Origin of the sequence: Sulfurospirillum sp. MES (assembly GCF_000789415.1) — a bacterium.
Taxonomy (GTDB): domain Bacteria; phylum Campylobacterota; class Campylobacteria; order Campylobacterales; family Sulfurospirillaceae; genus Sulfurospirillum; species Sulfurospirillum cavolei.
Map to the genome: position 1 here is coordinate 1 of NZ_JSEC01000005.1, position 114,461 is coordinate 114,461.

Below are 114,461 nucleotides of genomic sequence, written 5' to 3' on the forward strand. Positions count from 1 at the left end.
AACACGGAAGAGGCTTTGCGGTGGTTGCCGATGAAGTACGTAAACTTGCCGAACGTACCCAATCGTCTCTAACCGAGATTAACGCAACGATTAACGTCATCGTTCAATCCATCGTTAACTCTTCGGATAAGATGAGTAAAAATGCTCAAAACATTCGTCATCTAGCTTCGGTTTCAACCAATGTCGAAAATACCATTATCTCTACGACCTCGGTTATGAACGAAAGCGTAGCATCGGTAAGCGTGAGTGCCGATAATTCTCATAAGATTGCTAAAGATACCGATAAGATCGTTGATCTTGTCACCAATATCAACGCGATTACGAGTGAAAACGCCAGAAGCGTCGAAGAGATCGCCTCTGCGGCGGATCATCTCTCTAAGTTAGCGGAAAATCTCAATTCTAAGTTAGGGCAGTTTCGATAATTCTTCGAGCTTCATACGCAAAGTATGAAGCTCGCATCCTCTTTTTCGTGTATAATTTCACATCTTTTTTAAAGGGAATGCGTGAAATTTGAATTTCTAGGAACTTCGGACACGGGCGGTATTCCGCTTCATCAATGTACATGTAAGGTTTGTCAAGAGGCGCGGGAAAAAGGAATCAGCAATCGTTCCACGTCGGCTTATCTCACCTTAGACGACGGAAGCGTGATTTTATTTGACGCCGGATACGATGCACTCATGGATCGATTCAATACCGTTACGATTCGTGCCGTCTTTTTAACGCACTTTCATGCCGATCATTGTTTGGGGCTGATGCGTCTTCGTAAATCCGTTACGACCATTCCGTGCTATATACCCGACGATGCCGACGGTTTCGGGGATTTATTGGTGCGCAAAGATTCTTTGGAGTACCGTGTGTTAAACCCTTTACAAAGCGTTGAAATTCAAGGTATCACGATGACGGCGGTTGCGCTTGTACACTCGAAGCCGACTTTGGGATATGTGATTCGTACCGCAACGAAAACGGCGGCGTATTTGACCGATTGCGGCGACATCGAAGAAACGATGCTTGCGTTTTTACACGCTCAAAAGATCGACCATCTTTTTATCGATGCGTGCTATAGTGACGGGATGTTGTCTAAAAAACATTGTACGCCTCAAACCGCCGCGGCATTGATCCGCCGAATCGAGCCGCAAAAGGGCTATTTTATTCATGCAAGTTGTCATACATTATTGCCGATACGTGAGAAAAAAATCAAAGTAGAGTATCCTTACATCGAGCAAGGATTTCATATCGAGGTGTGAAAAAGAGGATTATTCCTCTTCTTCGTCGTCTTCAAAGGCCTCTTCGCCGTCTTCGTCTTCAAAATAGATATCGTCTTCGTTGCCCTCGTAATTGTACTCGCTTTGATAAATAGGGTCGTCTTCCTCTTCATCAAAATCGTCCTCATCGTCTAGGGCTTCTTCATCGTAATCTTCTTCGTTCATCAAAATATCTTCGACGGTATCGAGAAAGGCGTCGACGTCTCCTTTAAAAAGATGCTCATAGCGCATAGCATCAATGATAAACTCCGGCGAGCAACCGTTTTCCAAAAGGAGTTCTTTTAAATTTTGCATCGTGTGTACCTTTGCTTTTTTGGCAATTTTACACTAATTTTCAATGTTTTTCAATTGAATTTCATAGGCTTCAAAGAGCGAATCGTGACGTACATGTAACGATTCAAACGTTTCGAAAAGTTTTTCAAGCTCTTCTTCGTCGATTTTAATCATTTTGCTAAGACGTTGCAATTCCGACAAATCGTTAGTGCTTGACGAACAGACGACAAGGGCTTCGTTAGTGTTTTTGATGCGCTCCTCAAGCGCGATAATTCTATGTTCCAAACGCTCGATCTCTTTTTTCAGAGGCGATAGGGCGTTACTTCGCTCTTGAATCAGCTTGGTGCGTCGTTTTTTGATCTCGTTATAATCACTCGATACGGCTTTTTTAGGCGTGTCGTCAAGCTCTTCTTCCCATCCGATTTTTTCTAAAAACGTATCGTAGTTTCCGTCAAAAAACTCCGCTTTATCGTGATGAAAAATAATCAAGGTATCGGCTAATGCTCGAAGCATCGCCTCGGAGTGCGTGACCAAAACAGTTGATCCTTCAAAGCTTTTAATCGCTTCACAAAGAGCATCGATGGAGTACATGTCAAGATGGTTCGTGGGTTCGTCCAAGAAAAGAAGGTTGGCGGGCGTTGCGATAATTTTACCGAGCATAACGCGGCTTCGTTCGCCTCCGGAGAGAATCGCTATCTCTTTTTCGGCAAGTTTACCGCTAAACATCATCGCTCCGCAAATCGAACGTACGCGCGTAATTCCAAGAAGCGGGTCTGTTTCGTAGATTTCGTCGATGATCGTATTTTTAAGATTAAGCCTTTGGATATTGGTTTGCCCGAAATGCGCATGCGTCGTTTCCGGATGAAAATACAGCGAGCCTTCTTGAGGGTTTAATTCCCCCGCTAAAAGGTTGAGGAGCGTGGATTTTCCCTTGCCGTTTTTACCGATAATCGCTAAGCATTTTCCTTTTTCGAGTTTAAACGAAAGGTTGTTGAAAAGCGGTTTTGCAGCATCGTATCCGAACGTAAGATTGTGCGCTTCCAACATAATTTTCGCCGGCGTTTTTTTGTAATTAAACGTAAAAGCAAGGCTGCTCTCCGCTTCCAAATCTTCCATTTCGCCCATTTTATCGAGTTGTTTTGCTTTGCTTTGCGCCATGACGGCTTTAGAAGCTTTGGCTTTTTGCCGCGTAATAAAATCTTCCAATTCGGCACGTTTTTTGTCTAAATTGGCTTTGGTTTTGAGGTAATATTCATCGTCTTCTTCCAGTTTGGCGTAGTATTTGTGCGTATTGCCTTCGATCACTTTGAGCGATCGACGCCTGAGTCCCATCGTATGCGTACAAACCGCGTCCATGAAATCGCGATCGTGGGTAATAAGTATCAGCTCGCCTTTAAACTCTTTGAGAAAATTTTTAAGCCAACGCATCGAGACGATGTCAAGGTAGTTGGTCGGCTCGTCCAACAATAACATGTTAGGATCGGCGGCAAGAAGTTTGACAAGGTTAAGGCGAATTTGATAACCGCCGGAAAAGCTCATCGGGTCTTTGTCCAAATCGTCTTGCGCAAAGCCTAATCCGAAAAGCAGCTTTTCGATTTTATACACGTCAAAGGCTTCCTCGTGCTTGAGTGCGGAAGCACACTCTTCGCGAACGCTATGATGCGTAAAGAGGATATGTTGGCGAAGCGTTCCAACAGTATAGTTTTTCGGAATCAAAATATCGCCGGCGTCGGCTTCTTCTTCGTCCAAAAGTATTTTAAAAAGCGTGGATTTTCCTGAACCGTTTCGCCCGACGAAGCCGACTTTATAGCCGCTTCCTAAACTAAAATTAATATCTTCAAAAAGGCTTTGTTCGCCGAAATGTTTATACAAATGACTGACTTGAATCATAAAAGCTCGTTCGTGTTAGAGATGAAGCAAAATAGTCGAAACTATTCTGCTTTTTTATTGATGGTATTGAGCGTATCGAGGATAGACTCTTTTTTGGCGGAATTATCGGGACCTGAGATGCGCATCGTAAACTCGACGCGACCGTTCTTTTCTCGACCTTCTTGCGTATCGTTGCTCGCAACAGGTTTGGTATCGCCGTATCCGGCGGAGCTCAGGCGATCGCGAGCAATACCGTTTTTAATTAAAACGCGAATGACGGCATTGGCGCGCGCGCTTGAGAGCTCTAAATTGTCTTGAAACTTACTGCCGCTCGGTACGGGCGTATTGTCGGTGTAGCCCTTCACGACGACGTCGACGTTTTTAGGTAACATCGAGATAATATCCGAAACGCGTTTTAAGAAGAGCATCGAATCACTGTTGGTAATGTCGGCGGAGCCCGGAGCAAATAACATCTTTGTGGGTAATTTGAGCATTGCGCCGTCGATTTTTTGTTCCAAAGAGCCTTCGCCGATATTCATTTTTTCAATCATTTCGGCCAATTTGGCAATTTCATCCAGTTGCGTCGATACGCCCCCTGCGTTGCCTTTGTCTTTATCTTTTGCCGCATCGCCGGCTTTGGCGTTTAAGCGAATAACGGGATTGGCTTCTTCGGGTTTGGCACTATAATCGTAAATTTTAACAAACTCTTCTTTGAGGGCTTTCATCTTTTCGCTGTTGACGGAAGCAAGCGCGTAAAGTGCGATAAAAAGTGCTAAGAGAAGGCTAAGAAAGTCGGCATAAGGAACGGCCCATTTTTCACCGGCGGGGCATTCTAACTTTTTACATTTTTTACCCACGAAGTTTCCTTATTTATCGAATTGACTTTTCTTCTCTTCAAGCGGAGAGAGGTAATTGAGAAGTTTCATCTCTAAAGTTCTCGGATTGTCGCCGTGCGAAATGCCTAAAATACCGGCTAAAATGACATGTTTTTCTTTGATAAAATCGTGTGATTTTCCTTTGAGCTTATTTCCCCAAGGGCCTAAGAACATGTAAGCACCCGCAATACCCGTAACCGTTGCGGTAAACGCGCCCGCGATACCTGCCGCCATTTCGGCGGGGTTATCGAGTTTTTGAAGCGCAAGGATCAAACCCAAAACGGCACCGACGAGTCCCATAACGGGGCAGGTCTCACCGGCAAGAAGCCAGTAGTGCGCCGCACCGTGGTAATACTCTTCGGTTTGTTCGATCATAATTTCCAGCGTCTCTTCGATTTCGTGCGCTTCCGTACCGTCAACCGCCATGCTTAAGCCTTTTTTGAAAAACTCGTCTTCCATTTGGTTGGCATGCGATTCTAACGCCAAAATACCGTCGCGTCTGGCGATAATGGCAAAATCGACGATTTGCTTGATGCGTGCGTGAAGATCGATAGGGGATTTCTTAAAAACGAGTTTAAATTCTTTAAAAGCGGCTTTAACGTTTTCTTGGGTCGTACCCGTCATTGCCGATGCCATAGCGGTTGGAACCACGATCAAAAAGGAGGTAAAATGTAAAACGTGAACGGGATTGCCGCCCTCTAAAAGATCGCCTACGGAGATCGACGTAACGGCAAGCAACATGCCTAAGATGACGGTTAAATCCATACCTTTTGCTCCAAACTGATTCAATATTAATTGCTAAAAAATACTATCGGTAAAAATGCAAAAAAATTTACATAATTTCGTGAATAATATAACAATATTCCTTAGTTCATACGCTAAGTTTTTGTTTCAAGCCAATAAAACTGTATAATTTTGAAAAACCGTGCAAGGAGGTGCAAAGGAATGAATAAAGAAGGATGTTGCTTTTTTAACTCTTTTTTTAAACAATTAAGCACGAAAGCCGAATCACGCTGTACGAAAATCGTTGATGTTGCGTATCGTTTGTTTCTTGAAAAAGGGTATAAAAACGTAAGTATGTGCGATATCGTTAAAGTCGCCGGCGGTTCTTTGGCGACGCTTTATAAGCATTTCGGCAATAAAGAGCAATTGTTCATTGCGGCTCTTGAGGCAAAATCACAAGAGTTATTCGGCGAATGGTCCAAAATGAGCCAAGGCTACGAGGGGCGTTTGGAAGCGTTTTTAACGATGATCGGTTATGAATTTTTACGCGTAGTGATTGAAAACGATGCCGTTTTATTTCATCGTCTGATCGTTTCGGTCGGTTATTTGGACGATCTTCCTTTCAGCGAGCAAGTCATGCAAAAAGTTATGATGCGCCCTAAAACAGTGATTAGCGACTATCTTGACCGCGAGAAGAAAGAAGGAAGGATCGACGTTGAGGATACGCTTTTATGTGCGGAACAATTTTTACATGCATTGAAAGACCCTTTTATATTCGAAAGACTCGTCGGTGCGAAAATCGACATTTCACCCGAAAAACAAGAAAGAGCGTTGCGTCAAGTCGTGAGCATTTTTGTCAAAGGATTGCAACGATCCTAAGCTTGACTTGTTAACATTTTGGGGATATAATTCGCCACAAAATGTAATGTAATATACATTACACTAAACAACGGAGTAAAACATATGAGAAACACAAAGATGTCTTTACAGTATGCAACGTATGCCTTAATCGCAACATTGGGAACTTTTTGGATGAGCGGATGCAGCGGTTCGGAACAAAAAACCGCAGTCGCACAAGCGATGCCGCCTTTATCCGTCGCAACGTATAAAGTTGTCGCAAGCGACGTTCCGGTCTCGCTAGAGTATCCCGCTAAGATTAAGAGTATTCAACAAATTAATGTCGTTGCCAGGGTAAGCGGTATTTTGGAGAAAAAGTATTTTACGGAAGGAAATTTCGTGAAAGCCGGCGAAATGCTTTATCAAATCGATTTTGAGCGTTACGAAGCGTTGATGCAAGAAGCGGCAGCGGACGTGGGCGTCAAAGAAGCCACGTTAAAACAAGCGACGCGCGATTGGGAACGTATTAAAACTTTATTTGCGCAAGACGCCGTTTCTCAAAAAGAACGCGACAGTGCTTTATCGGCATACGAATCAGCCATCGCTTCACTCAAAGCATCGCAAGCGGCACTTAAAAAAGCGACCATCGATTTTAATTACACGAAAGTCAAAGCACCGATTTCGGGCATGACAAGTCTGAATACTCAAGATATCGGAAGTTACGTCGGGTCTAACAGCGATACGATGACCCTGACGACGATCACGCAGATTGATCCTATTTATGTCGAGTTTTCGCTTCCCGATATTGAATTGCTCAAAAAACGATACGTAATGGGAACGGGAAATTGGAACAGCATTGCACAAGCAAAACTTCCCGTGCATCTTTTGACGCCGGACGGATCGGCGTATGCGAAAGAGGGAACGCTTGATTTTCTCGATAATTCGGTAGATGCCGAAACCTCTACGATTAAAGCCAGAGCGACGTTTTCCAATCCAAATCATATTTTGATTCCGGGACTATTCGTGCGCGTTAACGTGGGAGGGTTGGTTTATAAAGATGCGATCAGTATTCCTCAAAAAGCACTTTTACAAGATGCAACGGGTTCTTACGTCTATATCGTAAAAGAGGGCAAAGCGCATAAGCTTCCCGTTAAAGCCGGAACGGTGCATAACGATACGTATATTATCGAAAGCGGGTTAACTGTAGGCGACACGGTCATTACGAATAATTTGACCAAATTGCGTCCCGGTGCTCCTATTAACGTTGCCCAAACAAAGGAATAAGGTATGTTTTCCAAATTTTTTATCAACAGACCTATTTTCGCAACCGTTCTTTCGATTGTTGTGATTATTGCGGGTTTGATGGGTATTAAAGGTCTGCCGATCGAAGAGTACCCTGAAGTGACGCCGCCGCAAGTGAGCGTCAGTGCAACCTATGTCGGAGCGAGTGCCGAAACGATTGCGAAGACGGTTGCCGCTCCGATCGAACAACAAATCAACGGTGTCGAAGATATGATTTACATGTCCTCAACCGCTTCGTCCAACGGATCGCTGACGATCAATGTCTATTTTAAAATCGGAACCGATCCGGATATGGCGACGATTAACGTCAATAACCGTGTTCAAGCAGCGTTGAGCAGTCTTCCGAGCGAAGTGCAGGCTCAAGGCGTTACGGTACGTAAAAAGTCTTCGACGATTTTGAAAGTTATCTCGATTATTTCGCCGAATAATAGCTATGATCGTATTTACATGGCCAATTACGCGCTGGTGAACGTCATTGACGAATTGAAGAGGATCCCCGGCGTGGGTGATGCTTCATTGTTCGGAAATCAAGACTATTCGATGCGCATTTGGATGCAGCCGGATCAATTGGCCAAGTACAATTTAACGCCTACGGAAGTTATCAACGCAATTTCCGAGCAAAATTCACAATTTGCAAGCGGAAAGTTTAACCAGTCCCCGTCTCAGACCTCTCAAGCGTATACCTATACGGTTACGACGCAAGGGCGTTTTGACAAGGTTGAAGAGTTTGAAAATATTATTTTAAAATCCAATAAAGACGGATCAAGCCTTCGCTTAAAAGACGTTGCGCGTATCGAACTCGGTGCCGAGTCGTACGACGTTACCGCGATGTTAAACGGTCAAACGATGGTTCCTATCGGTATTTATTTGCAATCGGGTGCAAATGCGTTAGCGACGTCTCAAAAAGTCGATGCCGCAATGGAAAAGATTTCTAAAGCGTTTCCCGAAAACATCGAGTATCGTATTCCTTACGATACGACGACGTTTATCCAAGTTTCCGTCAAAGAGGTCATTAAAACGCTGATCGAAGCTCTTTTATTGGTCGTCGTGATTGTGTATCTTTTCTTGCAAAATATGCGTGCGACGATTATTCCGGTGTTGGCGATTCCCGTTTCCATCATCGGTTCGTTTGCCGGTATGTATGCGCTTGGTTTTTCGATCAATCTTTTGACGCTTTTTGGCTTGGTTCTTGCGATCGGTATCGTCGTTGACGACGCGATCATCGTCATTGAAAACGTTGAAAGAATTTTGCATTCGCGAAAAGACATTAGCGTTAAAGACGCAACGATTGAAGCGATGCAAGAAGTCACGGGTCCGGTTATCGCGATTGTTTTGGTTCTGTGCGCCGTATTTATTCCCGTATCGTTTATGGGCGGTTTTACCGGAGCGATGTATCAACAATTTGCGATTACAATCGTTATTTCCGTCATCATTTCCGGGATGGTTGCCTTAACGCTTACCCCTGCTTTATGTGCGATTTTTCTTAAGAAAAAAGAGCCGCAGCCTTTTTGGTTCGTTAAAAAATTTAATCAATTTTTTGACCTTTCGACCGATTGGTTTACCAAAGGCGTGGGCTTAGTCGTTAAGCACGGTTTTATCAGCATAATGTTGTTTTTTGGACTCATGGGTCTCACCTACGGGCTTTTTCAAAAAGTACCTTCTAGTCTCGTTCCCTTGGAAGATAAAGGCTTTTTGATCGCTTCGGCGTCCTTACCTCCCGCATCGTCGCTTCCTCGTACGCAAGAAGTCGGTGCTAATATGAGCAAGATCATGAATTCCGTGAACGACATTCGTTATAGTATCGTAATCTCCGGTTTTGATATTATCAGCGGTGCGGTTAAAACCAATGCGTTGACCTCTTTTATCGACTTGAAGGACTGGAGTGAACGTAAAAGTCCAAACCAAAACTCTCAAGCATTGAGCGGCTCGTTAACCGGAGCATTTTTTCAAATTCCCGAAGCGACGATCTTTGCCTTGAATCCTCCGCCGATTATGGGACTTAGTATCTCGGGCGGCTTTGAGATGTATTTACAAGATCGTACCGGCGGTTCATTGGATTCGCTAGGGGAGATTGTCAACCAAATCGTCGCAAAAGCGCGTCAAAGACCGGAATTGACAATGGTGCGTAGTACGTTTGATACGACGGTACCTCAGTATAAAATTACGCTTGATCGCGAAAAAGCCAAGGCACTAGGCGTTTCGATTAAAGATGTTTTTAAAACACTTCAATCGACATTCGGCTCGTACTATGTTAACGACTTTAACTTGTTCGGTCGTACGTATCAGGTCAACGTTCAATCGGAAGTCAATTACCGAGAAAAACCGGAAGATTTAAAATACGTTTTTGTGAAATCCAGTTCGGGAAAATTAATCCCTATTAGTGCGTTGGTGAGTTTTGATCGTATTGTCGGTCCGGACGTCGTGGACCGTTTCAATATCTTTGCCGCGGCGAAAATCGTCGGCGAGCCCAAACCGGGATACACTTCCGGCGATGCGATTAAAGCGATCGAAGAAGTCGTAAATGAAGTTGCTCCTCAAGGTTACGCAACCGCATGGGCGGGAACGTCGTATCAGGAAAAAGAGATGGAAGGAAGCGGTTCGCAAGCCTTTTTATTCGGTATCGTCTTTATCTTCTTGATTTTGGCGGCGCAGTACGAGCGATGGTTGATGCCTCTAGCCGTTGTTACCGCCGTTCCGTTTGCGGTATTCGGTGCGATTGCGGCGGTTTATTTGCGAGGGCTCAGTAACGACATCTATTTCCAAATCGGCTTATTGGTACTGATCGGACTTTCGGCAAAAAATGCGATCTTGATCGTTGAGTTTGCGATGCAAGCACAAGAAAAAGGCAAATCGATCTTAGATGCGACGCTTGAGGCGGCACGTCTTCGTTTCCGTCCGATCGTCATGACGTCTTTAGCCTTTACGATCGGTGTTTTACCGCTTGCTATTAGCTCAGGTGCAGGTGCGGGAAGTCGTCACGCAATCGGTACGGGCGTTATCGGCGGTATGATTGCGGCAACGACGATTGCGATTTTCTTTGTACCGCTTTTTTACAATTGGTTGGCAAAATTGAACGAAAAATTTATGAAAAAAGGAGAGAGCCATGACGCGTAATACCTATATCGCCGCACTGGCGGTCATTATGATGAGCGGATGTTCGCTTTCTCCCGACTTGAAAGTCCCCGAACAAGCTATGCCCGATGCTTACCGCAAAGATAGCGTGCAAGCGGTATCCTCCTTTGACGCGTCATGGTGGAACAACTACCGTGACGAGAAGCTTTCTGCGTTAATCGAGGAGGCATTGAAAAACAATTACGACTTGCAAAGCGCAATGGCAAATATCTCTTTGGCGCGCGCTTCGTTGTCGCTTAGCACGTCCGATCGTTATCCAAGCGTCGATATCGAGGGTTCGGGTAAGCGTACTCGAACGAGTTCCGAGACGTTTAGTTCCAAAGCGCATAATACTTACAACGATTTTTCGTTGAGTGCCGTACTCAGTTACGAAGTGGATCTTTGGGGTAAATACAAAGAAGCCGAAGCTTCCGCACGAGCAACTTTATTAGCGACATATGCGGCAAAAGAGACGGTTAAAATCGCATTGGCGGCTAGCGTTGCCGATAGCTATTTTACGCTTTTAAGTTTATACGAGCAGTACGATATCGTCAAAGAGACGATTCAAACCAGAGAAGAGAGTCTCAAACGTTACCAAGCGCAATACGTTGCGGGTGCGATTACCAAGGCAACGCTTTTACAAGAACAAGCTTCGCTTGATAGCGCGCGCATTAACCAAGACGCCCTAGCGCAATCGATTGCGTTACAACAAAGTGCTTTGGCCGTATTGGTCGGGAAATCGCCTCGTGCCATTGCCGAGTTCGCACACGAAACGTTGAATCGTAAATTGCCGAACGATATCGTCGTCCCCGCCGATTTACCTTCATCGCTTTTGCAAAAGCGTCCCGATATTCTTCAAGCCGAAGAGCAACTCAAAGCCGCCAATGCCAACATCGGCGTAGCTAGAGCAGCGTATTTTCCGAGCATTAGCCTCTCCGGTGCGCTTGGCTTTGAAAGCACGCAGCTTTCCAACCTTTTCCAATCGCAATCGGCGATGCACAGTTTCGGCGGCAGTTTAGCGACACCGCTTTTTAACATGGGGAAAACTTCCGCCAATGTGGAAAGTGCTAAAGCAAACAAAGAGCTAGCCGAGATCAATTATGCTAAAACGGTGCAACAAGCGTTTCAAGATACGTATGACGCATTAAATTCACGCCACACGTTGACGCAACAGTTAGAGCATCAAAAGGCGTATTTGGACAGCGTTTCGCAAGTGTACGTTCTTACGAAGCGACAATACGAGCAAGGATACAGCGACTATTTGAGTTTGCTGGATGCTAAACGAAACTATCTTGCGGCTCAATTAAGTTTGGTGCAAACCAAACAATCGTTGATTAGTTCCGGCATTTCGCTCTATAAAGCCTTAGGCGGCGGCTTCGATAAGCAAGCCTTTGAAAAAGAGACTTCGGAGTTATAAACAAGATGCGTAAACGTTTGGTTTACTGCCAAGCGTTTACGCGTCAAATTCGTACATGTAAGTACGATATAAAAGCGGAACCCAGCTTTTCTGAAGCTTGGGATTGAACCGCTCTTGCACTGCCGCGGCTTTAAAAAAGCTCTTCCATAACGCTTTAAAATGTTCCTCTTCGCTTGAAAAGGTTGGGGCATCAAAAGTGGCAATAGAACGTATTTCTCGTATTTCGTCATTTTTCACAAAAGCGAGGGAGCGTTTAACGTCGTGAATGATAAAAGGGATGTTTCCCAAACGTTTGCAAAAGTGATCGCCTAAAAAGGGCACTATGTTGAACTTTGTCTCTATCTTGGCATAGAGCGTACCATCTTCTAATTCCTCAAAGCGGGTAAAGCCGTACATCTTATGCACCAAACTCAACAACTCTTTTTCAAGCGTTTGGATGTAAAAAAGGTTGGGGTTGTTGATGTTTTGTAGCTCTTTTTGGTTTTTAAACCCGATGCGAATGTACTCTAAAAGCGCCATTTCATGCTCCCTCGTGTCGCATAAAAAAATATTGAAAATGGTGCGTTGGTGCTCTTTAGTGAAGTGCTTGATGATCGCCTCTAAGACTTTGCGCGCTTTGGCTTCATCGCTAAAGACTTCATGAAAGCGCTCAAACAGAAGTGTTTCAGGGAGTTTTTTGACAATGGCGTTTACATGTAACTTCTCATAATAGACCTCATACACCAAAGACAAAAAACCCTCAAAAGTGCCATCGTACAACAAGATCATCACAGCTCTCCTGTATAAATAGACGCATCAAAAAGGCTCGGTTGGATGATGTTCTCTCCTTGATGAATAAGCGCAAGCTTGATCTTCTCCTCGTAAAGACTGGTACTTCGGTAAAAATCCTTACCCGCAACGATGAAATAGCGCGCCTTTTTGAGCGAAATTTTAAGCTGTGTTAAGTCCTCAAAACTGAGCTGTTTAAAGCGCCTTGCTTGCAAAATTTTCAAAGTCCCTCTGATGCCAATGCCTGGAATGCGAACCAAAACTTCTTTGGGCGCACGGTTGACGTCGATGGGGAAAAGGTGCAAATTGGAGAGTGCCCAAAAGGTTTTCGGGTCAAACTGAATGTCAAGGTTTTGGTTTTCACTCAAAATCTCATCGTAGCTAAACCCGTAAAAACGCAACAACCAATCCGCCTGATACAGTCTGTGCTCACGAAGTAACGGCGGCTTGGAAAGCTCTGGAACGGGGAGATATTTATGGGTGTTCACCGCAATATACGCGGAGTAGTAGACCCGTTTCAACAATGCTTTTTGGTACAGCGATGAGGAGAGTTTGAGTATCTCAAAATCACTCTCGCTTGTCGCGCCGATAATCATCTGGGTGCTCATGGAGATAGGCTTACTGCTTCGCTCTAAAGTGATGTTTCGCGCATGTTTGAGCGGGGAAAGAAGTGTCTCTTTGGTTTTATCGGGTGCTAAAAGAGCAAGGCTTTTGGAGCTTGGAAGCTCGATGTTGGAGCTCACACGATGCGCCAAAAGGGTCGCTTCTTCGATAAGCTCTTTGGACGACCCAGGAATGAGCTTAACATGAATGTAGCCGTTAAAGCGGTACTCGTGGCGCAAAATACGCAAGGTTTGAAGCAGTAAGCTCATCGTATGGTCTTCGTTTTTAATGATGCCTGAGCTTAGAAAAAGTCCTTCAATGTAGTTTCGTTTGTAAAAATTGATGGTCAGGTCTGCCAGTTCTCGAGGTGTAAATGCGGTTCTTGGAGTGTCATTGCTTACACGGTTGATGCAGTAGGCACAGTCGTAAATGCAGACATTGGTAAGCAGGACTTTCAAAAGCGAAACACACCTGCCATCGCTGGTAAAACTGTGGCAAATGCCGCTGGTGTGCGCACAACCGAGCTCGCCTGTTTTGTAGTTGTTCTCACTGCCGCTGGAAGAGCATGAGACATCGTACTTGGCACTGCCTGCTAAGAGGGAGAGTTTATCTTCGGTGGTTAGTTTCATGCGAGCATGGTACGATTTTTTTACATGTAAAGGCTGAAATATTTCAAAATGAAATGAAAAAGAGAGAAGAAGAGGGCGTCTCTTGGGCGTAATCGCAAGAGACGCGTTGATGATGTTATTCGATGATCTCGACTATTTCATCGTAAGGAACGCGAAGGTGTGCGGGTTGCGGGTTGATGCGATACCCCAAAGGTAAGACGATGGCGACTTGGTATTTGCTCGTATCAAGCTCTAATGCTTTTTCAAGGTTCTCTTTTTCAAATCCCTCGATCGGGCACGAATCGATACCGAGATACGCCGCCGCGGTCATCATGTTTCCTAGCGCAATGTAGCATTGACGTGCCGTCCATGCGTAGACCTTGGTATCAGAGCTTAGCGTCTCTTTGAGGTGGTTGGCATAAAGATTGATGTAAAAGTCTTTTTTTTCTTGCGGCATATCGCGTCGTGCGAAACGTTTCATCGGAATACCGCTTTCTACTTTGACGGCGTCAATGGCGGCTAGAATGACGACCAAATGCGAACATGTCGTAATTTGCGGCTGATCCCAGCAAAACGGGCGAAGTTTGGCTTTAAGCGACTCGTTTTTGATGACGAGAAATTTCCAAGGCTCCATTCCGAAAGAAGAGGGCGAATTGTGTGCGGCTTCCATGATAAAGCGCAGATTTTCATCAGATATTTTTTTGTTTTCGTCAAAAAGTTTGCATGCATGACGAAAGTCCATAGCTTTTGAAAACTCGTTTTGTAGCATAATGTCTCCTTATAGTGTGGCGTAAAAATTATAGTCATTCAAAACTTTCATTACCCTTACGATACTTTTGGTATGTAATTAGTTTAGTCGAAGGATGCTAAAAAACGTTTTCGAGCACTTTCGTGCGCAATGATGGGCTTAGGATAGCCTGAAATAGCTTGATGCAGCAGATACGCTTCGTTGTGCAAAGAAGCAGAAGATACGTTACGCAAAAGCGGAAGATAACGTTTGATGTAGCGGGCTTCTTTATCAAATTTCAACGATTGGGCGTAGGGGTTGAAGATGCGAAAATAGGGTTGTGGATCGATCCCCGTTCCCGCACACCACTGCCACGAAAGCACATTCGCACTCGCGTCGTAATCCAAAAGATGCTTGGCGAAAAATGCTTCGCCCTTTTGCCACGGCAACATCAAATGTTTGGTAAAAAACGAGCCGACGATCATACGTGCGCGGTTGTGCATCAAGCCCGTTTTTAGAAGCTCCGTGATTGCCGCATCAACAAGCGGATAGCCCGTTTGAGCTAAGATAAATCGCTCATACGCCTCTTCGTCATTGGAAACGGGCGGGGAATATTTGTAATTTTCCCATGCCAGTTTGGGAAAATGGTAAAGCAAGTAAGCGTAAAATTCGCGAAAGATTAACTGCCTGAAAAATGGTTCCGTTTGATGCCCCTCTTTTTTCAACGCAACCAAATAACGCACGACTTCGCGAATCGAGATCGTGCCGAAACGTAGATGTACGCTTAGGTGCGATGTGGCGTCCTCATCCAAAAAGTCACGTTTCTCTTCGTACGCATCGATCTTACATGTAAAGATTTCGAGTGCTTTTTGAGGCTCTAAAATGTTGACATGTAAAGACGCAAATCCAAGACTTTCAAGCTTGACATGTAAAGGTTTTTGAATGCCGTTTTGAATGCTCCAAAGCACGTCGTAGTCGTAGTTTGCAAGGCTTTGATCGGCTTTTACGTATTTTAATGCGTGAAATTGTGTGTAAAGCTGCTTGCAAGCCTTATAATAAGGGGTAAAAACAAGGTAAGGCGAGCCGTCTTTTTTGAGCACTTCGTTGGGTTCAAACAAGTAGCAGTCGTTGAGTGCGTGAAAGTGAAGAATCGAGGAGATAGCGTGATCGCGCTCTTTGGCGTACGCATCGTAATCGACGGCGGCGTAAACTTCTTCAAATCCGAGCGTTTTAAGGTAGGTAAACACCTCCAAAGGCGTGCCGTAAAAAAGGGCTAAATCGAGTCCGATCGCTTTAAGGTCGGCTTTGAGTTTTAGCACCCGTTCAAAAATAAACGAAACCCTACGGTCGTTTGCTTCCAGTATGTTTAAAAGGTTCGTATCGAAAATAAACAGCGGTAAAACTTCGCCTTTTGTCGTCAAAAGCATCGAGTCCTCAATGCGCAAATCGCGTCTAAACCAGAGTAATTTTTTCATGATTATTTTCCCTCTTGAATCACGGAGCGGAGCGCTAAGTCTTTAGGGTAGGGGTTTAAAAACTTCTGCCCTAGAAGGTAGGTCGTGTTGTACTTCTTCGCCAAAAATTCGACGGTATTCATCACGGCAATAAGTGGAACGATCTCATCGCGAAACTCTTCGATTTGTAGATGAAGCTCCTGCTTTTCGGCACTCGTTAACTCTTTTTTGAAAAAGCCGACCATGTGTTGAAGTACATTCACCGTTTTGCCAATCGAGCCTTTGTGTGCTATCGTCTTTTTAAATAGCGCAAGGTAGTCATGCGTCACGTCATGCAGGCTTTTTTTCGCATGGTTGGCGACGATCTTACCCAAAAGGCGGTAGTTTGCTTCGTGCTTGCTTTGCAGTAGAAACTTATATGCGGTGTGAAAACTCACAAGCTCTTGCATGGTTTGGATGTTCTTTTGAAGTTTCATCGCATCTTCATACGCAAAGAGTTGCATCACAAAGTTTTCCCGAAGCCAAGGGTCGATCAAACGCGCCTCTTCTTCGATGGGAAAATCCACAAAATGCTCTTTACATGTAAACGCAAAAAGCCCATCTTTTTTCCCTTCGCTCATCGCACCACTATAATACTTGGTACTCCCAAGCCCACAACTGGGCGATTTTGACTTAAGAATAATACCGCAAATCGGCTCACTTTGAATCTTTCGTAGTTCATGCTCCACCGCCTCATTCATTGCCTCTGTGACATCGTTTTTGGAAAAAACGGTGATGACCTTTTTATGCTCATTGTCAAGCACAATACGTATGGTTTCACGCGGCGTTCCAAACGCTAAATGCTCAGGGCAAAACGGAATAAATGAAGCGTATTTTCCAAGCTTGTCGGTAATGAAACGATCTCTTTGACCCGTTTTATCGTAACGAATAGGCTCACCCAGTAAACAGGCGGAAACGGCTATTTTGAGCATGGTAGTCCTTTTGAAAAAGCTATGAGTATTATAGCTAGGAGTTTTGATAAAAGGCTTAGTGGGGATGTGGTAGACTATGAGATTAAAATTTTTACTAACAAAAATATCTCAATAGAACATAGGAGAAGAAATGAAAATTGTTAAAGTCAAATTAGAAAATTTTAGAAGCTATAAAGATGAAATAGTCATTGATTTTTCAGACTTAACTGTGTTCGTTGGTAAAAATGATATTGGTAAATCAACGATATTAGAAGCCTTAGATATTTTTTTCAATGATGGAAAAGGTGCAGTTAAAATTGATAAAGAAGATATCAATAAGCAAGCTAAAGAAGAAGAAAATACAGAAATAAAAATTACTGTAGTATTTGAGAATTTACCAGCTTCTTTAACTATTGATACTACAAATCCTACTACATTGCAAGATGAATATCTCTTAAATAGTTCTCATCAACTTGAAGTTATAAAAAAATATTCTAATGCTGGAAAAGAAAAAGTTTTCATTAAAGCTCATCATCCAACAAATACAAATTGTAGTGATTTGCTTTTGAAAAAAATCAAAGATTTACAAAAAATTATAGAAGACAATGCTATAACATGTGAACATAAAAATAAAAGTGCTGTAGCAAGAAAATCAATTTGGAATTATTATATAGATGATTTACAATTAGAAGAAATAGAGATTGATGTAACCAAAGAAGATGCAAAAAATATTTGGGAACAGTTGAAAAACTATTTGCCACTGTATTCATTATTTCAATCAGATAGAAAAAATAGTGATGGCGATGATGAAGTTCAAAACCCAATGAAATTAGCAGTTCAAGAAATTTTAAAAGATGAGACTTTGAAAAATAGTTTAGAGCAAGTTGCAATCGAAGTTGAAAGAAAATTAAGAGAAGTAGCAACAAAAACTCTTGAAAAATTAAAAGAAATGAATCCTGAAATTGCAAATAGCTTAAATCCAGTTATTCCTACTTCGGAAAGTTTAAAATGGGCTGATGTATTTAAAAGTGTGTCAATTACTGGAGATGAGGATATTCCAATAAATAAGCGTGGAAGTGGTGTTAAAAGGCTAGTTTTGTTAAATTTTTTTAGAGCAGAAGCTGAGAGAAGGCAAAGAGAACTACATGTCCCAAGTATTATTTACGCTATTGAAGAACCAGAAACCTCACAACATCCTAGCCATCAAAGAAAATTGATTGACGCCTTTATTGATTTATCGCGTACAGACAATACACAAATAATTTTAACAACACATAGTCCAGCTATTGTTAAAATGCTAGATTTTGAACATTTAAAACTTATTATTAATGGTTCAAGCAAGGAAATTATAAATATTGAAAGAGCGAATCTACCGTATCCTTCGTTAAATGAAGTAAACTTTTTAGCCTTTGGTGAATCAAATGATGAATACCATAATGAACTATATAGTTATATTGAGAGTGAAGGAGAGTTAGCTAACTATAATCTTAGTCAAACACTTGTTAATTACAATAAAATAAAAAGAGATGGTGCTATTTGTCCTCAACAAATAAGTATAAGTGAATATATTAGACATCAAATACATCATCCTGAAAATACTAATAATCCAAGATTTACGAACGAACAACTACAGCAATCAATAAAAGAAATGCGGAATTTTATAAATGGTATGAGGTAATTTTAAAATGATCAAAGATACACCAACATCAAATATCCTTATTTACCAAAGCGAAGATGGCAACACTAAAATAGAAACAAGACTTGAAAATGAGACGGTTTGGCTTACGATTGAGCAAATGGCGGAGCTTTTTCAAAAAAGCCGTTCTACTATCAATGAACATATTTTAAATATTTACGAAGAGGGTGAGCTAGACAAAGATGTCAGTATGAGAAAAATCGGAAATTCCGATTTTTCTACCAAACCGACCCATTTTTACAACCTTGACGTCATCATCTCCGTAGGCTATCGTGTGAAGTCGTTACAGGGTACGAAGTTTCGCCAGTGGGCAACGGAGAGGCTTAAAGAGTACATCGTCAAAGGTTTTACGATGAACGATGAGTTACTCAAACGTGCAGGTGGGGGTAACTACTTTGAAGAGCTTTTAGCACGTATCCGCGATATACGAAGCAGTGAGAAGATTTTTTGGCGCAAGGTGCTTGACATCTACGCTACCAGTATAGACTATGACCCAAAAGCGGAGCAAAGCATCCTCTTTTTTCAAACGGTACAAAACAAAATGCACTGGGCAGTTCACGGGAACACGGCGGCGGAACTTGTCTATGAAAGGGTTGATAGCACAAAGCCGCATATGGGGCTTACGCATTTCAAAGGCACACACCCGACGAGGCAAGACATCAGTGTCGCCAAAAATTATCTTAATGAAGATGAACTCAATCTTTTGAACCGAATGGTAACGGCTTACATAGAAGTGGCAGAAATCCAAGCGATGAGTCAAACGCCTATGTATATGAGTGATTGGATAAAAAGGCTTGATGAATTTTTGAAAATGACGGGCAAAGATATACTCGAACATGCAGGAAAAATCAGCCATGATAAAGCTACTCAAAAAGCGCACGATGAGTATGAAAAATACAAAGAGAAAACTAAAAATGAACTCTCTCGTGTCGAGCAAGATTTTATAGCCTATATTGATACAACGGCGAAGATGCTTAAAAAATCCAAGTCATAATGTTACATGTAAGGCTTTGACACCTTACATGTAAACAATTATTTCGCTCGTTTATCCACCACGCGTGTGGCTTTTCCTTCACTTCGTTGCAAGGATTTTGGTGCGACGAGTTTGACTTCGACGTTGATGTAGAGATTGTTTAAAAGGGCGTGTTGAAGCTCTTTTTTGAGGTTTCCGAGGTAGCTGACATCATCGCTGATGAGATGCTCGTCGAGTTCCACATCGATCTCGAGTTTATCGAGGTAGCCTTTTTTATCGGCGATGATTTGGTAGTTGAGCGTGATGCCCTCTTGTTTGGAAAGTACGTGTTCGATTTGCGATGGGAAGACGTTGACACCGTTGATGAGGAGCATATCGTCACTGCGTCCGACGATGCTCTCGATGCGTCCGATGGTTCTGCCACAACGACATGGAATGCGCGTGAGAGAGGTGATGTCGCCCGTTCGGTAACGAATGATCGGCAATCCTTGTTTGGTCAGTGTCGTGATGACAAGCTCACCACGTGTGCCCTCTGGTAAAACTTCTCCCGTTTTAGGGTCGATGATCTCGGGGTAGAAATGGTCTTCGTGAATGTGAAGTAAGTTTGAGTGCTTGCAGTTACACGCCACGCCCGGTCCGATGATCTCGGAGAGTCCGTAAATCTCGTGGTAATCAATGCCCCAAATGTGCGCGATCTCATTTTTAAGCCCCTCGCTCGTTGGCTCTGCTCCGAAAAATCCCACACGTAGTTTAAAGTCTTTTGCGATGTCATAGCCCTCAGCCTTTGCGACTTCTGCCATATGAAGCGCGAAAGAGGGCGTGGCGGTGAGTACGGTTGCTCCGAAATCTTTGAGGAGCAAAAGTTGGCGAGAGGTAAAACCTGTAGAGCTAGGAATGACGGCGATCTTCATGCGCTCAGCCGCGTTGTGAAAGCCAAGCCCGCCCGTGAAAAGCCCGTACCCATGCGAGTTTTGCATGATGTCTTGACACGTCACGCCACCCATTGTAAACGCTCTACCCATCACTTCTGCCCAGATGTCCATGTCGTGCTCGGTGTAGCCCACGACGGTCGGTTTTCCCGTCGTTCCGCTGGAGCTGTGAATGCGCACTATCTGATCCATATCGACCGAGAACATGCCAAAAGGGTAGTTGTCTCTAAGGTCATGTTTTTTGGTGAAAGGTAGCTTGGCGATGTCCTCAAGAGTTTTAATGTCTTGCGGCAAAACACCGTGTTCATCAAACTTTTTTTTGTAAAACGGCACCAAATGGTAGACGCGAAGCAGGGTCTCTTTGAGGTGTTTGAGTTGCCACGCTTGAAGCTCGTCTTTGCACAAACTTTCGTTTTTACTAAAGGTCATAATGCGTTCCTTGATTTTTTACATGTAAGGTTTTACATGTAAAAGTGTTTGGCTTGAACAATCTCAATATTTTGAGCTTGAAGTGCAACAATCGCGTCGTCAAATCGGTCTTTATCGACACTGAAAATGAAAATGCCCGTATAGGCTTCGTAAAAGCTGTATGTGTAGAGAATGTTGATGCCCGCCCGTGAAAGCGCGCCCACAGCTTGGTCGAAGCTTCCCACAACGTCTTCGATCTTCACGCCAAACACATCGGTGAAACGCACGCTAAAGCCCTCATCTTCAAGGACGGTTTTAGCTTTTTCAGGATTGTCGACGATGGTGCGCACCAAACCAAAATCGGTTGAATCCGCGAGCAAAATCGACTTGATCGAGATGCCATTTTTGGAAAGCACGTTGGTCAGCACCGAGAGCTCACCCGCCTTGTTTTCTAAAAAAATCGTTAATTGTTTAATGTTACATTTCATTACAGACTCCTTTTGTCGATGACGCGGACGGCTTTGCCGACACTGCGCTCTATGGTCCTGGGCTCTACGAGTTTGATCTCGGCGTTGATGTAGAGGTTATTGAGCAGTTCGTGCTGGATCTTCTTTTTCAAGCTTTCCAGTTGGCCGATGCTATCCAGTGGCATATTTTCAGTCACTTCCACCATGATCTCTAGTTTATCAAGGTAGCCTTTTTTATCGGCGATGATTTGATAATTGAGCGTGATGCCCTCGATGTTGGAAAGCACGTGCTCGACTTGCGATGGGAAGACGTTGACACCGTTGACGATGAGCATGTCATCCACGCGACCCATGACACTTTTCATGCGTACATGCGTTCTGCCACACTTGCATGGGGTTCTATCCAACGAGGTGATGTCGCCCGTTCGGTAGCGAATGATCGGGAAGGCTTGTTTGGTAAGGCTTGTGATGACCAGTTCGCCTTTTTCGCCATACGGCAAGACTTCCAATGTTTTAGGGTCGATAATTTCGGGGTAAAAATGGTCTTCAAAGACGTGCAAATCTTTGCTCTCAAAACAGTTTGACGACACACCTGGTCCAATGATCTCGGAGAGTCCGTAAATCTCACAGTAGTGGATGCCCCAAACCTTTGCGACTTCTTCTTTAAGCCCAAGGCTTGTAGGTTCAGCTCCAAAGATGCCGCATTTGAGTTTGAAATCTTTTTTTATGTCGTAGCCCTCTGCGACCGCCGCTTCTGCCATGTGAAGCGCAAAGGAGGGCGTAGAGGTCAAAACGGTTGCTTCAAAGTCTTTCATCAGCATCAGTTGGCGTGAGGTAAAACCGCCACTGCTTGGCACAACAGTAGCACCAACGGTTTCAGCGCCGTAGTGAAGTCCTAGACCGCCTGTGAAAAGACCGTAGCCGTACGCATTGTGAGAGGTGTCTTCGCTTGTGACGCCCGCCATCGTAAAGACGCGCGCCATCACTTCGTTCCATGTATCAAGATCAGCCTTGGTGTATCCAACAACGGTGGGTTTTCCCGTCGTTCCGCTACTGCTGTGCACGCGCACGACCGCATCTTTTTTGACCGCAAAAAGCCCAAAAGGATAGTTGTCGCGCAAATCTTGCTTTTTCGTAAACGGCAATTTTGCGATGTCGTCGATGGAGGTAATATCTTCAGGCGTGATGCCCAGTTCTGCAAATTTTCTCTGATAAAACGGTACATTGGCGTAAACACGCGCGACGGTCTCTTTGAGGCGTTCGGTTTGAAGCTCGCTTAGTTTATGACGTGGGAATGTCTCTTCTTTTGACCAGATCATCTCTTTGCCTTTGCATCGTTGATGCCAAGGTGTAGCACAGCGATATTTTTCTCCGCAACTTTCGCATTCATCGCGGTTATAGCTTCTTCGATCTCTTTACATGTAAACGGAAAGCGTGAATCTAAAGCGAGGGTGACACCGAGCATGTAGACATTGAGCGCATCGATGGGAAATGCTTTCGCTTTGGCTTTTTTAAACGCGTCGATGCTGTGGGTTTCAAAGTCGACTGTGGGAAAACTTTTGGGCGCATTCACAACGATGACACCTTTGTCTTTGCTTAGGTATTGGATATTGCGAAGCGCTTCATTACCCTCAAGCGCGATCAAAAGGTCGGCTTGTCCTTCATCAATCGCGGGGGCGTAAAAGTCGCCGATTTTGACGTAGCAGGAAACGGAGCCTCCTCGTTGGCTCATGCCGTGGTTTTCCGTACCTAAACATTTTTGACCTGCAAGGGCTGAGGCGATGCTAAGCACTTTGACCAAAAAGACCGCACCTTGTCCGCCGATACCTGCGATAACGATTTGATATTTCATGATTACTTCTCCTCTTTTTTCACAAACGCATCGGTAGGGCAGACCACATCAAGGCATGAACCACATCCTGCACATAAAAATGGATCAATTTCCATTTTACCGGCATCGTTATAGTGCATTGGTGGGCATTTGTAGTTGGTAATACACGAATCACAGGCGACACATTTGTTCTCATCAACTTCAACCATGACATTACCAAGGCGCCCGATGGCATTGTCTTTATCAAGGACACAAAATTCACGTACGACGGCAACGACGGGTGAAGTAGCTGTTTTGTAGGCTTCTTGGAGTGATTTCATAAAGCCAACGGTTTTATTCAGGTCTTGCTCATAAACGTATTCGTGACATGCAATACCACACCCTTCAATGATGCGTTTGATGTCGATTTGGTTAGGATTGGTGCGTTCAGGTGTGGTTTGACGACCCGTCATCGCAGTGGTAGAGTTGTCCAAAATAACCAGAATAAATTTATGATTTTGGTAAGCGGCATTAATGAGTGGTGCAACACCTGAGTGCATAAATGTACTATCGCCGATGGTTGCAACAACGGTTTTATCAGGGTCTGAAATGCTAAAACCACTCGCCATCGAGATGCTTGCTCCCATACATAAAATGGTATCAATTGCCGCTTGATTAAGCCCTAGTGTGTAACAGCCGATGTCAGAAGTATAGATCGATTTTTTCTTTTTAAAGACTTTGGTAATGGCGTAGTGTACATCACGGTGTGGACAGCCTGGACACATATTCGGTGGTCGCTTAGGAAGCTCTTTATCGTACTTTTCACTTTGATATGCATGACTTGGTGCTATGATGTCTGCTTTTGCAAAGGCAGCAAGGACTTTATCTTTGGAAAATTCATCAATTTGGTGCACATGTTTTGTCAATTTTCCGTACAATTTTGGAGAGCTCAACTGCTCTTCAATACAGGGAAAACTCTCTTCAAAAACAATGATTTTATCGTAATCGACAAAGAGTGCTTCGAGCTTTTCTTTGGGAAGCGGGTAGGGCATATCGAGTTTTAAAATATCTGCTTTGATCTCTAATTCACCCATGGCTTCTCTCACATAACCATCTCCCGTTCCACTGGTAAGGCAGAGAACACTTTCCCCTTTGAGTGCATGGGTTTTAGGTTTAATCAAATGATCCCAGTTCCACATTTTAATTGCTTCTAAACGATCAATTTGCTCGAGACCTTGTCTAAATCTTCCAGCAGGAGGAACAGCACCCCAGCGTGGAATGTTGCGCTCAAAATTGCCTTGATTTGCCTTTACATGTAAAGTATCATCCACATCGCAAATCTCTCTGGCGTGGCTCACGCGCATCACAGGGCGAAGCATCACCACGGATTCAAAGTGGTGCGATAGCTCAGAGCCAAGTTTGACCATATCGTACGCTTCTTGCGGTGTGGCAGGATCAAGCACGGGGATTTTTGCAAACTTGGCAAAACTTCGACTGTCTTGCTCGGTTTGAGAAGAGTAAAAGCCAGGGTCATCACAGGAGACCAAGAGCATCGCACCTTTGAGCCCGATGTAGGAAGCGCTCATCAGCGCGTCACTCGCGACATTGAGTCCGACTTGTTTCATCGTCGCACAGGTGCGTTTGCCCGAAATGGCGCCTGCGTAGGCGACTTCAAAGCCCACTTTTTCGTTGGTCGCCCATTGTGCGTAGGCATTCAGTTTGTTTTTGTCGCGAAACTTTTGAAAGTTTCCCAAAATCTCGCTTGAGGGTGTTCCAGGATACCCTGAAATCATATCGACACCCGCATGAATGAGCCCTAAGGCAATCGCTTCATTTCCCATCAAAATCTGTTTCATCGTCGCGGCGCTCCAGTACGAATTGTGTAGTGTCTTACAGGGTATTGAAACTAAGATTATAAGTTACTTATCTAAGGAATTTTCTCTAAATCCTTACATGTAAAGTGGGCAAATTTGAAACCTCACTCTTTTTTTGAATCTATTAATACTACGACTAAAGTTTCATTAAAGTATTTTATATTACTTTAAGGAACATTAAAAGGAGAGACGGGCATGAATACATTTGATCTAGGGATTGGAGCGGCATTTTGGCTGATGAATGCGAGCGCACTTTTGTGCGTGATTTACGGTGTCATCAACTGGAATAAAGACAAAGAAGAGAAGGTGCTAAACACCAAGTCTTGGGAAAAAGACGAAGCGAAAATGACGAAGGATTTGGGATGAATCTGATCGAAAATATCGTCATTATCGTCTATCTCGCGGTACTGGCATACTTAGGCTATGTGGGCTACAAACAGACCAAAAGTTCGGCGGATTATCTCATCGCTGGAGGAGATACGCACCCGTTTGTCATGGCACTGAGTTACGGAGCAACCTTTATCTCCACCGCGGCGATCGTGGGATTTGGCGGCGTGGCGGCGTGGCTGGGTAATTCGCTGTTGTGGTTAACCTTTTGTAACATCTTCATCGGCGTCTTTATCGCGTTTGTTTTTCTGGGCAATCCAACGCGAAAAATGGGCATTCGTCTTAATGCACACACTTTTCCTGAACTCTTAGGACGACGTTTTAATTCTAAGTTTATTCAGGTATTTGGCGGTATTTTAATCACGGTTTTTATGCCGTTGTACACTTCAGCGGTGCTCATCGGCGGGACGGAATTTTTAGTGGCGTATTTTCATGTTGATTACCATATCGCACTTTTAGTCATGTCGGTGATTGTAACGGGCTATGTATTAGCAGGCGGATTAAAAGGGGTTATGTTAACCGATGCGCTTCAAGGGGTCATTATGTTCGTGGCGATGATCATCTTGATGGTGATGGTCTTTGATGCCGTTGGTGGTATGGACGCGGGTCTTTCAAAACTCGATATGGTGTGGGATAAAACCGTCGCACCGCTTTTACATGTAAATATCAAAGAGCTCGCCGCGGGAAGTCCTGATTTTTTGATGAAACTCTCGATGAACTGGGGATTTCAAGGCTGGAATAAGATGCCCGTTTTTCTCTCCGAGGGATGGCTTTTTATCATCACGACCATTGCGATGGGCGTGGGTGTAGGTGTTTTGGCGCAACCGCAGTTGGTAGTGCGTTTTATGACCGTAAAAAGCAAAAATGAGTTGAACCGCGCTGTTTTGATCGGTGGCGTTTTTATCATCGCGATGACGGGTATTATCTATCTGGTGGGTTCGGTTACGAACGTGTGGTATTATGAGTTTAACGAGGGCAAAAACGCACTTCAAAGCACGGGTGGTATCGGAAAGGTGATTCCTCATTTTATCAACGCCGCGATGCCTAAATGGTTTGCGTTTATCTTTTTATTTGCCCTAATTTCAGCGGCGATGAGTACGCTTTCAAGTCAATTTCATGCGATGGGAACGGCGATTGGCCGTGATGTTTTTGAACAGCTTGCGGGCAAGAACAATCCCAATTCTCTGCTCATTACGCGCGTAGGTATCATCGTCATGATCGTGATCTCGGTCTCTTTAGCCTATGTGTTTGACAAACAACCTGCCATCATCGCACGCAGTACGGCGATTTTCTTTGCGTTGTGTGCGAGCATCTTTTTACCGACCTATTTTGGTGGGCTTTTTTGGAAACGCATGACCAAAAAAGGAGCCATCGCTTCGATGATTGTAGGAACGGTGGTAACGACGTTTTGGTTGTTGTTTGTGCACTTTCAAGAAGCCAAACAGCTAGGTGTTGCAAAAATGCTTTTTGGGGTGGATTCGCTCTTAAGCGGCAAAATCATCTTTGTCGATGCGATGATGATCGCTCTGCCACTTTCGGCACTGACCGCGGTGGTTGTCTCTTTGATGACAAAGCCTGAGAGTGCTACGTTGATTAAAAAGTGTTTTGAAGACTAAAAAGAAGGAGGGTAGTTTTACCCTCTGTACTCTTTTTCGTAGGATGATAATATTTCTGAAGAAGCGATGAAATCGCGTGTTTTTTTAAGTTTTTGCATCGCCTCTTGTATGCCACGACGTTCATCTTGCATATACGTTAAGGCTTCTTGAATCAACGCTTGTGCACACTGCATCTCTTCACGAGTAGTAAATTGCGGCATTCGCGCGAGCAATCGTTCTATCTCATGATCGTTTTTTGAAACCAAGGCTACCGTAAAATCGTTATTCCATGACATTTTCAGTTTCGTCTTTCCACGCATCTAAAAGGCCGCGTGCTACATTCATGACTTGATCTAATTTTTCGGTATCGTTATTTAAATTGGCTTCCGAAAGCAATTTTAACTGATACGTATAAAGACCTTGTAGATAGTACGCAACTCGACCGTTATCGTAATTAAGTGAATGAATTAACTCTGCGAAGATAGCGGAAGTACGGTTAATCCAATAGGTTCGTTTCTCGATATTTCCGTCTTCTATGGCTCTTTTTGCTTGAGAAGCAAAGCGTAAAATACCTTCGTATAGCATTTTTATCAACTTTTCAGGTGATTCTATCGAGACGTTATTTTGTGAGTAAGTTGAGTATGCTAGATTGGAGTACATTCTATTTTCCTTAAATAAATTAATTTTGTGACGTGTAAGATTGTTTGATCATTAGCGATAAAGAGTCAAAACTTGTTTGAAGTTGATTGATAATCCTATCGTACTCGACAAAACGTTTTGCCATCAAGTCGTATTTCTTATCCAAATTCGTGACGGTTTTTTCACGTTCGGTAGTCAGCGATTTTTTCTCCGTCGTTAAACTTGTTTTATAAAGCGACAAAATACCGTCTTTACTATTGGTATAAGAGTTTAAGAGCGTATTAAACGAGGTAAAAACACCTTCCTTGGTTTCGCTTTGCGCATAAGCCGTCGTCGGTTGTAATCCTAAAGATGCCAGCTTAGTTTTATCGCCCGTAATTTCGATGTCCAAACCTTGAATCGTGCTTTTGAGGTAGATATTATTATTGCTACCCAATGTCGCTTCGATTCCCGAAATGCCTGCTTTATTAATCGCCGTTTGTAAGGCCGTAAGATTTTCGGCCGCCGTGGCACCTGCGGATGTGGAAAACGTGACGGAAGTTCCGTTGATTTTAAATTCGTCCGTAGCGATATTCAGAGCATCGGAAGCAACGGGAGTTCCGATGTATTGCGTCGTTTTGTACGTGGTTGAACCTCTAAAATACTCTTGAAGTTCGGCAGGGTCTTCTTTCAATTTTTTATCAAATACCGATGAGTCAAATTCAAGCTGTCCGTCGGTATTTAATTCGAGTCCGTAGTCTGCCAAGCTTCTACCTTCAGAATCGACGCTTAAAACTTGTTTGCGTACTTCTCGGCTTAATGCCGTAATTTGGCTAACACCTTGGAATGTTCCGGCGGTTTTCGTATCGATATCGTATTTTGTCAGTTCCGTGAGTTGCGACATTAAACTATTATACGAAGAGACGAGGGATTCAACGGTTTTTTTCAGTTCGCTGGAATCTTGCGTAATCGATACGGTTGTATTTTTGCCCGTTTCTTGCGTCTCGTTTAGCGTAACGCTAACGCCTTTAATCAGATCGTCAAACGTGTTGGTCGCGCGTGAAATTGCCACTCCGTTATACGTGAAAGAAGCATCCGTTGCTTCTTGCAAATGGTTGGCTGCCGTGCTAAAGCCTAAATCCGCACTGGTCGTACCCGTTGAGGAAAGTGTTATGGCATTATCTTTTCCCGTCGTATCCGATTTGATAACCAAACGATACGGTTCGGTGCCTCCGACATTCAAAATAGAAGCCGTTACCTTGTCTCCCGCTTTATCGTTAATCATATCTTTAAGTTCAGATAATGTTGTCGTCGCGGTTACGTTGAAATCGTAACTTTTACCGTTAATTTCGAGCGTTAACGTATCGTCGGCCGAAGCAAACGTAGCGGTTTGAGACGTGTATGTCTTGGACTGATAAACGTCTTGTTTCGCTAGAGTTGTGACATGCAACGAAAAATCTTGAACGTCTGTACCCGATTGCGCCGTAATTGAAACGGCACTGTTAGAAACGGTGGTACTTCTTTTCAAATACGTCATTTCACTTGCAAGCGAGTTTGTCGATGTTTCTAACGTCGTTACCAACGAAGTTAATGAAGTTAAATCGGTTTGTTTAGTCGTATTGGTCGTTATTTTTTTATCAATAGGATCCAATTGCGCTTTTTCATCAACGGTACGTAATTGATCAATCGTATCGTAACTGAGAGCACCGTCGCTTCCGAGCCCGAGTGAGCTTAAGCTTGAAGTTGCCATCTACTATCCTTTTTTATCAAAAATCATTCCTACGATTTCTTTCATTTTTGCCGACAAGTTCATCGCTTCTTCCGTCGGAAACTTGCGAATCAGTTTTCCGGTGCTTTTTTCCATGACGTTGACATACATAATATCGATTTTATCGTTAAAACCGAATTTGAGATTGGTGTCAAGCATATCCATTTGCTCGTTCAATTCTTTAACCGTTTTTTCAAGGGAGGCTTTGACGTCTTTCGTTTGATCTTTTTGATTGTCTGGATTGGCGTCGGTTGTTTCACTGTAGTGTTCTACTTGCTTGGTCGGCATAACATTTGCCGATTTGGGCGTAGTAGTAGCTTCAACATGTTTGCTGGTCGCGCTAAAAATATCCATGATAGCTTTCCTTACTCCGTAAGTTGTTTATTTCCTATTGACCTAAATCGGCACATCTTTTTTTTTGTTTAACTCTTTAAGAGATTGTGTGTTATATTTCGCGATATTGTATCTTAAAGGGAGCCGATGAAGATTGCCGTCGTATGTCAGTCGCTTTTACTCAGCCGTGCGCTTAAGTCGTTTTTGGGCGATGCTATTGTTGCGTATAAACAATGTGATTTCGTCATTAGCGACAAAAAAATCGAACTTGATAAACCGGTTTTTTATATTGCCCCCTCCGATGGAAATTTAAATATACCGTTTTCAAAATCGACGCTTTTGTTAGAGCTTGATAAATTTTTCCAACATCTTTTAATGGTGCAAAACAGTATGGACGGTCTGATAAGCGACTTACCTAAAAGCACCTATGCCCTTGAAGAAAAGATTACGGCATTGACCGATCAATTTAGAGCAGATTTGATTCAAACGATTCGGAGTTATTATGGTAACTAAACCTTTATATACGACGATTAGCACGGGAAAATATAAAGGAAAAAAGCTTGAATTGCCCTCTTTAGAGAGCACTCGTAGTACCAAAGCGATTTTAAAAGGCTCGTTGTTCGATACGCTACAATACGAAGTCATGGATACGACGTTTGTCGAAGTTTTCGGAGGAAGCGGTTCTATCGGGCTTGAAGCACTCAGCCGAGGTGCCGATCATGCTTACTTTATCGAAAAAGAGCACGATGCCGCCCGCATTTTAAAGCGTAATTGTAAAGCGATCGACGAGACGCATACGACAGTTCTGTGCGGAGATAGTTTTACGCTCTTACCCACACTCTTTTCTACGTTACGTACGCCGACCTATTTTTATTTCGATCCTCCGTTTTCAATTCGTGAAGGGATGGAAGAGGTGTATCAAAATACGCTTCGCTTAATCGCTTCGTTACCGCAAGACAAAACGATAGCCGCGATCGTAGAACATATGAGTGCGGAAGTCTTACCTGAAACGATCGGCTCATATACCCTGCAAAAAACAAAAAAATTCGGAAAAAGTTCCCTCTCGTATTACCGATAAATCTTTGGAACGCGAATTGCTTTACACTTAGCAAGAATGCTACATGTAAAGGGAATAAATGAAAATTATCAACATCTCATTGGTAATTGTTTCCATCGTATCGTCGCTTTTCGCTGAAAGGCTCGGAGATGTCGCCAACGTCATCGGCGTGCGCGAAAACCAACTGATCGGTTACGGTTTGGTCGTGGGATTAAACGGAACGGGGGACGGTTCTTCTTCGGAATTTACGCTTCGCTCTTTGTCGAATCTTTTACAGACCGTGAACGTTAAAATCGATCCGGCGGATATTAAATCTAAAAACATCGCCGCCGTTGTGGTTACCGCAAAATTGCCCGCTTTTGCGCGTCAAGGCGATAAAATCGATGTCTCGGTCTCGTCTATCGGCGATGCCAAATCTTTGCAAGGCGGCAATCTCTTGCTAACGCCTCTTAAAGGCGTCGACGGTAAAATCTACTCTCTTGCGCAAGGTTCGCTTACGATCGGCGGTATGAACGGCAAAGAAAAAGGACAGGTCAATCATCCGGCATCGGCAAATATTTTCGGCGGAGCTCTCGTGGAGCGCGAAATCGAATTTGACTTACACGAACAAGAATTTATCAACCTTTCGTTAAAAGAAGCAAATTTTAATACGGCGGTATCCGTTCAAAACGAACTCAATCGTGCCTTCGGTAAAAAAATAGCCGTAGCAACCGATTCTCGAACGATTCGTTTGATGAAGCCCGCGAATTATACGTCTGTCGAGTTTTTGGCCAAAACGCTGGATACGCAAGTTAAATACGAACGCGAAGATAAAATTATTATCGACGAGCGTACGGGTACAATCGTTTCGGGCGTTAATATTAAAGTCGATCCCGTCGTCATTACCCACGGCGATATTACGATCAAAATCGAAGCAAACGATAACGTACCAAGCGATAAAAACGTTGATATCGGCGGTAATGTTCAAATAGCCGCAAGCGAAAACCGCATTAAAATGCAAGAAGAGAGCATGACCGTTGCCAACGTGGCGCGAGCACTCAATAAATTGGGTGCGAAACCCAAAGATATTATCTCGATTTTTGAAAATATCAAACGCTCCGGTGCCATTACGGCACAACTGGTGGTCATATGATGAGCAGCAACGATACTTCGCTTGCATTGATGAATGCAAATTACGCATCTTTACCGACGACGAATATTAAAACGGATTCGGCGACAAGCCATACGTCTCAAAGCGATGCTTTGCTGAAAGAACAAACCGATAAATTTGAAGCTTTTTTCCTTAAGCAAATTTTAGACATCGCTACGGACACGGAGGAACAAGATCCGCTTTTCCCCAAAGATGCCGGAGATAAAATTTATCGATCGATGTATAACGATACGATGAGTTCGGCACTCAGCGGCGGACTCGGAATTAGTCAGATGCTTTTTAATTATTTGAAAGAAGGGCGTTAAAGTTTTATTGTTTTAGACGATATAGGGTTAACACAAACGTTAAACTATAAAGGGTCTCAAATGATTTCAACCGTTCAAGCGTCCAATGCGGCGTATGTACAAGGCAGTGCATTCAAAGACGACACCGTAAAGAGTGCCGAAAAAACCGAAAAAAGCGAAGGCATAGACAAACTTTCTACGCTTAAAGCCGAGATCGAAGATGGAACGTATAAGGTCGATCTGAAAAAAACGGCAAAAGCGATTACGGAAGAGTTGTTCTAAGTCCTTTCTATATCAAAGGATAAAAAATGTTAACTCACTATCTACAAAATGCGATCAAAGATATTGAAAACCTGATAGAACAAACGGAAAAGGACATTGCCGATATCAAGGTTGCCAAACATATGAATGTTTTTGAACGTGCTAAAATTAAAGAAGATTTACTTCACTCTTTTGAACATAAAAAATCACTGTTAGATAATGAGTTAATGAAAATGCTGAAAGAAAGCGGACAAAAATCGCTTGAAGAGCTTCTAAACGCCGAGCAAAAACAACTTTTAGCGTATATGAAAACCAAATTGTCCGAGCTTAAAACATGCAATAAGCAGTATGCGCGTTACGTTGTGACCGTTAGCCAGTTTTACAATGTTCTGCTGGACAGTATTTTCCCGCGAGAAATGGACGGTTATACCGCTTCGAATCATAAGCCGGCTTCTTTACTCAAAGTAAGGGCTTAAAGATGAGCCTATTTAGCACGCTCAATACCGGCAAAACGGCATTAAACGCTTCGCAAATCGCTATTGCGACGACCAGCCAAAATATTTCCAATGCCGACAATGATTCGTATACGCGTCAACGTGTTTCGTTTGCGGCAAGTACGCCTCTTTATACGCAAGGCGTTAGCATAGGTAGCGGTGTTTCCGTTACTTCGATCGTACGTATTCATGATGAGTTTGTCTACTCTAAACTTCGCGATTCTTCCTCGAGTCTCTCTTACGATACGTTTGCGACTAAAACTTTGCAAGAAACGGCAAAATATTTCCCTGATTTAAGCGATTCGGGATTGGCGCAAGATTTAACGAACTATTTTACGGAATGGAGTAATTTAGCTTCTAATACGACGGAAGGTTCACAAAAAATCGCATTGATCCAAAAAAGCGTTACATTGACGACCAATATCCAATCGACGAGGGATTCGTTAAGAAATTTGCAAGACTCCATGAATACGCAATTAAAAACGGCCGTCGACGAATTGAATAGCCTTGGAAGTCAAATTGCCGATTTGAATAAACAAATCGGTATCGTCGAAGCAACCAAGGGAACATATGCCAATGATTTACGAGATCAACGCGATAAATTGGAATTGACGCTCTCTAAGTTGGTCAATATATCCGTTTTTAAAGGCAATATTACGAGTGATACGACCGTAGATGCCAATATGACCGATACGGGAAAGGAATATTATCTCAATATATCGGGTGCCTCGTTTGTAGACGGACCTACGTTTCATCCGATCGTTATCGATAACTCTTCCAACGAAAGCAGTTATTACTCCATCTCTTCGCAAATGCAAGACGGTAGTCTTTACGACTTGACGACACAGTTATCCGGAGGTAAAATCGGTGCTATTTTGGATTTAAGAGGGCGTGTAATCGATAAAAGCATCAACGGCGGATACCCGCAAGACGGTATTTTACAAGGCTATATAGATGATTTAGATAGTTTTGCTCAGACTTTTATTACGGAAACCAACAATATTTATGCTCAAAGTGCCCAAAAACGTATGGATAGTCCATCTTTATCGCTGAAAGGCAATGAGTCGCTGAAAAACGTTTACAATAATATGAACGACGGGTCGATGGACGTCATCGTTTACGATACCAACGGAAAAGAAGTGGCACGTAAAACACTCACGATTAACGGTATGACGACGATGAACGACGATACGTTTTCACAAAGTATCTTAACGCAATTTAACAGTGATACGGACGACAATCAAGACAACAACGCGCTTAATGACGTCAGCGACTATTTTAAAGCAGAGTTTATGGACAACGGCTCTTTTTCTATTAGTCCCACTTCTTTGAATAACGGTTATACGGTTGCCGTTAAAGACAACGGTAGTAATTTTCCGGGTATTATCGGAGTGAGCCAGTTTTTAACGGGTAGCGACGCTTCGAATATTAACGTCAAAACGGAATATAAAGAAAACCCTTCCGCGGTTCAAGGATACGGAGCTCCCGTTTACGGAAATCATAGTGTTGCGAACAGTATGCTTCAGCTTCAATATACGTCGTTAAATTTTTACCATAAAGACGGCTCGATCTCTCAGGGTACGATACAAGGGCAATACAGCGCGTTTACGGCGAAGATTGCTACGGATGCTTCCGCGGCAAAAAGTCAATATGACACCAATGAAGCTTTAAATGCAACGATTACTTCCGAATTTCAATCGATTAGCGGTGTTAACACGGAAGAAGAGCTGATCGATTTGATGCAATACCAAAAATCGTTCGCAGCGGCGGCTAAAATTATTACGACAATCGATCAAATGTTAGACACGCTCTTAGGAATTAAATCCTAGTGAAACGCTTTCCTTACGCGAGCACCTGTTTATTGGTGCTCATTTTCTTTTTATGCTTCGGTGCGCCTTTTTTCTATCATGTTTCGCCTTACGATCTCCATCCCGACGCCATTTTGCTAGCACCCGATTGTGAGCATCTTTTGGGAACCGATCGCTTAGGGCGCGATCTTTTAGCCCGTTTAATGCTCGGCGGTCAAATTTCGCTTTTAATCGGACTCGGTAGTGCTTTTATTGCAAGTGTCATCGGCTTGATGATCGGCATTAGTGCGGGGTTTTTTCAAAAAGGCGTCGATCGTTTGGTTATTATCGTGATCGATCTTTTTTTAACGTTTCCGACTTTTTTCTTACTCTTGGCGTTGATTAGTTATATGAACGCGTCGGTGTGGATACTTGTTGTGATTATCTCGGTGACGGGATGGATGGGAATGGCGCGTATGATTCGAAGCGAGAGCTTTGCGATTTCCAATGCGCCGTTTATCAAAATTTTACAACTCTCACATGTAGGAACGTTTAAAATTATTTTTAAATATTTCGCTCCTTTACTTGCACCTATCTTTTTCATCAGTTTTACTTTCGGCGTTAGCGGCGCGATACTTTCCGAAAGCGGATTGAGTTTCTTGGGAATCGGCATTATGCCGCCTCAAATCAGTTGGGGCGTTATTTTAAGCGAAGGGCGCGACGTTATCGACATTGCGTGGTGGTTGAGCTTTTTTCCCGGTCTTTTGATCTTTTTAGTGACGTTTTCTTTGCTTCAACTTTCCGACTACCTTCAAGAAAAAAGTAACGAAAAAGAGGCTTTACGCGATGCATAAAAGCATTGCTGATCGTTTACGCGAAGAAGCTTTTAAACGCAATTGCACTTTAGAATTATCCGCTTCCAAACCCGATCCTTTAATGGTCGCTTCGCGGTATAAAGACGAATACGTCGCTTTGGTTTGTGCGCTTTTTGCTTACGGAAATGCCCAAGCAATCGTTCGTTTTTTAGAGTGTTTGGACTTTAGCCTTTTGGAAAAAAGTGAATCGCATATTGTCGAGGCTTTGCAATCTTCGTATTACCGTTTTCAAAACAGTCTTGATATTCAAGCGTTTTTTATAACGCTCAAACGCCTCAAAGAGACGCACGGAAGTTTGGAAAAACTTTTTTTATGCGGATATCATAAAAAGCAAAATGTTATGGACGGAATTGCCGTACTGATCGACATGTTATACGCTTCTAATCCGTATCGTTCAAAAGGGTATCAGTTTCTCTTAGGTACAATTCCTTCATCTAACCCGACTTCCGCTTACAAACGTTGGCATATGTATTTACGTTGGATGGTTCGCTGCGACGCATTGGATTTGGGCTTGTGGAACGAGGTTCGTCCTCAAGACCTTTTGATGCCCTTAGATACGCATACGTTTCGCGTCGGTCGAAAATTAGGGTTGATTACGCGTAAAACATACGATTTTAAAGCGGTTCTCGAGCTGACCGATGCCTTAAAAACACTTGATCCTAGCGATCCCGTCAAATTCGATTTTGCCCTGTATCGCTTAGGTCAGGAGAAACAAATACTCTAGAGAAAGGCGGTTTTGATGAATGTAAAAAATTGGCTTCCTAGAAGCTATACGCTTTTAAAGGAAGGGTACACTTTCGCACACTTTTCTTCGGACGTGCTTGCGGGAGCGACGGTGGCGATTATTGCCTTACCTTTGGCGATGGCGTTTGCGATTGCCAGCGGCGTAAGTCCCGAACGCGGTCTTTTTACAGCGATCGTTGCGGGGTTTATTATCTCCTTACTCGGAGGAAGCAGGTATCAGATTGGAGGTCCTACGGGGGCTTTTGTTGTGGTACTTTATGCGGTGATTCTAAAACACGGCTACGACGGTTTGGTAATTGCGACGTTTTTAGCCGGTGGAATGCTTGTTTTAATGGGTGTTTTTAAACTCGGCAATATCATTAAGTTTATTCCTTATCCCGTAACGGTGGGATTTACAAGCGGTATCGCTTTGATTATTTTTTCATCGCAAATCAAAGATTTTTTAGGCTTGCCGATTGCAAAAATGCCGGCGGAATTTACCGATCAATGGGTTTTGTATTCGCACGAAGCGTTACATGTGAATTATTACGCACTGGCTATAGGACTGATCAGCATTGCGATGTTAATTAAACTTCGCCACCGTTTTCCGCGCGTTCCCGCTCCGATGCTAGTCATTGTTTTTGCTTCGTTTGCGGTTTGGTGGTTTAATATACCGGTTGAAACGATAGGATCGAAATTCGGATCGTTACCTTCGACGCTTCCGTCACCTTCGATTCCCGCTTTTTCGCTGGAAAAAATTCGCGCCGTTTTCCCCGATGCTATTACGATAGCGATTTTAGGGGCAATCGAGTCTTTACTTTCGTGTGTCGTTGCAGACGGTATGACGGGCGATCATCACCATTCCAACAAGGAGCTGATCGCTCAAGGCATCGCTAACATCGGGTCGGTGCTATTCGGCGGTATTGCAGCGACGGGTGCGATTGCTCGAACGGCAACCAATATTAAATCGGGCGCATACGGTCCAGTTTCGGGTATGTTACACGCGTTGATGTTATTGATCTTTATGTTTTTGTTTTCAAAATTGATTTTATTAATTCCCTTGGCGGCGTTGGCGGCAATTTTAGTGGTCGTTGCATGGAATATGAGCGAATTCCACCATTTTAAAGCGATTGCACTCAAGTCGGAACGAAATGACGTCGTCGTACTTTTAATGACTTTCTTTTTGACCGTTTTTATCGATTTGAACACCGGCGTACAAACGGGCATTATGTTGGCGGGTCTTTTATTTATCAAGCGTATGATTGACGTGACGGGGATTATCGACACGAAAGAGAGTGTGGTTATGCCTTTTGACGAAACCGACGAGCCGATTGACGAAACCGACATTCATGCGATCAGTAATAAAATCGTCCCGCAAGGCGTCGAAGTGTATGAAATTAACGGTCCTTTCTTCTTTGGCGTCGCCGATCGTTTGAAAAATATTTTGGGCGAATTGGAAGATGCCCCAAAAGTGTTTATTTTGCGAATGCGTCATGTTCCTATGATCGATGCGACGGGATTACATGCTTTGGAAGAATTTTTAGAGCTGTGTCAAAGCAACGGAACGGTTCTTGTACTCTCCGGCGTCAACGAGCGTATTAAACATAAAATGGAACGCCTCGGTTTTGATAAAAACGTCGGACAAGAAAACATTACCGATCATATCGATACGGCACTCCTTCGTGCCGATCGACTACTCAATCAGGAGATGCCATGCCCTACGTCAATATCAAAATAACCAAAGAAGGTGCCAGCAAAGAGCAAAAAGAAAAACTCATTGCGGGCGTGACCGATTTATTGGTTGACGTGTTAGGTAAAAATCGTTCGACGACCGTCGTCGTTATCGATGAAGTCGATACCGACAATTGGGGTATCGGCGGTGAACAAGTCACAAAGCTTCGCCAAAAAGCGAAGTCTTAATGAATGATTAAATGATTTATCGATACAATCACGCAAATAATAATTAAAGGAACGGTGTAATGGGTGAAATTTTTACCTTTGTAGGCTTAATCAGTCACGACCATAACTTTCTTTTCGTATCCCACATTCTTTTGGTAGCATTGATCGTCTTGGGACTCGCCAAAATGGCAACGTCTAAGATGCAATTGGTCCCAAGCGGCGTACAAAACGTTATGGAAGCATATCTTGTAGGCGTTATCTCTATGGGTAGAGACGTCATCGGAGAAGAGTTATCTCGCAAATATTTACCGCTTGTAGCAACCATCGGTTTGGTCGTTTTTGTTGCCAATATGATCGGTATCGTTCCCGGTTTTGAAGCACCTTCAAGCAGTCTAAACATGACATTGGCATTGGCGTTAATGGTTTTTGTTTATTATAATTTTGAAGGTATCCGCGTCAACGGCGTCGTTCACTATTTCGCACATTTTATGGGACCGGTCAAACTTTTGGCTCCGTTAATGTTTCCTATCGAAATCGTTTCGCATTTTTCGCGTATTATTTCCCTTTCCTTCCGACTTTTCGGTAACATCAAAGGCGAAGATATTTTTTTGGCGGTAGTTTTAATGCTTGCCCCTTGGGTTGCTCCGCTTCCCGCATATGCGCTTTTAACGTTTTCCGCACTTTTGCAAACGTTTATTTTTATGATCTTAACGTACGTTTATCTTGCAGGTGCGGTCTTGATCAGTGAAGAACACTAAAGATTTCTCGCGTTTTGAAAAACTGCTGAGCTTTTTGCAAGGTGCCTCTTGGGCTCTTGCAATTGCCGGCGGGACTTACTTCTTTTTACTCTTCTTACCTTTCGGATGGATCGTCGCTTGCGTGATCGGGCTTTTTTGTTTTCTCTTCGGAGCACTTTTTGTGGTTGTTTTTGAAGTGGCGTCTTTACAGATTGCAAAATTTTCGGAAGCGCAAAAGCAAACGGCTTTATTGCAACGCTGGATCGACACAAACGATGCTCAAACGCTATCTGATCACTGATCCACTTTATTACACTTCCGATGCGCAAATCTGTGCGCAAAAACTTCGTGACATTACGCAAAAACACCGTGTCGATTATATCTGTTTACGCGATAAACATGTTGTCGATTATGCAGTGTTTGCTACGGAGGTTCTTGCCTTTCTTCCGCAAAATTTACATAAAAACGTCCTTCTTCACGGCGATTATCGCTTAGCTCATCGTTTAGGCGTTTTAGGCGTACATTTGCCCTCAAATGCGTTACATGTCGTTGAAGAGGCTAAAGCTTTAGGACTTTTTGTCGTGGTCAGTACGCATACCTTACGCGAAGCGGAAGAGGCACAAAAAAACGGTGCCGATGCGTTGACGTTTAGTCCCATCTTCGAATCCCCCGGCAAAGGAAAGCCCGTAGGTTTAGAGAAGTTAAAAGAAATAAATGATAAAATCTCTCTCAAATGTTTCGCGCTTGGAGGTATCGTCAAACCTGCGCATGTCAAGGCGTGTGAAGCACTTGGGGTGTACGGAATTGCTTCTATCCGCTTGTTTTTAGATTAATCCGCAAAGGCTTATTAATGGAATTTGAAGTTGTTATAGGACTTGAGGTTCATGCTCAGTTAAATACGAAAACCAAAATTTTTTGCAGTTGTCCGACCAGTTTCGGCGATGAACCCAATACTAACGTGTGCGAGGTCTGCTTAGGCCTTCCGGGAGCTTTGCCCGTTTTAAATAAAGAGGCGGTGAAAAAAGCCATTGCGCTTGGAACGGCCATCAACGCAACGATCAATCGAAAATCTATTTTTAACCGTAAAAACTATTTTTATCCCGATTTACCCAAAGGGTATCAAATCAGCCAGTTTGAAATACCTATCGTCGAAGCAGGCGAGATTTATATCGATTTTGAAGACGGAACGAAAAAACGCATCGGAGTTACGCGCGCGCATCTCGAAGAAGACGCGGGAAAAAATATTCACCACGGCAACGTCTCACATGTCGATCTTAACCGTGCCGGAACACCGCTGTTAGAGATCGTCAGCGAACCGGATATGCGCAGTAGCGAAGAGGCGGTTTTATACCTTAAAAAGCTTCATGCTATTTTGCGTTACCTCGACATTAGCGACGCGAACATGCAAGAGGGAAGTTTTCGTTGCGACGCAAACGTTTCGATTCGCCCGAAAGGCGATACGAAGCTTTATACGAGGGCGGAGATTAAGAACCTAAACTCGTTTAAATTCATCCAAAAAGCCATCGATTACGAAGTAGAGCGTCAAAGTGCGGCATGGGAAGACGGCGTATACGAGCAAGAAGTCGTCCAAGAGACGCGGCTTTTCGACATCGATAAAAATGAAACACGCAGCATGCGCTCCAAAGAAGACAGTGCGGAGTATCGCTATTTCCCCGATCCGGATTTATTACCGGTCATGATTCCCGAAGATATGTTAGCCCAGTGTATTCAAATCCCTGAATTACCTGATGAAAAAAGAGATCGTTTCGTAACGGAGTACGGCATCAAGGCGTACGATGCAAACGTGATTACCGCAAGCGTCGAGACGGCACGCTTTTTTGAAACGATGATCGAACACGGTGCGAGTCCGAAAAACAGCGTGACGTGGCTAAGCGTCGAGCTTCAAGGTCGTTTAGGAAACGGTGTGACGATTGTGAATTCACCGGTTGACGCCGCGACGTTGGCATTACTCGTTAAACGTATTGAAGATGCTACGATTAGCGGTAAAGCCGCCAAAGAGGTTTTGGACTATTTAATGCAAAATCGCATCGGCGTTGATGAAGCGATTGCAACGCTAGGCTTACGACAAATGAGCGATGAGGGCGCGCTGGTAGCGATCATCGATGCGATTATTGCCGCAAACGGCGATAAAGTCGCCGAATACAAAGCGGGTAAAGAGAAGCTTTTTGCTTTTTTTGTCGGTCAAGCGATGAAAGAGAGCAAAGGAACGGCCAATCCTTCCAAAGTCAACGAGCTTTTAAAAGCCAGACTTCACTAACGCAAAGGTTTTTTGTGAGTATAGCGGTCATTGGAGCGGGAAAATGGGGGCAAGCGCTTCAGTTTGCCATTTCCCGTAATGTTACATGTAAGATTACGTCGCGACACGCAAAAGCCGTTGAAAATTTTGTAGGACTTGAAGAAGCCCTTCAAAGCGACTATCTCATTTTTGCTTTACCGGCGCAAGTCGTGCGAAGTTGGTTGGAAGAGCATTTTCGCTTTTCGGGGCAAAAAATTTTGGTTGCCGCAAAAGGAATCGAACAAGGAAGCGGAAAATTTTTAAATGAAATTTTTGCACAGTACGTACCCGAAACCCATCTGGCATTTCTTTCCGGTCCTTCGTTTGCTTCAGAAGTGATGCAAGCTCTCCCCACGGCGGTCGTCGTCAATGCTTCCAATGAAAGCCTTGCCAAAGAGTTTTGCGCATTTTTCCCTTCGTTTATCAAAACCTATATTTCGCAAGACGTCATCGGCGCGGAAGTTTGCGGTGCCTATAAAAACGTTTTGGCGATTGCTAGCGGTATTTGCGACGGATTAAAACTCGGCAATAATGCACGGGCGAGCTTAATTGCCAGAGGCTTGGTAGAGATGCAACGCTTCGGTCATTTTTTCGGTGCAAAAGAAGCGACGTTTTTGGGGCTTAGCGGTGCGGGCGATCTTTTTTTAACGGCTTCGAGTACGCTTTCGCGTAATTACCGCGTCGGTCTTTTTTTAGCGCAAGGCAAAGCTTTAGACGCGATTTTGGAAGAATTAGGCGAAGTGGCGGAGGGTGTTTATACCTCTGAAGCCGTTTTCGAGCTTTCAGCAAAACACGCTATTTATACGCCTATTGCTCATGAAATTGCTTTGATCTTAAAGGGAAAGGCTCCCAAACAAAGCGTGAAAGATTTATTGGCGGATTGATGAAACGAATTTTTTTACTGACGGCATTGTGCCTTAGTCTTGCCTGTGCGAAAAGCACGTCGTTGGAAGAGATGATTGCCCAAATGATCGTGATCGGATTTGACGGAACGAAAGAGAGCGATAAGTGGGTTGAACAAGTCGCGAAAGATATTAAACGCGAAAAAATAGGCGGTGTTTTTTTAACGGAAAAAAATATCCAAAATGTTGTCCAGTTGAAAAAATTGACCGATTATCTCAAAGCGCAAGCCCCGGCAGATGCGGCTTTGATCGTTGCGGTTGAACATGACGGGAGCGATGCAAATCTCTTTTCTCTCAAAAAAGGATTTGCTCCCGCATACGGTGCCAATGAAATCGCAACGAGTAAAGACGTGAACGAAACCGCCTCGATTTACGACGCCATGTGCTCTTCTATGGCAAAAGGCGGCGTAAACGTCAATTTAGCTCCCGTACTCGATTTACAACGTAAAATCGCCGGTAACGCTAAAGAGTCGGAGCGTTCTTATGCTTCTTACGAAGAGATCGTTACCACGTATGCCCTTTTATTTATCGATGCGATGTATCGAAACGGTATGACGCCTGTCGTTAAGTATTTTCCCTATGCGGGAGCCAATTTATGGGATGATTTTTCAAGCCGTGCGGATGCTTCGGCTTCATGGCGATTTGAGCAACTCAAACCCTATTACGATCTCATTGCCTACGATAAAATCGATGCGGTTTTGATGTCGCATGCCAAAATTAACGATTTAGACCCGAAAGAGCCTTCTCTTTTTTCAAAAACGATCATTCAAAACTTACTGCGCGATAAGATGCACTTCAAAGGCGTTGTTTTCGTGCATAATTTACGTACCGACTCTTTGCCTAATACGCTTGATTTTAAACAGCGCGTTATTCGAAGCGTACAAGCCGGCGGCGATATTCTTGTTTTTACCAATTATTTTGCCGATAATGCCAGTATGCCCTTTACGGTTCAAAAAATTCTATTAGATGCCGTTCGTAGCGGAGAAATTTCGCAAGCTAGCATCGAGCAATCTTACGCACGCATCTTGACGTTTAAAAAAAATCTATCCAAGCGAGGAAGCTATGCTTATTAAAAACGCACGAATTCACGAAAAAAGACAAGACGTGTTGATTCAGGACAACAAGATCGTTGCGATCGGAGAAAACCTTAACGCTCCTTCGCATGAGGAGGTTTTAGAGGCTAACGGCATGGTTTTGCTTCCGGGGATGATCGATCTGAACGTACGTTTTTCCAATAGCATTCTCAACCAAGACCATATCGACAAGCTCGCACAAAGTTGCCTTAAAGGCGGTGTAACGACGGCGGTGGTGATGTCGGATTTTACGCCTCGTTTGGAGAGTGCGACGCTTTTAGAGTTGGTAAAATTTAAAATTGATCAAGCTAAAGTCAATATTGTGATGAGCGCTCCTTTGGCGGACCAAAAAGAAGACCAATTGCACAATATTGCCACGTTGCTCAATAACGGAGCTTCGGCGATTTTGGCCGATTCGCACCGTAACGCTAATTTGCTTCGCCGCGGGATGCAATACGCTACGATGAAAGACAAACCGGTTTTCGTACAGTGTTACGAGCCGAATCTTGACGATAACGGATTGATGAACGACGGATGCATAGCTTCAACACTAGGACTTTCGGGAATTTCGAAGATTTCCGAAACGGCCGAAGTGGCGAAAGTCTGTGAAATGGCACTTTTTTACGGTGCCAACGTCGTTTTAAAATCACTTTCGACGAAGCGTTCTTTGGAGATAGCCCAAGCGCATAAAAAAGCATGCCCTTCTTCTCTTTTTACCGAAGTTTCGATTCATCATCTGTCCAAAAACGATGCAAGTTGTGACGGCTTTAATACCTATGCCAAATTGATGCCTCCATTGCGCGAAGAAGACGAAAGAATCGCCCTAATCGATGCTTTGAAAACGGGAATGATTGATTGCGTCACCTCTTCGCACTCTCCTAAATCGATTTTGTATAAAGACGTCGCGTTTGAGGATGCGGAGTTCGGTATCGGATCGATTGAAGAATTTTTAACGTTGGCGTATACGTTTTTAGTCAAAAACGGCACGATCGATTTGCAAACGCTTGAAACGTTGTGTGCACGCAATCCGGCAATGATTTTAGGCTTAGAGCATAAAGGAAAAATTGAAGAAGGATGCGATGCGGACGTCGTTTTGTTTGATCCTAACCATACTTATACCGTGACGAACAAACACTCTTTATACTACGGCGATACGTTATACGGTCGAGTCGCCAAAGTGATCGTCGGCGGAAAACTTTTGTTTGAAAACGAATAAGCTTCGACACAACTTCTAATAATAAATACGCGAGAGGTAAAGCCCGCAGGCGGGAGCTAGCGTTGAGCTGATCTTCTTGCGTTTATCCCGCTGTGCGATTAAATCTTCAGGCGACAAAGAACCGCTCTCGACTTTTAAGAGCATATCGGTCATCATACGAATTTGAGATCGTAAAAAAGCGTCGCCTAAAAAGTAAAGAATGATTTTTTTTTGATAACGATAAGCTCCGGCTTTAAAAATAGTACGCTCTTCTCCCGTCGTTCCGCCTCCGGTTTTTTTAAAAAAACCGAACGCGTGTTTTCCTTCAAAAAGCTTGGCAAGCGTATCGAGTTTTGCAACGTCGAGAGAGCTTACATGTAAAGCGTAAGCACTTAAAAAAGGCTGGTACACTCCCTCGTACATAATATAGCGATAAAGCCTTTTTTGGGCGTCGAAGCGGGCATTAAAACATTCGTCTACCGGCTCAATTTTTTTGACATAAGAATGAGGCATTAAAGAACGGTTCAAATAATGACGTAATTTTGCCAGATCATTCCAAGGTTCCGGAACGTCAAAATGCACGACTTGTGCTAAGGCGTGTACACCCGTATCCGTGCGTCCGCTTGCAACGGGGGTTGAGTCGATATGAAGACGATTTAGGGCTTCCTCCAGCGTACCGGCAACGGTTTTCACGTCGGCGTCTAAGGGCTGTTTTTGCAAGCCGTTAAAAGCACTTCCGTCGTAGCTGAGGGTTACTTTAACACGCATATCGGTTTAAAAAACACGGCGAATACGTTTTTGATAGAGCAAGTATGAAGCGATCATCGTGATTGCAAAAACGATTAACGGCGCATATTGCGGTAGTTTTGAAGAAAAAACCGTCGTAAGCGTCAAATAAAACGCAAGGCACAAAAAGATACCCACGTAAATACTCTCTTTATTATAACGATACGTCACGATGCCGATGCTCATCGCGATCATCGTCGAGGCAATCGGGAAGAGGGCGACGGTAAGGAAAAAGGATAAATCGTAAGCGCGTTTCCAGTTGACGAAAACGTCGTTCCAATACTCCTTAACCGTTTGTATCGCCCCGACGGCCGTTTTAGGTTGGCTATTGATATACATCGTTTCAAAATCGGTTTGTCCGATACCGTCTTTTTGAAATTCAAAGACTTTGCCCGCATCAAGATGCAAACGTAATATACCGCTATCATTATTGATCGTAGCGGCATTGGCTAGAATCAATTGCTCTTTATCCTCTTGCTTTTCGGGATTGTGGTAAAGCGTGATGCCTTCGTACTGCTTGGCATTGTCGCTGTGCTCGATGTAGACAAGCCAGTCTGAAAATTTTTGTCCAAATTCATTGGCTTTGATATTAAATTTGGCTTCGGCTTTTTTATATTCGATAAAATTGCTGTTAAGCTGTTTTGAAATCGGTACGAGAACCATAATATCCATCAAAAGAATGACGGAAAGCCCCGTTGCTAAGCTCATAAAAAGACGCGTAATTTTTTTAGGATCATATCCGAGTGTGAAGAGCACAATCGTTTCGTTCTCTTTTGAGAGGTTGTACAAAGAGATGCTTAAAGCAATGAAAAAGGTAATCGGAAGCGTATAAACCAGCGTTTTGGGTAGAAGATAGATGTAAAGCGTTCCGAGTTCCCAAAAATTCATCGTAATAATAGCCGTTAAGGCGGTTATTTTAATGAAAAAAACAATCGACGTGATAAAAAACAGAATAAAAAAAAGTGCGCTAAAGAGTTCTAAAAAGTGTTTCAAGAGATAAAAAGATGCTTTATTCATACCAATGTTCCATAAACGTTAAAATAGGTTGATCGAAAATCCATGCAATCAAAAGTCCCAAAGATAAAAATGGGATAAAAGGCAGTTCATAGCCTCTTTGACGTAAAAGTATAAACGCGACTAAGGCGATGAGTGCGGCAAGGTAAATTGCGGCAAATCCTAGCGTGATACCCAATATCGCTCCGATAATGCCGGCGATGATACTGTCGGCTTCACCCATCGCCTCTTTACGGGAAATCGCCGAGACGCTTAAACGAAGCAGCGCAAAAGCTCCTAAAAAGACCAATCCGTCTTGAAGGGATTCCAAGGGCAATCGGTACAAAAACGAAAGAAATAACGCCGGAAGCGACAAGGCGTCGGGTATGGCTTTGTAGCGCATATCGATGATGCTGAGCGCGAGCAAAAGAGAAAAAATCGTTCCTAAAAGCAAGGCTTGCGGCCACGTAGAGACGCGCCATGCAACGAGCAGGTAACACAGTGCGCATGCCGCTTCGACGAGCGGATATTGTTTGGAAATAGGCGTACGGCAAAAAGCACATTTCCCTTTAAGTCCTAGCCACGAAATCAAGGGGATATTGTGATACCATTTGAGCGGATGAAGACAATGCGGACAATGCGATGAGGGAAGTGCGATGCTTTCGTTTTTCGGCAAACGCAAAATAACGACGTTTAAAAACGAGCCGATGCACGCTCCAAAAATTCCTATCGCCAAAAAATACATACCCTATTAGCCTTTAATGTCTAAAATGACGTCTGCGGAATCAAACAGAGGTTTAATCTCTCGTTCCAAACGTATCTGTGTAATCATACCCAATTTTGCTTGCTCTTTTTGTAAATAGTAGAGACTCTTCTCATACATGACGCAAAGTTCGAGTTGACGGTTGCTCCAAGTTCCGCGCAAGGGTCCTAAGTGCTCCAACGCCATATAAAACGATACGTCGTGCGTATCAAAAAGGGAGAATTGTATCATATGTTTTTGTTCACTCCAAAGCAAGGGGAGGTGAACGACGTATTTGGAAAGGGCTAAGAGCATATAACCGTAGGTCTGAAAAAGCGTTTTGTCCTGCTCTTCGCGTGCAAGATTATCGAGTAAGAAAGTTTTAAAAAGCGTTGTGTTAAAGCCTTCATCATTGCAAAAGAGCTCAATTTCCAAAGGCGTGAAGAGCGCATCGTCGAAAAGAGAAGGTTGCGGATACAGATGCGAAATCGTCAAAATACCGCCCTTGCCCTCGGAAAAATTCGCCCAATATTTTTTACCCGCGATCAGTTCTTTTTGACTTTTGGTCGTTAGCTCTTTTCGTCCGACTCGAAGGCGGTATCGCAAAGGGTCGATCTTTTTGAGCACTTCGATCGTCACCGGAAGATTGGCGTTAAAATTAACGCTTGAAGAAGACGTTTTGGCGATGTCCGAGCTAAGACCGGAGAGCTTTCGAAGCGTAGAGATCATAAGGTTTGCGCAAGTGTGATAATCTGCTCGGCAATCTCGAATTTACTTCGAAGCGGTAAGTGAACGATAGCGTCTAAGCCGATAAAATACACTTCGTTTTGGTTAGAACCGAAACGGTTTTGCTCTTTGACGATATTTAAACAAACGCCGTTTAGCCCTTTTTTCTCTAGCATCGTTTGGGCGTTTTGAAGAGCGTTTTCTTCGTCCGTCTCCGCTTTAAAGCCGACGACGACCCAACCGGTTTTATCCAATTCGCTTAAGATGTCGACGTTACGTTTTAATTTCAAGCAATACGATTCGCCCAAAGTCTCTTTTTTGAGTTTTCCGTGATGAACGTGTTCGGGCAGATAATCGCTAATAGCGGCGGTCATAAAAAGATAAGGCGTTTTTTCGGCATTTTGGCATAAACGCATTTGTGCCTCCAAAGTTGTGCGAAGCTCGTGCGAACTGCTGACATGTAAGGTGGAGATCGCTTTAAATTCGGGTGCTTCACCGCCGGTAATCAGCGTAACGTTTGCGCCTTTAAGGTAAGCAACCGTCGCTAATGCCAAGGCTTGTTTGCCGCTGGAAAAGTTGCTAAGGCATCGAACGTCGTCAATTTTTTCGCGCGTACCTCCGCCCGTGATAATGACGTCGCGCCCTTCCCAAAACGGCTCTTTGAGAAGCACTCTAGCGGCGGCGTAGAAAATCTCTTCGACGCTTGCTAGCGCACCTACGCCCTCATCGTTGCACGCAAGCAGTTTGGATTCGGGAGCGACGATCACGTATCCGAAGTTTTGCAGTCGCTTTAAGCTCTCCTGCGTGATAGGATTGAGCATCATATGGGTATTGGCGGACGGGGCTAAGAGGATCGGTTTGGTAAACGCTATCGCCGTTTGCGTTAGGAGATTGTCGGCAATACCGTAGGAGAGTTTATTGATCGTATTGACCGAGGCGGGCGCGATGATAAACATATCTGCCCACTTCCCGATATGAATATGGCTAAGTTCTTCGCTCCAGCTTTCGGTGTCTACATGTAAGACTTTGTTTTGGCTGATCGTCTCGAAGGTGAGGGGTGAGATGAAGCGTTTGGCGTCTTCGCTCATTACGACTTTTACGTCACCGCTTGCTTTTACCAGCAGTCGAATCAACTCCAGCGTTTTGTAAATCGCGATGCTCCCCGTAACGCCGACGAGAATTTTTTTGCCGGAAAGTAAGGTATTACGCATCTTTTTTTCCGAAAAATTTGTAAAAAAATCCCTCGACGATCTTCAAGGGCTCGCGATTGATGGCAAGTGCGCCTTTGGGGATGTTTTTCGTGACCGTCGTTCCCGAAGCGATGATGACGTCGTCTTCGATCGTGACGGGTGCAACCAGTTGCGTGTCGCTTCCGACGAAGACGTTTTTGCCGATCATCGTTCGGTATTTTTTCTTGCCGTCGTAATTACATGTAATCGTACCGCAACCGATATTGGTTCCCTCGTCGATACTCGCATCGCCGAGATAGCTTAAGTGTCCGGCTTTAACCCCTTTGAGCGTTGATTTTTTGACTTCGACGAAGTTGCCGATATGCGTATTTTCGATTAAAGAGTCGGGACGGATGCGTGCCATCGGACCGATATCGGAGTTTTTCAGGGTACTTTTTTCGATGATACTGTGCGCCTTCACGTGGACGTTTTCTAACGAAGTGCCTTTTAAAAGCGTTACGCCGTTTTCGAGGATACATTCGCCCTTGAGTTCGACGTCCGCTTCGATGTAGATCGTCTCGGGTAATCGCATGATAACGCCTTGCTCCATAAAGCGACGTTTGATCCGTCGTTGCATGATCTCTTCGGCTTGGGAAAGGTGGTATTTGGAATTGACGCCCATGTAGGTTTCTTCATCGACGAGGAGGGCTTTTACGCCTTTTCGATCACGGTGTGCAAAAGCGATTAAGTCGGTGAGATAATACTCTTTTTGCTTGTTTTGGTTATCAAGACGCGGTAAATATTCGCGTAAAAATGTGGATTTGAAGAGGTAAACGCCCGCATTAACCGCAGTAATCTTTTTTTCTTCGTCGCTTGCGTCCTTTTCTTCAACGATTTTCTCGACGTCGGCACGATCGTTCATCACGACTCTGCCGTATCCGAAAGGCTCTTTCGCGCAAAAACTGCTCATTACCACATCGGCGTCTATCTCTAAAAAACGTTGCATGTCGCTTGCTTCCAAAAGCGGCATATCGCCGCTTAAAACAAGCAATCGATCGTATTTTGGAGTAACGCCCATAATCGCTCCGCCCGTACCGGGAAAGTTTTCGTGATCTTGAATGACGTAACGGATACCTTGAAAATAGGTGTTCATTTGCTCTTGAACGCGGTCGGCTTGATGGTATAAAACGACATGGATATCGTCGCTGATTTTTTGTGCCTCTTTGATAGAATGGTAAAGCATCTCAAAACCGCTAATCGTATGGAGAACTTTGGGAAGAGCGGATTTCATGCGGGTGCCGAGACCTGCCGCCATAATTGCGATCGAAATATTCATACGGATGTTCCTAAGAAGATGAAATGAAGGTCATTTTAACGAAAAGTTGTTTAAAAATTAAATGCTTTTTAACGCAAAACCGACTAGAATGATGCATTATTTTATGAGGATAGCCGTTGAAAACAGTGATACGAGTCGTTTTAATCTTGATATTAGGATGTGCAAGCTTTGCCGCCGATACGATTCCGACCGTCAATCTCTCTTTAAGCGCGCCCAACTCTCCGCAGCAATTGGTCACAAGCCTCAATCTTGTTTTAGTCTTAACGATTCTCGTCTTAGCTCCGTCGTTAATTTTTATGATGACGAGCTTCTTGCGTTTGACCATCGTTTTTTCGTTTTTACGTCAAGCTTTAGGAACGCAACAACTTCCGCCGACACAGGTACTGGTTTCTTTGGCGATGGTACTGACGTTTTTCATTATGGAACCGGTCGCCAAAGAGTCATACAACGTTGGAATTAAGCCGTATCTGGAAGAAAAAATGAGCTATCAAGAGGCGTTTGAAAAAGGAGCCGCTCCGTTTAAAGCCTTTATGGTACGCAATACGCGTGAAAAAGATTTGGCACTTTTTTTTCGTATTCGACAATTGGAAAATCCCAAAAATATCGAAGATATTCCCTTAACGATCGCCGTTTCCGCCTTTATGATTAGCGAAATGAAAACGGCGTTTGAAATCGGCTTTTTACTCTATTTGCCGTTTTTAGTAATCGATATGGTCGTCAGTTCGGTGTTAATGGCAATGGGTATGATGATGCTGCCGCCGGCGATGATCTCTTTGCCGTTTAAATTGCTGATTTTCGTATTGGTCGACGGCTGGAACTTACTCGTCGGTAAAATGGTCGAAAGCTTTCATTAAACGAAACATTCTTACAGAACTTTGACACGTCTTTGAAGCAAAGCTCCAAAACGAAGTTTCTGTGAAAGACGATGCTAACGCTGAGTTATCTCACGCAGAGTGCCCGCGCACCTTTGGTGCTTTTTTATCTTTAACACGCTTTTAAAGCTTAGCTCTAAAAGCTACGTTAACACTGGGTTCTCTTCGGCAGAGTGCCCGCGCACCTTCGGTGCTTTTATCTCTTGCAAAAAGATTTTCAAGAAGCCGGCTTAAAAGTATGGTGTTAAGAAGCCTTGGGTAGGGTTCGTTTAATCTCTTGACGAATGTGTAGAAAAATCGATTTTACCATCTCTTGATGTAGCGTTTCTATCGTTTCTATTCGTGCGCGAAGCGACTCGTGCGATTCGAGCATTCTAGCTTCTAAAAGTTCTTTTGCGAGACGATGAAGATGCTTATGAAGGGTTTCAAATTTGCGAAACCATGCTTTTTCGCGGTATGCGTGAAAAGGTTTTTCATGCAGCCATTTTCCGAAATAGCATAAATCGGCACTAATTTCAGGCGGTGTCGGTTTGACATTGTCGATAAAATTTTTTAAATCGTTGATCCATGCATTATGCTCGCAGAGCGCGTAAAGCCAAGGAAGAGCCTCCGAGTCGTAGCCGTAACGTCGCCATATGCGTAAATTATCTTTCATGGATTGGGGATCGGCGATCCATTGGACAAGTTGATCGGCGTTCATCGGTCGAGCAATTCCGTATCCTTGGGCGTATTGACATCCTTGTAGCAATAAAAAGATACCGTGTTCGACACTCTCGACTCCTTCGGCGATAATGTTTTTATGAAACGATTTTGCCAAGCCGATCACACCCTCTACGATGGTAAGGTCTTCCGGATTAGCAACCATATCGGCGATGAAGCTTTTATCCATCTTTAAAATTTTTGCGGGCAATTTTTTAAGGTGCATTAACGTGGAATAACCCGTTCCAAAATCATCCAGCGCAAAGTGAATTCCCATAGCGGCGCATTCGTGAATAATGTGTGAAACGCGCTCAATCTCTTCGAGTGCGCTGGTTTCCAATATTTCGATTTCTAACTGGTTGGGTAAAATATCTGCGTAATCTTCCCATAAAATTTTTAAACGTTCCAAAAACGTCTCTTCTTGAAGTTGATACGCGCTAATGTTAATGCTAACGGGAAGAAAGAGCCCTTTGGTATTCCATTCCCTAAGTTGCCATAAGACTTGGCTGATAACCCATTCTCCGAGTTTTACGATGAGCGGATGGTGCTCGATCAGCGGGATAAAGCTCATCGGTAACAAAAGACCTTTTTGAGGATGCTCCCAACGAATTAACGCTTCGACGCCGACGATAGTACCCGTTTGCATGTTGACTTTGGGTTGGTAATAAAGCACAAACTCTTGACGGTTTAATCCTTGCGCAATTGCGCTTAGCTCATCGTTCATGGCTTTTAAGAGCCTATTTTCGTTGAAATCGAAAAAGTGATACCGGTTTTTACCGGATTGCTTGGCGATATACATCGCTTGATCGGCATGGCGTATCAGTTGTTCCGCATCATGATGATCCATAGGATAGAGCGTCACGCCGATGCTGCATGAGATCGAAAGTTTAATATCGCCTAAAAGTACGGGTGCGGATAGGGTTTTGAGCAAGCGTTCCAAAACGATTTGACACGCATATGCTTCATCGATACTTTGAAGAACGATGACAAATTCGTCGCCGCCGATTCGTGCGATCGTATCGTCCTCGTGCATGACATGTCGCATTTTTTGCGCGACGACGACCAAAAGTTGATCTCCCGTAAAGTGACCGTAAGTATCGTTTACGGTTTTAAAGCCGTCAAGATCCAGATAGATAACGCCGACCATCCGCCCGTTTTGGTCGGCTTTGAGAAGTGCTTGATGCAGTCGTTCGGCAAGTAAAACGCGATTGGGAAGATGGGTCAAAACGTCGTAATAAGCGTTGTATTCTAATTGCTTGCTTAAAGATTGTTCTTTAATATGAAGTTGTTCTAGCGTCGCAATGCGTTCTTGGATACTCTGCGCCATCGCATTAAACGCGGTTGCAAGCTTTGAAATTTCCTTGTCATGGCTCAATTCAACGCGCTTGGAGTAGTTGCCTTCTGCTATCGCTTGTGCGCTTTGGGTAAGTTTGATGAGATTTTGATTGATCCAACGGGCAAGTAAATTGAGAATTAAGGCGGATAAAAGCAATTCGACCAAGGCGATAGCAATACTTTTGATCATCATTGAGCGACGTTCCGTTTGGTAAAACTCCGTAGAAATTCCGATGCGAAGGGAGCCGATTTTTTGATCGGAAATCATCAGATCGATGGAAGTATCATACGTGGGTTCTTGAACGCTTTGTGCATTTAGCGGTGTATTTTGAAGCGTTTGAAGAGCATTTAAGTCTACCGCTCCGACGCTTGCGATCGGCGTATGTTGGAGATCGAGCGCAACCAAATAGAGCATGTTAAGATTTTGGTACGACTCTTCTAAAATAGCTTGAACCGTTGCATAATCGTTTTGAACGAACGGAGCAATCAATGCGCTTTGTAAAAGGACTTTTTCGGCTTGAAGCCGTTGGGCGGTTTGTCGTAATAAATTGTCGCTTAATTGTTCAACGTTACGGTAAACAAGGATAGAAAGCATCACGCTTTCGATGAGTAAGGCGGCAATAAGCCATTTCCATGCAAGAGAGAGCTTCATCGATCGTTAATGCGTTAATCGCGAAGAGGTTTTTTGGGCTATAGCGCGTAGTGTGTCTAACGCATGAGGCTCAAGCATTTCAAAGCCCTCCAATTTCGTAGCCTTAAGATGCCGTGCGCCTTCTTGACTTTGGGAAAAAGCGACCAACGCATTGCGCCACTCTTCGATCGTAATCCCCTTTGAAGCTTTGGCTAAAAAAATACGACCCGGTTTGGGCGAGCTATGGTAGACGACGAAAAGTTGATTTTGCAATTCTTGATCCAGTCTCAAATAATTAGGTAACGAAATAATGATGAGATCGACTTGGTTTTTGAGTAATAACGTCGCTAAACTGTCCGAAGCGCTGATGTAATAACTGTAAATTAAATTTCTGCCCGGAACGTAACCTTGTTGTTCTAGCCACTCTTCGCCGCAGAGCGTTGCATAGGAGACGGGGTCTTGCCCTGCTATTTTAACGGTTTTGGGATGATCTTTCAGCAAAGAAGAGGTTTTGCTTAAAATAATCGTCTCTAAGCCTTTGGTGTAGGTCATTAAAGGTACGTAATGCGCTTGGTGTTGTGCCAAATAAGCTAAATTCGGTGAGGTAATAATCAAATCGTAAGTATCGCCTTGATCGCAAGTATCGGCAAAATCGCTAAACGTTTTTGCGCTTAAAATTTGTACGGGTCGATTGAAATAATGTTCTAAAAACGTTTTAAGATCGCGATGTACGTCATAGATAATACGAGCGGAGGAGTGCGGTGCGATTCCTATTTTGAGGCTCTCTATTTCTTGGGAAAAAAGCGCAGAAGCTATACTGAAAAACACAATCGAAATAAACTTAAAATTCAACACTAAATATCACCTTTTTGTCACACTGTCGCGAATTATATAGAAAATAGCGAGAGAATGTCAATGCAATGCCAGGTGATACGCTAAAGGAAAAATGAATCCAAAAAGGCGAAGCTTAGACGTAAAGCTCAAAGCCTTTTTGTTGTTTGAGGACGCTTTCGAAGAGCTTTTGTGCTCCCTCTAGCACCTTTTCGTTTTGTTTATCTGCTTCTTCCATCATGTGATCGATCATTTTTAACAAAGAATTATTAGTATAATTTTGTGTATTTTGATCTTTGGCGCTCGGCAAAGTTTGATTGACTTCGTAAGCGGTATTGATAGCGGATGCGAGCGTGACCGTTTCAGAGCTTTTTTGCACGTTGGAAAGGTACTCGTCGATTTGCGGTTGAATGAGATTCATCGCCGCATCGATCTCTTTTTGATCGTTTTCGTCGATTCCGTCACCTTCGTAGTGAAAATTGTAGCCGTAAGCGTGTGAAAGCGAGAGCATCGTATTTTGCGTACCGCCGCTTTGTTCGTGGGAAATCGAAGCGGAACGCTCGTCGTACATGTTAAGGTCGATGACGTCGCCGCTACTGGTTTGGAGTGAAAATCCAAGACTGTTGTAACTGTAATTAGTGGTATTGATCGATTGTGATTGCATAGCAATGCCCCTTTGACTATGGTACAACCAAATCGACGTAAATTGAGTTTACTTTAGGCGTTGATAGGGCGATTTAATTTTTTTTGAACGGAAGCGATTTTTTGATGCATCCCGTCTTCTCGGTTTTTGCGAATGTCAAATTTTAAACATGCATACACGCGTTCGCATTCTTCCAGACATTCGTACGCTTGCTCGACAAGCGACAAGGCTTCTTGCATCGTAGACGTTTCCACGACCGTACTCATCGGCGTGAGTTTATAGGCAAAACCGCTTTGATCGATTTGATCGATAATCTTTGCGACAAATGCGCTTTTTGAACCGCTTCCTTCCAACGGGAACATACTCATTTCCAATAATACGCTCATCAAAAATCCTTACATGTTATAGTATGCGTGCGAAAGTGTGGCACTCATTGTTGCTTTCCTGTGTTAGCTGTCAAATCCGCTATGATATTTTTTCTCTTTGGCGACGACAATCTCTTTTTGGCGCTCTTTTTTGTGCATCTCTTTTTCGACGAAAATCGGTTTCCGAGTGATCGGATGCAAGCCCGTATAATACATCAAAGTCGCATACGTCGAAGGCGTCGGCGTAAAGATTTGTGCTTGTTCGGGATTGATTTTGAGTACGTTAGAAGCAAAATTTTTCAAAGAGTGCATATGCTTCTCCTCGCACCCCGGATGCGCGGCAATCAAGTAGTAGGTTAAAAATTGCTTTTTCCCCGATTCTTTGGTTAGTTTGTCGAAAAGTGCTTTGAACGTGACCAAGGAGTCTTTGCCGGGTTTCCCCATCAGTGCTAAAATCTCGTCGTCGATATGCTCGGGCGCGATTTTCATCTGTCCGCTTAAATGGTGTTCGACGATCTCTTTGAGGTATTCGTAACCGTATGCTTTATCTTCACTGATCAGATCGTAGCGAATGCCTGAAGCCACAAACGCTTTTTTAATACCCGGAAGTGCTCGCACTTTGCGTAAAAGATCGATTTGTTTTTTATGGGTCGGTTTGAGGGCAGGGCAGAGCTTGGGAAACATACAGCTTTTATCTTCACAGGTTCCTTTGGAGAGCTTTTTTGAACATTCATATCCGTACATGTTAGCCGTCGGTCCTCCTAAATCGGAGATAATGCCTTTAAAATCCTTATACGTAGTAAACAGTTTGGCTTCTTTAAGAATGGACTCTTCGGAGCGGCTTCGAATGGTTCTTCCTTGATGAACGCTGATGGCACAAAAACTGCATTCGCCGTAACAGCCTTGATGGGTGTTAATGGAAAATTTGATGGTCTCCAACGCTTTGATATGCCCTTGTTTTTTATAATAAGGGTGTGCGTCGCGCATAAAAGGAAGCGCGCTGATTTCATCCATCTGTGCGGTCGTGAGGTAACGAGCGGGTGGATTTTGAATCCAATAGCGCGTATCGACTTTTTGGCATAACCCTTTGGCGGAAACCGGATCGTTATTGTGGTAAAAAAGATCAAACATATCCATGAATTTCAGCTTATCGTTGATGACTTCCTCGTGGCTGGGGAGTTGAAGATACTCGGTTTTCGGCTCTTTCGCGATGTAACAAAGTCCTCTTACATGTAAGGGTGAAATGCCTTGTTTTAGGGCATCGGCAAACTCGACGACGCTAAGATCGCTCATACCGTAAAGCAGATAATCGGCTTTGGCGTCGAATAAAATGGGTTTTCGAACGGCGTTCGACCAAAAATCGTAGTGACTGACCCGTCTCAAGCTCGCTTCGATACCGCCGAGCATAATCGGTACGGTGTTTTTAAAGTGTTGTCGAATGAGATTAACGTAAACAAGACTCGCGCGATCGGGTCGTTTGTTATTGATGCCGCCGGGCGTATAGTCGTCGGAGTTTCTAAATTTCTTCGTCGCGGTATAGTTAGAGACCATCGAGTCCACGCTTCCGCCGCTCACGCCCCAAAAAAGTTTCGGCTCTCCCAGTCGCGTGATGTCGGCAGCACTTTTGATGTCCGGTTGAGCGATAATGCCGACTTTGTACCCTGCTTTTTCCAAAACGCGACCGACTACGGAAACGCCCATATAAGGGCTATCGATATAGGCATCGGAAGTGACGAGAATCACGTCGCAACGATCCCATCCGCGTTGCTTTATTTCATCAAAAGTCGTGGGTAAAAACATAGGGCTCCTCAGGGCTTGAAATACTGTATCGAACTATAACGAATTTCCTATTGCGTTTGGCTTTTTTTAAGATGCATCGTAGTAATATCGCTCTACTTATTTTTATGGAGGATTCGTTTGAAAAACTCGCTTTATTTCAATATAAAAGTCGAAGAAGGCATCTTTGAAAAAATCGTCGAAGAACAAAAAAATATCGGCTATTATGCATTGCCGGAGCAAGATATTAGTTATCTTGAAGCGTACTTGGAAGAGTTTCGCTCCAAAAACGACGACAATGCGATTAAAGATATTGCTATTATCGGTATCGGCGGAAGTTCTTTGGGTCCTAAAGCTATTTTTAGAGTCTTACAAGGAATTCGCGATTTCGATAAACGCTTGCATTTTTTCGAAAGTACCGATCCTGCGTCAATTCGTTCGACCTTAAATAAACTCGACATCAAAAACACGCACTTTTTTGTTATTAGCAAGTCCGGAAGCACGATCGAAACCATTTCCGTATACAAATACGTCCTTTCCTTACTGAAAGCCAAAGAAATTAGCTTGGATTACCGCTTTACGTTCGTAACCGACGTCGGTTCCAAACTCGAAGCACACGCCAAATCGCTTAAAGCGTTTGTTTTACATATTCCGATCAATGTCGGAGGACGTTATTCCGTACTTTCCGCGGCGGGTTTAGCTCCGCTTTTATTGGCGGGTGTAGACGTTCAACGTTTGCTTGACGGTGCTAAAGCCATTAAGCAAAGTTTCTTCGAAGACGGATACATCAAAGAGACCTTGTTGAAAAAAGCGACCTATTACGCCAAAAATTCGATGAACTATAATATCAATACGTTATTTGCCTATTCGGAGAGTTTGGACTATTTTACGGATTGGTACGTGCAACTGTGGGGCGAGAGTTTAGGAAAAAAACAACGCCACAGTAGTTTTAACGTCGGTTTAACGCCGGTCGGTTTGATCGGACCTAAGGATCAACACTCCTTTTTACAGCTCATCGTCGAAGGACTTCGCGATAAAAGCGTCACGGTTTTAAAAGTCGAAAATTTTGACGATAAGATTAAGATTCCGTCCATTACCCTCAAAGAGCTTGAAGATTTGGATTTGATGAACGGTATTGCTTTTTGCGATTTGATTAACATGCAAGCCGATTCTACGATTGAAGCGTTGCTCGATAAAAAAGATATTCCCGTCGATACGATTACGATGCAACATATCGACGAAGAGAATATGGGAAAATTGATTTTCTATTACGAGCTTTTAACCTCGATCGTCGGTCAAATGATGGATGTTAACGCTTACGACCAACCCGGCGTCGAAGACGGAAAGCGTATCTTAAAAGGTAAATTGATCGAAGAAAAACGTCTTAAAAAAATACGTTAAATACCGTGTCGGGAGATTTTCCCGACACTATTTTTCCACAAAACTGAGCGCTTGCTCGTACAATGCAGATCCCATTTTCCCCCACATTGAAAAAAGGTGTAAGGTTTTATCGTCGATATGAAACGTTTGCGCGATTTTTGAGATGACTTTATGTTCGTTGATGCCGTAGCGATCGTCGATATGCACTAAAACCAACAATGCCAACATAGCGATTTTTTGATTTTTAGGCGATAAAAACAGGTTTAAGATCGCGTCCAAATCAAAGGCGTTTAACTCTATTTCAACGTTTTCAATTCCCATTTCCGTGCAGTATTCTTCTACGACTTCTCTCTCTTTTAGTCCGTATTCGCCGTCAAGTTTTGCGACGTATTGCGCCAGTTGTAAAAAAGCAAATTTCTCTTCGGCACGTAATTTCATCAGTAACACATTGGACTCCTTTTGGTAAGAAATAGCAAAATTATAGTCAAAAATTTTAAATAAAGATTAATAATATGTTAGAATAAACGAAGCGTATTTTGAAGGATGGGTATCGTGGATAAAAAAAGTAAAAAAAGCGAAAAAATTTTAGAAGCCGCCTTGATGCTTTTTGCTAGTCGAGGTTTCTATTCGACGACAATCCCCGATATTGCGAAAGCAATCGATATGAGCGTCGGAAATATTTACAATTATTTTTCTTCTAAAGAGATCTTGGCCAAAGAGATTATTAAATACTCTTCGGATATTTTAGGTGCGGAAATCAGACGTGTCAACGAAGAGACATGCAGCGTCCAAGAAAAGATTCGTAAGATCGTTTCGCTCTATTTTGAGATGGCGTCTTCTAAACCGCAACACATCAACTACTTTTTACGCGTTTATATTGCCAACAGAGAAGTTTTTAAAGACGGGTGCGAAGGAATGCTCTGCGTATCGGCGTTTGTGACGGAGTTGATGATTTTTTTCGAGGAAGGCGTTGCGTGCGGCGAACTTCGCAATCAAGACTTCTTTTCGGCTTTCGGTCTTTTTATGGGCTACTTGGGCGGTTTCGTCTTTTTAAACGGAGAGGGCGTTTTAGATAAAAATATCAATTGTTATATCGACGATATTGCATTGAACATCTACAATGCCTTAAAGCAACCGTGAAAGCGAATACAAAATCAACGGTTATTTGGATTCAAGGCATTACATGTAACGGTAATAGCCACTCTTTTTTGAATTATTCGAACATGGCACTTTTTGCCGCCTCTTTTGAAATGCTCTACCATCCTTTGTTATTTACGGCACACACCTTAGAATCGCTTTTAGACAAACCCGAAGCGTTTGACTTTCTGATCGTTGAGGGTGCGTTTACGAAAGAAGCGCGTTATCTACAGCGTTTTGGGCGTTCGTTTCCCGAAATTTTGGAACCGCTCGCGAACAAAGCGCGTTTTATCGTGTGCGTGGGAAGCTGTGCAAGTTTCGGCGGTATGTTTCGTTTACGCGATCCTCGGCACATTAGCGGCGCGCTCTTTAATGCTAAAGAAAAAGGCGGGTATTGGGACGAAAAATCCAACGTCGTGAATATTCCCGGTTGTCCCGCACACCCGCGTTGGATTGCGGAAACGATGATGGCGTTACGAGAGGGGAAAACGGTTCTTTTGGACGAATTCTTGCGACCGAAAGAGATCTTTGCCTATTTGGCGCATCACGGATGTTTGCGAAACGAATATTTCGAATGGAAAGTCGATTGTAAACAGTTGGGCGAAAAAGAGGGATGCATGTTTTACGAACACGGTTGCTTGGGCCCTAATACGCATGCCAATTGCAATAAAATACTCTGGAACGACGTTAGTTCGAAAACCAGAGCCGGATCGCCGTGTCTTGGTTGCACGGAGTTTGATTTTCCGCGACGTGCGCTTTACGAAACGCATAAGAACATGTCTTTGCCGCAAACACCTTACGGTATCGGTAAACGTGCCTATTATACGCTAGCAGGCGTTGCCAAAAGTTTTAAAATCGAACGATTGGAAAAGAAACTTATCGATGAAGATCACTAAAGAAATCATAGAACGAATCGAAGGCGAAGCCGCTTTAGAGGTAAAATGGGAAGATGAAAAAATCGCATTTGCGAAGCTGAAGTTTTTCAATTATCGCGGTGTTGAAGAGATTTTACGCAAACGACCTTTATACGATGCGCTTGCCTTTACACCGCGGGTCTGCGGTATTTGTTCGCATTCGCATGCACTCGCTTGCGTTCGTGCGATTGAATCGTGCTTTGAACATCAAGAGACGGTTAGCGTAAGTAAAAAAGCGCGCGATATTCGTGAAATTGCACTAAATGCCGAAAAAATTCACAATCATATCAAATGGTATTTTTTCTCCGTCCTTCCCGAATTGGAAAAAATCGACGATCCTACGTACCGAGGCGACGCTTTTAAAAAACCGCGTTGGTTCTTAGCGCAAAACGCCGTTACCGAAACGTTGAAAATGGGTGCAATCTTTTCGGGGCAATGGCCGCACGGCTCTTTCGTCGCACCCGGAGGCGTGACATGTGATCCTGTGAGTTTGGACGTTTTGAATGCCCGCGGTATTTTAGAAAAAGTCATCGCATTTTGCGAAGAGACGCTTTTTGGATTTTCCTTGGAAGAGTTTACGGGATTTGATTCCGCCGTGCAAGTTATGGCAAGCCCTTCCGCGCTTTCATGGGGAATCGATACGATGATTCGTCATGCATTTGACCGTCTCGGGCGTAGTCACGATCGCTTTTTGGCACTGGGAGATTCTTTTTTGTACGAAGGCGCGCTCAAATCGGCTAAAACGACCGTTTTACCGGCCGATATCAAATACGTGTCCGAAAGCCTCGCGCATACTTTTTTTGAAGATCCTACGCAAGGCTATACCTATTCCAAGACGGCGACGTATAAAAAGAGTTTTTTTGAAGTCGGTCCTTTGGCGCGGATGATGGTAGCTAAGGAGGGATTGATTCGCGATTTTCATCGCCGTTTTAAAGACGCGGCATTAACGCGCGTGATGGCACGTGTCGTCGAATGTGCACATTTGCTGGTTCAAACGAAACGGTTGCTGGAAAACTTGGATATTCGCGAAGCTTCTTTGATTCCGCCTAAACGTAACGTACACGAGCTGAGCGCAGAAGGTATCGGCGTGGTTGAAGCTCCCAGAGGTAGCTTGATTCACACGATCAACGTGCGCCACGGCGTGATTGAGCGTTACGATATTATCACGCCGACCGTTTGGAATCTCGGCAACGGCGAACGCGATAATTTATCGGTCGTTCAAAAAGCTTTAGTCGGTCTAGATTCGTTGACCAAAGCAGACTTTATCGTCAAGAGTTTTGATGTTTGTTCGGTGTGTACAACCCAATAATCCATGATTATTCAGTGTGACAATTTATACATTTTTAATACTATACACTTTTTATCTCCTTTTTTTGTTACATTTTTACTCTATTTACTGAAAATAAGCTAAAGATTATGCACATCTAACATATTGTGAAATAATTTTTGATTTAATACTAAATGAATAATCATTCAGGTAATAATTTTTAACCTGCATGAGGAGTCTACATTGATCTTGGAAAATTTACACAGGAGAAACTGATGGAACACGCAAAACTGTACGAAAGGCTTTCTCAAAGATTGAATGATCTTGAGAAGTTCCCCCGTATTAAGGAAGAGAAATCAATTGCGGCACTCATGGAAGAGCACGGTATTAGCCGTAGGGATTTCATGAAGTGGGCAGCCGGAGTCACGGCAATGCTTTCTTTACCGTCTGAATTTACGCCTCTTATGGCGCAAGCTGCCGAATTGACCGACCGTTTACCGGTTGTATGGTTACATATGGCAGAGTGTACCGGTTGTTCTGAGAGCTTACTTAGAACCGACGCCCCTACGATCGATAGTCTTATTTTCGATCATATCTCTTTGGAATACCACGAGACGTTAATGGTCGCCTGTGGTTGGCAAGCAGAGCACAATTTAGAAAGTGCGATCGAGAAATATAAAGGCAAATTTATTTTGATGGTTGAAGGCGGTATTCCGGCAGGAAGCAGCGAGTTTTTCTTAACGGTCGGACCACACGGACAAACGGGGCAAGCCAGTGCAAAAAAAGCGGCCGATGCGGCAGCAGCTATTTTTGCGATCGGTACATGTTCAAGTTTCGGCGGTATCCAAGCGGCATATCCAAACCCTACAAACGCACAACCTTTGAGTAAAATCACAAATAAACCGGTTATCAACGTTCCGGGTTGTCCTCCAAGCGAGAAAAATATCGTCGGTAACGTGTTGCATTACATTCTTTTCGGTACGCTTCCGGCATTGGATGCTTACAATCGTCCAAAATGGGCATACGGACTTAGAATCCACGATCTTTGCGAAAGACGCGGACACTTCGATGCGGGCGAATTCGTGCAAGAATTCGGCGATGCGGGCGCTAAAAAAGGTTTTTGTCTCTACAAAGTCGGCTGTAAAGGTCCTTATACGTTTAATAACTGCTCACGCGAACGCTTTAATCAACACACTTCATGGCCGGTCCAAGCGGGACACGGTTGTATCGGATGTTCCGAACCGGGTTTTTGGGATAACATGGGACCGTTTGAAGAGCCTTTGGGCGATAGACTTTACCATACCGTTTACGGTGAGGGTGCCGATAAAACAGCCGATAAAGTCGGTGTTGCGCTTCTAACGGTTACGGCGGTCGGTATTGCGGCTCACGCGGCTATTGCTGCGGTTAAGGGCAGTGGAAAAACTGAAGAATAAGAGAAGGATAAGTAAATGAGCAAAAGAATCGTAGTCGATCCAATTACCAGAATCGAAGGACACTTAAGGGTTGAAGTTATCGTTGACGATAACAATGTTGTCACGGAGGCTTACTCTTCCTCGACGCTTTGGAGAGGTATTGAAACTATCCTTAAAGGAAGAGATCCCAGAGATGCGGGTTTTATGACTCAAAGAATTTGCGGCGTTTGTACCTATTCGCATTATAAAGCGGGTATCGTCGCCGTTGAAGATGCTCTTGGTATCGAACCTCCGTTAAATGCTAAATTAACGCGTACGTTAATGAACTGTGCTCTTTTCTTGCACGATCACCCCGTCCATTTTTATCACCTTCACGGACTCGACTGGGTAGACGTCGTCTCCGCGCTTAAAGCGGATCCGCATAAAGCGGCGCAAGAAGCGTTTAAATATACCGATGCACCGCTCGCGTGCGGTGCCGACGACCTTGTCGTCGTACAAAAACGGGTTGCGGAATTTGTTAAAAAAGGTCACCTTGGACCGTTCGCTAACGCTTACTGGGGACACTCAACGTATAAATTAACGCCTGAGCAAAACCTGATTGCGGTCTCTCACTACCTCAAAGCTTTAGAAATGCAACGTATTGCGGCACAAATGATGGCGGTTTTCGGTGCAAAACAACCGCATCCTCAAAGTTTGACCGTCGGCGGTGTTACATGTATTATGGATCTTCAATCTCCGGCTCGTTTGGGCGAATTTATGACGAAATTCAAAGAATTGGCGGATTTCGTGAATCGTGCGTACTATCCGGACGTCGTTATGGCGGGCCTTGCTTATGCGGGTGAGCCGAGCGTCAATGCCGGTCTTGGCGTACCGAACCTCTTTACGTACAAAGAGTTCCAGCTTAACGCTAAAGAGTTCTTGTTTGAAAGCGGCGTGATGATGGGCGAAGACGTCATTAATCTCGTGAGCGGTAAACCGTTTAAAGTTCAAGAACTCGACGAAAGTAAAATTACCGAAGAAGCAACGCACTCTTGGTACAAAGACAATGCTGCGTACCATCCGTACGAAGGAAGACAAGAACCGAACTATACCGGTTTTAAAGATGCCGAGACGATTAACGATAAAGGCGTACTTGCTCCGACGAAAGTTATTGACGAAAAAGGCAAATATACATGGGTTAAAGCACCTCGCTACGACGGCAAACCGCTTCAAGTCGGACCTTTGGCAAATATTGTCGTTAACTATGCACTCGGTAACAAACGTGTTAAAACCGTTGTCGACAAATTCTTAAAAGATACGGGTCTTCCTATTACGGCGGTTGCGTCAACGCTCGGTCGTACGGCATGCCGTATGCTTGAAGCCAAAGTGATTGCGGATTACGGTTTGGAAGCGTTTAGCGCATTGATTCAAAACCTCAAAGTCGACGACTCGACGTACACGAGCTATAAAATCGATAAAAACAAAGAGTACAAAGGTCGCTATATCGGTAACGTACCAAGAGGCGTATTAAGCCACTGGGTTAAAATCAAAAACGGCGTGATCGAAAACTACCAAGCCGTTGTTCCAACGACGTGGAACGCCAGTCCAAAAGATGCCAAGGGCGTTAGAGGTTCGTATGAAGAATCCCTCATCGGACTTAAACTAGCAGACCTTTCTCAACCGCTCGAAATCGTAAGGATCATTCACTCTTACGACCCATGCCTTGCATGTGCGGTACATGTCATGGATAAAAAAGGCAACGAGATGAGCAGTTATAAGGTAAACGTCAGCGGCGCATCTTGCTAAGAAAAGGGAGTCTAAGATGAAAAGAAATTTAGAATTTGAGTTCTCGGCAGGGCTTCGTTGGACGCACTGGCTAAGAGCAATCGCTATCGCGGTATTAACCGTAACGGGTTTTTACTTGACGTATGTTTTCATTATTCCGGAAGCTTCGGATGAGCCGATTCTCTTTTTGAATGCCAAATTTAGAATGTGGCACGAGATCGCAGGCTTTTTGTTGATTGCCGTTACGCTTTTTAAACTCTACCTTTTCTTAATCGACAAGGTCAGTATGAAAGAGCGAATCGCATTTTTAGACTTTATCAGTCCGAAAATTTGGATTCAACAAATTAAATATTACCTTTTTATGGGAGAACATCCTCATTTAAGAGGCGTGTACAATCCTTTGCAATTCATTGCATACGTCGGTTTATACGCAATGGTTTTCGTGATCAGTTTAACGGGACTTATCCTGTACGTTCACATGTACCAAGGCGGCGGCATCGGTCTTTTCTTGTACGACTTTATGCGTCCGATTGAGGCGATGATGGGTGGTCTTGCGATGGTAAGAGAAATTCACCATATCGTTATGTGGGGTATTTTGATCTTCTTACCGATCCATATTTATATGGCTATCTTTAACTCGATTATGGGTAAAGAAGGCTCTATGGATGCCATTATCAGCGGTTACAAGTTTACAAAACACGATTCAAAACACTAAGCGAGTTTTGGCTTGAAAGTGTTGGTTTTAGGCATTGGCAACGTGATGTTCTCCGACGAAGGCGTCGGAGTGCATCTTTGCCGCCTTGTGGAACAAAAATATGCGTTTTCTTCTTCTGAGCATACCTTAGATTTTATCGACGGCGGTACGCTCGCACAAAGATTAATTCCCGTCATTGCCGAATACGATTATTTGATCGTCCTCGATTGCGTCGATGCCGACGACGGCGAGATCGGCGATGTTTACTTCTTCGACTTTGAAAGCGTTCCTAGCTCTATTACATGGCAAGGAAGCGCGCATGAAGTCGAAATGCTTCAAACTTTAACGATGATGGATATGGTCGGCGATAGACCGCCGACAAAAGTGATCGGCATCGTCCCCGAAGTCGTAGACGATACGACGCTTGCGATGACGCAAGCCGTTCTTAAAGGCAGCAGCGTCATGGAAAGCGTTTTACTCAAACATTTGGTCGAATTAGGTTTTACTTATGAACAAATTGCTACGCTTACGATACAAGAAGTCGCAAACGCATCTTGTTTGGAGGAGCGATGATTTTAGCATTTGAATTTGAATACGGTTCGAATAACGATATTTTAGAGAGATTGCTGTGTGAAATTGCAACGGATTTTGCGATTTTACATGCCATTCAACGCACACACAATACGATAACGCTGTTCGCGGAAGATAACGAAGAGCGTTTAGGTGCTTTTGCCGATACTTTAGCGGCAATGCTTCCCTTGTCGATTTTTTTCAAATCGACCAATGTCTTTGTCGCACCGAATAGACCTCAAGACGGCATTGTATGTACGTCTACCTCATGCGAAGATATTGTGTTTACTCCTAAACATTTGGCTTTCGTCGACGAAACGCTTTCGCCTTCTTTGAGAACCATTGGTTTTGACATGTACGAAAACGAAACGCTTATCGCCAAAGGCGTTACGCGTGACGAACGTGAGAGCCTTTACGAGAAAGTGGTCGAGACGCTTGTTCAAGGTCATTTCGTGAAGGTTTGTTATCGCAACGAAACGTATACGATCGCGCCGATCGAAGCGTACGAGACAGTTTCTCAAACGGGTGATGCGGAGGTGATCGCTACCGATTTATCGGCGTTGGAGCGTATGGTTGTTATCCGCGACAATGAAATTAAAGCCTTAGCGACGTTGGAACGTCCGGCGTTACGCTTAAAAGTCAATGCCGTATTTGCACAAAAAAGCTCTATTGCTTCACGTGTCTGGATACGTTTAGCGAACGATCTTTTTTTATACCAGCTTTCCAAAGCACTTCAAAAAAAAGGCGTAGCGTTTCTGGCTAAAACGACGAAACCTTGCGAGTCTGCTTCTTTTTCAGTCGTGATCGACGAAAATACGATAATCGATACGATGCGTATTTGCGTTTTTGAAAACGGTGAAATCGTCTTGTTAAAAGACGATACGGTTCCTATGCCCGAAGCATTACAAAAGATCGAAGAGCCTTCTCATCGCGCTTTTGCTTCGATCATGCATGAACATCGAATTTTTGAGAACGTGACGACGTGTTTTTACCTGAGTTGCACTCACGACGATCGCATTATGCAGTATTCTAAAGAACACGGTATGCTCAATCTGGTATCGTTTCCTTTGCCCGCAAGCTATCAAGCTTTGTTTGAGGAAATTGAACATACGAGCGCAAGTGCGAAGCGTTTGGTCGAAAACTATCGAACACACTTTCCGGACCTTTATGCCAAAGCATTGGCGACACCTATTCCTGCGAATTTACCGAAAAGTATTTTCTCGTTATGGAACATTGCTTCCATTCTTTTGGGATTGTGCGACGTATGGGAAGAGGGTGCGCAAAAATTGATTGAAAATGCCGAAGATTTCGGAGGTCAAAAAGGACCTCGCATCGATTATTATCTCCAAAAAGAAGATGCGTTAATCAGCGACTTTAATTACCTTCGTTTGATTCGTAGCGCGATGAGTTTTAAACTTGCGGGTACGGACGAGGTAACGCTTAGTTTCGGTTTTATGGAGAGTTTGGCGTATTTTATTAGCGATACCGCCGATGCACACAAAGAGAATATGGGATGCGAAAAAATCGCTTTGGGCGGCTTGATGTTCGGATTGAAACGTTTCAGTGAAATGGTCATTAAAAATATCAAACCTAACCATACGATTTGTATGAATCAAGAATTGCCGATTGATGGCTAAAGAGCGTATTTTTTACCGTATCGAAGGGATCGTTCAAGGGGTCGGTTTTCGACCTTTTGTTTACGTTTTAGCCCTTCGGTACGCTCTTAGCGGTGTCGTTTTCAACAATGCATCGGGTGTTTTCATCGAAGTTCAAGGAAACGAAGCAGCGTTGAAGGCTTTTGAAAAAGCACTTTTTGACGAATTGCCTCCGCTGGCACGTATCGATTTTTGGGAGAAAAAAAGAGTTGCGTTTCAGGCGGACGAAAGCACTTTCGTTATTGCTCCCAGCGATGCGAGTATGCAAAAATCGTCTTTAGTTCTGCCCGACATGAGCTTGTGCGAGGAGTGTTTGCGGGAGCTAAACGACCCGAACAACCGACGTCACGGCTATTTTTTTATCAACTGCACGCATTGCGGACCTCGTTATTCGATCATTCAAACCGTTCCTTACGATAGAGTCTCGACATCGATGGCTTCGTTTCAGATGTGCGAAGCATGCGAAAAAGAGTATCAAGACCCTACCGATAGGCGTTACCATGCCCAGCCGATCAGTTGTTCCAAATGCGGTCCTACGCTTACGTTGCGATCGATGCAAGGCGAAACGCTTGCGACGAACGAAGCCGCAATCGTGCGTTTGGCAGAACTGATTCATGCGGGTCATATCGTCGCAATGAAAGGTATGGGCGGCTTTCATCTAATCTGCGACGCAACCGACGATAACGTCGTTTTAAAACTCCGAGAGCGCAAACACCGTCCTTCAAAACCCTTTGCCGTGATGCTAAAAGACCTAGACGCCGTCAAAAACATATGCGTTATGCGTGAAGAAGAAGCCCAAGGTATTAGCTCGCAACTGCGCCCGATCGTGCTTTTAAAACGCAATGAAACCGCCTCGTCATTAAGCTTACATGTAGCGCCTTTTACCGATAGACTCGGCGTTTTTTTACCGTATACGCCTTTACATGTTATCTTATTTCAAAACTTACGCGTTCCGATTATTGCGACAAGCGCCAATCGTTCGGGCGAACCGATTATTAGTGATAGCGAAACCTTGGTTGAAAAACTCTCAAACGTCGTCGAATATTATCTGGATTATAACCGCGATATCGTGCATCGAAGCGACGATAGCGTCGTGCAGTTTATCGGTGATAAGATGCTTTTGATGCGTGCTTCACGAGGCATTGCGCCGCATAGTTTTCGCGTCGATTCAAGCGATCATCGTGCGATTTTAGCCGTTGGAGCGCACCAAAAAAACGCGATCGCTATTTATCTTAACCACCAGATTATTGTTTCGCCTTATATCGGCGATTTGGACAACGTGGCAAGCCATATGTTGTTTGAAGAGATGATTGCTTCGTTTGAGCGTTTTTACGGTTTTGTTCCCGAATTGATCGTGGGCGATTTACATCCGCAGTATCTCTCGACGCTTTGGGCGAAAAAACAACCCGTCGCCTTTTTGCAAGTGCAACATCACTACGCGCATGTTTTGTCGGTGATGTGCGAATACGGACTGAACGAAAAAGTCTTAGGTTTTGCATGGGACGGGACGGGATACGGAGACGACGGCGTCATTTGGGGAAGCGAATGCATGGTATGCGATAAGCAAGGCTATGAACGCGTCGCTTCGTTAGAGCCTTTTTTACTCTTGGGCGGTGATGCGAGCATTAAAGAGAGTAAACGTATCTTGGCGTCGATGTTGTGGCAAGCAATGGGCGATCGAGCCGATGAAGTGCTGCTTGAGTATTTTGACGAAGGTTCTCTCAAAACGCTCAAGCACGCCTATACTAAAAAGATCAACGCGCCGCTGTGTTCGTCGATGGGACGGCTTTTCGATGCGGTGGCGATCTTGTGCGGTATGCAAAGTGATGTCAGCTACGACGGTCAAAGCGGGCTTTGGTTGGAACGCCTTTATGACGAAACGATCGTAGAGCGCTACGACGTCACGATCGATGCTCAAACGATCCGTTTTTTACCGATGCTCGAAGCGATGCTTCACGAAAGCGAACCGCGTATGATTGCCTCTAAATTTATCAATACGTTGGTCGGCATTATAGATGAAATAATACAACGCTACCCCCTAAAAATCGTACTTTGCGGCGGTGTGTTTCAAAATCGCACATTGATGGAACAACTTGTTTTGCACATCTCAAAACCGCTTTATTTCCCGCAAAAGATCGCTATTAACGACGGCGGCATTTGCGTCGGTCAACTCTACAAAGCACTTCAGAGCTAGCATTAATATTTTTATTATGCAATAATTAAAGAATAATCTGATTAGAATCGTTATGAATGTTATTTTAAAGGATACACTATGGATAAAATTATTCGATTTAGCGTCTCTTTGCCGGAAAAGCTTTTAGAAGAGCTGGATAAAAAGGTGGACGTACAAGGGTATGCGTCTCGCAGTGAATTTACAAGAGATTTAATCCGAGAAAAAATCGTTAAAGACGATTGGCAAGACGACGGTAGCGACGTTATCGGCGTTTTAGCTATGATTTACACGCATCATCAAAACGAATTGGTCCAAAAAATTTTAGAGATTCAACACGACGCCAAAGTGCATATCATGTGCAATACGCACGTACATGTTACGCATGAAAACTGTTTAGAAACGGTTATGGTGACGGGAAAAGTCTCCGATATTAAAGATTTTGCGCAAAAAATCGCAGGATTGAAAGGCGTCAAATTCTGTAAACTCATCGAAGCATCGATTCCCGCTTCGTAAATCTTTGATCGTAAAGGGTAAACACGCCGTTTACCCTCTCTTCATACGCCTAATGCTACGCGATATTTTTTTAATACGGAATATGCCTGATGTCTCTAACAACGAACGATTCTCAAAAACTCTTAGTGTTAAATAAGCCAAAAGGCTATCTGGTCACGCGCTCTGACGATTTGGGGCGTAAAACCGTTTACGCACTTTTACCCGAGTGGGTATATACCGAGGGCTGGATGCCTATCGGTCGCTTAGACCTTGACTCCAAAGGATTGTTGCTTTTTACGACCGACGGGCAGATCGGCAACGCGCTTACCAAACCGGGGCATTGCATCAAAACGTATGAGATTTGGGTAAGAGGGCATGTCATGGACGAACACATTGCTCAAGCACTCAAGGGCGTGCAAAGCCCTGAGGGTTTACTCAAAGCACTCGAGGTCGAAAAAATCGGCACGGGCGGCGCGAAAACAAAACTTCGTGTCAAAATAGACGAAGGAAAAAACCGCCACATTCGCCGCCTTTTCGGAGCACTCAAAGACCCAAAATACGGCACGCCCTTAAAAGTTTTGGAACTCACGCGCACGCATATCGGCTTTTTTGAACTGGACGTTCCCCTCGGAAAATGGCGTTTCCTAAGCACGGAAGAAGAGAAGAAGCTTTTAAAGAAACTCAAGTAACATCAAAACGCAACCGTTTCGCTTTGAATACCGACATGTAAGATACAAACAAAGACAAGGGATAAAATGAAAAAAACAATGCTCCTCTTCCTCATAGGCTTAAACCTCTTCGCTGGCACGCCCGTGTGTGACTCGGGCAAAGTGGTTAAGCTCCTCAGTGATGACACTGTAGGCAGTCGTCATCAGCGTTTCATCGTCAAATTGGCATCGGGTAAAACGCTCTTAATCGCTCACAACATCGACATCGCGCCTAAAGTTACACCCTTGCAAGAGGGCGGAGTTGTGAATTTTTGCGGTGACTTGGAAACCAATGACAAAGGCGGCGTCGTCCACTGGACGCACCGTGACCCACACAATCGCCACAATGGCGGATTTTTGGAATATAATGGGAAGAGGTATGAGTAGAGGGGAAAGAGCATCGTATTGTTTTCTTCAAAATCATATGAAAGGTAGTTATGACAAATGAAATGTTAAACCAAATTCTTACTAATATTAATCAATTAGTGTATAAAAATGAAGATTATGCAATAAGAAGTATCGATAGTAATATCGATATAGTTAATATTAACGATAAAGAATGTATTGACCAAAATAGTTACGAATTCTATGATTTTATTTTAATTAAAAATCATGATATAAAATCAACTCTAAAATATGTTGGCATCATATTAGACATGATAACTGACTTACATTTTTATATATTGCCAAATTTCCGAGGAAAGGGTTATTTACAGGCATCTTTAAATACTTCTATTTTACCTTTTTTATCATTTTACGATGAAGATAGAAAGGTCCAAAGACTTTCTTTTAAAGAGAGTCAAATAAAAGAATATTTTATAAATCAATTCGGCTTTAAATCCATAGGAGATTATGAAGCAGAAAAAAATTTGGCTTCAGATGATGTAAAACTATATGATTGTGCAAATGAAAAAAAAATGAAATTATCGAATGAGCTAAAAAATGAAATGATGCAAAATTTGATTGATGCACTGTTGAAAATAAAGATTGATAAGACGGCAGTTGGATTATGCAAAAGGCGATACGTGTGACTGCGAAAAATTGTATTTAAATGAAGTCTTCGGTGAATTAAAAGATCACATATTTGATGACAAAAAAGTCAAAGAATAGAGAGGGCTTAGCTTAAACCCTTTTCATCGCCTCTTTATACACTTCCATCTCTTCACGTTTGCCGACGGTGACGACATAGATCACTAATTCATTCTCGATGATTTTATACACAATACGCACCTGTTTTTTCGCGACATACGTTTTATAGTAACCGCTCAAATCGAGGTTGTTTTTATTGCCAAGAGGTTGACCCAAGAGAGGTGAGTGTTGTAACTGCGTTAGTTTTTTGAATATCAACACAATCAAGGAGTGATCGAAGTTTTTTAAATCTTCTTCAACCAAAGGATGCGTTTTGATGGCATACATTTACAGCGACTTTGGATCGATATTGAACTTTTTGGCAAGCTCTTCAAAGGGCACATACGAAGACAAAGGAGTATTTTTGCGTGCTTGCACCGCTTCAAAAATCTCTTGATGTTCCATCGTTTCAAAAAGCTCTTCAAGCGATTTGAGGCGTTCGTATTCATCGGTGGAGATGACGACGGCTTCAAGTCTATTGTTTTTCAAAATCCCCACTTTTTCGCACGATTGCTCTTTGATGCCTTTAAGAATGGTCGCAATTTTTTTCGTAAAATCCGTAATTGATAAAAGCTCATTTGGAGCGTATTTGACTGTCATGGTATATCCTATGATTTATATGCAAATATTATAGTAAATTTACCAGTAAATTACAAGGATACTCTCAATCCACCAACACAATTCCCACCCCCTCAAGCAAACCAAGTGCTTCAAAACGGCTAAATATGGCGCCTTTGAGGTGGTTGGTACGAAGGTCGATGCGGGTGTTGATGGCGTCTGTGAAGTTGGCGTTTTCCAGATGAGTTTGGTGAAACAGCGCGCCTTTGAAGTCGGTTCCAGCGAAATTGGCGTGAGAGAGCAGGGCGGAGCGAAAGTCGACCTCTTTGGCGCGACATGCTTTCATGACAAGTCCTTCCATCAAAAGCCCAAAAAAGTTACTGTCATCCACAATGCATTCGTCAAATTTGAGCGGTGCAGGGTTTAGCAAGCTTTTCCAGTTTGCCATGCACCAGTCGATGCCGTTCATTTTACAGCTCATAAATGCCGTATTGGAGAGTTTGGTGTCGGTGAGTTTCATAACACTGAGGTTGCAGTTTTCAAAATGACAGTCGATGAAACGGCACGCGTAAAAGAACGTTTCACTAAAGTCGCACGAGAGAAAGGTGCACTCCTCAAATTCGGCTTTGTTGATACGCTTTGCGTGCAAATCAACCCCCTCAAAACGTTCGGCAAAACAGTCCAAATGATCGACGATAGCGATGTTAGGCATGCTCATTTCCTTTTACATGTAAAGCGACCCACGCCTTAGGTGTCATGGCAAACCACTTCTTAAATGCCCTTAAAAACGGGCTTGGCTCAGCATAGCCCAAGTATGTCGCAATGGTCGCGATGCCCAGACCTTTTTGCAGATAATGCGCCGCTAACTTTTGACGCACCTCGCCTAAAAGTTCGACAAAACTGCTGTTTTCCTCTTTGAGTTTTTTTTGAAGCGTTCGCGGATGCAAACCCACCTTTTGCGCAACGCTCTCAAGCGAGACATCAAGCTCACCCGTAGCGATGAGGATGTAGCCTAAAACTTGCTCTTTGAGGCTTCCATGCACACTCATGCCCAAGCTCTGTTCCGCCTCTTTTTCAAAGACACGAAGCAGGTAAGGATTGTCGTAGCTGGTTTTCATTGAGAGTTGCGTCTTGTCAAAGAAGAGGGCGTTTTCCACCTCATCAAAAACGATGTTCTGCCCAAAAACGTTCTGGTACGCTTTTACATGTAAAGGTTTGGCATGCCTAAATGTCGTGCGTATGGGGAAGATGGGTTTGGGGATGATTTTGTTGATGAGATGAAGCATCGCACTAAGGTGAATCTCCGCGCTGTACTTTTCAAGGTGATACATCTCGCCCTCTTTGTGAATGAGCAGGGTCAGTTTGTAAACGCCATCGTCTTTTGTAAAAATGGGCTTAAGCGTTTTACCAACAAGCGGATAGTAGCGGCACAGCTTCACGATGGCGTCTTCCACGTTGCTTGAATGTAAGAGCAAATAGCCTAAAATGCCCAGATTGTTGGGTGTGACAGACTCAGCAAAGGTAAATAACACCCCCGCATCGCCTGTGCGAGTGACTGCTTCATCGATGAGATCGTGCACGTATGTAGCATTGATTTTTGCACCTTTTACATGTAAATCTTTGAGCACTATTCCACGCTCTTTGAGAAAGGGTGTTGCATCAAAGGCATACTGCTTGGTTAAAAACGAGAGAATGAACAAAAAAGCTTCCACAGGTGCTTGCTTCAAATCTTCCGGTCGCAAAATGTCATCCTTAGAGTCGTAAAATGTCACTTAAATTTTTAAAGCAGATTATATACTAAGGGCTCTAAATCTTGCTTAAGGACTTCAAATGAACGCTTACAGTCTCGTTCTTGCAGTGCACGTTATCTCCGTTGCGACATGGATGATCATGCTGGTGTATCTGCCCAAACTTTTCGTCTATCATATCAATGCACCCCAAAATGCTCATGCGACTATCGCGCTTCAAGAGAGCAGTCTCTTTAAAGTCGGTACGGTTGCGATGCTTTTCTCAATCAAATTCGGGGCAATTTTACTCTACCTCAATCCGCATCTGCTTCAAAGCGGAGGGTGGTTGCATCTTAAACTTACATTGGTTACGGGTATGGTAGTCTATCACCTTACATGTAAAACGTTTATACGCCGATTTGCGCAAGAGAGCATTCCTCAAAACGTGCGCTTTTTCAAGCTTTTTCGCGTGATACCGGAGATCACTACGGCGGTTATTATCCTGCTTAGCATCGTTAAACCGTTTTAGTTTCTTTTCTTCATTTTTAAGTCGTCTCAGGTTATGATTGGACGAGCAAACGCGCAAGGAGAAGCAATGGAAAAAATCGGCGACGCGATATTGACGCTACTGGGTACATTGGAAGAGATCTTAAAAAAGGCGGACATCAACACGGTTGCGACCAAAACCAACGCACAGCATCGTACGATCAAGCAAATTGTCGGGCATCTGTGCGATTCGGCGTCGAACAATACCCATCGCATCGTTCATTTACAGTATCAAAGCAGTCCGTTGATCTTTCCCGATTATGCCAATCTCGGTAAAAACGACTTATGGATCAAACTTCAAGCCTACAATGCCTACGATTGGGAAGATTTGCAAGCATTACTGAAAGCGACCGCTAAACACGTTGTCCATGTCATTAAAAACGTCGATGAAACAAAGCTCCAAAACGAGTGGATTAGCGCATTGAACGAGCGAATTTCTTTAGAAGCGATGATCGTTGATTTTCCAAGACATTTCAAACTCCATCTTGACGAAATCGTCGCATTGTTAAAAGATTAAAGAAGCAGCGATGCCGAACATTTTAGAAATATCGCAATTGGGTTCTTCCGTCATTCGCATGCATGCCAAAGAAATACGCGACATCCGCGCACCTGAAATTCAAATGCTGATCGACGCTATGATCGCGACATGTCAAGAGTCTAAAGGTGCGGGAATCGCAGCACCCCAAGTCGGACATTCGCTTTGTGTGCTGATTATGGCTTCTGCTCCCAATAAACGCTATCCCAACGCTCCGTTGATGGAGCCGACCGCGCTAATCAATCCGCGCATTCTTGCATTCTCCGAGGAAAAAGAGAAAGATTGGGAAGGGTGTTTGAGCATTCCGGGAATTCGCGCGCGCGTGCCGAGACACGCTCATGTCGAAGTCGCGTACATCGATAGGGAAGGCAAAGCGCAACACGCTTTTTTTGACGGATTTTTGGCGCGTCTCTTTCAACACGAGTTTGACCACCTCATCGGCAAAGTCTTTATCGACCGCGTCGACTCGATCGAAGACATCATCACCGAAAAAGAGTATCAACGTCTCCTTAACATGTAAAAACTTTTTTTACATGTAAGCTTTTTCATTGCCCGATCTCTTGACATTTAAAAATCAAAAATGTACCATTTCACAAAATAAATGACTGACGGTCATTCATTAAAGAGGTGACATGGCACGCATTATCGACAAGGAAGAAAAACGTTTAGAAATAGCCCGAGCGGCCATACCGCTGTTTGCCGCTAAAAATATCTCTCAAATCAGCATCGACGAAATTGCTAAAAACGCCGGTGTTGCCAAAGGGACGATCTACCTCTATTTTAAAAATAAAGAGGAGATCATCTTTACGATTTGGGATATGCTCTCACGCAATCATGAAGAAGCGTATGCCAAACGAGCCATGCATGTAACGAGTGCAAAAGCGAAGATTTTGGAGTATTTTAATTTCAACGAATGCGGACTCGAATACGACAAAGAGCAGATGATTACGCTTTATCAACACTCGCTCAGCGCTATGCTGATCGATACGACGGGACTTTACACGGCTTATTTTGATAGGTTTATCCGACAAGATTACGATCTCATCTCCGCTTGTTTGAAAGAAGGCGTACAATCGGGCGAATTTGAAATCGACGACGTGGAACTCCTGACCTATACGATCATCATGTTGCTCAAAGGAATGCTCGTGCGCGCAAAAGCCGGCAATATGCACTTTGATGAAGCGCAACAAACCCTCTCAAAACATATCTCTAACCTTTTGCAACAGTATATAAGGAAATCACGATGAAAAGACAGATACTTTTACCTTTTCTTTTCCCGCTTTTGACGATGGCGGGAAATTTGCCCGAACTCTTAAACTTAGCGGAGCAAAACAAGCTTGTCGAGTCGTCTCGCTATAGCGTCGAGTCCGCGCAAGAAAAGGAGTATGCCCTCAAAAGTTCATACTTACCGAGCCTCTCTTTAGGCGCCAATCAAACATTCAATCAGGTCGAAAGCGTTCTTTCCCCCGATAAAAGTCGAACGGGTTCGGCAACGCTTTCGTTTGTGATCTACGACGGCGGAAAACGCGGGGCATTGTTCGATCAGCAAGAAGCTTTAGTACGCTCCGCCACGTTTTCGCTCGCTTCCACACAAAACAACGTCTCCTTAAACGTCGTTTATTATTATTACAACTATCTTAGCACCTTAGCGAGCAAAGAAGCTACCTTACAAAAAAAAGAGCAACTCGAAGCCGAGCGTTACCGTCTTGAAAAATTTCTCTCCGTCGGAACGACGACCGAAGACGAACTCCAAAAAATCGTCTCCAATATCGAACAAACTAACGTCGATCTTTTAAGCTTGGACAATACGCTCAATAATATTTCCAACGCGTTAGAGTACCTCACGGGAACGCGCGTATCGGTTGAAAAAGGCTCAATTTTACGGCTCGAAAACACGTCTGAAAACGCAAGCGAGCGTTTCGATATTTTAGCGATGGAACAAAACGTCCAAAGTGCCAAATCCGAAGCGGACGTTGCCAAAGCCGGATACTTACCGACGATCAAACTCCAAGATACGTATTCTCGCTACAAATACGATTACGAAAATCCTAACTTTGCGGCGCAAAACGACGGCGATCATCAAAATACGATTATGTTGGCTTTGGAATGGAAAGTCTTTGATTTCGGTTCTACCGCAGCGACCGGCGAAGCGGCACGTAAAAATTATCTTGCTAAAAGCAGCGAACTTTCTTACGAGAAAAGCAAAGCCAAAGCTTCGTTAAAAAGTGCTCAAAACAGTTACCAAACCGCTCTTGCCAAGATTGAAGCCGCTCGAGCCAAACTCACCGCTTCTTCGATGACCTATGAACTCGTGAAAAAGAAATACCAGCAAGGTATCGTCAATAACGTCAGCTATCTCGACGCGCTGAGCGATAAATACAATGCAACATCCCAATTACAAACCGCTCTCAATGAAGTAGAGTACCAAAAAGCCGTCCTTTTATATGAAATGGGGCGAGAAATAAAAGGAGCTATCCAATGAAAAAACTTTTGATCACCCTATGTTTGCTACTCAACGCCCTTTACGCCGAAGATATTTACGCGACCTTTGACGTGTTGAGCGACCAGACATCCGATTTGGGCGTTTCGGTTTCCGGCGTCGTCGGCACATTATACGTGAACGTCGGCACGTACGCCAAAAAAGGCGATCTTTTACTCGCACTTCAAAATAGCGAAGAAAAACAGGCGGTAGAGAGTGCGCGCATCGCGATGCAAAGTGCTCAAAAAAGTGCCGAACACGCTCAAAAAACATACGAGCGTTATGCGGCGATTGCCGATGTGATCGACAAAGAGAAGATGGACAATTACCGCTATGAAAAAGACGTTGCGGCACTCTCCTACCAAAATGCGCGAACGACGCTTGCGATGAAAGAAGCGGCTTTTGCTAAAACCGAACTTCGCGCACCCTACGATTTGGTCATCACGAAAAAACAAACGGAGCTAGGCAGTATCGTTTTTGGAGGTCAAACGACGCTTTTGAGTGCCATGAACCCTCATATGATCAAGCTTGTGTTGAAATTTGACGAGAAGTATTGGCAAAAAGTGAAAATCGGACAAAGATTTACCTACAAAGTCGACGGAAGCGATAAAACGTACGAGGGAACGATCGCAAAGCTTTATCCTTCCGTTTTAAGTGCGACGCGTGAAATGCAAGCCGAAGTCAAAGCGGCGGATTTGATGCCCGGACTCTTCGGTAACGGCATGATTAAAGCGGAATAGTCTTATGTATAAACTATCCATTAATCGCCCCATAACAACACTTATGGGTGTTTTAACGTTCATCGTTTTCGGACTGATGTCGTACAATACGATGCCGATCAACCTTTTCCCCAACGTCGACTTTCCCGTCGTGACGATTCAAACGACTTACAACGGTGCCGATCCGTCCACGGTGGAAACGAAAGTTACCGATAAAATCGAAGAAGCGGTTTCGGGCGTCGACGGTATTGATAAATTGATGTCGACCAGTTACGAAGGATTTAGCGTTGTGACCGTTCAATTTGAACTCACGAAAAATCTTGACGTTGCGACCAACGACGTACGTGACAAAATCGGTGCTTTAAATCTACCGATCGAAGTCGATAAACCCGTCGTGAAAAAACTAGGTGCAAGCGGCGCGGTCGTGAGCCTTTTTATTGCCGATAAAGGCGATAACTCCAAAGCCTTGATGCGCTTAGCCGACGAAAAGCTCAAAGCCCAACTGCAACGCATTAAAGGCGTAGGCGAGGTCAATATCGTCGGTTACCAAGATCGGGAAATCCGCATCTTTATCGATCCGTTTTTATTGGCAAAGTATGCGCTTTCTTCCTCCGACGTCAGTGCGATTATCGCGAAGCAAAATATTAAGCAAGGTACCGGCAAGATGGTCGATCAAACGCAAGAGATCATCCTCAAAGCCGAAGGCGACGCACAAAATTTCGACGAAATAGGAGAGATCCTCGTCAAACCGGGCGTGCGGCTTAAAGACGTTGCGACGATTCAAGACGGGCTCAGCGATGCAAAAAGCTACTCATCGTACAACGGCCAACGCGGCGTCACGCTTGAAGTGAAAAAGATTGCGGGCGAAAACTCGTTGACGATTATTAACGGCGTCAAAAAAGCTTTACCACACCTTCAGCATTTAGCCGGCGATCAATTTGAAATTAAAGTGCTTCAAGATCAATCCGAAAAGATTATGATCAATATTAACAACGTGCGTTTCGACCTGATTTTCGGTGCGTTTTTATCGATTATCATCGTGTTTGCTTTTTTACGCAACGTGACGGCGACCGTCGTTTCGGCACTTGCTATTCCGACTTCGGTCATCGGAACGTTTGCCATTATTCATGCCTTAGGCTATGACCTTAACCGCCTAACGTTGATCGGTTTGACGCTTGCCATCGGTATTTTTATCGACGATGCCATCGTTGTGATCGAAAATATTATGAAAAAAATGGAAGAGGGCATGGAGCCTTTTCGCGCCTCGTTTGAGGGCATTAAAGAGGTGGCATTTTCGATCTTGGCGATTTCGTCCGTGTTACTTGCCGTTTTTATTCCGGTGGCGTTTATGGACGGCATCGTGGGAATGTTCTTTAACTCGTTTGCAATGACGGTAGCTGCGGGTATCGTCATCTCGTATCTGGTAGCGGTCATGTTTATTCCCAGTGTCGGTGCTAGAGTTTTGAGTGCCAAAGAGAGTAAATTTTACTATGCGACCGAGCCGATTTTAAAAGCCGTCGATCAAGCGTACGTCAAAATCTTAAAACCGATTTTACGCTTTAAAACGTTGACGATTATTGCTACCGTCGGCGTCCTCATTTTTTCGACGACGTTGAAAGTGGGTATGAGCTTTTTGCCGATGCAAGACAACAGCGAGTTTCAAGTCGTCATTAAAGCACCCGTGGGGATTAATCTGGAAACGATGAAAGCGAAAATCGCTCCGATCGATGCTTTGCTAAAAGAGGATCATGACATTGTTTATTCGATCTCTTCGATCGGCTATAACTCCGCAAAAGAGATTCACAAAGCTAAATTCTATGCCAAATTAAAACCCGTTGCCGAACGTACGCGAACGCAAGAACAGATTATTCAGTTCTATCGCGATAAGCTAAAAACGTATCAAGATTTTACGATTTTAGTGGAAAAAGTCGATGATTTCGACACGGGCGGAACAACGGCACCCGTACAAGTCGTCATTACCGGAGATAGCCTCGAAGAGCTCGATAGTGCTTCGCGTAAGCTGATGGACGTTTTAAAGCAGACCCAAGGTATCGTCGATATCGACCGCGATTTTGAGGACGGAAAACCTGAAGTTAAAGTCTCTATTTTACGTGAAAATGCCCAACGTGTCGGCGTTAGCGTTAAAGAGATCGCTTCGGTGTTGGCATCGGCGTATTCAAGCGACAGTGCCGTTTCCTACTTTGAAGACAACGGCCGACAATTTGATATTACGGTGCGCTATAACGACGATTATCGTAAATCTTTGGAAGATCTGAAAAAGCTCAAAGTACGCAATGCGGAAGGCAATTTCGTGGCACTTGAGGGACTTTTAAGCTTGGAAGAGGGAACGGGTAACGCATCGATCAACCGATTTGATCGTGAAAGAAAAGTGCTTGTCACCGCCAATATTTTTAACACGTCGTTGGATAAGATCGTGACCGTGATTAACGAAAAGATGCCTTCTATTTTACCAAAAGGGTACAGTTACCGTTATACCGGCGACGTTGAAAATATGGAAGATACCAATAAGGCTTTCGGTGCGGCGGTGTTACTTGCCGTGATCTTGATTTACCTTATTTTGGCGGCATTGTACGAATCCGTCGTTCAACCGTTTATCATTATGATTTCGATGCCGCTCTCTTTTACGGGCGTTATGATTGCGTTGTATCTCAGCGGTAATGCCTTTAGTTTGTTCGTTATGATCGGTATTATCTTGCTGTTGGGTATGGTCGGTAAAAACGCCATTTTGGTCGTCGACTTTGCGAACCGCGCGATCAAAGAGGGAAAAAGCATCGACGATGCACTTTTGGAAGCGGGAGAAAAACGTTTACGTCCGATTTTAATGACCACGTTTGCAATGATCGGAGCGATGGCTCCTTTAGCGTTTGGACACGGAGCGGGACACGAATCCAACTCTCCGATGGCATTGGCGATTATCGGCGGACTTTTAAGTTCAACCGTTTTGACGCTTTTGGTCGTACCGGCAATTTATAAATTTATGTATCCGCTCGATGCATGGTTGAGGAAATGGTACGAAAAAGGTATTGTTGAATAATAATCCAGCAGGAAAAGCGGCGAAAATGCTTGGGCGTTTGTAAACGTCAAAACCCTTACATGTAAAGGGAAAACCTTTACATGTAAGAACTTATTGATTGCGTTTTCTATCTTTTTTCGCTTGTTTGGCTTTGGCTTTCGCCTTGGCTTTTTGCGCGTCGCTCGGTTTTGCCTTATCGGAGTTGACCGCACCGACGTTTTCTTGTTTTTTTTCATACGGAACCGTATGCTTTTGTTGCGTCGCAAGTCCCGCTAGCTTATAACCTTTTTCCATTTTAACGCTGTTATTGAGCAATCCGCCCATTTTTTTCTCCTTCATATTTTACCCATCGGGCGATTTGAGCAATATCCTCAGGCGTGGTTTGACAACACCCTCCGATAATGTTTGCTCCTTTTTGATACCAAGTATACGCCATTTTAGCATGCATTCCGCTTTGAGAGACGCCGTCCCACGTTTTGCTAAGCGCATTATACGTCGCTCCGCCGTTGGGATAGACGATAATCGGCTTTTGGGTAACGGCGCGTATTTGCTCGATCAACGCTTCAATGTACTGCGGCGCGGTACAATTAATGCCGATAGCAACGATATTCTCGCACGTATCTAAAACCTTGGCACACTCTTGAATCGATTCGCCGCTGTTTATGTGCTTGCCGTCTTTGGCACTAAAGCTTATCCATGCGTAGACGTTTGGGCGGTTTTTGAGCAAAGAAGCGAGTGCTTTAGCTTCCAAAAGGCAGGGAATCGTCTCACACGCCAGCAAATCGGGTTTGGCTTCAATGAGTGCTTCCAAACGATCGGCATGAAACGCTTCCAACATTTCTTGGCTTAAACCGTAGTTGCCGCAAAACTCCGAACCGTCCGCCAAATACGCCCCGTATGGTCCAACCGACGCGGCGACCAAAGGTTTGAGACGGTCTTTTCGATTGGCTTCATCTGCCCAAAACGATGCTACCGTCTCTTGCGCGATACGCACCGAGGATTGTATCAGTTTTTTCGCTTCTTCACGGCTCACGCCGCGCTTCATAAAACCCTCAAACGTGGCTTGATAGCTGGCACTCGTCACGCAATCGGCTCCCGCTTTGAGGTAATCTTCGTGTACTTTCGCGACGGCACGCGGATTGTGCATCAAAAACGTTGCCGACCATAACGGATCGTTGATGTCATAGCCTTGACGTTCCAACTCCGTCCCGAACGCTCCGTCTAAAATCAACACGTTTTGCTTTTTTAAAAAAGGTTCTATCGGATTCATGCGTTTTTGCCTCGATAATTTTTCGTGCATTATACCCTGAGTTTCTTTTTAGCTACAATATGCACGAAGTTTTTTACCTATCAAAAGGAACGTCGTGAACGAGAACAACCTTGTGAGCATTCAACAATATGCCGTTAAACATAAAATGAGCACGTTTGCCGTAATCAAACAAATCAACGCAGGTCACGTGAAAACCGTTAAAAAAGACGATCAAGACTATATCCTTGATGAAAGTATTCCTCAAACGCCGCCTAGTGCTTCATTGCCACAACCTGTCAAAAAGGTAGAAGAGGAGGGAAAAACAGACGTCGATTACGAAGCAAAGTTTCATGAACTTCTTTCCAAATACATCGACCTTCAAGAAAAATACACCCGCCTTATCGAGGAAAAATACGATACGAAGAAATGAATGTGACCACGGTACGCTCTACTTACTCGATAAAATCGTTCCTTACGGCGTGCCGCTCAAGCCATGCGAGCTGCGCTTTAAAACGTACATGTAAGAAACGAGGGCAGAGCGTCTCAACCCTCGTTTTGGCTTAATCGCGATGCAAAATATCGAGCGTTTTTTCGTAAACACCGAGCTTTTGAAGCTCTTCGCCTAGCGTTTGCGTTAAGGTTGCTTGGGATTTTAACTCATTGGAAATCGTATGGCTTTGTTCGGCAAGTTTTTCCATATTGGACGAAAGCGTGCTGCTCTTAGACGAAACATCCATCAATCCGCTGCTCACGCCGCCCATTGTTTTACTGATATTTTCGACCGCTTGAATAATCGTACTGACCGAAGCATTCGTCTCAGAGAGGCTTTTTTGCGTGCGTTCCGCCAGCTTTCTGACTTCATCGGCAACGACGGCAAAACCGCGACCGTGTTCACCCGCACGTGCGGCTTCGATGGCGGCATTGAGCGCAAGCAAATTGGTTTGATCGGCAATATCGGAAATAACGCTTAAAACGACGCGAATATCGCGTACATTGTTGGTTAAATTTTCAATATCGATCACAAGATTGGCGTTATCGACGCTTCCTTTTTCCATACTCGAGGCAAAAAGTCCAAACTCTTGTTCGACATGCCCAAGATTGTCTTCGATCGTATTGATAGAGCCTACCGCTTGGCTGAGAACGTTGCCGATATTTTGAAGTACGGGCATACTGTGCTTCATCTGATCCAACATCGCTTTATAAATGGCTTGAATCATCGTTTGGCGATTAATTTTTCGCTGCAAAAAGTAGCTTTTAAATCCGGCGTATTTTTGCACAAAATTTTCGACGTAGTCGTCTTCAAAAACGCTTTGGTCGAGAGCATAAAAGAAAATAGCACTTAAAGTTTGGTTGATATTGACGCCCAAAAGTTCTCCGAACGTCGAAAATCCGGCGACTGGAACCTCTTTGAAAATGGAAAGACGATGAATTTCCGAGGCATTGCATAAACGCCTTAGGATGCAGTCGTTAAAAATCGCCCCGATAGGTTTTGGTTTGTTGCGGCTAAATTGCGCATAGTCTTGTTGCGTCGTCTGCACAAAATCCGTCTTTTCCAACAACAAAAGCTCTTCTCCCGCTTCGATGTCGCAATAAAAATGTATCGTATCGTTGATCGTATCGATGGAAGCGACGGAACGAATATAAATTTCGCCGTTAATTTCGATACCGAAAGTGTAATTGGCAAGTTTAGCGTTCAAAGCATCGACAGAGCATTTAAAATGGTCGCTTAAAGCGGCAACGACGCCGATTCCCGTATGGTTGCGGCGGTCTAAAAAAGTATGAACCGAGCGCGTAAGCGGATTTGCGGATAAAACGCTAAACGAAGTGGACGTTTTTCTAAAATTTTGGCTTTTAAAAACACCGAAACGAAACTGCGGCGATAATTTGATAAAAGTAACGACGGCATGGTGGCGCAAAGTTCGCGTTCCATCATATATGTAGGTATTTTGAAAGTCGAGTTTTCCACCGGCACTCCCTCCGATGAGAAGACAGGGAAACTTACCGACATTGTAAACGGCCTCCATAAAAAAACTTTCACTGGCACTCAATCCGTCGATCAAAGTGTAACCGATAGTATCATCAAAACGCATTTTAAAAGGAATACGAATTTTTTTAATCTCTTCTTCGATACTTTTAATGCGCTCAAGCGTTGATTTTTTACTCGTCCCTATATCTTCGCTTTTTAAGGCAATCGAGGCGACAAAGACATCGCTGACCATTTGCTCCGAAAAAAGCATCAAAACGATATTGTCTCCTTCTCCGGCATTTGCAGAAGAGTACAACGAAGAAGCAGCGGCATTTTGATGAAGCGCGCAACTGCACAATTCTCCTGCCGTCGTGGAAAGTATTAAGGTCGTATTAGGAGGAAGCGTCGCTTTGAGCTTCGAAGCGATCGTATTAAAGTCTAGTGCCGGCGATACAAAGCCTAAAGCCACCTTCGGAACAAACGAGAGTGCATTTAAAGTGCTCGTAATCTCGTTTTCGTGAAAATTGAGCGTAACAAGAGAATCTAAAAGTGCGGAGGGCATTTTTTGAGACGTTATTTCGGCCGATGAATGTAAAAAACTAAACATGTAAGACTTGCTCCTTTTGTTAACAACGATAGACCGTATACCAATAGTAACGCTAAGTATCTTAAAAATAATCTAAAGCGTTCTGAAGATATATTACATCATATTCGTAGCACGAGAATAGCTTAGTTTGGTGACATACGACTTCTAGATAGCAGTCATTTTTTCACAAAAAGTAAATGCCGTTAACTTTACGTGTCGTAAATTTTTTTTTGGATATAATAGAAATCATATCAAGCGTCTCAATAGAGCCAACGCATGGTAAAAGCCTTACATGTACATTATTACAGTCGCTTTGTAAGGGCGCGTGATAGGACACGGCAAAGTAAAACGTACGGAGTGAAAATGTTATGAAAATGGTGATATGGGTTTTGGTCTCGATTTTTTGTTTGTGCGGTTGTTCTTCTCATCCCGCCGATCCGAGGATTACGATGCAAGCACCTGCGTACGTCGACGAATTGCCATCGCGCGTCAATGAAAATATGGGTTCAAATCCGGGAAGTCTTTTCGGTCAAGGGGAAAATCCTCTCTTTTCCGATCGAAAAGCAATGAACGTTAACGACGTCGTAACGGTAACGATTACGGAAAAAACGGCTCAAACTTCTACCGGGAAAAAAGCATTAACCAAGGAAGGATCGGATGCTTTAAATGCCGGTATTACGACGGCTGCCGGAGGCGGAGTGATGGGAAGCGTATCGAATCAAGTGAATAAATTGGGTAATATCGGTTTTACGGCCGGATCCAATAATTCGTTTACGGGAACGGGAAGCTCAACGCGCAACGAAAGTTTTGCTACGACGATTTCCGCACGTATCATTAAAGTGTTAAATAACGGGAACTACTTTATCGAAGGAAGTAGAGAACTGCTTTTAAACGGAGAAAAGCAGATTATTCAAGTCAGCGGCGTCATTCGACCGTATGACATCGATCAATACAATAATATTGATTCAAAATACATTGCCGATGCCAAAATACTCTACAAAACGGAAGGGGATATCGATCAAACGACGACCAAGCCGTGGGGTAGTAAATTTATGGAAACTATTTGGCCATTTTAAAAGAAGGATTATCATTGCAAGAAACGATTGCACCGAAATTTGCGGAAAAAGAGAAAATTTTTAAAGCAAAAGACATTATTGTTGCACTGAAGTATTTCGGTGCTAGTTTTGATAAAGTCAAAACCAATAACCCCGAACGTGCTCGCGCGCTTGTTTTAGGCTATAAGGCTTGGCGATTGGGGCTTAACGAAGCGCATTTACGCTCATGCATCGATCATAAGGTCGATGATAAAGAAATTTTAAACGTGCTAGGTTATAAAGAAAAGAAGAGTATTCGCAGTTGGAGCATTTCGACTAAAATCAAAGAAGCCGATTATAAAATCAAAATCGAAAGGCTATGGTGTAAAAAGCTAGGTGCATTGTGCCTTATTGCGCACTTGACGCAAAAAGAGTTGATTGATCTGGCACAAGAGAAATTTTCAGATACGCTCGAATGCGCTATTCCCAAAGAGTTCTAAGACGTAAACTTCACAAAGCTTTTGCTTTGTGAAGTCTCTTAATTCATTTTAACCGCTTTTGCCATATCCCACATCGGCATAAAAATACCTAATGCCATCAAAAGAACCATTCCCGCAATAAATCCCAACAAAATAGGCTCAATATAACTTGCGATATTGTCGATAATTTGATTAAAGCGCGATTTTAAATACAAGGTCACTTTTTCTAACATTTTATCCAACGTACCGCTTTGTTCACCCGCTTGAATCATCTGAACGAGCATCCCCTCAAAAAGAGCCGTATCTCGAAAAGCTTCGGTAAGCGATATACCGCGCTGTACCGAAACTTTAACGGCGGAAAGCCTTTTTTTAAGATGCGTATTGTCGAGTGTAAGTAATGAAGTGTCCAATGCATCGGCGATAGGAATACCCGCACGAATCAGCTCGGTAAAGACAAGGCAAAAACGGCTCAAAGTTGCATAAAAGATAATGTCGCCGATCAAGTAAGTCTTTAAAATATACCTGTCAAATCCTTTTTTAAACTCTTCGTTATTGTTTAAAAGGTATTTGAATAAAATAATCGTGCCGATAATACCGGCTAAAAGGTATAAACCGTATTGGTTAATCATCTGTTCCATAAAGAGTAAAATCTTGGTCGGAAGAGGGAGCTCTGCTTTGAGCTTGGAAAAAATATCTTTAAATTTTGGAACGACGTAAACCATCAAAATCGTAAAGGCGATCGCGATGGCTACCACGACCGTAATAGGATAACGCATGGCTTTTTTAAATTTTTGCCTGTTTTCTTCGATTTCCTCTAAAATATCGGCAAGCTTTGCTAAAGACTCCGCCATATTACCGGTACTTTCACCTAATTCCACCAATGCAATCGTTACGTCTCCGACGGTTTCACGATAGGGCATTAATGCCTGCGTTAAGCTCAAACCGGAGTTAAGATCGTCGTTAACGCTTGAAAAAATCTCTTTTAACGTTTTATCGACCGTTGCCGCCTCAACTTCTTTGACGCTGTCGTGAATTGAAATTCCGGCATTCGTCATAACGCTTAATTGGCGTATCGCGGCAATTAAACTTGTCATTTTGACTTTTTTACGTAAGATCGTATTTAAAAATTGATCTTTAAAGGCACTTAACTGATCTTCTAACGGTGCGGAAGTCTCTTTGACATTGACGATAATGCCCGGAATTTTTATCTTGGCGATCGCAATGGCATCGTGTTTATTGGGAGACTTAATAATCGTTTTACTTTTTTTACCTTTAGAAAGGTAATTCACTTCGAAATATTTCATCCTTTTGCCACCCTTGCAATTTCGTCAAATGTGGTTACGCCGTTTGCCGCACGTATAATACCGTCTTGGTACATGTCGATAAAACCTTCTTTGAGTGCCTGTTCTTTTATTTCACTTTTGCTAGCACCTTGCGCAATCATGCTTGAAATTTTTTCACTAATAACGAGAATCTCCGAGATCATTTCCCTTCCAAGGTATCCCGTCTGGGCACATTTTTCGCAACCGTTATTTTTATAAAATTGATACGTTGGCGGTAACATGTCGTGAATCTCATCGTGCGCCGTCTTGGGTAGCGTGTATTTGCTTTTACAATAAGGACAAAGTTTTCGTATGAGTCTTTGAGCTTCGATAGCAATCAAAGAACCGCTAATTAAATAGGGCTCAATGCCCATATCGACGACCCTTGTAACGGCACTGATTGCATCGTTCGTGTGGAGTGTCGAAAACACAAGGTGTCCTGTTAATGCAGCTTGAACGGCAATCCGAAGCGTTTCGGTATCGCGGACTTCACCGATCATAATAATATCGGGATCTTGCCTCAAAATAGAACGCAAGGCCGAGGCAAACGTGAGATTAGCTTTTTCGTTCACCTGTACTTGTTGTGTTAAATTGAGTTGGTATTCCACCGGATCTTCTACGGTAATAATTTTGGTTTGTACGCTTTTAATCGCATTAAGTGCCGCATATAGTGTTGTTGTTTTACCGCTTCCCGTAGGTCCCGTAACAAAAATAATGCCGTAAGGCGAGCGCATCGATTGTGAAAACTTGGCATAATTTTTCGGATGCATTCCCAAATCTTCAATTTTTATCATCACTTTGGATTTGTCTAGAATACGAATAACGATAGACTCACCGTTAATGGTCGGAAGTGCCGAAATCCTAAAATCATACTCTCTTCCTAAAATGGTTGCCGAAAAACGTCCGTCTTGAGGTTTTCTTTTTTCCGCAATATCCATATTAGAAAGGAGTTTCATACGAGATGCTAAGGGAGGATAAATGTCTTTATCGAAAATAAATGTTTCCGTTAGCATACCGTCGATCCTGCTTCGGACGATACAATTGTTTTCGGTCGGCTCGATATGAATATCACTAGCTCTTGCCAAGATAGAGGTTTTTAAGATAATTTCAATGAGTTTAAGAATACCGGAAGATTCTTGCGGATTTTCGACGGCACTGGAAGTAATCTCTTTTCGAATTTCGCCGATAAGCCCTTTAATGCTCTCTCCCAATTCTATTTTAATAAGGTATTTATCGATTTGTGCGGGATCGGCAATAATAATTTTTAGAAGCTTACGCGGGAACAGTCGTTGTACGCCTTCTTGCGCATGAATATCCATCGGGTCTTTGAGTGCTACAAAGATATTGATTTCATCTTCACGGATCGGTAAAGCTTTGTATTTTTTAAGTTGAGGGAAAGGTAACTTAGAAGCGAGTCGGTAATCGATATCGATCGAATCTAAATCCAGATATTCGTAACTTAAATTTTTTGCCAACGCCTGTAAAAATCTCTCACTTTCTATAGCAAAATTGCTGTTAACGTCTTCAAGAGACAGATACCCTTTTTTGAAAAATTCGATTACTAAGATGAAAAGATCTTCTTTGGTAAAAAAACGATTTTCAAGTAAAATTTCGCCTAAAGCTTTTTGATCGTTTTGCTTTGCTTCATCTTGAATTCTATGAGCCGTATTTTCGTCAATGATACGATTTTGGATCAAGTACGTTAATAAAGTCGTCGTAATATCACTCATGCTTCTGCACCGCTACCTTTTCATTTCTTTTTATATATTATATAATTTGTTTCATAGCGTAAAACGTTATTGAATCGGTTCTCCCAAGGTAATTTGGTTGAGCAAACTTTGTGCCGCTTGAGATTTTGTGTTTTTTAAATAGGTCTTTAACGCTAAAATAGCATCTTCTTTTTGTCCTAATTTGACTTTGGATTTAGCAAACCAAATCCAGCTTTTTTCATTTTCGGCATCAAGATTATTAGCAATCAACGCCCATTTATTGCTCTCGACATAGTTTTTACTTAAATAATACTCTTCCGCCAACATTAAAGCAAAGACAATATTGTGCGTCGTATCGAATTTCTCTTTCAAATATGAAATTGAGTTGATCTCTTGGCTTTCTATTTTAATAACTCCCTTGGGTTTACTCTCTTCCAACGGAGGCGGCGGAGGCAATAGCGTAGCGTCGATTTGTTCTTCTTTATTTCGATAAAATGTTTGTTCTTCACTGCTACCGTTACGTTTTAATACAGGCAAATCCAATTCGTTTTCCGCTTTCTTTTTGACAGGCGGTGTATCGAAATCTTCGGGTGGCGGAGTATAAGCTTTTTTCTCCGATGCGGACGTTTTATTCAATGTATCCGGAAGGCGTAAGAGTAAAATCTCTTCTTTTGATTTTTCATGCACATCGGGAATCGTGTTCTCCGTTTGTGTCATATTGTTTTCCACTGCAAGCACGGGTGCGGATACACTACTACCGTTATTTTCTTTTTCTTGTATGCTTTCATGCGGTGCTTGAACTTTTTGAGGTGTTGGAGCATCTGAGCGATAAAGAAAGAAAAGCAAAGAGAGCGTGGTGACAACAGATATGCCTATTAAAATCGATCCACCTTGGAATAATGTTCTTTTTAATCGGTATTTCGATAGCTTTTTCTCAAGCTCATTGATTTCGGAATGGCTAAGCATGAATCATTCCTAAGCTAATTCCGGCCATCTCAACATATTTGATATGCAAAGCATTGGCTTTAATTAAAGAGGGTTTATGCTGATCGTAATATTCTAATATTTCAAAGAGTTTATACATCAATTTGTTGATGGTTCGTAAATTACCGGAAGTAAGATGTGCAATCAGTTTATAATGTTTTTCTTTGAATAAATTGAGATACTCAAAACGATTATGAAACAATAATTTTTTTTCGATATAGGTTTTAATTTCATTTAAAGAAGCATTATCGATTTCAATCGTTTCCCAAATACGCGTTTGAAAATAATCCTTAGCAAGAACGTCTTCTTTTTCTGTTTTATGAACCGTAAAGAGAAATTTAAAAAGCCTCGAATCGGCCATTAGACGGATTTTCTCAATCAGATCCGTCGGATAAAGCTGTGCTTCGTCGATTAAAACGGTAATGCCTTGTTCGGGAGAAGTAATATGTTTCCCTACCAAGGCTAAAAACTCATTATAATTGGAAAATTCCGGAGAAGCTTTGCCAAACGTTGCTTCGTATAAAGCTTTAATAAAAACTTTTTCGTCGAAAAAAGGTCTTGGAAAAAAAATAATACGCTTTTTTTGGCGTAAATCATTATAAATTTTTTGCAATAAAAATGTTTTTCCAGTCCCCGGTTTGCCGTAAAACAAAATAAGTTTTAAAGGCTTATCCAACGTTTGTATCAATTTATCGTACGTCAGTGCCGCCTTGTCTAAATTAATATAGTCAAATACTTCTCCATCGACAAAGATGGATTTGAGATCACGGTAATGGCTGTTCATAGACTTTTTGACTATACCCTAGATCTTTAAGCGTTGTTTTATCCGTTCCTTTGGCTCCGATAATACGTGGAGTAATAACAAAAACAAGCTCTGTCGTGCTAATCGTGTCGGCAGAATGTTTAAAGGCTTCACCGAGCAAAGGAATACTACTAAGAACGGGGACGTTGCTTGCCTCTTTACCTTTGGTATTGGCTATGAGTCCGCCCAAAATAATCGTACTGCCGTCTTTAACTTTTACAACCGTTGAAAGCTTTTTCTCGGTCGTATCCGGAGCAATTTCACGAGGGTTGGTTGTTTTTGTATCGTCGTCAGAATATTTAAAGTTACTCACCGAAGGGTTGATTCGCAAAATAATTTCATTGTCTTCAGATATTTCAGGTGTAATATTGAGCAAAATACCTATAAAAATTGAATAATTAGTATAGGTAGTCGTTAATGTTGATGTCGTTGTTGCCGTATTGGTCGTATCTTCAGGTACACGATAATTAATGTTGTCTCCTACCGTGATGAGGGCTTGTTGATTATTCATTGTTAAAACTTTCGGACTTGATACGACACGCGTATCTCCATTAGAGGCAAGAAAATCAACGAGACCGGAGATTGAAAAGACGGCATCGTTAACAACGGTTAAGTTATTCATCACGGCACTATTCCCCGTTAGAGAGTCATTGGCTCCAACTTGGGCATAAGGCTCTTTATGGTAGGCATTTAAATTATTACTATTATTAAACATAGACGTACTGTTAATGCTAAGTTGGAATTTACTCCAATCAACGCCTGTTTTATTGCTTGTGCTTAATGCAACGGACAAGATCGAAACATCGATAAGTACTTGTTTATGCAATCGCTCTTTGAGTAAGTCAATATATTCGGCAACACGATTGAGTTGCTTTTTTGTCGCCGTTACGGTAATGATACCGGCACTGGCGTTAATAATAGGCGTTTGTGCGGTATAGGATTCTGCTCCCGTATTTAAAACAGACATAAGCTCACTTGAAATTGTTTTCCAAAAATCAAAAGATTCGTTAGAGGAAATGGTGTTTTGATTGGTACTAAGGTTTGCCCCGCTCGATGTACCGTTGCTACCGACTTCTTTAGGTGTAGCGTCTACCGAAGCATTAATAACCGCTTTGCCTTCACGAACGGATGAAATATAATCGACTTTAAAAGATTTTGTTGAGAGTGCCGAAATTTTTAGAAAATTTTTATCATAGGTATAGAAAAGGTCATTATCGTTAAGAACAATTTGAAAGACTTCGTCCAAAGAGAGATTTTTAATATTGATACCGTTTAAATTTTTTGCTAGAATTTTTTCTGCTTCCGTGTCTTTCACGACAATACTAAAATCGCATACGTCGGCCAATTCGGTTAGCAATTCCGCACCCGTCGCCTTATTATTGGTTTTGATATTAAAAGTACGATGTTCACACGTTTTTGCTTTATCGACCGCCAAAACGGGAGACAGTAAAAACGCTATAATTGCCATACATACAATAATATTATTTGGCAAAAATTTTAACATTACTCTCATCTTTCGTCCTTATAAAAAGTTCTTTTTTATCATTGTCGTTTTGTAATAGGGCGCTATTACGTGTAACTCTTACCAGTTTATACGCTCCAACATCATCATTCTTCCCGTACCATATACCGTTAATTTTTGCTTTTGCCTCAAAGGTGGCTTCGAGCGTAAAGGTTTCTATTTTTGATGATGCGTTATGTTCCGAGACATTTAAATCGGATGAAAGTGAAACAAAAGGGTTCCCCAATGTATCCAAAAGAAGAATATTCGCACCGATTCTTTTTTCTGCGATCTTCTCAAAAATAGTATCGTACGTTTTGACTTCATCGTTTAACGTTAGATTGCTTTTTGCTTCGATCACCGCTACGATCGTACATGTCATGACGATAATTGATAACACTGTTTTCAATATTTCATCCCCCAAACGGCAATGTTCAATTGTCCTTCAATATTTTTCTTTCCTGTGCAGTTTAACTCGTAAATATCGACGACTAATTCACTTTCCTCAATGGCATTCATAAATTTCATCGTGTTGACGAAAGGACCGTTAAAATCAACTTTTAAAGAGAGTATCTGTTCAATTTTTTGTAAACTCGGTTCATTGATTTTATTTTCGATGACTTTGATGCGTACGGCATATTTTTGAGCCAATTGTGTGATAGCATTTAAGAATTTTGCCCAATTTTCATCGTTAAAAAGAAGGTAGGAAAGCTCTTTTAATTTCGTATCGACATAAGCGTTCGTGTACGTTGCTTTTTCAAGTAGGATTTTAGAATGCTCAATGTCGGATTTGATTTTAGCAATTAAAAAATTTTCATTGCCGTCTTTCGAAACAGAAGCTAAATACGATTGTTCATCTTTAAGCTTTTTTTCGGTTTCTTGCGCGGTTCGTAATGATTGTTTTAACATGGATTCCGTGATCGGGAAAAGATAACTATAGACTATAAAACCGACAACGGAAGCAAGCATTAAAAAGATCAGATACGTTTCATTTTTTTTCTTTCCATCAAAAAAAGCATCAATTTTATCAAAGAGTGAATCAAGGCTATTCATCATGCAATCCTATTGAAATGTTGCTGCTATACAATTTAGCTGCGTCGTCTTGAGCTATTTTATCGGTATTAATTTTATATTTTTTAAGTTCGGTAAGGTCTTGGATAAATTCCGTGATTTTTTTCTCGCTTCTATTTTGAATGGATACCGTGAGTTGTTGGTTCTTAAAAACAATGTTTTCAACTTTACTTCCGCTTTGGTTGGAAAGTTGAAAAATCTCAAGAAGCATGGCGGCTTTCATCGGATAAGAGATTTTTTTACGATAAATTTCCGATAGCAATTTTTTTCTAAATTCAAATTTTGCCGTTTCGTCTTTGAGAAGAACATCCACTTTTTCTTTTTCTATTTTCAATGCCGCAATATCTTGGCGAATTTTAGAAGTTTTTTGTAAAAGCTTATTGTACTCATCGGTATTTTGTACCGTTTGTAAACTTAAAAAAGAGTGGTAAGCAAATTGATAGGCGGGATAAACAAGACTGACAATTAAACTGGCTGCCAAAATTGCTAAAAGTTGTCCTACCGGTCTGTATTTTAGCGGAGGAGGACGTTTAAAAATCGAAAAGTTAAGACGATCGTCGTGGTTGTCAAAATAAAGTTGTGCACTGAGCATCATCAGAATATGAATTTGATCGATATACCACTCTTTGGAATTGATAGCGATGCTAAAATTGAATTCAAACGATTCCAATCCCAAATAACTTCTTCCATACTCGTCAATTCCTGAAAATGTTCCTATTTCTGAACCTAGAAAAATTTTATCGATATAATCGATATTGTAAGATCGTTTACAAAAAACTAAAACATCGTTGATATAAAGGAATATTTCTCCGAAAAGTTGCATGAGACTTTGTTGGTGTTGGCTGTTGGTTGCACGAAGTCCTTCATTGACGAGTAACTTATAAAAGTCTTCTTCATCGATTCTTTCGCCGATAAGTTCACAAAATTTTTCATTAATTTCTTTTAAAGAATAATGCAAAGATTTAGAATAAATATATTCGCCGCCTTTATAAATGGCTAAAAAAGCGTCGTTTTTTTGAAAATAAACGAAACAGTGCGTACCGTCCGGTTCAAGTAAATTTTTAGAGTATAAGGCTTTGATTAAAAAGGGAGCCGGAGTCACGTAATCGATATAGCGTGTTTTTTCTTTGATCGGGGATAATTTAGCGTCAATTAACGCGGCATCGACGATAAAAACGTTAAATGAGCGATTTTTAGTATCTTTGGAATCCGTTTCGCTATACGTAATCGTATATTCTACGGATGTGTCTAGTGCCAACTCGTCGTAGACTTTTATTTCGATAGCATCTTTAAGATCGCTATCGGGGATATTGCGACTAATATCGATTGTTGCGCTAATCATATCCCGTGCGTAAAGATAAGAGATAAAAAATGCATTTTTATCGCTTTTCTCAAGCTTGTTCAGTTTGATTTCATTTTTCGAATACGCATATGAGACAAGAGATGAAGGGTCGATGGAGACGATTTGCGAACTGTAACGTCTATCCTCTGGTATGGACATTTTTAAAACCCCTTTTATTTTAAAAATTAATCATTGTACAACAATTATATCATAATATGTTATTGATACTTTATTCTACTATATAACCTATTTTCTTCAATAATTCTTTATCTTGGCTCCAGCCTTGTTTCACAACGACGACAAGTTTCAAAAAGAGACGTTTTTGTGACAATTCTTCAATTAATCGACGAGCATGAGAGCCGATTCTTTTGAGCGTTTGCCCTTCTTTTCCGATAATAATACCCTTTTGGCTCTTTTTATCGACGACAATAGTAGCATAAATATGATCGATTGACTCTTTTTCTTCGACTTTATCGATTAAAACATCTGAAAAGTAGGGCACTTCATCGCTCGTATATTCAAAAATTGCTTCACGAATCAGCTCTTTATAGATATCGCGAGAACGTTCCGTCGTCAATATTTCCGGATCGTATAAGTAAGGATGCTCCGGAATAAATCGACTAATCGTGTCTAAAAGATAGGATTGTGAGATTCCTTTTTTTACGGAAACGGGAATTAAGGCCGCAAATTTGTCTTGATAGGTTTGATATTGCGTTATTTTATCCAAAAGTACCGTTTGAGAAACGGTATCCGTTTTGGTTAAAAGAACGATGTGCGGTACGTCAGGCTTGGTTAAAGCTAAAAAATCTGCGTAGTGTTGCAGAGTATCGGTAACGGGCGTGAGAAACAAGATAAGATCGCAATCGCCCATTGCTTTCATGGCTTCTTCGAGCATAAATTGATTGAGGAGTCGTTCCTGTTCGTGGATACCCGGCGTATCGATAAAGATAATTTGAGCATTTTCATGCATGGCGATCATATTGAGTCGCTTGCGCGTTGCATTGGCTTTATGCGAAACCAAGGCAAGTTTTTCGCCGATAAGCCAGTTGAGTAGCGAGCTTTTACCGGCATTGGGGCGTCCGACGACGGCAACAAAGCCGGCTTTTGTTTTAAGAGGTTCTATCATAATCCTACTTTATAAAATATAGCGACTGCTATCTTCGTTCTCAACGATAGCGTCTAATTTTTGGTGTACCAACTCTTTTGTGACGTAAAGGGTCTCACCTTGATGTTCGTCGGCACTATAACTGATCTCTTCCAATACTTTTTCAATGACGGTATGCAATCTCCTAGCTCCGATATCTTCAGTTCTTTCGTTGGTTGTTTGCGCAATTTTCGCAATAGCACGAATCGCATCTTCTTCAAAAACCAACTCGACGCCTTCCGTTTTGAGTAACGCTTGATATTGACGAAGGAGTGAATTTTTAGGTTGCGTTAAAATCTGGTAAAGAACCTCTTCGCTTAAGGCATTCAACTCGACACGTAGCGGAAATCGCCCTTGCAATTCGGGAATCAAATCGCTTGGTTTACTTAAGTGAAACGCACCTGCCGAAATGAAAAGAACGTGGTCGGTTTTAATCGTACCGAATTTCGTCGTAACGTCGCTGCCTTCGACAATGGGTAATAAATCGCGTTGAACGCCTTCTTTGCTTGGATCGCTGCGGTTCGATTGTGAAGAGCTGACGGCTATTTTATCGATTTCGTCGATAAAAATAATACCGCCGTTTTGAGCTCGGTCTCTTGCTTCGCTTTTAATCGCTTCCATATCGAGTAATTTTTCGCTCGCTTCGAGTTTGAGTGCCTCTTTTGCATCTTTAACGCTCATCTCTTTTTTGATCGAACTTTGTCCCGTGCCTAAAATTTTAATAAACGACTCTTGCACTTTGACCATTTCCGGCGGTAAGGAGGAGTCGCCCAAATCGTTATTGCCTTGTGAAAGTTCGATTTCGATTTTGAGTTCGTCCAATTCTCCGTCGCGAAGCTTTTGGCGCATTTTTTCAAAGCTTCTTTCGTATTCGCCTTTTTTTTCTTCGCTCACGCCTTTGGGAAGCGGAGGAAGTAGCTTTTCGATAATAATTTTTTCGACATGTAAGGCGATAGTTTCTTGATTTTTCTCTCGATGCTCTGCTTTTACTAGATTGATCGAAGCCATCATTAAGTCGCGAACCATCGATTCGACGTCTCGACCGACGAAACCGACTTCGGTGTATTTGCTAGCTTCCACTTTAACAAAAGGCAAAGAGAGCATTTTTGCCATTCTACGCGCAATCTCGGTTTTACCTACACCCGTAGAGCCGATCATAAGAATATTTTTCGGCATGACTTCATCGACCATATCGCCTTCGAGTAAAAGCCTGCGGTATCGATTGCGAAGGGCGATGGCGATGGCTTTTTTGGCGTTGGTTTGACCGATAATGTACTCATCCAAATAGGCAACAATTTGTTTGGGGGTTAAATTCATGAAGCACTCTTTTCTAAAACAAACGTTTTAATACGATCGTTGGTGTAGATGCACAATTCGCTTGCGATTTTAAGGCTCTCAAGAACGATGGTCTCTTCATCGAGTTTCGCATGCCTATCCAGAGCACGAGCCGCCGCAATGGCATAGTTTCCGCCGCTGCCGATTGCTGCGATTTTCCCGTCTTCAGGCTCGACCACGTCGCCGGTACCGCTTAAAATAAAAATATGATCGCAATCAAGTACGATCATCATCGCTTCCAGCCGACGCAACATCTTGTCTTTGCGCCACTCTTTGGAAAATTCGATCACCGATTTGTATAAGTCGCCTTTTTTTTGCTCTAAAATCGTTTCGAACATGTCAAAAAGGTTGAAAGCGTCGGCGGTACTTCCGGCAAAGCCCGTTAAGACTTTACCGTTGTAGAGTTTGCGAATTTTGGTGGCGTTGTTTTTAAGCACCGTATTGCCGAACGTTACTTGTCCGTCGCCGCCGATGACCGCTTTGTTTTCGCCTCGACATGCAAGAATGGTGGTTGCTTCAAACATTAATCTTACTCTCCGATAATGATAAGGGACAAGAGGGCGTGAATGCCGTGTCCTAATTTGATGCTGACGTCGAAATTGCCCGTCGTTTTGATCGCTTGATCAATTTCGACGGTTTTTTTATCGATTTCAATACCGTGTTGCGTTTTAAGTTCGTGCGCAATTTCATCTTTGGTAACGGCACCGAAAAGGCTACCGTTTGCCCCGAGTTTACGTTTGACGGTCAGTTTGAGCGTTGCCAATTTCGCTTGTATCGCTTTGAGGTTAGCGATCTCTTCTTCTTGTGCGGCAGCTTTTTTTCGTTGTTCCGCTTCGTATTTGCGCATAACTTCGTTTGTCGCTAAAAGGGCAAACCCTTTGCCGATAAGGAAGTTTTGACCGTAACCGTCTTTGACCTCTTTAATTTCGCCTTTTTTTCCTAAATCTTTGACGTCTTTAATTAATAAAACTTTCATAGTGTCTCCTTATGATTGATGCTAGAAGGCAGAGGAGCGTTTTTCAATTTCTCTCCGCCGTATTCGATAATTCCGCCGCTAAGGTGTGCTATTTTGGTAAAACCCATACGTTTGAGGCGCGGAATCAAACGAAAGGTTCGGCGTGCATTCGTGCAGTAAAAAATCACTAAACGATCTTGTAATTTAAAGATCGCATTGAGTTGCGTATGTAGCGTCGAGGTCGGGAACACGCCGTCGGTTCCCTTAATACTCGATGCCGTATACTCGTTTTTCTCGCGAACATCGATTAACCAAAACGAAACACGACCCTTTGCCCTTGCTAGAAGAAGTACATGTAACTCTTCCGGACTTATTTCGTGGCTTCTCTCAATCTCTTGCAGATATAATTGACTCATCGACGTATCTTTCGGGGATCATCGGCATTGTAATGCCTTAATTTCCTTGTTTTTTTCTATTTTTACCGCTAATAATAAAACGAAGCGCATTGAGTTTAATAAACCCTGCCGCATCTTTTTGGTTGTAAACTTCATCTTCTTCAAAGGTACAAAAGGCTTCGTTGAAGAGATTGTTGGTTTTAGAATCTCTGCCGATGACCGACACGTTACCTTTGTAAAGTTTCAATCTTACCGTGCCGTTGACGCCTTCTTGCGATTTATCGATCGCCGCTTGCATCATTTCGCGTTCGGGCGAAAACCAAAAGCCGTTGTAAATCGTTTTTGCGTAGCGCGGCATCAACTCGTCTTTAAAATGCGCCGCTTCACGGTCTAACGTAATGCTCTCGATCGCTCTGTGGGCACGAAGCATAATCGTACCGCCCGGAGTTTCGTAGCAACCTCGGCTTTTCATACCCACAAAGCGGTTCTCAACAATGTCGATACGTCCGATGCCGTGTTTGCAGCCAAGTGCATTGAGCTTAGAAAGCATCGTTGCAGGAGAAAGCTTTTCGCCGTTAAGTGCAACCGGATCGCCTTTTTCGTACGTGAGTTCAATCACTTCGGATTGATCGGGCGCTTTTTCGGGGCTCACCGTCCATCGCCACATGTCTTCTTCCGGTTCGGCGGCAGGATTTTCAAGCACCAATCCTTCATAAGAGATATGCAATAAATTTGCATCCATCGAATAAGGCGATTTACCCGGCTTTTTCTCAATGCTGATACCGTTTTTCTCGGCATACGCCAATAATTTCTCGCGTGAATTTAGATCCCATTCTCTCCAAGGAGCGATAATCACAAGATCGGAATTCATACTAAGATACCCCATCTCGAAGCGTACTTGATCGTTTCCTTTACCTGTTGCACCGTGGCTTACGCCATCGGCTCCGACCATTGCCGCGATTTGCGCTTGACGTTTTGCGATTAAAGGTCGCGCGATAGACGTACCCAAAAGATACTCTCCTTCGTAAATCGCGTTGGCTCTAAACATCGGGAAAACGTAATCTTTTACAAACTCTTCTTTTAGGTCTTCGATAAAAATATTCTCGGGTTTAATGCCCAAAGAGATCGCTTTTTTGCGTGCTGGTTCCAACTCTTCGCCTTGACCGATGTCGGCGGTAAACGTGACGACCTCACATTGGTACTCGTCTTGGAGCCATTTTAAAATAATACTGGTATCAAGTCCGCCGGAGTATGCTAAAACCACTTTTTTGACATTTTTTTTCATCGTATGAATCCTCATAAAATTGATAGAATTTCGTGATAGTAGCGCAACTTTATAAAAACTTTGCTTATGCTCTAGGGGCGATTTGGCGGTCAAGCTCAAAAACCAAATTTAAATATTCTTTTGCTAGAATGGACGTTAAATCAAGGAAGAAAGATGCGAATCGATAAATTTTTAAACAGCGTCAATATCACGAAGCGAAGAGCCGTTTCCGAAGATATGTGTAAAAACGGCGTCGTCAGCATTAACGGCGTAACGGCCAAACCCGCTAAAGACGTTAAAGTAGGCGATATTATCACCGTGGCTTATCTTGAACGCTCCGTTCGATACGAAGTCGTGCAATTGCCGCAAACCAAAACCATACCTAAAACCCAACAAAACGACTACGTAAGGGAACTAAAATGAATTATCAAGAGGCATACGAAGCGTTTAACGCGTTGTTTGAAAATCAGCTTTCAAGCGAAGAAGCCGCGCGTTTTTTAGTCGAGCTTTACCATCGGGGAGAAAGCTTTGAAGAGATTGCCGCCGCGGCAAAAGTGATGCGCGAACACAGCGTTAAACTCGACATTCCACACGATTTAAAAACTGAAATCATCGATATCGTCGGAACGGGAGGAGATAAAAGCGGTACGTTCAATATATCAACCACGACCTCTATCGTTTTAAGTGCGCTCGGGTGTAAAGTCGCCAAGCACGGTAGCGGTTCGGCAACGAGTTTATCGGGAAGTGCCGATGTTTTAAGATCGCTCGGGCTCAATTTAAATTTAACGCCCGAAAAACAGGTTAAAATGCTTCAAGAGTGCGGTTTTGTTTTTATGTTTGCGATGAACCATCATCCGTGTATGAAACACATTATGCCGATTCGCCGCTCACTGCCGCATCGAACGATTTTTAACATGTTAGGACCGCTTGCCAATCCCGCGAATGCGCAAAAACAAGTTGTCGGCGTCTTTCACGTCGATTACGTCGAACGTTTTAGCAAAGCTTTACAAGCACTCGGTACGCAAAAGAGCATGGTGTTAAGTTCGCATGACGGCTTGGACGAAGTAGGGATGTCTGCTCCTACATTTTATATGATGATTGAAAATACGCAAATAAGCCAAGGCGAAATCGATCCTCAAGCTTACGGCTTCAAATCGGCCTCTTTGGAATCGATTCAAGGCGGCGATAGCGACCATAACGCTGACATTACGCGGGCTATTTTGAAAAACGAAGAAAAAGGTCCTAAGCGCGATGTTGTGTTACTAAACGGTGCATGCGCTTTGGTCGTCGATTCCAAAGCCAGAGATATTCAAGAAGGTATCGAAATGATGGATGCGGCGCTTACAAGCAAACAAGCGTGGGATAAGCTCGGCGAAATTATTAAACTCTCCTATTTAGTATGACGTACGAAACGACATGTGACGTGACGGGGCTTAGGGCACTGGCGCAAACGATTAGGGAGCAAATGGGAGAAGAGGGGATTTTATTGCTTCGAGGCGGTTTGGCAAGCGGAAAAACGACGTTTGTCCAAACGTTTGCCGCCGTTTTAGGCATTCGCGAACCCGTCTCTTCGCCGACCTTTTCCATTTTGCACGAATATGAAAACCGTTTGTTTCATTACGACATTTACCAATGCGGTACGGACGGATTCGTCAAAAGCGGTTTGATCGAAAAACTCGATAGCCGCGGATACCATCTGATCGAATGGGCCATGTCGGATTTTGAAGCCCTGTTAGGGCGCTTGGGCATTGCTTACGGCACGCTCGATATTGAAGAAAAAAACGATCAACGAACCTATAAGGTAAACATACATGCATACGCTTAAAGTAGAAAAACTTGAAAAAGTAATTAAAAAAACGCCGATCATCAAAGGCGTCTCCCTTGATGTCAAAAGCGGCGAAGTCGTCGGACTTTTAGGCCCTAACGGAGCCGGAAAAACGACGATGTTTTATATGATTTGCGGCCTGATAGAACCGACTTCGGGTGCGGTTTATTTCGATAACCAAGACGTGACGCATATTCCCTTACATGTCAGAGCCAAACAAGGTATCGGCTACTTGCCGCAAGAATCGAGTATTTTTAAAGATTTAAGCGTGGAAGAAAATATTATGCTTGCTGCGGAGATCGTTTACAGCAAGAAAGAAGAGGCCGCCAAACGCGTCGAAGAACTCTTAAATCTTTTAAACATCGAACCGATTCGTAAACGTAACGGCGTGAGCCTTAGCGGCGGTGAACGACGCCGATGCGAAATCGCTCGCTCTTTGGTGTTGCATCCCAAATTTTTGCTTTTGGACGAACCTTTTGCGGGTGTCGACCCTTTGGCAGTCGCGGATATTCAAAGTATCGTCGAAGAGTTGGCAAAACTCAATATCGGCGTTTTGATTACCGATCACAACGTACGAGAGACGCTTGCAATTTGCGATCGTGCTTACGTTATCAAAGACGGAACTCTCCTTGCCAGCGGCAGTAGTGAAGAAGTGGCGCAAAATAAACTGGTGAAGACCTATTATCTCGGCGAAGATTTTCGATTTTAATTTTAGGAGAGAGGAGTGAAACTTAGGGTCAACACTACACAGACCGCCAAACAAAAATTCTCCTCAACCCTGAGAGGTTGGCTGCCCATTTTACAAGCCAATCTTGATACTTTAACCGAAACGCTCGAGCCGTTCGTGCAAGAAAATCCGTTGATTCATATTCGATCCGGATGCGAAGTTCCCGAAAAAAAGTTCGAAAAAAAGAGCTTTTTTCAACATGCCTCTAAAACGTCGGTTTCGGATACCATCGAAGCGTTAACGCTTTATAAAAAATCACTCTACGAGGCTTTGTTCGAGCAGATCAATCCGCCGCTTTTTCCGACGGAAAAATCGCAAAATATTGCTTATGAAATCATTGAAAATATCAATTGTGAAGGCTATTTCGAAGCTCAGGCTCTACACGATATTGCACACAAATTGAACGTATCGATGTCCGAAGTCGAAAAAATCAGACAACGCTTTGCTTATCTTGAACCTTTGGGAATCGGCGCGGTTGACGTCAAAGAGGCGTTTTTATTTCAACTCCAAGACCTTACGCTTGAAAATGAGCTCTACGAAGCCGTTGAAAATCTCATCGTCCATTTCGAAGCGATCGAATCCATGAGTAAAGAGCCTTTGTTTCATGAAGCGCTTAGCATTATTCAGCGTTTTCGCAACCCTCCCGCCATTGATTTTTTGGAAGACGAACGAGAGATTATTCCCGATATTTTTATCTATGCAAACGACGGTGCGATTGAGGTGCGCTTAAACGACGCCTATTACCCCGAAATCCTCATCGATACGGAAGGTATGGACGAAAGCCACAGCTTCGTTTCGCAGAAAATCAAAGATGCTAAAGACCTGATCGACGCGCTTGAAATGCGTAAAGCCACACTGTATAAAATCGGTCTGATGATCGTCGAATACCAATACGATTTTTTCTTCGGCAAAGCCATTAAACCGATGAAACTGAAAGATTTGGCGGACGATTTGGGACGAAATCCTTCGACGATTTCGCGTGCGATTGCCGGTAAATATCTCTCATGCAGTCGCGGTGTCATCGCATTAAAACAATTTTTTGCGACCGCCTTGGACGAAGATATTTCCAATAGCGCCATTAAAGACTACATGTTAGAGTTGGTTAAAAACGAAAGTCGCATAAAACCGATGAGCGATCTTAAGTTGTTGGAGATGATTGAAGAGAAATTTAATATCAAAATGGTGCGTCGCACGATTACCAAATACCGCCAACAGTTCAATATCGCCAGTTCGTCAGAACGTAAAAAACTTTACATGTTAACGCGTTAGGCGATGCAACGCTCGGAGTTTTGAAAGTGCATTTTGACCATTTCGTATGCCGTTTGCACCTCTTGAAACTTTGCAACGTATTTGACATGTAAGTCTCCGTCGTAAAGTCCGCAACTATCGGGATGGTATTTTTTCACTAATGCCAAGTAGTTACTACGAACGATCTCGAACGAATCTTCTATTTTGCACCCTAAAATACCGAAATAGTCTTCCAAGAGCGAAAAGAGGGCATTGTGACGATTACGGCGGATTTTTTTCGCCATCAGAGTTCGTGTGTAGGCTTCATAATGCGCTCGATCGTAATGAAATTCGACGTAAGAGCCGAAAAGCTCCTTTTGCGCCAAAAGTTTGTCTAAAAGCATGGCGGTTTGATCGGAATTGGGATAGAGCGTAATCGTCCCGTTTTTAGGGCGTATTCTGACGAGGTGATCTTTAAAATAGCTTTTTAAGTAGGATGCAAAAAGCGTATTGTGCGAACCCAAATCGAAAATAACGGCATAATTGTCTTCAATAGCGATGCGAATCGACATTTTTTGAATGACTTGATTGGGTTTTAAAAGTGAAATTTTGATGCTTTTATCGATAGCGTTTTCAATGATGCTTGCTTGCGTTTGATCATTATGCTCGCGCAAGTAAATTTTAGAGATCAGTTTTAGAAAATAACGACGCTGAACCGTCTCTTCGGGTTCTTTAAAAATAATCATTTTTTCTTTGCGCCCGATTTTCTTTGTGAAATTTTTAGCGGCGATATTTTGTAGAAAATAAAATGTCTTCGCATCTTCTTGAATCGTAACGGCAAGCATATCGTGAGTAAGGCAGCAGTGCATCGAGCTCTCCTTGTTGCATTCAGATACGCATCTTAAGCAAAAAAGATTCCAATTTTTAAAGCCAGATAGCATCCTCGTCTATTTTGGGGTTTCCTTGAAGAATCTGATAAGGACGATAGTTTCCTTTGTATTTTAAACTTTGGCAGTTTTCTACGTAATATCCTAAATAAATCCACGCTAAACCGTACTCTTTTGCCAAAATTAATTGTTCGTAAATCGAAAGGCGACCCAGCGAAAGATGGGCAAAATCGGGATCGTAAAAAAAGTAAATCGAAGAGATTCCGTCGTCTAAAAAGTCGATCAAATCGACGCCGATCAATTTGTCTTCGTAAAAATAGAGTACCTCTTTACCGAAATCCTGCGCACCGCTGACATAAAGTTCATGGTAGCTTTGCGGCTTGAGATAGTAGTATTGCCAACCGCGTTTTTGTTCCATGAAACGATGGTATTTATCGTAGAGTTCCAGATGTTCGTTGCTAATACTCGGCACTTGAATCACGTAACGAATCCCCTCGGCTTTTTTAAAAGCGCGTTTTGCGGAACGTGAAAATTGATAATTTCGAACATCGATACGAAGGCTTAAACATGCCTTGCAATGCGAGCATTGCGGTCTGGAATAATAATGTCCAAAACGTCTCCAACCCCGTTCAACCAGAGCTTGATTGAGTTCTGAAGTCGCGTTTTCGATGTATTTGTATTCCATACGCGTTTTACATCCGTCCAAGTAAGAACAAGACGTCTCTAAGGTCGAAAATTCGATCATACGTGAGTGTAATGCCATAATCAGTGGAGTTTTTTAACGCCTGAAGTTTTCATAAAAGTCTCAAATTGCGCTTGCAATTTTTTTTCCTTTTCTTGCTTTTGCGCTTCTATAAGCTTTTCTTGATTGATTTTTTCATCTTGATTCATCTTCTCTTTGATCGATTTTAAATCGTCAAACAACGCATTTTGCATTGTAAAGTCCTTGTCTATAGCTAAAATAAGTTTGGATTATAGCAAAAAACGGCATGATTAAAGATAAGGTACTTTGTGTTGGAGATACAGAGTAATCATCACACAAAGAAATGAAAATTTGCATCAAGACTCGAAATAAGTAGCTATAGAATGGGTGGCAGTATAGGCGGAAATATCTTTCATATGTGCATAAAGCGTATAAACAAGAATATGTCCAAACGCTTATCGATGCATTTGAACACATCGAATAATACAAAAAAGATAAATAAATGACAGACCTCTATAAATTTGTACTAGGGCTTGGTGCCGTGGTAATCGTATTAGACCTCTTATTTGTCTCTCCTAGCCCTAAAGTGGAAGTTTCTAAGCCCAGTGCTGAAGAAACCAAACAAGGTGAAGAGGAGCTTGCACGCGTTATATTTATAAAAATGTCTTTGGGAAGTTTACAAAAGGAAACTTCGAGCGTCGTTATGCCTAAAAGCACCTACGAGCATCTTCTCAAACAAGCAAAACGCCTTAAAGACGTTGTCGATGAAAAAAAGAGTGATGCGGCATTTAACGATACCGTACACAAAAACATCGAAGAGTCTCTAGCAACGCTTAAAGCGCACCAAGAACGCTATGAAAAGATCTTGCAAGCCCTTCAAAACGATGAAGTGCTGCGTGCAACACAGATAGCAGGTATGCAAACACCCGAAGCATTGGTAACCAAGATGTATGAAGAAGAACCCTCCACGCTTGCGCTTTTTTTTGAAAAAAAGTGTGAAATATCTGAAGACTTTTTAACCAAGGCACTTGAAGAAGATATAAAACGCTTAACAAAGCAGCGTTGTATCGCGCAAGAAGAGGTGCTCAATGCGCAACATATCGTCTCCTTTTTAGAACAAAACTTGCAAAGTGCCCAAAAAGAGACACTCTTATCTTCGCTTCACCAACAGTTAGCTTCTCTTCAAACCGTAGCCAAGTCTCTTTTGGACGACTCAATGGATGCCAAAGAGCTCAAACAACTCTACATCGAGGCGATAAAATTTAACTGCACGCAAACACTCGAACAACTCTTTACATGTAAAGAATGCGAGACCTTTTTAAATGAGCCCATTGAGGTGGCTGAAAAGCCTATAGGGCTTCGTCGTTATGAGACCAACAGTTACACACCTATAGAATTTGCAAGACGCTATGCCCATGAAAAAACATACAAAATTATCAAAAATAAGTTTGAACAGTAAGGCTGAACTGGGAATTTTGACGATGAAATCATTACATGTACTTTGTATTTGGCATGGAAAGCGTGACACTAGAGCTTAAAAGCGTGTACGGAGTTTAGCTAATAAAGTAAAATAACGCATTGTATAACGGGGAAAAGATAAAATAACGTTATAATCGCAGAAGGAGAAGCTGCGGAGTCGGGCTATTATCGATCTTCTCTTACACGCATACGGGCAAAACCACCGATGCATGGGCTGTTGTTTTCTATGCCGGTGCCGACTTTTAGAGCAATATGAGCTATCGTCACCATGTTCGGTGTGTGAGTAGGACAGATAGACTCTGCCAGTTTATTTTCTTTAAAGGCAAAATAGCACAAGAGCAGATAGATAAAATTAATCCAAAATGAGATAGTAACACATACTCTTTACATGTAAAGGCAAATATGCACTACGTCATCGGTGATGTTCACGGACATTTTGAGACCTTAAAAACCCTTGTAGATGAGTTACCCACGGAGGCAACGCTCGTTTTTGTGGGTGATCTGGTGGACAGAGGCAAACAAAGTGCTCAGGTCGTAAAGTTTGTCAAAGACGGTGGGCATTTATGCGTGATGGGAAACCATGAAGAAGCGATGTGTGTCTATGGATTTAACATCGTTCAAGCGTATGAAAACGATACTCCTTTGCCGTTGCATAACATCTGGTTTAGTAACGGCGGTGTTGCGACACTGCTTTCGTATGGCTTAGTACAACTCAAAGAGGGCAAACCTGCCAAAGTTGAAAACTACCGTGAGGCACTAAAAGCGTTTAAAGAAGATATCGCTTGGATGGAAAAATTGCCGCTTTATCTGGAATTTCCCGTCATACATGCTTCCGGTAAACCCGTGGTCGTTTCGCATGCTCCTATCGGCACGGTGTGGGGAATACGACATATGAACGCTATGTACGATACGTTCTTCCGCACGGCAATGTCGAGCCGAAGAGAACCCGATAACGATACGAAGATCTTCAATATCTTTGGACATACGCCCGTACAAAACGGTGTTAAAATAAGAGAACATTTTGCCAATATCGATACGGGGTGTTACGTTGAAGATGAAGAGGGTTTTGGTATGGGAAAGCTTAGCGCGTACTGTGTCGAAACAGGTAAAGTTATCAGCGTGGAGAGAGTATAAATATGAAATTTTTTATTATGATATTTTTAAGTTTGATCTTAGCGTATGGTAGTGATAAAGATTGTAAAAGCGTTGATATTATGGAGACAAATGAACTCATTTTTGCAGCAGATTCGCTTAATCTCAAAAGATTTGCCACAGCACTTGATGGATGTAACGCAAAAGATGTCTATGCACTTAGGTTTAAAGGTAGTGACCTTTTAGATATGGCGATAGAGGGCAATTTTGCGCCCATCGTGCAGTACCTTTTGGAAAAGTACCCCCGTTTTTCTTTGGATGAGCATCGTATTTTTAAGTATGTCTCTAAAGACTCTATTAACTATAAAGATCCCGAAATGATAGAGCTTTTGTTGAATTTTGGGAAATTTTCCATCAATGTGACCGATGCTGAGGGTAAAACTATATTGCATCATATCGTGTATGACCCGCAAATTTTTGAGATAAAGTATGTGCTTAGCAAAGGGATTGATACGACATTAAAAGATAACGAAGGACTTGATGCTTTAAGCACTGCCAAAAAATGGCTCACATTTCATCAAGAGATGGCCGCTAAACACCCATGGGCTGAAACAAAAAAAAGAATCGCCAGAGTCCAAAAAGCTATCGCGTTGATAGAAGATTATAACGCACAAAGAGAAAAAAAGATGGTAGATAGATGTAATAGAATAATTTGAGGTAATCTAAAGTTTGCTTATTGATAATACTTTGGTTGAGTAGTTTTGGAAGAATGGTTGCGGGAGCCGGACTTGAACCAGCGACCTTCGGGTTATGAGCCCGACGAGCTACCAACTGCTCTATCCCGCGACGGAAAATGTAAAAGGTGGATGGGGTAAAGGGATTCGAACCCCTGAAATGACTGGACCAAAACCAGTTGCCTTACCGCTTGGCTATACCCCAATGCCTTAAACGAGGTGAAATTATAGTCACTTTTAATGTGTTTGTCAAGGGTTTTTGATTATACTTTTTTAAAATCACTTTTGGAGCGAAAATGCCTATTCAAAGAGTCAAGCAAGCCATCGAAGATATTAAGAACGGTAAAATGGTTATGATGGTAGACGATGAAGATCGGGAGAACGAGGGGGATTTAGTCTATGCCGCGACGTTCTCGACACCGGAGAAAGTCAATTTTATGGCTTCGGAAGCTAGGGGGCTTATTTGCGTCGCGCTGAACGACGAGATTGCCACGCGTTTAGACCTCACGCCGATGGTCAAGTATAACGACTCTCAGCACGAGACAGCATTTACGGTATCGGTAGATGCGCGGGTGTGTTCGACGGGTATTTCGGCATACGAGCGTGACGTAACGATCAAGATTTTAGCCGACACGATGAGTTCTCCTAAAGAGTTGGTTCGTCCCGGGCATATTTTCCCGTTGATTGCGCGTAAGGGCGGCACGTTGGTGCGAACGGGGCATACGGAAGGCTCGGTTGATCTTTGTCGTTTAGCGGGTCTTCGGGAAGCGGCGGTGATCTGCGAAGTGATGAAAGCAGACGGACATATGGCACGACGAGACGATTTGGATCTTTTTTGTCAAGAACACGGTATTCATATCGTTTATATTTCCGATATCGTAGCTTACCGTATGCAATCGGAATCTCTGGTTCGAGAGGTTTTCTCGGCAAACGTCGAATTTTTCGGAGTACAAACCCGTAAAATCGATATGGTCGATCATGAAGGTAACCATCATATTGTCTACATGTTCGGCGAAGTCGGGGAAAAATCTGCGGTTAAATTTCACCATATTTTACCCGATAACGAGTTACTGGCCAATGAAAAAAAGTATCACGGTATCTTGAAGGCGATTGAGTATTTGAAAACGCACGGCGGCGTCTTTATTTTTGTCGATAGCGAATATTCTAGTAATCAAGAGTTGAGAGAATTCGGTATCGGTGCACAAATATTGAAAAAACTGGGGATAGAAAGCCTTGATTTGATTTCTATTACGCCGCATAAAGATTATGTCGGCTTAGCGGGTTTTGGTTTGAACATTGCGCAAGAAATAGTTTTATAACTCCAACGTTAAAGGCTCTGTATGGATTTTTTCCTACTCTCCTCATTGGTTTTATTGGCGGTAACGTCGATTATGGTAACGATTTCTAAGCGTATCGGTTTGGGTTCTATTTTGGGATTGTTGCTTGCCGGTATTATCGTCGGTCCGCATACGGGAGGGTTTACGGTAACGAGTGAAGTCGAAACGCTACGCCACTTTACGGAATTCGGCGTTGTGCTACTTTTGTTTATTATCGGATTGGAGATGCAACCGACAAAGCTTTGGTCGATGCGTAAAGAAGTCTTCGGTATGGGCTCTTTACAAGTCGTCGTCTCCGGCGTTGTTCTTGGATGGTACATGAAGCTTTTCGTCGAAGATATCCGCGTAGCGATGCTTTTAGGTTTTACGTTGGCACTCTCATCAACGGCGTTTGTCATGCAAATATTACAAGAAAAGGGTAAACTCAATACCGAACACGGTAAAAACGCTTTTGCTATTTTATTGCTTCAAGATTTAGCCGTCGTTCCGCTTTTAGCGATTTTGCCCTTGTTGTCTTCACATCAGCCTTCCGTTGACGAAACTTCGTGGATCGAAACCATCTTAAATATTGTCGTTATGATCATACTGTTGGTCGTATTCGGTCGCTATATTATTCCCAAAGCCTTGGACAAAGTCGCCAAACAGCGCAACAAAGACGCTTTTTTACTTTTAACGATGCTCAGCGTCGTTCTTTCGGCATACTTAATGGACCATGCGGGACTTTCGATGGCACTCGGTGCTTTTTTGATGGGAATGTTCCTTTCCACGTCTCGTTACAGCTTTCAAATCGAATCGAGCCTTGAGCCTTTTAAAGGAATGCTCATGAGCCTTTTTTTCATCGCCGTAGGAATGTCGATCGATTTTAATGCCATCATGAACGATCCGTGGGTGTTTAGCGGACATATCGGCGTTATTTTGATACTTAAGGCATTGGTTATTTTTGTTTTGGTGCTTGCTTTCGGCGGTACGAAAAGTGCTGCGATCAAATTGGCATTTTTGCTCAATCAAAGCGGTGAATTCGGTTTTGTTCTCTTTGGCGCGGCAAAGGCTTTAGGCATTATCGACGATCAACTTTTCGTCGTCGGAATCGGCGTGATTTCGATTAGTATGCTTTTTACGCCGGTGCTCTATTCGTTTGGATGTTCGCTTGCCAATAAACTGGCCAATGTTTCGCCGTTTTCTTACCTCAATGCGGACGGTGTGAGCATCGAGCATAAAGTTGTTATTGCCGGATACGGAAGTACGGGTAAAGTGATCGCTCAAATGCTCAAGAGTAGTAAGATTCCATTTATGGTGTTTGACGTCAACACGAGCGAAGTAGCGCACGGGCGCAAACAAGGGTTTCCGGTTTTTTTCGGCGATATTACCGACATGAGGCTTCTCAATACGATCAAACTTGATCAAGCGTCTATGCTCATCGTTTCGATTGATCATAGTTTAAATGCGATTAAAGTGGTAAAACACATCAAAGAAAATTATCCGCATATTAAAGTCTTGGCACGAGCACTCGACATTAAAGCCATGGATAAAATGCTGATGGCGGGGGCAAGTTGGGTCATCGCCGAGACTTTGGAAAGCAGCATTCGCACGGGTTCGGAAGCCCTCAGCCAAATGGGCGTTCAACCTGATGAGATTAGCGTATTGTTGGAGTCTTTACGCAAAAACGAATATGAACTGATTCGCGAAATAACGAAAGAATAAATGTGAAGGAGAATTTGATGTACCGATGTTGTCGTCTTGCGGCTTTGGGTATCGGCGTATGTATGGTGTGCGGTTGTACGCCTTCTTCGCCCAAGCTTGCACCTACCGCTCAGCATGAAGAAACCAAGCAAACCGAAGCCGCAAACATAGACGTCAAAGACGAGACGGAATTGTTGCCGACGCGTATTCAAGAAGTGCATTGGAAGCTGATCGGCGTTGAAGGCAAAGCTGTGATCGCCTTAACGGGCGAACGTGAAGCCTATTTGATTTTAAAATTGGAAAATCGACGCTTACAGGGTTTTGGCGGATGCAATATTCTTTTAGGTACGTATACGCTTGATGAAACTTCTCAACGCGTCGGCTTTGAAAAGGTAGCTTCCACGATGATGGCGTGCCCTAGACTTCAAGACGAACGCGACTTTTTAAACGCTTTGTCCAAAGCTCAAACGTATAAGATAGAAGAGGGTGTATTATTGCTTCAAAAAGAGGGCAAAACGTTACTGAGTTTTGAAGCGGTACTTTAAAAAAACCGCTTTATTTATCGATTTTTTTATACGTCGTTTTCACGCCCAAAAGGTTGAGTTCGATCGTCTTATCGCCGGTGATGTAAAACGGTATGCGCATTTTCGTATTGAGGTCGACGACTTCGACGTATTGGGACTCTATCGTATACTCGATCGGCGTCGTTACACCGTTGGCCAAGAGTTGGTCTTTCCGAAACTCAATTTCTCCGGTCGGTGCGAAAATATTGGTTTTTTTGATCGGCTGCCATTTTCCAAGAAGCGGATTGGGTGTTTCGTGGAGCATAAATGCGATAAAAGCGGCTAAAAGAACGCTTCCGGATAAAGCTATGAGGATTTTGGGATGGTGTTTCGGGTTCCAATCGCGTTCTTTCATACACGCATACATTTTTTTTAAAGTCGATTCACGCGACGTCGGTGTCGTTTTGGGAGAAGGGCTTTCTTCTTGAATCGCCAAATCTTCTTTTTCGAGATGCTCAAAAAAAGCGTCTTCCTCTTCTTGGGTAAATCGATGATTTTTTGAAGGTTTTTGAAACGCTTCTTGATTGATAAAATTTAAAGTATCGTCTTCTTTGACTTTAAAAAGATTGATCAATTTTGAAAACATAGTCGAAATCTTCCTTTGAGAGTAATGCTTTCAGAAATTATAACACGCAGAAGCTTTTAACCTTACATGTAAGAATGTTATAATGCGTCGATAACTCATTTTAAAAAGGTAACGGATGCGCCCAGAGAGTCGAAAACCTCGCATGTCAAACGCTAAAACAGTCTCTCGTAAAGCAAAAACACCCTCGCGTGTTCGGACAGTGTCGAAAGTTCCCGCCAAAAAACCTTCTACGCCTGTATTTCAGATTTTTTCGGGTATCGTTATCGTGCTCTTTTTGGCATTGGGCGTTACATTTTATTGGGATGAAACGCATCGCAA

Annotated in this window: 120 protein-coding genes and 2 tRNA genes (1 of these 122 running past the window's edge); 65 read left to right on the plus strand and 57 right to left on the minus strand. The window is 43.0% G+C overall.

Annotated elements, in window-relative coordinates; genetic code table 11:
- Positions 1-422, plus strand: a 422-nt coding sequence (locus OA34_RS08370) for a methyl-accepting chemotaxis protein (RefSeq protein ID WP_039674342.1), incomplete at its 5' end; no start/stop codon positions are given.
- 81 nt (positions 423-503) lie between these two features.
- Complete coding sequence (locus tag OA34_RS08375) at positions 504-1,244, plus strand: MBL fold metallo-hydrolase (RefSeq protein ID WP_039674344.1); 741 nt, start codon at positions 504-506, stop codon at positions 1,242-1,244.
- 9 nt (positions 1,245-1,253) lie between these two features.
- On the opposite strand, the gene OA34_RS08380 is transcribed toward OA34_RS08375, so the two are convergent.
- From OA34_RS08380 to motA, 4 genes are read right to left on the minus strand one after another with little or no spacing between them, the layout of a single operon-like run.
- Positions 1,254-1,556 carry a hypothetical protein gene (locus tag OA34_RS08380; RefSeq protein WP_039674346.1) on the minus strand — a complete coding sequence of 101 codons (303 nt, stop codon included), beginning with the start codon at positions 1,554-1,556 and terminating at the stop codon, positions 1,254-1,256.
- A gap of 33 nt (positions 1,557-1,589) precedes the next feature.
- Positions 1,590-3,425, minus strand: a complete 1,836-nt coding sequence (locus OA34_RS08385; RefSeq protein ID WP_039674348.1) for an ABC-F family ATP-binding cassette domain-containing protein — start codon at positions 3,423-3,425, stop codon at positions 1,590-1,592.
- Between the two features lie 41 nt (positions 3,426-3,466).
- On the minus strand, positions 3,467-4,261 hold the full coding sequence (gene motB / locus OA34_RS08390; protein WP_039674350.1) for a flagellar motor protein MotB: 795 nt from the start codon (positions 4,259-4,261) through the stop codon (positions 3,467-3,469).
- Positions 4,262-4,270: 9 nt separating this feature from the next.
- A complete protein-coding gene (gene motA / locus OA34_RS08395; RefSeq protein WP_039674352.1) occupies positions 4,271-5,044 on the minus strand; it encodes a flagellar motor stator protein MotA in 774 nt (257 codons plus the stop codon).
- 180 nt (positions 5,045-5,224) lie between these two features.
- Here motA and OA34_RS08400 point away from each other — a divergent pair, with 180 nt between their 5' ends.
- The 4 genes from OA34_RS08400 (at position 5,225) to OA34_RS08415 (ending at position 11,669) form a co-directional block, all read left to right on the plus strand.
- On the plus strand, positions 5,225-5,881 hold the full coding sequence (locus OA34_RS08400; RefSeq protein WP_039674354.1) for a TetR/AcrR family transcriptional regulator: 657 nt from the start codon (positions 5,225-5,227) through the stop codon (positions 5,879-5,881).
- 84 nt (positions 5,882-5,965) lie between these two features.
- Positions 5,966-7,123 carry an efflux RND transporter periplasmic adaptor subunit gene (locus OA34_RS08405; protein WP_039674356.1) on the plus strand — a complete coding sequence of 386 codons (1,158 nt, stop codon included), beginning with the start codon at positions 5,966-5,968 and terminating at the stop codon, positions 7,121-7,123.
- Positions 7,124-7,126: 3 nt separating this feature from the next.
- Positions 7,127-10,255: an efflux RND transporter permease subunit gene (locus tag OA34_RS08410; RefSeq protein ID WP_039674357.1), complete on the plus strand. Its 3,129-nt coding sequence runs from the start codon at positions 7,127-7,129 to the stop codon at positions 10,253-10,255.
- A complete protein-coding gene (locus OA34_RS08415) occupies positions 10,245-11,669 on the plus strand; it encodes an efflux transporter outer membrane subunit (RefSeq protein ID WP_039674359.1) in 1,425 nt (474 codons plus the stop codon). The genes OA34_RS08410 and OA34_RS08415 overlap by 11 nt, the downstream gene beginning before the upstream one ends.
- 36 nt (positions 11,670-11,705) lie before the next feature.
- Here the strand turns inward: OA34_RS08415 and OA34_RS08420 are convergent, their stop codons facing one another.
- The 5 genes from OA34_RS08420 to OA34_RS08440 form a co-directional block, all read right to left on the minus strand.
- Positions 11,706-12,437 (minus strand): TIGR03915 family putative DNA repair protein, encoded by a 732-nt coding sequence (locus OA34_RS08420; RefSeq protein WP_039674360.1) that lies wholly within the window; start codon positions 12,435-12,437, stop codon positions 11,706-11,708.
- Positions 12,437-13,669 carry a putative DNA modification/repair radical SAM protein gene (locus OA34_RS08425; protein WP_039674362.1) on the minus strand — a complete coding sequence of 411 codons (1,233 nt, stop codon included), beginning with the start codon at positions 13,667-13,669 and terminating at the stop codon, positions 12,437-12,439. Before OA34_RS08425 ends, OA34_RS08420 begins: the two co-directional genes overlap by 1 nt.
- A 115-nt stretch (positions 13,670-13,784) precedes the next feature.
- Complete coding sequence (locus OA34_RS08430) at positions 13,785-14,417, minus strand: NAD(P)H-dependent oxidoreductase (RefSeq protein WP_039674364.1); 633 nt, start codon at positions 14,415-14,417, stop codon at positions 13,785-13,787.
- An 83-nt stretch (positions 14,418-14,500) separates the two neighbouring features.
- Positions 14,501-15,850 (minus strand): cryptochrome/photolyase family protein, encoded by a 1,350-nt coding sequence (locus OA34_RS08435; RefSeq protein WP_039674366.1) that lies wholly within the window; start codon positions 15,848-15,850, stop codon positions 14,501-14,503.
- 2 nt (positions 15,851-15,852) lie between these two features.
- Positions 15,853-16,800 (minus strand): YbgA family protein, encoded by a 948-nt coding sequence (locus OA34_RS08440; protein ID WP_039674368.1) that lies wholly within the window; start codon positions 16,798-16,800, stop codon positions 15,853-15,855.
- 130 nt (positions 16,801-16,930) lie between these two features.
- Between OA34_RS08440 and OA34_RS08445 the strand changes: the two genes are divergently transcribed.
- Both OA34_RS08445 and OA34_RS08450 read left to right on the plus strand, forming a co-directional pair.
- Positions 16,931-18,457, plus strand: a complete 1,527-nt coding sequence (locus tag OA34_RS08445; RefSeq protein ID WP_039674370.1) for an ATP-binding protein — start codon at positions 16,931-16,933, stop codon at positions 18,455-18,457.
- Positions 18,458-18,464: 7 nt separating this feature from the next.
- Positions 18,465-19,469 carry a virulence RhuM family protein gene (locus OA34_RS08450; protein ID WP_039674372.1) on the plus strand — a complete coding sequence of 335 codons (1,005 nt, stop codon included), beginning with the start codon at positions 18,465-18,467 and terminating at the stop codon, positions 19,467-19,469.
- Positions 19,470-19,507: 38 nt separating this feature from the next.
- Here OA34_RS08450 and OA34_RS08455 read toward each other — a convergent pair whose 3' ends face one another.
- The 5 genes from OA34_RS08455 to OA34_RS08475 are packed head-to-tail and all read right to left on the minus strand — an operon-like array spanning position 19,508 to position 24,918.
- Positions 19,508-20,806 (minus strand): phenylacetate--CoA ligase family protein, encoded by a 1,299-nt coding sequence (locus tag OA34_RS08455; protein WP_039674375.1) that lies wholly within the window; start codon positions 20,804-20,806, stop codon positions 19,508-19,510.
- 32 nt (positions 20,807-20,838) lie between these two features.
- Positions 20,839-21,273 carry an ACT domain-containing protein gene (locus tag OA34_RS08460; RefSeq protein ID WP_039674377.1) on the minus strand — a complete coding sequence of 145 codons (435 nt, stop codon included), beginning with the start codon at positions 21,271-21,273 and terminating at the stop codon, positions 20,839-20,841.
- Positions 21,273-22,571, minus strand: a complete 1,299-nt coding sequence (locus OA34_RS08465; RefSeq protein ID WP_286682938.1) for a phenylacetate--CoA ligase family protein — start codon at positions 22,569-22,571, stop codon at positions 21,273-21,275. The genes OA34_RS08460 and OA34_RS08465 overlap by 1 nt, the downstream gene beginning before the upstream one ends.
- Positions 22,568-23,104 (minus strand): 2-oxoacid:acceptor oxidoreductase family protein, encoded by a 537-nt coding sequence (locus OA34_RS08470; protein ID WP_039674379.1) that lies wholly within the window; start codon positions 23,102-23,104, stop codon positions 22,568-22,570. The genes OA34_RS08465 and OA34_RS08470 overlap by 4 nt, the downstream gene beginning before the upstream one ends.
- A 2-nt stretch (positions 23,105-23,106) precedes the next feature.
- Entirely contained in the window at positions 23,107-24,918 is a 1,812-nt protein-coding gene (locus OA34_RS08475) for a thiamine pyrophosphate-dependent enzyme (protein WP_039674381.1), read from the minus strand.
- A gap of 213 nt (positions 24,919-25,131) precedes the next feature.
- On the opposite strand from OA34_RS08475, the gene OA34_RS13695 reads away from it, so the two are divergent.
- Positions 25,132-25,302: a symporter small accessory protein gene (locus OA34_RS13695; RefSeq protein ID WP_197051073.1), complete on the plus strand. Its 171-nt coding sequence runs from the start codon at positions 25,132-25,134 to the stop codon at positions 25,300-25,302.
- Positions 25,299-26,939: a sodium:solute symporter family protein gene (locus OA34_RS08480; RefSeq protein WP_039674383.1), complete on the plus strand. Its 1,641-nt coding sequence runs from the start codon at positions 25,299-25,301 to the stop codon at positions 26,937-26,939. Before OA34_RS13695 ends, OA34_RS08480 begins: the two co-directional genes overlap by 4 nt.
- A 17-nt stretch (positions 26,940-26,956) precedes the next feature.
- On the opposite strand, the gene OA34_RS08485 is transcribed toward OA34_RS08480, so the two are convergent.
- From OA34_RS08485 to flaG, 4 genes are read right to left on the minus strand one after another with little or no spacing between them, the layout of a single operon-like run.
- Positions 26,957-27,214, minus strand: coding sequence for a hypothetical protein (locus OA34_RS08485; RefSeq protein WP_039674385.1), 258 nt, complete (start codon positions 27,212-27,214; stop codon positions 26,957-26,959).
- Complete coding sequence (fliS, locus tag OA34_RS08490) at positions 27,201-27,578, minus strand: flagellar export chaperone FliS (protein ID WP_039674387.1); 378 nt, start codon at positions 27,576-27,578, stop codon at positions 27,201-27,203. Before fliS ends, OA34_RS08485 begins: the two co-directional genes overlap by 14 nt.
- Positions 27,579-27,597: 19 nt before the next feature.
- Positions 27,598-29,286 carry a flagellar filament capping protein FliD gene (gene fliD, locus OA34_RS08495; RefSeq protein ID WP_039674389.1) on the minus strand — a complete coding sequence of 563 codons (1,689 nt, stop codon included), beginning with the start codon at positions 29,284-29,286 and terminating at the stop codon, positions 27,598-27,600.
- A 3-nt stretch (positions 29,287-29,289) separates the two neighbouring features.
- A complete protein-coding gene (gene flaG / locus OA34_RS08500) occupies positions 29,290-29,658 on the minus strand; it encodes a flagella length regulator FlaG (RefSeq protein ID WP_039674391.1) in 369 nt (122 codons plus the stop codon).
- Between the two features lie 126 nt (positions 29,659-29,784).
- On the opposite strand from flaG, the gene OA34_RS08505 reads away from it, so the two are divergent.
- From OA34_RS08505 to OA34_RS08590, 18 genes are read left to right on the plus strand one after another with little or no spacing between them, the layout of a single operon-like run.
- Positions 29,785-30,150 (plus strand): hypothetical protein, encoded by a 366-nt coding sequence (locus tag OA34_RS08505; RefSeq protein WP_039674393.1) that lies wholly within the window; start codon positions 29,785-29,787, stop codon positions 30,148-30,150.
- Positions 30,140-30,715 (plus strand): 16S rRNA (guanine(966)-N(2))-methyltransferase RsmD, encoded by a 576-nt coding sequence (gene rsmD, locus OA34_RS08510; RefSeq protein WP_039674394.1) that lies wholly within the window; start codon positions 30,140-30,142, stop codon positions 30,713-30,715. The genes OA34_RS08505 and rsmD overlap by 11 nt, the downstream gene beginning before the upstream one ends.
- 58 nt (positions 30,716-30,773) lie before the next feature.
- Positions 30,774-31,826: a flagellar basal body P-ring protein FlgI gene (locus tag OA34_RS08515; RefSeq protein ID WP_173636957.1), complete on the plus strand. Its 1,053-nt coding sequence runs from the start codon at positions 30,774-30,776 to the stop codon at positions 31,824-31,826.
- The gene (locus tag OA34_RS08520; protein WP_370695872.1) at positions 31,823-32,149 is read left to right on the plus strand and encodes a rod-binding protein; all 327 of its coding nucleotides are present in this window, start codon (positions 31,823-31,825) and stop codon (positions 32,147-32,149) included. Before OA34_RS08515 ends, OA34_RS08520 begins: the two co-directional genes overlap by 4 nt.
- Positions 32,150-32,209: 60 nt before the next feature.
- A complete protein-coding gene (locus tag OA34_RS08525; RefSeq protein ID WP_039674396.1) occupies positions 32,210-32,410 on the plus strand; it encodes a flagellar biosynthesis anti-sigma factor FlgM in 201 nt (66 codons plus the stop codon).
- Positions 32,411-32,436: 26 nt separating this feature from the next.
- A complete protein-coding gene (locus OA34_RS08530) occupies positions 32,437-32,865 on the plus strand; it encodes a hypothetical protein (protein ID WP_039674398.1) in 429 nt (142 codons plus the stop codon).
- Between the two features lie 2 nt (positions 32,866-32,867).
- Positions 32,868-34,712 carry a flagellar hook-associated protein FlgK gene (gene flgK, locus OA34_RS08535; protein WP_039674401.1) on the plus strand — a complete coding sequence of 615 codons (1,845 nt, stop codon included), beginning with the start codon at positions 32,868-32,870 and terminating at the stop codon, positions 34,710-34,712.
- Complete coding sequence (locus OA34_RS08540; RefSeq protein WP_039674403.1) at positions 34,712-35,524, plus strand: ABC transporter permease; 813 nt, start codon at positions 34,712-34,714, stop codon at positions 35,522-35,524. The genes flgK and OA34_RS08540 overlap by 1 nt, the downstream gene beginning before the upstream one ends.
- Positions 35,517-36,269, plus strand: coding sequence for a TIGR02757 family protein (locus OA34_RS08545; protein ID WP_286682939.1), 753 nt, complete (start codon positions 35,517-35,519; stop codon positions 36,267-36,269). Before OA34_RS08540 ends, OA34_RS08545 begins: the two co-directional genes overlap by 8 nt.
- 15 nt (positions 36,270-36,284) lie before the next feature.
- Positions 36,285-38,006 carry a SulP family inorganic anion transporter gene (locus OA34_RS08550; protein ID WP_039674405.1) on the plus strand — a complete coding sequence of 574 codons (1,722 nt, stop codon included), beginning with the start codon at positions 36,285-36,287 and terminating at the stop codon, positions 38,004-38,006.
- Entirely contained in the window at positions 37,982-38,188 is a 207-nt protein-coding gene (locus OA34_RS08555) for a 2-hydroxymuconate tautomerase family protein (protein WP_039674406.1), read from the plus strand. The genes OA34_RS08550 and OA34_RS08555 overlap by 25 nt, the downstream gene beginning before the upstream one ends.
- 59 nt (positions 38,189-38,247) lie before the next feature.
- A complete protein-coding gene (locus OA34_RS08560) occupies positions 38,248-38,925 on the plus strand; it encodes a F0F1 ATP synthase subunit A (RefSeq protein WP_039674407.1) in 678 nt (225 codons plus the stop codon).
- Positions 38,912-39,205, plus strand: coding sequence for a hypothetical protein (locus OA34_RS08565; protein ID WP_039674408.1), 294 nt, complete (start codon positions 38,912-38,914; stop codon positions 39,203-39,205). Before OA34_RS08560 ends, OA34_RS08565 begins: the two co-directional genes overlap by 14 nt.
- Positions 39,180-39,737 (plus strand): thiamine phosphate synthase, encoded by a 558-nt coding sequence (locus OA34_RS08570; protein ID WP_039674409.1) that lies wholly within the window; start codon positions 39,180-39,182, stop codon positions 39,735-39,737. The genes OA34_RS08565 and OA34_RS08570 overlap by 26 nt, the downstream gene beginning before the upstream one ends.
- 17 nt (positions 39,738-39,754) lie before the next feature.
- Complete coding sequence (gene gatB, locus OA34_RS08575) at positions 39,755-41,182, plus strand: Asp-tRNA(Asn)/Glu-tRNA(Gln) amidotransferase subunit GatB (protein WP_039674410.1); 1,428 nt, start codon at positions 39,755-39,757, stop codon at positions 41,180-41,182.
- A gap of 14 nt (positions 41,183-41,196) precedes the next feature.
- Complete coding sequence (locus tag OA34_RS08580; RefSeq protein ID WP_039674411.1) at positions 41,197-42,084, plus strand: NAD(P)H-dependent glycerol-3-phosphate dehydrogenase; 888 nt, start codon at positions 41,197-41,199, stop codon at positions 42,082-42,084.
- On the plus strand, positions 42,084-43,175 hold the full coding sequence (locus OA34_RS08585) for a glycoside hydrolase family 3 N-terminal domain-containing protein (protein WP_039674412.1): 1,092 nt from the start codon (positions 42,084-42,086) through the stop codon (positions 43,173-43,175). Before OA34_RS08580 ends, OA34_RS08585 begins: the two co-directional genes overlap by 1 nt.
- A gap of 31 nt (positions 43,176-43,206) precedes the next feature.
- Entirely contained in the window at positions 43,207-44,391 is a 1,185-nt protein-coding gene (locus OA34_RS08590) for an amidohydrolase family protein (protein WP_254376132.1), read from the plus strand.
- A 15-nt stretch (positions 44,392-44,406) separates the two neighbouring features.
- On the opposite strand, the gene truA is transcribed toward OA34_RS08590, so the two are convergent.
- From truA to glmU, 6 genes are read right to left on the minus strand one after another with little or no spacing between them, the layout of a single operon-like run.
- Positions 44,407-45,138: a tRNA pseudouridine(38-40) synthase TruA gene (truA, locus tag OA34_RS08595; RefSeq protein ID WP_039674414.1), complete on the minus strand. Its 732-nt coding sequence runs from the start codon at positions 45,136-45,138 to the stop codon at positions 44,407-44,409.
- Positions 45,139-45,144: 6 nt separating this feature from the next.
- Positions 45,145-46,173: an LptF/LptG family permease gene (locus OA34_RS08600; protein WP_039674415.1), complete on the minus strand. Its 1,029-nt coding sequence runs from the start codon at positions 46,171-46,173 to the stop codon at positions 45,145-45,147.
- Positions 46,166-46,894, minus strand: a complete 729-nt coding sequence (locus tag OA34_RS08605) for a prepilin peptidase (RefSeq protein ID WP_039674416.1) — start codon at positions 46,892-46,894, stop codon at positions 46,166-46,168. The genes OA34_RS08600 and OA34_RS08605 overlap by 8 nt, the downstream gene beginning before the upstream one ends.
- A 6-nt stretch (positions 46,895-46,900) precedes the next feature.
- Positions 46,901-47,620, minus strand: a complete 720-nt coding sequence (locus OA34_RS08610) for a hypothetical protein (protein WP_039674417.1) — start codon at positions 47,618-47,620, stop codon at positions 46,901-46,903.
- Complete coding sequence (coaBC, locus tag OA34_RS08615; RefSeq protein ID WP_039674418.1) at positions 47,617-48,828, minus strand: bifunctional phosphopantothenoylcysteine decarboxylase/phosphopantothenate--cysteine ligase CoaBC; 1,212 nt, start codon at positions 48,826-48,828, stop codon at positions 47,617-47,619. Before coaBC ends, OA34_RS08610 begins: the two co-directional genes overlap by 4 nt.
- Positions 48,821-50,122 (minus strand): bifunctional UDP-N-acetylglucosamine diphosphorylase/glucosamine-1-phosphate N-acetyltransferase GlmU, encoded by a 1,302-nt coding sequence (gene glmU / locus OA34_RS08620; protein WP_039674419.1) that lies wholly within the window; start codon positions 50,120-50,122, stop codon positions 48,821-48,823. The genes coaBC and glmU overlap by 8 nt, the downstream gene beginning before the upstream one ends.
- A gap of 125 nt (positions 50,123-50,247) precedes the next feature.
- Here glmU and fliP point away from each other — a divergent pair, with 125 nt between their 5' ends.
- The gene (fliP, locus tag OA34_RS08625; protein ID WP_286682951.1) at positions 50,248-50,976 is read left to right on the plus strand and encodes a flagellar type III secretion system pore protein FliP; all 729 of its coding nucleotides are present in this window, start codon (positions 50,248-50,250) and stop codon (positions 50,974-50,976) included.
- Between the two features lie 262 nt (positions 50,977-51,238).
- On the opposite strand, the gene OA34_RS08630 is transcribed toward fliP, so the two are convergent.
- The 5 genes from OA34_RS08630 to OA34_RS08650 form a co-directional block, all read right to left on the minus strand.
- Entirely contained in the window at positions 51,239-53,680 is a 2,442-nt protein-coding gene (locus tag OA34_RS08630) for an EAL domain-containing protein (protein WP_286682940.1), read from the minus strand.
- Positions 53,681-53,686: 6 nt separating this feature from the next.
- Positions 53,687-54,514 carry a PhnD/SsuA/transferrin family substrate-binding protein gene (locus OA34_RS08635; protein WP_039674420.1) on the minus strand — a complete coding sequence of 276 codons (828 nt, stop codon included), beginning with the start codon at positions 54,512-54,514 and terminating at the stop codon, positions 53,687-53,689.
- A 112-nt stretch (positions 54,515-54,626) separates the two neighbouring features.
- Entirely contained in the window at positions 54,627-55,154 is a 528-nt protein-coding gene (locus OA34_RS08640) for a hypothetical protein (RefSeq protein WP_039674421.1), read from the minus strand.
- 53 nt (positions 55,155-55,207) lie between these two features.
- Positions 55,208-55,519 (minus strand): MTH1187 family thiamine-binding protein, encoded by a 312-nt coding sequence (locus OA34_RS08645; protein WP_039674422.1) that lies wholly within the window; start codon positions 55,517-55,519, stop codon positions 55,208-55,210.
- Between the two features lie 63 nt (positions 55,520-55,582).
- On the minus strand, positions 55,583-57,298 hold the full coding sequence (locus tag OA34_RS08650; RefSeq protein ID WP_286682941.1) for a YgiQ family radical SAM protein: 1,716 nt from the start codon (positions 57,296-57,298) through the stop codon (positions 55,583-55,585).
- 117 nt (positions 57,299-57,415) lie between these two features.
- Between OA34_RS08650 and OA34_RS08655 the strand changes: the two genes are divergently transcribed.
- Positions 57,416-58,675 (plus strand): glucose-6-phosphate isomerase, encoded by a 1,260-nt coding sequence (locus OA34_RS08655; protein ID WP_039674423.1) that lies wholly within the window; start codon positions 57,416-57,418, stop codon positions 58,673-58,675.
- 27 nt (positions 58,676-58,702) lie between these two features.
- Here the strand turns inward: OA34_RS08655 and OA34_RS08660 are convergent, their stop codons facing one another.
- A complete protein-coding gene (locus OA34_RS08660) occupies positions 58,703-59,092 on the minus strand; it encodes a tellurite resistance TerB family protein (RefSeq protein ID WP_231563837.1) in 390 nt (129 codons plus the stop codon).
- A gap of 105 nt (positions 59,093-59,197) precedes the next feature.
- Here OA34_RS08660 and OA34_RS08665 point away from each other — a divergent pair, with 105 nt between their 5' ends.
- The 13 genes from OA34_RS08665 to OA34_RS08725 all read left to right on the plus strand — a co-directional run bounded on the left by OA34_RS08665 (position 59,198) and on the right by OA34_RS08725 (position 72,470).
- Complete coding sequence (locus OA34_RS08665) at positions 59,198-59,794, plus strand: TetR/AcrR family transcriptional regulator (protein ID WP_173636956.1); 597 nt, start codon at positions 59,198-59,200, stop codon at positions 59,792-59,794.
- Positions 59,791-60,687, plus strand: a complete 897-nt coding sequence (locus OA34_RS08670; RefSeq protein WP_039674425.1) for an NADH-quinone oxidoreductase subunit B family protein — start codon at positions 59,791-59,793, stop codon at positions 60,685-60,687. The genes OA34_RS08665 and OA34_RS08670 overlap by 4 nt, the downstream gene beginning before the upstream one ends.
- The gene (locus tag OA34_RS08675) at positions 60,674-62,014 is read left to right on the plus strand and encodes a nickel-dependent hydrogenase large subunit (RefSeq protein WP_039674426.1); all 1,341 of its coding nucleotides are present in this window, start codon (positions 60,674-60,676) and stop codon (positions 62,012-62,014) included. The genes OA34_RS08670 and OA34_RS08675 overlap by 14 nt, the downstream gene beginning before the upstream one ends.
- Before the next feature lie 233 nt (positions 62,015-62,247).
- A complete protein-coding gene (locus OA34_RS08680) occupies positions 62,248-63,405 on the plus strand; it encodes a hydrogenase small subunit (RefSeq protein ID WP_039674427.1) in 1,158 nt (385 codons plus the stop codon).
- Positions 63,406-63,420: 15 nt separating this feature from the next.
- Complete coding sequence (locus tag OA34_RS08685; protein WP_039674428.1) at positions 63,421-65,169, plus strand: nickel-dependent hydrogenase large subunit; 1,749 nt, start codon at positions 63,421-63,423, stop codon at positions 65,167-65,169.
- Between the two features lie 16 nt (positions 65,170-65,185).
- Positions 65,186-65,863: a Ni/Fe-hydrogenase, b-type cytochrome subunit gene (cybH, locus tag OA34_RS08690; protein ID WP_039674429.1), complete on the plus strand. Its 678-nt coding sequence runs from the start codon at positions 65,186-65,188 to the stop codon at positions 65,861-65,863.
- A 12-nt stretch (positions 65,864-65,875) separates the two neighbouring features.
- The gene (locus tag OA34_RS08695) at positions 65,876-66,415 is read left to right on the plus strand and encodes a HyaD/HybD family hydrogenase maturation endopeptidase (protein ID WP_039674431.1); all 540 of its coding nucleotides are present in this window, start codon (positions 65,876-65,878) and stop codon (positions 66,413-66,415) included.
- On the plus strand, positions 66,412-68,049 hold the full coding sequence (locus OA34_RS08700) for a hypothetical protein (protein WP_039674434.1): 1,638 nt from the start codon (positions 66,412-66,414) through the stop codon (positions 68,047-68,049). Before OA34_RS08695 ends, OA34_RS08700 begins: the two co-directional genes overlap by 4 nt.
- Positions 68,042-70,261 carry a carbamoyltransferase HypF gene (gene hypF, locus OA34_RS08705; RefSeq protein ID WP_039674436.1) on the plus strand — a complete coding sequence of 740 codons (2,220 nt, stop codon included), beginning with the start codon at positions 68,042-68,044 and terminating at the stop codon, positions 70,259-70,261. The genes OA34_RS08700 and hypF overlap by 8 nt, the downstream gene beginning before the upstream one ends.
- 78 nt (positions 70,262-70,339) lie before the next feature.
- Positions 70,340-70,753: a nickel-responsive transcriptional regulator NikR gene (gene nikR, locus OA34_RS08710; protein ID WP_039674438.1), complete on the plus strand. Its 414-nt coding sequence runs from the start codon at positions 70,340-70,342 to the stop codon at positions 70,751-70,753.
- An 89-nt stretch (positions 70,754-70,842) separates the two neighbouring features.
- A complete protein-coding gene (locus OA34_RS08715; RefSeq protein ID WP_039674440.1) occupies positions 70,843-71,421 on the plus strand; it encodes a pseudouridine synthase in 579 nt (192 codons plus the stop codon).
- A 66-nt stretch (positions 71,422-71,487) separates the two neighbouring features.
- Positions 71,488-71,826: a DUF3465 domain-containing protein gene (locus tag OA34_RS08720; RefSeq protein WP_286682942.1), complete on the plus strand. Its 339-nt coding sequence runs from the start codon at positions 71,488-71,490 to the stop codon at positions 71,824-71,826.
- Positions 71,827-71,876: 50 nt separating this feature from the next.
- Positions 71,877-72,470 (plus strand): hypothetical protein, encoded by a 594-nt coding sequence (locus tag OA34_RS08725; RefSeq protein WP_039674442.1) that lies wholly within the window; start codon positions 71,877-71,879, stop codon positions 72,468-72,470.
- Between the two features lie 91 nt (positions 72,471-72,561).
- Here OA34_RS08725 and OA34_RS08730 read toward each other — a convergent pair whose 3' ends face one another.
- The 4 genes from OA34_RS08730 to OA34_RS13700 form a co-directional block, all read right to left on the minus strand.
- Positions 72,562-72,855 (minus strand): type II toxin-antitoxin system RelE family toxin, encoded by a 294-nt coding sequence (locus OA34_RS08730; RefSeq protein WP_039674444.1) that lies wholly within the window; start codon positions 72,853-72,855, stop codon positions 72,562-72,564.
- A complete protein-coding gene (locus OA34_RS08735; protein WP_039674446.1) occupies positions 72,856-73,167 on the minus strand; it encodes a type II toxin-antitoxin system Phd/YefM family antitoxin in 312 nt (103 codons plus the stop codon).
- Positions 73,168-73,231: 64 nt separating this feature from the next.
- On the minus strand, positions 73,232-73,837 hold the full coding sequence (locus tag OA34_RS08740; protein WP_039674448.1) for a pentapeptide repeat-containing protein: 606 nt from the start codon (positions 73,835-73,837) through the stop codon (positions 73,232-73,234).
- A complete protein-coding gene (locus OA34_RS13700) occupies positions 73,830-74,867 on the minus strand; it encodes an AraC family transcriptional regulator (RefSeq protein ID WP_286682943.1) in 1,038 nt (345 codons plus the stop codon). Before OA34_RS13700 ends, OA34_RS08740 begins: the two co-directional genes overlap by 8 nt.
- Before the next feature lie 88 nt (positions 74,868-74,955).
- Between OA34_RS13700 and OA34_RS08750 the strand changes: the two genes are divergently transcribed.
- The 7 genes from OA34_RS08750 (at position 74,956) to OA34_RS08780 (ending at position 82,186) form a co-directional block, all read left to right on the plus strand.
- A complete protein-coding gene (locus OA34_RS08750) occupies positions 74,956-75,381 on the plus strand; it encodes a CopD family protein (RefSeq protein WP_039674450.1) in 426 nt (141 codons plus the stop codon).
- 66 nt (positions 75,382-75,447) lie between these two features.
- A complete protein-coding gene (locus OA34_RS08755; RefSeq protein WP_039674452.1) occupies positions 75,448-75,915 on the plus strand; it encodes a hypothetical protein in 468 nt (155 codons plus the stop codon).
- Between the two features lie 10 nt (positions 75,916-75,925).
- The gene (gene def / locus OA34_RS08760) at positions 75,926-76,453 is read left to right on the plus strand and encodes a peptide deformylase (RefSeq protein ID WP_039674453.1); all 528 of its coding nucleotides are present in this window, start codon (positions 75,926-75,928) and stop codon (positions 76,451-76,453) included.
- Between the two features lie 112 nt (positions 76,454-76,565).
- Positions 76,566-77,180: a TetR/AcrR family transcriptional regulator gene (locus OA34_RS08765; protein WP_039674455.1), complete on the plus strand. Its 615-nt coding sequence runs from the start codon at positions 76,566-76,568 to the stop codon at positions 77,178-77,180.
- Positions 77,177-78,415, plus strand: coding sequence for a TolC family protein (locus OA34_RS08770; protein ID WP_039674457.1), 1,239 nt, complete (start codon positions 77,177-77,179; stop codon positions 78,413-78,415). Before OA34_RS08765 ends, OA34_RS08770 begins: the two co-directional genes overlap by 4 nt.
- Complete coding sequence (locus OA34_RS08775; protein WP_039674459.1) at positions 78,412-79,152, plus strand: efflux RND transporter periplasmic adaptor subunit; 741 nt, start codon at positions 78,412-78,414, stop codon at positions 79,150-79,152. Before OA34_RS08770 ends, OA34_RS08775 begins: the two co-directional genes overlap by 4 nt.
- 4 nt (positions 79,153-79,156) lie before the next feature.
- The gene (locus tag OA34_RS08780) at positions 79,157-82,186 is read left to right on the plus strand and encodes an efflux RND transporter permease subunit (RefSeq protein WP_039674460.1); all 3,030 of its coding nucleotides are present in this window, start codon (positions 79,157-79,159) and stop codon (positions 82,184-82,186) included.
- Between the two features lie 90 nt (positions 82,187-82,276).
- On the opposite strand, the gene OA34_RS08785 is transcribed toward OA34_RS08780, so the two are convergent.
- Together OA34_RS08785 and mmuM are read right to left on the minus strand one after the other, a co-directional pair.
- Complete coding sequence (locus tag OA34_RS08785; protein ID WP_039674462.1) at positions 82,277-82,489, minus strand: hypothetical protein; 213 nt, start codon at positions 82,487-82,489, stop codon at positions 82,277-82,279.
- Entirely contained in the window at positions 82,470-83,435 is a 966-nt protein-coding gene (gene mmuM / locus OA34_RS08790) for a homocysteine S-methyltransferase (protein ID WP_039674579.1), read from the minus strand. The genes OA34_RS08785 and mmuM overlap by 20 nt, the downstream gene beginning before the upstream one ends.
- A 94-nt stretch (positions 83,436-83,529) precedes the next feature.
- Here mmuM and OA34_RS08795 point away from each other — a divergent pair, with 94 nt between their 5' ends.
- A complete protein-coding gene (locus tag OA34_RS08795) occupies positions 83,530-83,844 on the plus strand; it encodes a hypothetical protein (protein WP_039674464.1) in 315 nt (104 codons plus the stop codon).
- A gap of 130 nt (positions 83,845-83,974) precedes the next feature.
- Here the strand turns inward: OA34_RS08795 and OA34_RS13930 are convergent, their stop codons facing one another.
- A complete protein-coding gene (locus OA34_RS13930) occupies positions 83,975-85,987 on the minus strand; it encodes a methyl-accepting chemotaxis protein (RefSeq protein ID WP_502685203.1) in 2,013 nt (670 codons plus the stop codon).
- A gap of 347 nt (positions 85,988-86,334) precedes the next feature.
- Here OA34_RS13930 and flgH point away from each other — a divergent pair, with 347 nt between their 5' ends.
- Complete coding sequence (flgH, locus tag OA34_RS08805; protein ID WP_039674466.1) at positions 86,335-87,042, plus strand: flagellar basal body L-ring protein FlgH; 708 nt, start codon at positions 86,335-86,337, stop codon at positions 87,040-87,042.
- Between the two features lie 14 nt (positions 87,043-87,056).
- On the plus strand, positions 87,057-87,500 hold the full coding sequence (locus tag OA34_RS08810) for a hypothetical protein (protein ID WP_039674583.1): 444 nt from the start codon (positions 87,057-87,059) through the stop codon (positions 87,498-87,500).
- Positions 87,501-87,538: 38 nt separating this feature from the next.
- Here OA34_RS08810 and OA34_RS08815 read toward each other — a convergent pair whose 3' ends face one another.
- The 14 genes from OA34_RS08815 to OA34_RS08880 all read right to left on the minus strand — a co-directional run bounded on the left by OA34_RS08815 (position 87,539) and on the right by OA34_RS08880 (position 101,324).
- Complete coding sequence (locus OA34_RS08815) at positions 87,539-88,783, minus strand: type II secretion system F family protein (RefSeq protein ID WP_039674468.1); 1,245 nt, start codon at positions 88,781-88,783, stop codon at positions 87,539-87,541.
- Complete coding sequence (locus OA34_RS08820) at positions 88,780-90,531, minus strand: GspE/PulE family protein (protein ID WP_039674470.1); 1,752 nt, start codon at positions 90,529-90,531, stop codon at positions 88,780-88,782. The genes OA34_RS08815 and OA34_RS08820 overlap by 4 nt, the downstream gene beginning before the upstream one ends.
- 66 nt (positions 90,532-90,597) lie before the next feature.
- The gene (locus OA34_RS13715) at positions 90,598-91,476 is read right to left on the minus strand and encodes a hypothetical protein (RefSeq protein ID WP_286682944.1); all 879 of its coding nucleotides are present in this window, start codon (positions 91,474-91,476) and stop codon (positions 90,598-90,600) included.
- Positions 91,469-92,278 (minus strand): ATP-binding protein, encoded by an 810-nt coding sequence (locus OA34_RS08830; RefSeq protein ID WP_039674472.1) that lies wholly within the window; start codon positions 92,276-92,278, stop codon positions 91,469-91,471. The genes OA34_RS13715 and OA34_RS08830 overlap by 8 nt, the downstream gene beginning before the upstream one ends.
- Positions 92,259-93,809, minus strand: a complete 1,551-nt coding sequence (mshL, locus tag OA34_RS08835) for a pilus (MSHA type) biogenesis protein MshL (protein WP_286682945.1) — start codon at positions 93,807-93,809, stop codon at positions 92,259-92,261. Before mshL ends, OA34_RS08830 begins: the two co-directional genes overlap by 20 nt.
- A complete protein-coding gene (locus OA34_RS08840) occupies positions 93,778-94,158 on the minus strand; it encodes a hypothetical protein (protein ID WP_144440990.1) in 381 nt (126 codons plus the stop codon). The genes mshL and OA34_RS08840 overlap by 32 nt, the downstream gene beginning before the upstream one ends.
- 44 nt (positions 94,159-94,202) lie before the next feature.
- A complete protein-coding gene (locus OA34_RS08845) occupies positions 94,203-94,850 on the minus strand; it encodes a hypothetical protein (RefSeq protein WP_039674478.1) in 648 nt (215 codons plus the stop codon).
- The gene (locus OA34_RS08850; RefSeq protein WP_039674480.1) at positions 94,843-96,369 is read right to left on the minus strand and encodes a hypothetical protein; all 1,527 of its coding nucleotides are present in this window, start codon (positions 96,367-96,369) and stop codon (positions 94,843-94,845) included. Before OA34_RS08850 ends, OA34_RS08845 begins: the two co-directional genes overlap by 8 nt.
- Before the next feature lie 70 nt (positions 96,370-96,439).
- Entirely contained in the window at positions 96,440-97,336 is an 897-nt protein-coding gene (gene era, locus OA34_RS08855; RefSeq protein ID WP_039674482.1) for a GTPase Era, read from the minus strand.
- 9 nt (positions 97,337-97,345) lie between these two features.
- Positions 97,346-98,671, minus strand: a complete 1,326-nt coding sequence (hslU, locus tag OA34_RS08860) for an ATP-dependent protease ATPase subunit HslU (protein ID WP_039674483.1) — start codon at positions 98,669-98,671, stop codon at positions 97,346-97,348.
- Complete coding sequence (gene hslV, locus OA34_RS08865) at positions 98,668-99,213, minus strand: ATP-dependent protease subunit HslV (RefSeq protein ID WP_039674486.1); 546 nt, start codon at positions 99,211-99,213, stop codon at positions 98,668-98,670. The genes hslU and hslV overlap by 4 nt, the downstream gene beginning before the upstream one ends.
- Positions 99,214-99,218: 5 nt before the next feature.
- Positions 99,219-99,665 (minus strand): 50S ribosomal protein L9, encoded by a 447-nt coding sequence (gene rplI / locus OA34_RS08870; protein ID WP_039674488.1) that lies wholly within the window; start codon positions 99,663-99,665, stop codon positions 99,219-99,221.
- Positions 99,662-100,060 (minus strand): rhodanese-like domain-containing protein, encoded by a 399-nt coding sequence (locus OA34_RS08875; RefSeq protein ID WP_039674489.1) that lies wholly within the window; start codon positions 100,058-100,060, stop codon positions 99,662-99,664. Before OA34_RS08875 ends, rplI begins: the two co-directional genes overlap by 4 nt.
- A 37-nt stretch (positions 100,061-100,097) precedes the next feature.
- Positions 100,098-101,324: an argininosuccinate synthase gene (locus OA34_RS08880; protein WP_039674491.1), complete on the minus strand. Its 1,227-nt coding sequence runs from the start codon at positions 101,322-101,324 to the stop codon at positions 100,098-100,100.
- A gap of 153 nt (positions 101,325-101,477) precedes the next feature.
- Here OA34_RS08880 and OA34_RS08885 point away from each other — a divergent pair, with 153 nt between their 5' ends.
- The 5 genes from OA34_RS08885 to OA34_RS08905 are packed head-to-tail and all read left to right on the plus strand — an operon-like array spanning position 101,478 to position 105,124.
- On the plus strand, positions 101,478-101,726 hold the full coding sequence (locus OA34_RS08885) for an RNA-binding S4 domain-containing protein (protein WP_039674492.1): 249 nt from the start codon (positions 101,478-101,480) through the stop codon (positions 101,724-101,726).
- Positions 101,723-102,706 carry an anthranilate phosphoribosyltransferase gene (gene trpD, locus OA34_RS08890; protein ID WP_039674493.1) on the plus strand — a complete coding sequence of 328 codons (984 nt, stop codon included), beginning with the start codon at positions 101,723-101,725 and terminating at the stop codon, positions 102,704-102,706. Before OA34_RS08885 ends, trpD begins: the two co-directional genes overlap by 4 nt.
- Positions 102,703-103,128, plus strand: a complete 426-nt coding sequence (tsaE, locus tag OA34_RS08895) for a tRNA (adenosine(37)-N6)-threonylcarbamoyltransferase complex ATPase subunit type 1 TsaE (RefSeq protein ID WP_254376088.1) — start codon at positions 102,703-102,705, stop codon at positions 103,126-103,128. Before trpD ends, tsaE begins: the two co-directional genes overlap by 4 nt.
- A complete protein-coding gene (gene lptB / locus OA34_RS08900; RefSeq protein WP_039674494.1) occupies positions 103,115-103,837 on the plus strand; it encodes an LPS export ABC transporter ATP-binding protein in 723 nt (240 codons plus the stop codon). Before tsaE ends, lptB begins: the two co-directional genes overlap by 14 nt.
- A 15-nt stretch (positions 103,838-103,852) precedes the next feature.
- Positions 103,853-105,124 carry an RNA polymerase factor sigma-54 gene (locus tag OA34_RS08905; RefSeq protein WP_039674496.1) on the plus strand — a complete coding sequence of 424 codons (1,272 nt, stop codon included), beginning with the start codon at positions 103,853-103,855 and terminating at the stop codon, positions 105,122-105,124.
- Here OA34_RS08905 and OA34_RS08910 read toward each other — a convergent pair.
- From OA34_RS08910 to OA34_RS13720, 3 genes are read right to left on the minus strand one after another with little or no spacing between them, the layout of a single operon-like run.
- On the minus strand, positions 105,121-105,951 hold the full coding sequence (locus OA34_RS08910) for an adenylosuccinate lyase (RefSeq protein WP_039674498.1): 831 nt from the start codon (positions 105,949-105,951) through the stop codon (positions 105,121-105,123). The genes OA34_RS08905 and OA34_RS08910 overlap by 4 nt on opposite strands.
- 55 nt (positions 105,952-106,006) lie before the next feature.
- Positions 106,007-106,732: an arginyltransferase gene (locus OA34_RS08915; protein ID WP_156143358.1), complete on the minus strand. Its 726-nt coding sequence runs from the start codon at positions 106,730-106,732 to the stop codon at positions 106,007-106,009.
- A gap of 2 nt (positions 106,733-106,734) precedes the next feature.
- Complete coding sequence (locus tag OA34_RS13720) at positions 106,735-106,905, minus strand: hypothetical protein (RefSeq protein WP_173636955.1); 171 nt, start codon at positions 106,903-106,905, stop codon at positions 106,735-106,737.
- Between the two features lie 269 nt (positions 106,906-107,174).
- Here OA34_RS13720 and OA34_RS08920 point away from each other — a divergent pair, with 269 nt between their 5' ends.
- From OA34_RS08920 to OA34_RS08930, 3 genes are all read left to right on the plus strand, one after another.
- Positions 107,175-108,131: a hypothetical protein gene (locus OA34_RS08920; protein WP_039674500.1), complete on the plus strand. Its 957-nt coding sequence runs from the start codon at positions 107,175-107,177 to the stop codon at positions 108,129-108,131.
- A 422-nt stretch (positions 108,132-108,553) separates the two neighbouring features.
- Positions 108,554-109,285 carry a metallophosphoesterase gene (locus OA34_RS13725; protein ID WP_286682946.1) on the plus strand — a complete coding sequence of 244 codons (732 nt, stop codon included), beginning with the start codon at positions 108,554-108,556 and terminating at the stop codon, positions 109,283-109,285.
- Positions 109,286-109,287: 2 nt separating this feature from the next.
- Positions 109,288-109,959, plus strand: a complete 672-nt coding sequence (locus tag OA34_RS08930) for an ankyrin repeat domain-containing protein (RefSeq protein WP_039674502.1) — start codon at positions 109,288-109,290, stop codon at positions 109,957-109,959.
- Positions 109,960-110,013: 54 nt separating this feature from the next.
- On the opposite strand, the gene OA34_RS08935 is transcribed toward OA34_RS08930, so the two are convergent.
- A tRNA-Met gene (locus OA34_RS08935) sits at positions 110,014-110,089 on the minus strand.
- A gap of 17 nt (positions 110,090-110,106) precedes the next feature.
- Positions 110,107-110,182, minus strand: a tRNA-Gln gene (locus tag OA34_RS08940).
- Between the two features lie 91 nt (positions 110,183-110,273).
- On the opposite strand from OA34_RS08940, the gene OA34_RS08945 reads away from it, so the two are divergent.
- From OA34_RS08945 to OA34_RS13730, 3 genes are read left to right on the plus strand one after another with little or no spacing between them, the layout of a single operon-like run.
- Positions 110,274-111,296: a bifunctional 3,4-dihydroxy-2-butanone 4-phosphate synthase/GTP cyclohydrolase II gene (locus tag OA34_RS08945; RefSeq protein ID WP_039674504.1), complete on the plus strand. Its 1,023-nt coding sequence runs from the start codon at positions 110,274-110,276 to the stop codon at positions 111,294-111,296.
- Between the two features lie 21 nt (positions 111,297-111,317).
- Positions 111,318-113,015: a monovalent cation:proton antiporter-2 (CPA2) family protein gene (locus OA34_RS08950; protein WP_039674505.1), complete on the plus strand. Its 1,698-nt coding sequence runs from the start codon at positions 111,318-111,320 to the stop codon at positions 113,013-113,015.
- Positions 113,016-113,032: 17 nt separating this feature from the next.
- Complete coding sequence (locus OA34_RS13730) at positions 113,033-113,539, plus strand: META domain-containing protein (RefSeq protein WP_286682947.1); 507 nt, start codon at positions 113,033-113,035, stop codon at positions 113,537-113,539.
- Between the two features lie 10 nt (positions 113,540-113,549).
- On the opposite strand, the gene OA34_RS08960 is transcribed toward OA34_RS13730, so the two are convergent.
- The gene (locus OA34_RS08960; RefSeq protein WP_039674507.1) at positions 113,550-114,143 is read right to left on the minus strand and encodes a hypothetical protein; all 594 of its coding nucleotides are present in this window, start codon (positions 114,141-114,143) and stop codon (positions 113,550-113,552) included.
- A 115-nt stretch (positions 114,144-114,258) separates the two neighbouring features.
- Between OA34_RS08960 and OA34_RS08965 the strand changes: the two genes are divergently transcribed.
- Positions 114,259-114,461, plus strand: partial view of a hypothetical protein gene (locus OA34_RS08965; RefSeq protein ID WP_039674509.1) — the 5' portion only. 238 nt of this gene lie beyond the right edge of the window; only the first 203 of its 441 coding nucleotides appear in the window; its start codon is at positions 114,259-114,261; its stop codon lies off the right edge, out of view.

Excerpts from the sequence above, each read along its gene's own strand:
- OA34_RS08385 (WP_039674348.1), bottom strand. The coding sequence starts at position 3,425 with ATGATTCAAGTCAGTCATTTGTATAAACATTTCGGCGAACAAAGCCTT.
- OA34_RS13695 (WP_197051073.1), top strand. The coding sequence starts at position 25,132 with ATGAATACATTTGATCTAGGGATTGGAGCGGCATTTTGGCTGATGAAT.
- OA34_RS08570 (WP_039674409.1), top strand. The coding sequence starts at position 39,180 with ATGCTCAAACGCTATCTGATCACTGATCCACTTTATTACACTTCCGAT.
- gatB (WP_039674410.1), top strand. The coding sequence starts at position 39,755 with ATGGAATTTGAAGTTGTTATAGGACTTGAGGTTCATGCTCAGTTAAAT.
- OA34_RS08930 (WP_039674502.1), top strand. The coding sequence starts at position 109,288 with ATGAAATTTTTTATTATGATATTTTTAAGTTTGATCTTAGCGTATGGT.
- era (WP_039674482.1), bottom strand. The coding sequence starts at position 97,336 with ATGATAGAACCTCTTAAAACAAAAGCCGGCTTTGTTGCCGTCGTCGGA.
- OA34_RS08765 (WP_039674455.1), top strand. The coding sequence starts at position 76,566 with ATGGCACGCATTATCGACAAGGAAGAAAAACGTTTAGAAATAGCCCGA.
- OA34_RS08630 (WP_286682940.1), bottom strand. The coding sequence starts at position 53,680 with ATGAAGCTCTCTCTTGCATGGAAATGGCTTATTGCCGCCTTACTCATC.
- OA34_RS08730 (WP_039674444.1), bottom strand. The coding sequence starts at position 72,855 with ATGTATGCCATCAAAACGCATCCTTTGGTTGAAGAAGATTTAAAAAAC.
- OA34_RS08415 (WP_039674359.1), top strand. The coding sequence starts at position 10,245 with ATGACGCGTAATACCTATATCGCCGCACTGGCGGTCATTATGATGAGC.
- OA34_RS08675 (WP_039674426.1), top strand. The coding sequence starts at position 60,674 with ATGAAGATCACTAAAGAAATCATAGAACGAATCGAAGGCGAAGCCGCT.
- OA34_RS08915 (WP_156143358.1), bottom strand. The coding sequence starts at position 106,732 with ATGGCATTACACTCACGTATGATCGAATTTTCGACCTTAGAGACGTCT.
- OA34_RS08425 (WP_039674362.1), bottom strand. The coding sequence starts at position 13,669 with ATGAAACTAACCACCGAAGATAAACTCTCCCTCTTAGCAGGCAGTGCC.
- OA34_RS13730 (WP_286682947.1), top strand. The coding sequence starts at position 113,033 with ATGTACCGATGTTGTCGTCTTGCGGCTTTGGGTATCGGCGTATGTATG.
- OA34_RS08380 (WP_039674346.1), bottom strand. The coding sequence starts at position 1,556 with ATGCAAAATTTAAAAGAACTCCTTTTGGAAAACGGTTGCTCGCCGGAG.
- OA34_RS08455 (WP_039674375.1), bottom strand. The coding sequence starts at position 20,806 with ATGACCTTTAGTAAAAACGAAAGTTTGTGCAAAGACGAGCTTCAAGCG.
- OA34_RS08470 (WP_039674379.1), bottom strand. The coding sequence starts at position 23,104 with ATGAAATATCAAATCGTTATCGCAGGTATCGGCGGACAAGGTGCGGTC.
- lptB (WP_039674494.1), top strand. The coding sequence starts at position 103,115 with ATGCATACGCTTAAAGTAGAAAAACTTGAAAAAGTAATTAAAAAAACG.
- fliD (WP_039674389.1), bottom strand. The coding sequence starts at position 29,286 with ATGGCAACTTCAAGCTTAAGCTCACTCGGGCTCGGAAGCGACGGTGCT.
- OA34_RS08850 (WP_039674480.1), bottom strand. The coding sequence starts at position 96,369 with ATGTCCATACCAGAGGATAGACGTTACAGTTCGCAAATCGTCTCCATC.
- OA34_RS08585 (WP_039674412.1), top strand. The coding sequence starts at position 42,084 with ATGAAACGAATTTTTTTACTGACGGCATTGTGCCTTAGTCTTGCCTGT.
- OA34_RS08950 (WP_039674505.1), top strand. The coding sequence starts at position 111,318 with ATGGATTTTTTCCTACTCTCCTCATTGGTTTTATTGGCGGTAACGTCG.
- OA34_RS08430 (WP_039674364.1), bottom strand. The coding sequence starts at position 14,417 with ATGCTACAAAACGAGTTTTCAAAAGCTATGGACTTTCGTCATGCATGC.
- OA34_RS13715 (WP_286682944.1), bottom strand. The coding sequence starts at position 91,476 with ATGCTTAGCCATTCCGAAATCAATGAGCTTGAGAAAAAGCTATCGAAA.
- OA34_RS08545 (WP_286682939.1), top strand. The coding sequence starts at position 35,517 with ATGCATAAAAGCATTGCTGATCGTTTACGCGAAGAAGCTTTTAAACGC.
- OA34_RS08815 (WP_039674468.1), bottom strand. The coding sequence starts at position 88,783 with ATGAAATATTTCGAAGTGAATTACCTTTCTAAAGGTAAAAAAAGTAAA.
- OA34_RS08880 (WP_039674491.1), bottom strand. The coding sequence starts at position 101,324 with ATGAAAAAAAATGTCAAAAAAGTGGTTTTAGCATACTCCGGCGGACTT.
- OA34_RS08650 (WP_286682941.1), bottom strand. The coding sequence starts at position 57,298 with ATGTTTTTACCCACGACTTTTGATGAAATAAAGCAACGCGGATGGGAT.
- motA (WP_039674352.1), bottom strand. The coding sequence starts at position 5,044 with ATGGATTTAACCGTCATCTTAGGCATGTTGCTTGCCGTTACGTCGATC.
- OA34_RS08445 (WP_039674370.1), top strand. The coding sequence starts at position 16,931 with ATGAAAATTGTTAAAGTCAAATTAGAAAATTTTAGAAGCTATAAAGAT.
- OA34_RS08740 (WP_039674448.1), bottom strand. The coding sequence starts at position 73,837 with ATGCCTAACATCGCTATCGTCGATCATTTGGACTGTTTTGCCGAACGT.
- OA34_RS08600 (WP_039674415.1), bottom strand. The coding sequence starts at position 46,173 with ATGAATAAAGCATCTTTTTATCTCTTGAAACACTTTTTAGAACTCTTT.
- flaG (WP_039674391.1), bottom strand. The coding sequence starts at position 29,658 with ATGGATATTTTTAGCGCGACCAGCAAACATGTTGAAGCTACTACTACG.
- flgH (WP_039674466.1), top strand. The coding sequence starts at position 86,335 with ATGAAAATGGTGATATGGGTTTTGGTCTCGATTTTTTGTTTGTGCGGT.
- OA34_RS08725 (WP_039674442.1), top strand. The coding sequence starts at position 71,877 with ATGACAAATGAAATGTTAAACCAAATTCTTACTAATATTAATCAATTA.
- OA34_RS08405 (WP_039674356.1), top strand. The coding sequence starts at position 5,966 with ATGAGAAACACAAAGATGTCTTTACAGTATGCAACGTATGCCTTAATC.
- mshL (WP_286682945.1), bottom strand. The coding sequence starts at position 93,809 with ATGAGAGTAATGTTAAAATTTTTGCCAAATAATATTATTGTATGTATG.
- OA34_RS08485 (WP_039674385.1), bottom strand. The coding sequence starts at position 27,214 with ATGTCATGGAATAACGATTTTACGGTAGCCTTGGTTTCAAAAAACGAT.
- OA34_RS08440 (WP_039674368.1), bottom strand. The coding sequence starts at position 16,800 with ATGCTCAAAATAGCCGTTTCCGCCTGTTTACTGGGTGAGCCTATTCGT.
- OA34_RS08685 (WP_039674428.1), top strand. The coding sequence starts at position 63,421 with ATGAGCAAAAGAATCGTAGTCGATCCAATTACCAGAATCGAAGGACAC.
- OA34_RS08560 (WP_039674407.1), top strand. The coding sequence starts at position 38,248 with ATGGGTGAAATTTTTACCTTTGTAGGCTTAATCAGTCACGACCATAAC.
- OA34_RS08785 (WP_039674462.1), bottom strand. The coding sequence starts at position 82,489 with ATGGGCGGATTGCTCAATAACAGCGTTAAAATGGAAAAAGGTTATAAG.
- OA34_RS08400 (WP_039674354.1), top strand. The coding sequence starts at position 5,225 with ATGAATAAAGAAGGATGTTGCTTTTTTAACTCTTTTTTTAAACAATTA.
- hslV (WP_039674486.1), bottom strand. The coding sequence starts at position 99,213 with ATGTTTGAAGCAACCACCATTCTTGCATGTCGAGGCGAAAACAAAGCG.
- OA34_RS08780 (WP_039674460.1), top strand. The coding sequence starts at position 79,157 with ATGTATAAACTATCCATTAATCGCCCCATAACAACACTTATGGGTGTT.
- OA34_RS08410 (WP_039674357.1), top strand. The coding sequence starts at position 7,127 with ATGTTTTCCAAATTTTTTATCAACAGACCTATTTTCGCAACCGTTCTT.
- OA34_RS08775 (WP_039674459.1), top strand. The coding sequence starts at position 78,412 with ATGAAAAAACTTTTGATCACCCTATGTTTGCTACTCAACGCCCTTTAC.
- OA34_RS08820 (WP_039674470.1), bottom strand. The coding sequence starts at position 90,531 with ATGAGTGATATTACGACGACTTTATTAACGTACTTGATCCAAAATCGT.
- OA34_RS08460 (WP_039674377.1), bottom strand. The coding sequence starts at position 21,273 with ATGAAATGTAACATTAAACAATTAACGATTTTTTTAGAAAACAAGGCG.
- OA34_RS13720 (WP_173636955.1), bottom strand. The coding sequence starts at position 106,905 with ATGCAAAATGCGTTGTTTGACGATTTAAAATCGATCAAAGAGAAGATG.
- OA34_RS08450 (WP_039674372.1), top strand. The coding sequence starts at position 18,465 with ATGATCAAAGATACACCAACATCAAATATCCTTATTTACCAAAGCGAA.
- def (WP_039674453.1), top strand. The coding sequence starts at position 75,926 with ATGCCGAACATTTTAGAAATATCGCAATTGGGTTCTTCCGTCATTCGC.
- OA34_RS08465 (WP_286682938.1), bottom strand. The coding sequence starts at position 22,571 with ATGATCTGGTCAAAAGAAGAGACATTCCCACGTCATAAACTAAGCGAG.
- rsmD (WP_039674394.1), top strand. The coding sequence starts at position 30,140 with ATGGTAACTAAACCTTTATATACGACGATTAGCACGGGAAAATATAAA.
- truA (WP_039674414.1), bottom strand. The coding sequence starts at position 45,138 with ATGCGTGTTAAAGTAACCCTCAGCTACGACGGAAGTGCTTTTAACGGC.
- flgK (WP_039674401.1), top strand. The coding sequence starts at position 32,868 with ATGAGCCTATTTAGCACGCTCAATACCGGCAAAACGGCATTAAACGCT.
- OA34_RS08720 (WP_286682942.1), top strand. The coding sequence starts at position 71,488 with ATGAAAAAAACAATGCTCCTCTTCCTCATAGGCTTAAACCTCTTCGCT.
- nikR (WP_039674438.1), top strand. The coding sequence starts at position 70,340 with ATGGATAAAATTATTCGATTTAGCGTCTCTTTGCCGGAAAAGCTTTTA.
- OA34_RS08755 (WP_039674452.1), top strand. The coding sequence starts at position 75,448 with ATGGAAAAAATCGGCGACGCGATATTGACGCTACTGGGTACATTGGAA.
- OA34_RS08505 (WP_039674393.1), top strand. The coding sequence starts at position 29,785 with ATGAAGATTGCCGTCGTATGTCAGTCGCTTTTACTCAGCCGTGCGCTT.
- glmU (WP_039674419.1), bottom strand. The coding sequence starts at position 50,122 with ATGAATATTTCGATCGCAATTATGGCGGCAGGTCTCGGCACCCGCATG.
- OA34_RS08475 (WP_039674381.1), bottom strand. The coding sequence starts at position 24,918 with ATGAAACAGATTTTGATGGGAAATGAAGCGATTGCCTTAGGGCTCATT.
- OA34_RS08515 (WP_173636957.1), top strand. The coding sequence starts at position 30,774 with ATGAAAATTATCAACATCTCATTGGTAATTGTTTCCATCGTATCGTCG.
- OA34_RS08875 (WP_039674489.1), bottom strand. The coding sequence starts at position 100,060 with ATGAGTCAATTATATCTGCAAGAGATTGAGAGAAGCCACGAAATAAGT.
- OA34_RS08770 (WP_039674457.1), top strand. The coding sequence starts at position 77,177 with ATGAAAAGACAGATACTTTTACCTTTTCTTTTCCCGCTTTTGACGATG.
- OA34_RS08645 (WP_039674422.1), bottom strand. The coding sequence starts at position 55,519 with ATGAGCGTATTATTGGAAATGAGTATGTTCCCGTTGGAAGGAAGCGGT.
- OA34_RS08845 (WP_039674478.1), bottom strand. The coding sequence starts at position 94,850 with ATGAATAGCCTTGATTCACTCTTTGATAAAATTGATGCTTTTTTTGAT.
- OA34_RS13725 (WP_286682946.1), top strand. The coding sequence starts at position 108,554 with ATGCACTACGTCATCGGTGATGTTCACGGACATTTTGAGACCTTAAAA.
- OA34_RS08830 (WP_039674472.1), bottom strand. The coding sequence starts at position 92,278 with ATGAACAGCCATTACCGTGATCTCAAATCCATCTTTGTCGATGGAGAA.
- OA34_RS08680 (WP_039674427.1), top strand. The coding sequence starts at position 62,248 with ATGGAACACGCAAAACTGTACGAAAGGCTTTCTCAAAGATTGAATGAT.
- OA34_RS08750 (WP_039674450.1), top strand. The coding sequence starts at position 74,956 with ATGAACGCTTACAGTCTCGTTCTTGCAGTGCACGTTATCTCCGTTGCG.
- OA34_RS08715 (WP_039674440.1), top strand. The coding sequence starts at position 70,843 with ATGTCTCTAACAACGAACGATTCTCAAAAACTCTTAGTGTTAAATAAG.
- OA34_RS08525 (WP_039674396.1), top strand. The coding sequence starts at position 32,210 with ATGATTTCAACCGTTCAAGCGTCCAATGCGGCGTATGTACAAGGCAGT.
- OA34_RS08555 (WP_039674406.1), top strand. The coding sequence starts at position 37,982 with ATGCCCTACGTCAATATCAAAATAACCAAAGAAGGTGCCAGCAAAGAG.
- hslU (WP_039674483.1), bottom strand. The coding sequence starts at position 98,671 with ATGAATTTAACCCCCAAACAAATTGTTGCCTATTTGGATGAGTACATT.
- OA34_RS08660 (WP_231563837.1), bottom strand. The coding sequence starts at position 59,092 with ATGAAATTACGTGCCGAAGAGAAATTTGCTTTTTTACAACTGGCGCAA.
- fliS (WP_039674387.1), bottom strand. The coding sequence starts at position 27,578 with ATGTACTCCAATCTAGCATACTCAACTTACTCACAAAATAACGTCTCG.
- OA34_RS08480 (WP_039674383.1), top strand. The coding sequence starts at position 25,299 with ATGAATCTGATCGAAAATATCGTCATTATCGTCTATCTCGCGGTACTG.
- OA34_RS08530 (WP_039674398.1), top strand. The coding sequence starts at position 32,437 with ATGTTAACTCACTATCTACAAAATGCGATCAAAGATATTGAAAACCTG.
- mmuM (WP_039674579.1), bottom strand. The coding sequence starts at position 83,435 with ATGAATCCGATAGAACCTTTTTTAAAAAAGCAAAACGTGTTGATTTTA.
- rplI (WP_039674488.1), bottom strand. The coding sequence starts at position 99,665 with ATGAAAGTTTTATTAATTAAAGACGTCAAAGATTTAGGAAAAAAAGGC.
- OA34_RS08435 (WP_039674366.1), bottom strand. The coding sequence starts at position 15,850 with ATGAAAAAATTACTCTGGTTTAGACGCGATTTGCGCATTGAGGACTCG.
- OA34_RS08960 (WP_039674507.1), bottom strand. The coding sequence starts at position 114,143 with ATGTTTTCAAAATTGATCAATCTTTTTAAAGTCAAAGAAGACGATACT.
- coaBC (WP_039674418.1), bottom strand. The coding sequence starts at position 48,828 with ATGCGTAATACCTTACTTTCCGGCAAAAAAATTCTCGTCGGCGTTACG.
- OA34_RS13930 (WP_502685203.1), bottom strand. The coding sequence starts at position 85,987 with ATGTTTAGTTTTTTACATTCATCGGCCGAAATAACGTCTCAAAAAATG.
- OA34_RS08610 (WP_039674417.1), bottom strand. The coding sequence starts at position 47,620 with ATGATCTCTACGCTTCGAAAGCTCTCCGGTCTTAGCTCGGACATCGCC.
- cybH (WP_039674429.1), top strand. The coding sequence starts at position 65,186 with ATGAAAAGAAATTTAGAATTTGAGTTCTCGGCAGGGCTTCGTTGGACG.
- trpD (WP_039674493.1), top strand. The coding sequence starts at position 101,723 with ATGAATTATCAAGAGGCATACGAAGCGTTTAACGCGTTGTTTGAAAAT.
- OA34_RS08910 (WP_039674498.1), bottom strand. The coding sequence starts at position 105,951 with ATGCACTGCTGCCTTACTCACGATATGCTTGCCGTTACGATTCAAGAA.
- OA34_RS08945 (WP_039674504.1), top strand. The coding sequence starts at position 110,274 with ATGCCTATTCAAAGAGTCAAGCAAGCCATCGAAGATATTAAGAACGGT.
- OA34_RS08920 (WP_039674500.1), top strand. The coding sequence starts at position 107,175 with ATGACAGACCTCTATAAATTTGTACTAGGGCTTGGTGCCGTGGTAATC.
- OA34_RS08700 (WP_039674434.1), top strand. The coding sequence starts at position 66,412 with ATGATTTTAGCATTTGAATTTGAATACGGTTCGAATAACGATATTTTA.
- OA34_RS08420 (WP_039674360.1), bottom strand. The coding sequence starts at position 12,437 with ATGATCTTGTTGTACGATGGCACTTTTGAGGGTTTTTTGTCTTTGGTG.
- OA34_RS08640 (WP_039674421.1), bottom strand. The coding sequence starts at position 55,154 with ATGCAATCACAATCGATCAATACCACTAATTACAGTTACAACAGTCTT.
- OA34_RS08520 (WP_370695872.1), top strand. The coding sequence starts at position 31,823 with ATGATGAGCAGCAACGATACTTCGCTTGCATTGATGAATGCAAATTAC.
- hypF (WP_039674436.1), top strand. The coding sequence starts at position 68,042 with ATGGCTAAAGAGCGTATTTTTTACCGTATCGAAGGGATCGTTCAAGGG.
- OA34_RS08665 (WP_173636956.1), top strand. The coding sequence starts at position 59,198 with ATGGGTATCGTGGATAAAAAAAGTAAAAAAAGCGAAAAAATTTTAGAA.
- OA34_RS08605 (WP_039674416.1), bottom strand. The coding sequence starts at position 46,894 with ATGTATTTTTTGGCGATAGGAATTTTTGGAGCGTGCATCGGCTCGTTT.
- OA34_RS08735 (WP_039674446.1), bottom strand. The coding sequence starts at position 73,167 with ATGACAGTCAAATACGCTCCAAATGAGCTTTTATCAATTACGGATTTT.
- OA34_RS08550 (WP_039674405.1), top strand. The coding sequence starts at position 36,285 with ATGAATGTAAAAAATTGGCTTCCTAGAAGCTATACGCTTTTAAAGGAA.
- OA34_RS08885 (WP_039674492.1), top strand. The coding sequence starts at position 101,478 with ATGCGAATCGATAAATTTTTAAACAGCGTCAATATCACGAAGCGAAGA.
- tsaE (WP_254376088.1), top strand. The coding sequence starts at position 102,703 with ATGACGTACGAAACGACATGTGACGTGACGGGGCTTAGGGCACTGGCG.